Genomic DNA, 114,022 nt, shown 5'->3' with positions numbered 1-114,022 from the left:
CGTCCGGGCCCGGGGCGAACTCGGCGACGATCTCCGGGAGGTGGTCGACGCCCTCCAGGTACTCCACCACCACGCCCTCGACGCGCAGGTCGTCGCCCCAGACCCGCTCGACCAGCTCGGCGTCGTGGCGGCCCTCCACGTAGATGCGGCTCGCCCGCGCCACCCGGGCGCGCGCGCCGGGGACGGCGATCGAGCCCGAGGCCGTACGGGCCGGGCGGGCCGGTCCGCCGGACACGGGGCGCACCAGGGTCACCACGCGGCCCTCCAGGAGGAAGCCGCGCGGGTCCAGCGGGAAGACCCGGTGCTTGCCGAAGCGGTCCTCCAGCGTCACCGTGCCCGCCTCGCAGCGGATCACGGCCCCGCAGAAACCGGTCGAGACCTCCTCCACCACCAGGTCCGGTTCGGCCGGGACCTCGGGGGCGGGGGCCTGCTTCTTCCAGGAGGGCGTCAGGTCCGGGTCGTAGCTGCGCATTCCGGGGACGCTACGACACCTGGAAGCGGCGTGCCAGTTCATCGCGCTGGCGTCGGACGAAGGCCGCGTCGACGACCGCGCCGTGGCCCGGGACGTACTGGGCGTCCTCGCCGCCGAGGGCGAGGAGGCGGTCGAGGGCGTCGGGCCAGCGGCCGCCGATCGCGTCGGGGCCCGCCTGCGGTTCGCCGGACTCCTCGACCAGGTCGCCGCAGAAGACGGTCTCGCGCTCGCCCGGGACCAGGAGGACCAGGTCGTGGCCGGTGTGGCCGGGACCCACGTTGGCGAGGAGGACCTGCCGGCCGCCGAGGTCGAGCGTCCACTCGCCGGTGACGGTGGAGCGCGGGGCCACCAGCGCCTCCGTCGCCGCGGCCGCGGCCCGCTCGTCGGCCCCGTGGCGTACCGCGTCCGTGTACAGCTCCGCGCGGGTCCGGTCGGAGGCGAGGAGGTCGTCGGTGCCGACCGCGCCGAAGACCTCCGCGCCGGCGAAGGCGGCGGTGCCGAGGACGTGGTCGAAGTGGGGGTGGCCGAGTGCGATGTGCGTCACGCGCCGGCCGCCGGTGATCGCCTCCGCCTGGGCCCGGATCGCGGCGCCCTCGGCGAGCGAGGAGCCGGTGTCGTACAGCAGCACCGCCCGTTCTCCCACGACCAGTCCGGTCGTCGCGTCCCAGCCGGGGAGCCGTCTGCGGCCGACCCCGTCCGCGAGCCGTTCCCACCCCTGAGCCGCCCAGACCGCCTCGTCGATGTGCATGGGGCCGACGCTAGCGGGTCCGCCTCCTTGCCAGGAGCGACGGGCCCGGCCGTACACTGGCCGGGGGATTCCTGGCACTCGGACAGGGTGAGTGCCAAAAGCGGAGCAACCGGAACGGCTGGAGCGGGAGGTGTGCGCGTGCTGAGCGAACGCAGACTCGAGGTGCTGCGCGCCATCGTCCAGGACTATGTCGGGACGGAGGAACCGGTCGGTTCCAAGGCGCTCACCGAGCGTCACAAGCTCGGCGTGTCGCCCGCCACCGTGCGCAACGACATGGCGGTGCTGGAGGAGGAGGGGTACATCGCCCAGCCCCACACCAGCGCGGGCCGGATCCCCACGGACAAGGGCTACCGGCTCTTCGTGGACCGGCTGGCCGGCGTCAAGCCGCTCTCGACCCCCGAGCGGCGCGCCATCCACAACTTCCTCGACGGCGCCGTGGACCTCGACGACGTCGTGGGCCGCACGGTGCGGCTGCTCGCGCAGCTGACCCGGCAGGTCGCCGTCGTCCAGTACCCGTCGCTGACCCGCTCCTCCATCCGGCACGTCGAGCTGCTGTCGCTGGCCCCGGCCCGGCTGATGCTCGTGCTGATCACGGACACCGGGCGGGTCGAGCAGCGGGTGATCGACTGCCCCGCGCCCTTCGGCGAGACCTCCCTCGCCGATCTGCGGGCCCGGCTCCTCAGCCGGGTCGGCGGCCGTCGCTTCGCCGACGTGCCGCAGCTGGTGCAGGACCTCCCCGAGTCCTTCGAGGAACCCGAGGACCGCGCCACGGTCTCGACCGTGCTGGCGACCCTCCTGGAGACGCTCGTGGAGGAGCACGAGGAGCGGCTGATGATCGGCGGCACCGCCAATCTCACCCGCTTCGGACACGACTTCCCCCTGACGATCAGGCCCGTCCTGGAGGCGCTCGAGGAGCAGGTCGTGCTCCTCAAGCTGCTCGGCGAGGTCAAGGAATCGGGCATGACCGTACGCATCGGGCACGAGAACGCCTACGAGGGACTGAACTCCACGTCCGTCGTCTCGGTCGGCTACGGTTCGGGCGGCGAGGCAGTCGCCAAACTCGGCGTGGTCGGACCGACCCGCATGGACTACCCCGGAACGATGGGAGCGGTACGCGCAGTGGCACGTTACGTCGGACAGATCCTGGCGGAGTCGTAAGTGGCCACGGACTACTACGCCACACTCGGCGTACGCCGCGACGCGTCCCAGGACGAGATCAAGAAGGCTTTCCGCCGCCTCGCCCGCGAGCTTCACCCGGACGTCAATCCGGACCCGAAGACGCAGGAGCGGTTCAAGGAGATCAACGCCGCCTACGAGGTCCTGTCGGACCCGCAGAAGAAGCAGGTCTACGACCTCGGCGGCGACCCCCTCTCCGCCTCCGGCGGCGGGGGCGCGGGCGGGTTCGGGGCCGGTGGCTTCGGCAACTTCTCCGACATCATGGACGCCTTCTTCGGCACGGCCTCGCAGCGCGGCCCGCGCTCGCGGACCCGCCGCGGCCAGGACGCCATGATCCGCCTGGAGATCGACCTCAACGAGGCGGCCTTCGGCACCACCAAGGACATCCAGGTCGACACGGCCGTCGTCTGCACCACCTGTTCGGGTGAGGGTGCCGCCCCCGGCACCTCCGCGCAGACCTGTGACATGTGCCGCGGCCGCGGCGAGGTCTCGCAGGTCACCCGGTCGTTCCTCGGCCAGGTCATGACCTCCCGGCCCTGCCCGCAGTGCCAGGGCTTCGGCACGGTCGTCCCGACCCCGTGCCCCGAGTGCGCGGGCGACGGCCGGGTCCGGTCGCGCCGCACGCTGACGGTGAAGATCCCGGCCGGTGTCGACAACGGCACCCGGATCCAGCTCGCGGGCGAGGGCGAGGTCGGCCCTGGCGGCGGCCCCGCCGGCGACCTGTACGTCGAGATCCAGGAGACCCCGCACGAGGTCTTCCAGCGGCGCGGCGACGACCTGCACTGCACGGTCACCCTGCCGATGACGGCGGCCGCGCTCGGCACGAAGGTGCAGCTCCAGACGCTCGACGGCCTGGAGGAGATCGACATCCGCCCGGGCACGCAGTCGGGCCAGTCGGTTCCGCTGCACGGCCGGGGCATCACGCACCTGCGGGGCAACGGCCGCGGCGACCTGATCGTCCACGTCGAGGTGCAGACCCCGACCAAGCTCGACCCCGAGCAGGAGCGCCTCCTGCGCGAACTGGCCAAGCTGCGCGGCGAGGAGCGGCCCACGGGCCAGTTCCAGCCCGGTCAGCAGGGTCTGTTCTCGCGGCTGAAGGACGCGTTCAACGGGCGTACGTGACCGGTGCGTGAGAGGGGCGGCACTCTGAGTGCCGCCCCTTTCCCGTCTCCGGGGAGGGGCATGACACGATGCCCATATGTCCACCACCGCACTGAACGATCTCTTCCGGTACCCGATCGTGCAGGCCCCCATGGCGGGTGGCGCTTCCCGTCCCGCGCTCGTCGGAGCCGTCGGTGAGGCGGGCGCGCTCGGCTTCCTCGCCGCCGGGTACAAGACGGCCGGCAGCCTCTACCAGGAGATCAAGCAGGTCCGTGGACTGACCGGACACCCCTTCGGCGTCAACGTCTTCATGCCCCAGACCGGCCCCTCGGTCGACCCCGCGGCCATCGAGGTCTACCGCCACCAGCTCGCCGGCGAGGCCGGCTGGTACGCGACCCCGCTCGGCGAGACCGACGACTGCCGCGACGACGGGTACGAGTCCAAGCTGGCGATCCTCCTGGAGGACCCGGTCCCCGTCGTCTCCTTCACCTTCGGCTGCCCGAAGCCCGAGACCCTTGAGGCGTTCGCCCGCGCCGGCACGTACACGATCGTCACGGTCACCTCCGCCGAGGAGGCCCGCGCGGCCCAGGCGGCCGGCGCCGCCGCGCTGTGCGTCCAGGGCGTCGAGGCCGGCGGCCACCAGGGCACCTACCGCGACGACCCGGCCGAGGAGCAGCCCGGCACCGGTCTGCTCGCCCTGCTCACCCAGGTCCGGGAGGCCACGGCGCTGCCGCTGGTCGCCGCCGGGGGCCTGATGCGCGGCGCGCAGATCGCGGCGGTGCTCGCCGCCGGGGCGGCCGCCGCGCAGCTCGGCACCGCCTTCCTCGTCTGTCCCGAGTCCGGCGCCGACCCGCTGCACAAGCGGGCCCTGACCGACCCGCTCTTCACCCGCACCGCCCTCACCCGGGCGTTCTCCGGCCGTCCGGCCCGCGGGCTCGTCAACCGCTTCATGCGCGAGCACGGCCCGTACGCCCCCGCCGGCTACCCCGAGATCCACCACCTCACCGCCCCGCTGCGGAAGGCCGCGGCCGGCGCCGGCGACGCCCAGGGCATGGCCCTGTGGGCGGGCCAGGGCCACCGGCTGGCCCGCGAGCTGCCCGCGGGGGAGCTGGTCGAGGTGCTCGCCGCCGAACTCGACACCGCCCTCACCGACCTCGCCGACCCGGCCCTCAGGAGTGCCTCATGACCGCCCCCGTCTTCGTCGTCGACGCCGTCCCCGGCGCCGGCACCTTCGTCCTGGAGGGGCCCGAGGGGCGGCACGCCGTCTCCGTGAAGCGGCTCCAGGCCGGCGAGGAGCTCGTCCTCACCGACGGGCGGGGCCGCTGGGCGGAGTGCGTGGTGCGGGAGGCCGAGGGCAAGGACCGGCTGACCGTGGAGGTGACGGCGGACCACGACGACCCCGCCGAGGAGCCGCGGATCACCGTCGTCCAGGCCCTGCCCAAGGGGGACCGGGGCGAGCTCGCCGTGGAGACCATGACGGAGACCGGCGTCGACGCGATCGTGCCGTGGGCGGCCTCCCGCTGCATCACCCAGTGGCGCGGCGACCGCGGCCTCAAGGCGCTCGCCAAGTGGCGCTCCACCGCCCGCGAGGCCGGCAAGCAGTCCCGCCGCACCCGCTTCCCCGAGGTCGCGGAGCTCATGACCACCAAGCAGGTCGCCGCGCTCCTCGCCACCGCGGACTTCGCGGCCGTGCTGCACGAGGACCGCGACCACCCCAGCGGCGCCCTCGCCACCGCCGAACTCCCCGCGAAGGGTTCGATCGTGCTGGTCGTCGGCCCCGAGGGCGGGGTCTCCCCGGAGGAGCTGGCCGCCTTCGAGGCCGCCGGGGCGACGCCGCACCGGCTCGGCCGCAGCGTCCTGCGCACCTCCACGGCGGGTACCGCGGCCACCGCCCTCGTCCTCGGCCGCACCGGCCGCTGGGGCTGAACCACCGCCGGCGGGGGACCCGCTGTCCGGGCGCCGCGGGTCTTTTCTAGGCTGACCCGTATGGCCGACGAGTCCCCCCTCCTCCGCAGTCTGCGCGCCGCGGTCGCCGCCGCGCCCGGCGACGTGCCCCTGCGCCTCCACTTCGCCGAACTCCTCCTCGCGGAGGGACGGAACGACGAGGCCGTCGCGGAGGCCGCCGCCGCCCTCCAGCACGCGCCCGGCGACGCCGGCGCCCGGGCGCTGATGCTCCGCGCCATGGGCATGCCGCCGGCGCCCGAACCCCCGGCCGCACGGCCCGAGGCTCCGGCCGTACGACCCGAGCCCCCGGCCGCAGGCCCCGAGACGCCGGAGCGGGCGCCGGAGCAGGCGCCGCCGCCCGCTTCCGCGCGGCCCGGGCCGAACCCCTCGTTCGACTGGGCCGCCGCCGAGGAGCAGGTGTCGGACCTGGTCGGGCCGCGGTTCCTGGAGGAGCCGCAGGCCGAGGGAGGGGACGGGATCGCCGGGGACGCCGCCGCCTGGGACGTGGACGCGCCCGGCGCCGTACGCCTCGCCGACGTCGGCGGCATGACGGACGTCAAGGACCGGCTCGAAGCCGCCTTCCTGGCCCCCATGCGCAACCCCGAACTCCGCCGCCTCTACGGCAAGTCGCTCCGCGGCGGGCTCCTCCTCTACGGTCCGCCCGGCTGCGGCAAGACCTTCATCGCCCGGGCCGTCGCCGGTGAACTCGGCGCGAACTTCCTCACCGTCTCGCTCTCCGACGTCCTCGACATGTGGATCGGGGCCTCCGAGAAGAACATCCACGACATCTTCGAGACCGCCCGCCGGCAGGCCCCCTGCGTGGTCTTCCTCGACGAGCTGGACGCCCTCGGCGGCAAGCGCTCCCGCACCCACAACAACGGGCTCCGCAACGTCGTCAACCAGCTGCTCACCGAACTCGACGGCATCGCCTCCGGCGCCGGCAACGAGGGGATCTTCGTCCTCGCCGCCACCAACGTGCCCTGGGACGTCGACCTCGCCCTGCGCCGCCCCGGCCGGCTCGACCGCACCCTGCTCGTGCTGCCGCCGGACGCCCCCGCCCGCGAGGCGATCCTCCGCTACCACCTGCGCGACCGGCCCATCGAGGCCGTCGACCTCGGCAAGCTCGTCAAGGTCACCGAGGACTTCTCCGGCGCCGACCTCGCCCACCTGTGCGAGACCGCCGCCGAGACCGCCCTCCTCGACTCCGCCCGCACCGGTTCCGTCCGGCTCATCACCACCAAGGACCTGCTCGGCGCCGCCAAGCAGATCCGGCCCTCCACCGAGCCCTGGTTCGCGGCCGCCCGGAACGTCGCCATGTTCGCCAACGAGGGCGGTCTCTACGACGACCTCCTCGCCTACCTGAAGCGGAAGCGCAAGCTGTGACCACGCCCACCGCACTCGCCCGGGCCGAGGCGCTGTACGAGGCCGGCCGGTACGAGCAGGCCGGGGAGCTCGCCGCCCGGCACCTCGCCGACGACCCCGAGGACGCCGACGCGCTCACCCTGCTCGCCCGCTGCCTGCACCGGGCGGGCGACCACCCGGCCGCCCTCGTCGCCGTCGAGCGGGCCCTGCGCGCCGAGCCCGACCTGGTGATGGCGCACCTGATGCGCACCCAGATCCTGCTCTCCCTCAAGCGGTACGGGGAGGCCGAGGCCGCCGCCCACCGCACGGTCGAGCTGGCCCCGCAGTTCTGGGGCAGCCACTACGCCCTCGGCACCGCGCTCGCCGAGACCGCGGAGGCCGGCGGCGGCCGCGACCGGGCCCGCCGCGCCGCCTCCTACGAGGCCGCCAGGACGGCCGTCGCCCTCGGCCCGGAGGAGGACGCCGCCCACTTCCTCGTCGGCCTCACCGCCCAGCGGCGCGGCGACCACGACACCGCCCGGCGGGCGTACGAGACGACGCTGCGGCTCAACCCGCAGAGCAGCGAGGCCCACAACAACCTCTCCCTGCTGAAGCTGCGCCGCCGCTGGTTCCGGCGCGGTGCCTGGACCCAGGCCGCCGAGGGCTTCGTCGCCTCCGCCGCGCTCGACCTCGACGACCGCAAGGCCCGCTACAACCTGGAGGCGATGGCCTGGGGGACCGCCGCCGGCGCCCGCTGGGTCGCCCTGATCGGCTTCCTCGCCTCCGTGTTCGGCTCCGCCCCGGTCCGGACCGGGGCGACCGGCGCCGAGGCGATCGTGCCCTTCGTCATCGGGGCCGCCGTCCTCGCCGGCTCCTGGGCCGGCTGGGCCGTGTGGATGGGCCGCCGGGTGCCGCCCCGGCTGCGCCGCCCGATGCTGCTGGTCGCCCGCAACTGCCGGCCGGTGCTCGCGATGGCCGCCGCCGTCGGGCTCCTCGGCCTGTACTCGGCGGTCACCATGGCGCTGTGGAGCTTCGAGACCGGGATCGTCGGGGCGCTCGGGACACCGCTCTTCTGGGCCGTGGTCATCACGTACTGGGTGAGCCGCTCGGCCCTCAACCGGCGGATGCCCAAGGACTGACCGGGGCCGCCGGATAGCATGCGCAGGTACTGACCACCCGAGGGCGAGGAGGCCCGGAGCATGGCCGGAGAGCCGCAGAGCGACTGCCTGTTCTGCAAGATCGTGGCGGGGGAGGTGCCGGCGACGCTCGTCCGCGAGACCGAGACCACGCTGGCCTTCCGCGACATCAACCCGCAGGCGCCCACCCACGTGCTCGTCATCCCGCGCCTCCACTACCCGGACGCCGCCTCGCTCGCCGCCGCGGCGCCGAGCGTCGCCGCCGACGTGCTGCGCGAGGCCGGAGAGGTCGCCGAGCAGGAGAAGGTCGACGGCAGCGGCTACCGGATCATCCTCAACACCGGCGCCGGCGCCGGCCAGACCGTCTTCCACGCGCACGCGCACGTGCTGGGCGGCCGCGGCCTCAACTGGCCCCCCGGATAGCCACGTGTCCGTCCGCGAACTGGTCGTCCTCGGCACCGCCAGCCAGGTCCCGACCCGCCACCGCAACCACAACGGGTACCTGCTGCGCTGGGACGGTCACGGCCTCCTCTTCGACCCCGGCGAGGGCACCCAGCGCCAGATGCTGCGGGCCGGGGTCGCCGCGCACGACCTGCACCGGATCTGCGTCACGCACTTCCACGGCGACCACTCGCTGGGCCTGGCCGGGGTGATCCAGCGGATCAACCTCGACCAGGTCCCGCACCAGGTCACCGCCCACTACCCGGCGAGCGGGCAGCACTTCTTCGAGCGGCTGCGGTACGCCACCGCCTACCGCGAGTCCGTCGAGCTGACCGAGGCCCCGGTGGCGGACGACGGCGTCCTCGCCGTCACCGGCGCCTTCACCCTGGAGGCCCGCCGGCTCTCCCACCCCGTCGAGTCCTTCGGCTACCGGCTCACCGAGCCCGACGGGCGCCGGCTGCTGCCCGGGCGGCTCGCCGCGCACGGCATCAAGGGCCCCGACGTGGGCCGCCTCCAGCGCGAGGGCCGGCTCGGCGGGGTCGGTCTGGACGAGGTCAGCGAGGTCCGGCGCGGCCAGCGCTTCGCCTTCGTCATGGACACCCGCCTCTGCGACGGCGTGCACGCCCTCGCGGAGGGCGCCGACATGCTCGTCATCGAGTCGACCTTCCTCGACGAGGACGTCCGGCTCGCCGAGGACCACGGCCACCTGACCGCCGGGCAGGCCGCCGCCGTCGCCCGCGACGCCGGCGTCCGGCACCTCGTCCTCACCCACTTCTCGCAGCGCTACTCCGACCCCTCGGAGTTCGAACGGCAGGCCCGGGCCGCCGGATTCGAGGGCGAGCTGAGCATTGCCCAGGACCTGATGAGGGTCCCCGTACCGAAACGAACGTGAACATGCCCGTCCCCAAGGCCGAACTCCACCTCCACATCGAAGGCACCCTCGAACCCGAGCTGGCCTTCGCCCTCGCCGCCCGCAACGGCGTCACCCTGCCGTACGCGGACACCGAGGAGCTGCGCGCCGCCTACCGCTTCGGCGACCTCCAGTCCTTCCTGGACCTCTACTACGCCCTGATGGCGGTCCTGCGCACCCCCGAGGACTTCACCGCGCTCGCCGACGCCTACCTGGAGCGGGCCGCCGCCCAGGGTGTCCGGCACGCCGAGATCTTCTTCGACCCGCAGGCGCACACCTCGCGGGGCGTCCCGATCGGCACCGTGATCGAGGGGCTCACCGCCTCCCTCGACCGGGCCGAGGAGCGGTACGGGATCTCCACCCGGCTCATCCTGTGCTTCCTGCGCGACGAGTCCGCCGAGTCGGCGCTCGCCACCCTGGAGGCCGCGGAGCCGTACCTGGACCGGATCACCGGCGTCGGCCTCGACTCGGCCGAGGCCGGCCACCCGCCGGCCAAGTTCCGCGCGGTGTACGAGGAGGCCGCCCGGCTCGGCCTGCGCCGGGTCGCGCACGCCGGAGAGGAGGGCCCCGCGGCGTACGTCCGGGAGGCCCTCGACGTCCTCGGCGTCGAACGGATCGACCACGGCCTGCGCTGCATGGAGGACCCGGAGCTCGTCGAGCGGCTCGCCCGCGAGCGGATCCCGCTCACCCTCTGCCCGCTGTCGAACGTGCGGCTCCGGGTGATCGACACCCTCGCCGACCACCCGTTGCGCGCCATGATGGACGCCGGCCTCCTGGTCACCGTCAACTCCGACGACCCGGCCTACTTCGGCGGCTACGCCGGCGACAACTACGACGCCGTCCGCGACGCCCTGGCCCTCGGCCCGGAGCAGCTGCGGACCCTCGCCCGGCACTCCTTCGAAGCCTCCTTCCTGGAGGACGACGAGCCCCGCCGCGCCCGCTACCTGGCCGAGGTGGAGGCGTACGCCTTCTGACGCGCGGGCCCCGTCCCGCCGTGGCGGGACGGGGGTGTCAGCCCCGGCCCGACGGGCGGGCCAGGCGGAAGGCGGACCGGGCCGGCCCGCGGCGGGCGGGCCCCGGGATCGGGGCGATCTCCTGCTCGGGGGCGCCGACCTGGGGGAGGAGCGCCGTCGTCGCCGGGGCCGCGCCCGCGACGAACGCGGCGGGGGCGCCGCCGCGGCGGCGGATGGACCCGGGGACCAGGGGACGGCCGGAGGCGTGCCGGGCCACCGCGGTCATCGGGGCGGCCACCAGCAGGAGGAGGGCGGCCAGGACCACGCCCATGCCCGGATAGCCGGCCGCCTCCGAGAGGACGCTGCCGGCCAGCGGGCCGCAGGCCGTGCCGAGCGAGGACGCCGACCCGACCAGGACGGCCCAGCGGCCGCGCGGGTCGAGGGAGGCGGCGAGGCCGAGGACGTACGAGAGGACCACCGGGTAGACGGCGTTCCACAGGATCTCGCCGGTCGCGAAGGAGGCCAGCCCTTCGGCGGCCGAACCGAGCAGGACGCAGGCCGCGATCAGGACCGTGCCGACGCCGATCGGCACCGCGCGGCCGAGCCGCGAGCCGAGCGCCCCGGCGGCCGTCACACCGGCCAGGCCCGCGCCGAGCGCCAGCGCGAAGACGGCGCCGACGGTGACCTCGGAGAGCCCCGCCTGACCGGTGCCGATCCGGCCGCTCACACCCCAGAGCGCGTTCTGGGCGAGGGACCAGCACAGGAGGCAGCCGGCGAGCACGGCGCCCGCCCGCCGGTGGGGGAGCGGGCCCGCGGTCTCCGGGGCGGGAGCGCCCCGGTGCGCGCGCGTGGCGGCCGGCAGCCGGCCCGTCACCGGCCACACCAGGACCGCCGCGCCCGCGAGCGCCAGGAGCGGCGGGGAGTGGCCGCCGCCGAGCCGCGGCAGCGTCAGGTACAGGGCGCCGGCCGCCGCCGACACCGACAGCAGGCCCAGCGTGGACGCCCGCTGCGGATCCGGCTGCCCGGCGATCCCGGAGGCCGCCACCGCCGTCGCCGTGCCCGAGCCGAAGCCGCCGAGGACCACCCCCGCGACCACCAGCGGCAGGGTGCCGGTCGCGGCGGCGGAGCCGTACCCCAGGGCCATGGCGAGCAGTCCGAGCCGGGCGGCCCGGCGCGGGCCGATCCGTTCCACGCGCGCGGCGAGCGTGAAACCGGCGGCGGCGGAGCCGAGCAGCAGCACCGAGCCCACCAGGCCGGCCTGGGACGGGCCGAGGCCGAGTCCGGCGGCGAGCCGGCCGACGACGGTCGGCAGCAGGTACGGGGCGAGATAACCGGCCGTGAAGAGGGCGACGAGGGCGGCGAGGGCCCCCCGGGCGCGCGGGCGCGACGGCATGGGCGTTCCAGGAACTGAACGGGGGAATGAGACGGCGCCCGGTGATCCACGGGGTCGCGGCACCATGTGTATCAAGCAACCGAATGGGCGGAGAAGGTGCTCTCCCCCGATTCGTCCTGTGAGACGGGACACAATCGGTTTGGGGAAGGCGGTCCGGGGTAACCGACGGCGATCCGTCGCGTCACCGCCGTCACCCCCACCCCATCGGGCACACTGTCCGGATCGGCACCCGGTGCCGATCCCGCCGCACCACGACCGGGGAGTTTCGCCGTGAGCACAGCCAGCGGAGACCAGAGCGGAGACCAGGGCGCGGACCCGCGCGGAGACCAGGGCGCGGACCCGCGCGGAGACCGGCGCGGAGCGCCGCACGCCGAGCCGGCCGCCGGACGGCCCGCCGACCAGCACGGGGCCGCGCACGGCCCGCGGCCCCGCCAGGAGCCCGGCATCGACCCGCTGGAGACCGTCCGCGAGCCCGCCGACCCGGCCTGCGACGTCTTCCTCACCGGCACGGTCTTCCTCGACATCATCTTCACCGGCCTCGACAGCGCCCCCGTCCGCGGCACCGAGTCCTGGGCCCGCGGCATGGGCTCCAGCCCCGGCGGCGTCGCCAACATGGCCACCGCCCTCGCCCGCCTCGGCCTGCGCACCTCCCTCGCCGCCGCCTTCGGCGACGACCACTACGGCGAGTACTGCTGGGACGCCCTCGCACAGGGCGAGGGCATCGACCTCTCGCTCTCCCGCACCGTCGAGGGCTGGCACTCCCCGGTCACCGTCTCCATGGCCTACGAGGGAGAGCGCACGATGGTCTCCCACGGCCACGAGGCCCCCCACCCCGACGGGGCCGCCGTCCACCCGCCGCTCGCCCGCGCCGCCGTCGCCTCCCTCGCCCCCGGCCGCACCGAGGAATGGGTCGCCCGCGCCGCCCGCGACGGCGCCCGGGTCTTCGCCGACGTCGGCTGGGACGAGACCGGCCGCTGGGACCTGGCCGGCCTGACCGACCTGGAGCACTGCGAGGCGTTCCTGCCCAACGCCGCCGAGGCGATGCGCTACACCCGCACCGACTGCCCCCGCGCCGCCGCCCGCGCCCTCGCCGACAAGGTCCGCTACGCCGTGGTCACCCTCGGCGCCGAGGGCGCCTACGCGGTCGACGGCGCCACCGGCGAGACCGCCGAGGTCCCCGCCATCCGCGTCGAGGCCCTCGACCCCACCGGCGCCGGCGACGTCTTCGTCGCGGGCTTCGTCACCGGCACCCTCGCCGACTGGCCGCTGGCCGACCGGCTCGCCTTCGCCGGCCTCACCGCCGCCCTCTCCGTCCAGGAGTTCGGCGGCTCCCTCTCCGCCCCCACCTGGACCGAGATCGCCGCCTGGTGGCAGCACGTCCAGCACGACGACCGCCAGGACCCCGAGGCGCTGCGGGCCCGCTACGCCTTCCTGGAGGACCTCCTGCCGGCCCCCGCCCGCCCCTGGCCGCCCCGGCGGGCGGTGCCCACCATCGGCTTCCGGGCGGCCGTCCCGTAAACCGCTTCGGGCTCACCGGTACCAGGTCGTAGGCTGGGTGCGAGAGGTTGTCGAGCAGCGAGAACCCCGCAGCAGGAGGTATGCGCAGGCCAGAGTGCCGGCCCATGACGCAGACACCCACAGCCCCCAACGGAACGCCGGGCGAGGCCCGCGCCCACTTCGCGGTGCCCGCCAAGCACCCCATGGTGACCGTCCTCGGTTCCGGCGACTCCCTGCTCCGCGTGATCGAGCAGGCGTTCCCCCGGGCGGACATCCACGTCCGGGGCAATCAGGTCAGCGCGGTCGGCGACCCCGCGGAAGTCGCCCTCGTCCAGCGCCTGTTCGACGAGATGATGCTGGTGCTCCGCACCGGTCAGCCGATGACGGAGGACGCAGTGGAACGCTCCATCGCCATGCTCAAGGCGAGCGACGACGGCGCAGGCGCCGACGAGACCCCGGCCGAGGTGCTCACCCAGAACATCCTCTCCAGCCGGGGCCGCACCATCCGTCCCAAGACCCTCAACCAGAAGCGGTACGTCGACGCGATCGACAAGCACACGATCGTCTTCGGCATCGGTCCCGCCGGCACCGGCAAGACCTACCTGGCGATGGCCAAGGCGGTCCAGGCCCTGCAGTCCAAGCAGGTCACCCGGATCATCCTGACCCGCCCGGCGGTCGAGGCCGGCGAGCGGCTCGGCTTCCTGCCCGGCACGCTCTACGAGAAGATCGACCCGTACCTGCGCCCGCTCTACGACGCCCTGCACGACATGCTCGACCCGGACTCCATCCCCAAGCTGATGGCGAGCGGGACGATCGAGGTCGCGCCGCTGGCGTACATGCGGGGCCGGACGCTCAACGACGCGTTCATCATCCTCGACGAGGCGCAGAACACGAACCCCGAGCAGATGAAGATGTTCCTCACCCGCCTCGGCTTCGACTCGAAGATCGTCATCACCGGTGACGTCACCCAGGTCGATCTGCCGAACGGCACGAAGAGCGGTCTGCGGCAGGTCCGGGACATCCTCGACGGGGTTCCCGACGTCCACTTCTCGACGCTCACGTCCCAGGATGTCGTCCGGCACAAGCTCGTCGGCCGTATCGTCGACGCGTACGAGAAGTACGACAGCGCCAACGAGCAGCGCACCGGCCGCAACGGGAAGTAGAAGCACCGCACATGTCGATCGACGTCAACAACGAGTCCGGCACCGAGGTCGACGAGCAGGCGATCCTGGACATCGCCCGCTACGCCCTCGGCCGCATGCGCATCCACCCGCTCTCCGAACTCTCGGTGATCGTGGTGGACGCGGAGGCGATGGAGCAGCTCCACATCCAGTGGATGGACCTCCCCGGACCGACGGACGTCATGTCCTTCCCGATGGACGAGCTGCGCCCGCCGGCCAAGGACGACGAGGAGCCCCCGCAGGGGCTCCTCGGCGACATCGTGCTCTGCCCCGAGGTCGCCAAGAAGCAGGGCGAGGACGCCGAGACCGGCCACTCCATGGACGAGGAGCTCCAGCTGCTCACCGTCCACGGCGTCCTCCACCTCCTCGGCTACGACCACGAGGAGCCCGACGAGAAGGCCGAGATGTTCGGCCTCCAGGCGGCCATCGTCGACGGATGGCGCGCCGAGAAGGGCCTCACCGGCCCGTCCCCGGCCCCGACCGTCAACTGACGCCGCGCGCCCGATGAGCATCCAGCTGATCCTCGGCGCGGTCGCCCTGGTCGTCGTCGCCTGGCTCGCCGCCTGCGCCGAGGCCGGGCTCGCCCGCGTCTCCAGCTTCCGGGCCGCCGAGGCCGTCCGCTCCGGGCGGCGCGGCGCCGAGAAGCTCGCCCAGGTCGCCGCCGACCCCACCCGCTACCTCAACGTGGCGCTGCTCGTCCGCGTCGCCTGCGAGATGGCGGCCGGCGTCCTCGTCACCTACGCCTGCCTGGAGTACTTCCCGGAGACCTGGGAGGCGCTCCTCGTCGCCATCGCCGTGATGGTCCTGGTCAGCTACGTGGCTGTCGGCGTCTCGCCGCGCACCATCGGCCGCCAGCACCCGCTGAACACCGCGACCGCCGCCGCGTACGTCCTCCTGCCGCTGGCCCGGATCATGGGCCCCATCCCGCAGCTGCTGATCCTCATCGGCAACGCGCTCACCCCCGGCAAGGGCTTCCGCAAGGGCCCCTTCGCCTCCGAGGCCGAGCTGCGGGCGATGGTGGACCTCGCCGAGCAGGAGTCGCTGATCGAGGACGACGAGCGCCGCATGGTGCACTCGGTCTTCGAGCTCGGCGACACCCTGGTCCGCGAGGTGATGGTGCCGCGCACCGACCTCATCTGCATCGAGCGGTACAAGACCGTCCGGCAGGCCCTCACGCTCGCGCTGCGCTCCGGCTTCTCCCGCATCCCGGTGACGGGGGAGAACGAGGACGACATCGTCGGGATCGTGTACCTGAAGGACCTGGTCCGCAAGACGCACATCAACCGCGACGCCGAGGCCGACCTGGTCTCCACCGCGATGCGCGCGGCGGCCTTCGTCCCCGACACCAAGAACGCCGGCGACCTGCTGCGCGAGATGCAGCAGGAGCGCAACCACGTCGCCGTCGTCATCGACGAGTACGGCGGCACGGCCGGCATCGTCACCATCGAGGACATCCTGGAGGAGATCGTCGGCGAGATCACCGACGAGTACGACCGGGAGCTGCCGCCCGTCCAGGAGCTCGGCGACGACCGCCACCGGGTCACCGCCCGCCTCGACATCGGCGACCTGGGCGAGCTGTACGGCTTCGGCCCCGACGAGTTCGACGACGAGGACGTGGAGACCGTCGGCGGGCTGCTCGCCAAGGCCCTCGGCCGCGTCCCGATCGCCGGCGCCTCGGCCGTCGTCACCCTGCCGGACGGACGGGAGCTGCGGCTGACCGCCGAGGCCCCGGCCGGCCGCCGGAACAAGATCGTCACCGTGCTCGTCGAGCCGGTCGCCCCGGCCGGAGCGGAGGGGAAGGGACAGGAATGACCCCGGACCGGCTGCGCGCTTTCTGCCTGGAGTTCAACGACGCCACCGAGGAGTTCCCCTTCGGGCCCGAGACCTCGGTCTTCAAGGTGGCGGGGAAGCTGTTCGCGCTCTCCTGGCTCGACGGCGAGCCGCTGCGGGTCAACCTGAAGTGCGATCCGGAGGACGCCGTCCGGCTCCGCGAGGAGTACCCGGCGATCACCCCCGGCTACCACATGAACAAGCGCCACTGGAACACGGTCGAGGTGGCCGGGCTCCCGGACCGGATGGTCCGGGAGCTCATCGAGGACTCGTACGACCTGGTCGTCGCCGGCCTGCCGAAGGCGGTACGGCTCCGGCTCGACCGGCCGTAGCTCACCGGGAGCGCCGCAGGCCCAGGGCGACCAGGACCGCCGCGACCAGCACGATCGCCGCGTCCAGGCCGATCACCGTGCGCACCCCGTCGTACAGGCCGTCGCCGGTGGTGGCGAGGACGCCCAGCATCGGGATGCCGACGGTGAGGCCGACCTGCTGGGTGGTGGTCACCAGACCGGTCGCGAGGCCCTGTTCCTCGTTCCGTACGCCCGACGTGACCGTCAGGCCGTACGAGATGATCGCGCCGAGGTGGAACATCGAGGCGAGGGTGACCGCGACGGTCGCCACCACCACGCCCCCGTGCTCGCCGATCGCGAGCAGCCCCGCCGTGAGGACCCCCTGCCCGGCGAGACCGGCGACCAGGGTCCCGCGGGCGCCGAACCGTCCGACCACCCGGGGCGTGAGCGTCCCGGCGAGGACCGAGAAGACGCCCTGGACGCCGAAGACGACGCCGGTGGCGAAGGCCGACAGGCCCAGCGTCTCCTGGAGGTACAGGGTCAGGACGAAGATGATCGTCGACATCATCGAGAAGGTGACGAGGCCGCCGAGGTTGCCGAAGGCGACCGTGCGCCGGCGCAGCATCGGCAGCGAGACCAGCGGCGCCGGGTGCCGCGACTCGACGATCACGAAGGCGGTCAGCAGCAGCACCCCCGCGGTCAGGGAGACGAGCACGTCGGCGCCGCCGAAGCCGCGCTCGGCGGCGGTGGTGAGGGCGTAGATCAGGGCGAGCAGGCCGCCGGTGACGGTGATCGCGCCGGGCACGTCGAGCCGGGGCCGGTCGGGGGTGCGGGACTCGGTGAGCAGCCCGGGGGCGAGCGGCAGCACGACCAGCGCGAAGACGGCGAGCAGGCCCATGGTGGAGCGCCAGCCGAGGGCGTCGGTCATCACGCCGCCGAGGACCATGCCGATGGTGAAGCCGAGCGACATCAGGGTGCCGGAGATGCCGAGCGCCCGGTCGCGCAGCGGGCCCTCCGGGAAGGAGGTGGTGAGCAGCGACATGCCGGTGGGCACGATCGCGGCGGCCCCGACGCCCTGGAGGGCGCGGCCGGCGAGGAAGGAGGCCGGGTCCCAGGCGACGGTGGCGAGCACGGAGGCGGCGGCGAAGAGGGCGAGGCCGCCGAGGAAGAGCCGCTTGCGGCCGTACAGGTCGCCGATCCGGCCGAAGAGCAGCAGGAAGCCGCCCGAGGGGAGGGCGAAGGCCGTGACCGCCCACTGGAGGGCGGAGTGGTCGAGGCCGAGGTCGGCGCCGAGGACGGGCAGGGCGACGTTGAGGACGGAGAAGTCGAGCGCCACGATGAACTGGGCGGCGCAGAGCACGAAGAGGACGAGCCGGGCCCGTCCGGCGAGGGCCGGGGGAGCGGGGGCCGGGGTCTTTCCGGGGGCGGGGGTGACGGTTGCCATGGCGTCCACTCTCGGCGCGCGGGAACAACCGCGGGGAGCGGGAACTTATCCTGTTGCCCGCACCACCAGGCAAGCCAGGGGGAGGAAGCTCACGTGGCGACGGCGAGCGAGAGCGACGCGTCCAAACGGCACCGACTGGGCGAACTGCGCGAGTTCCTGATGAGCCGTCGGGCCCGGGTCGGCCCGGCCGAGGCGGGGCTGCCGGACGGCGGCCGGCGCCGGACGCCCGGGCTGCGCCGCGAGGAGGTCGCCGTCCTCGCCGGGGTCGGGGTCAGCTGGTACCAGTGGCTGGAGCAGGGCCGCGACATCACCGTCTCCCCGCAGGTGCTGGACTCGGTCGCGCGGGTGCTCAGGCTGAGCCCGGCCGAGCGGCGCCACCTGTACGTCCTGGCGGCGCTGAACCCGCCGGCCCTCGAACCCGACCCGGAGGACCGGGACATGTGCCACGGGCTGCGGCGGCTGATCGACGCGTGGACGCCGTTCCCGGCGCACATCATGGACGTGTACTGGAACACCGTGATGTACAACGACGCGGCCGCCGCCGTGTTCGGGCTGCGCCCGGACGTCAGCCGGAACTGCCTGATCGACTTCTTCACCGACGAGCAGTACCGGGCCCGGATGCGGAGCTGGGAGGAGCTGGCGCCGAAGGTCGTGGCGCAGTTCCGGTCGGCCTGCTCGGAGTGCCCCGACGACGAGGGCTTCCGCGCGGTGGTCGAGGAGGCGAAGGCGGCGAGCGCCGAGTTCGCGGAGCTGTGGGAGCGCCGGGACATCCGGCCGGGCGGCCAGAACCGCAAGGAGATGGACCACCCGGTGGCCGGTCTGCTCGTCATGGAGGCCACCCAGCTGCGGGTGCCGGCCAGACCGGACCTGGTGATCGTGCTGCACACCCCGATGCCGGAGGCCGACACGGCCGCGAAGCTGGAGCGGTTGGTCTCCCCGGAGGGCCGGCGGGGGGCGATGTACCCGCTGGCGGGCTGATCGGGCACTCCGACCTATGCTCGGTCCATGACACTCAGCAGTGAGCACGGCGACCTCGGCGCCGAGGACCTCAAGATCATCACGCTGGCGCGGAGCGCCCGCGCCCGCAACGGCGTGCCCGAGGGCGCGGCCGTGCGGGACGAGACCGGCCGCACCTATGTGGCGGGCACGGTGGAGCTGGAGTCGCTGAAGCTGAGCGCCCTGCGGACGGCCGTGGCGATGGCTGTGGCGAGCGGCGCGCGGTCGCTGGAGGCGGCGGCCGTGGTGTCCGCCGCCGAGGCCGCGTCCGACGAGGACCGGGCGGCCGTGCGGGACCTGGGCGGGCCGGAGACGCCGGTGCTGCTCGCGGGTCCGGACGGGGTGCTGCGCGCGGCGGTCACCGCGGGCTGAGCGCCGTACGGAGAGGGGAGGGGTCCGGCCGCGGCCGGACCCTTGCGCGTTTGTGAAGGATCTCCGCGACTTCTCTTGCCTTCCCATGCCGTCTGCGCGTCAATAGGCGGCGGACGGTCCGACGGACCGTCAGATCTCCGCCATTCCACGCAGTGCCCGCACCCCTGCGTTCGTCATCGGAAGGGGTACGAACTCGCCATGAGAAGAAGCACCTTGGGGGCGGCCGGAGCACTCGCCGCGGGCCTCGCCGCCGCCTCGCTCGCCTTCGCCCCCACGGCTTCCGCCGCGGTGTCGCCGGGCACGGCGACGGCCACCTACGACTGCGGTACCTGGGGTGGCGGCACCGCCACGCTCACCATGACCCACTCCGGGAGCACGGCCCAGGTCTCGATCACCGCCCCCGTCACCACGCCGATCGCGGTCGGCGCGGACACGATCACCTCCACGCTGATCCTGGACAACACCACGGGTCCGGACCGGACCTTCACCGGCAAGAAGAACCCGGCCATCCCGGCCGGCGGCAGCGCGAAGCTCGGTCCGCTGACCGCCACCAACGTGGTGGCCGGCGACAAGCTCAACTCGTACTTCGCCGGCGTCGCCCTCAAGCTGGTCATCTTCGGTGTCACGGTGAACTGCGACGCGGTCACGTCGCAGTCCCCGGGCCCCTTCGTCATCAGCTGATCCACCGCTCCCTCCACGACCGGTGCCGCCGCGGGCGGCACCGGTCTCCGGCGTGCCCCGACATTCCGGAGAAGTCGGCAGATCGGCTGATCTTGACACGATCTGATGGGTCATCAGTCGATGGCTTCCGTCGCCATTGACTTCTTTCGGCCCCCAGCCGTCAATGGCGCCCTCTCGACCCTCAGGAGGGGGCACTCACATGGCATTCACCCGAACCCGGGCGGCCGCCCGAAGACGGCGCTGGACCGCCGTCCTCGGCGCCACCGCCCTCGCGTTCGCGGCAGGCGGCGCGCTCGCCGCCCCGGCGCACGCGATCGGCGCCGGGCAGTCGGTGGAATTTCCCACCCGCTGCGTCCCGCCGCCCATCGCCGGCATCCCGCCCATCGAGGGCACCACCACCGCCGTGATCTCGGTCGACAACGCCAGCCCCAAGGTCGGCGACACCGTCAGCGTGACCTACTCGATCACCAAGCCGGCCGCGTCGAACCCGGTGGACCTCGCGCTCCCGGCCGACATCCTCACCCCGACCGGCAAGGTCGTCCTCGGCGGCGCGCAGACCGGCGCGGTGAACGTCACCGGCCCCAAGAAGAACCCGCCGGTCCCCGGCAAGGGCGCCTTCCCGGGCTTCTCCATGACCGGCAGCTTCACGGTCACCCAGGCCGGCGCGATCACCCTCTCGCCGGGCGACTACAACATCCACACCAGCTACATCATGGAGCTGGACACCCCCTGCACGGTGCTCAACCCGCCCGCCCCCGTCTCCCAGACGGTCCAGGCCGGCGACCAGCAAGTGCCCAACGAGCGGACCCTCGAACTCGGCGCCGCCTCCGGCGCCCCCGGCGCCCGGGTCACCGTCACCGGCGCCAAGTTCAGCCCGCTCACCGAGGTGACCGTGGCCGCCAGGGCCGGGGCCGCCGAGACCGCCGACCGGATGACCGTCACCACCGACAGCGAGGGCGGCTTCGTCGCCCGGCTCAAGGTGAACGACCTGGCCACCACCGGGATCGTCGCGTACGAGGGCGGCAGCTGGAACGCGGAGAAGGGCGCCGGCCCCCTCCCGTACCAGGTGATCGACGACACCCCGACCCCGCCGAACAGCCAGAAGATCACCGCCACGGTCAACGCGGGCGAACTGTCCATGACCCAGGCCGGGGACGCCGTCGCGCTCTCCGCGGTCGACTTCGGCCAGGGCGGCGCGGCCACCGGAGCCCTCCAGACGGTGACGGTCAAGGACTTCCGCGGCGGCCCCGCGGGCTGGTCCGTGACCGGCAAGGTCACCGACTTCGCCGGACCGGGCGGCGCCATCGGCGCCGACAAGCTCAGCTGGACCCCGGCCTGCGTCGCCAAGGAGGGCAGCCCCAGCGCCTGCACGGCCGGCTCCGCCGGACCCGTCGGCGCCGGCGCCACCCTCGCCTCCACGGCGAACGGCACGGTCACCGGCGGCGAGTTCACCGTCGACGCCCAGCTCTCGCTGGACGTCCCGGCGTTCACCGCCCCCGGCAGCTACGCGGGCGTGCTCACGCTGACCCTGTCCTGACAGCGGCCGACGGGCCGGCCGGGCGCACCCCCGGCCGGCCCTTCGGCGGCCCCGCACCCACTCCTCCCCACCGCACCCACCCGGGGGTTCCGCACCGTGCGACGCAAGCTGTACGTCCTCCTCCTGAGCGCCGCCCTGCTGCTCCTCGGGGCCCCGGCCGCCCAGGCCGCCGAGAACGGCGAGTGGGCCGTCTACCCGGCCGCCGCCCGACTCGGCGAACGCCCCTACTTCTTCCTCACCGCCGACCCCGGCACCACGCTGCGCGACAAGGTCACCGTCACCAACAAGACCGCCGCCCCGCTCACCTTCCGGCTCTACGGCGCCGACGCCTACAACACCGAACGCGACGGCGGCTTCGCCCTCCGCACCCTGAAGGAGCGGCAGACCGGCGCCGGCGCCTGGATCAAGCCCGGGCGCACCACGGTCACCGTCCCGCCGCGCTCCGCCGTCACCGTCCCCTTCACCCTCACCGTCCCCGCCGACGCCGACCCCGGCGACCACCCCGGCGCCGTCGTCGCCCTCGACGAGCGGATCACCCCCGGCGGCGGCTCCGTCGCCATGGGGATCCAGCGCGCCGTCGGCGCCCGCGTCTACCTCAAGGTCAGCGGCCCGGCCGTGCCCGCGCTCGCCGTCGAGGACGTCACCCTGGAGCAGGACCGGCCGGTCGTCCCCGGCACCCGGGACGGCACCGCCGTCGTCACGTACACGCTCCACAACCGCGGCAACGTCACCCTCAACCCCAGGGTCGCCCTCACCGCCGAAGGACTCTTCGGCCGGACGCTCCTCGACCGCGACCTCGCCCAGGTGCCGTCGGAGCTGCTGCCCCGGCAGCGGATCCGGCTGACCGAGAAGTGGATCGGCTCGCCGCAGCTCGACTGGGGCGAGGTGACCCTCGTGGCCACCGCCGCGGACGTCCGCGAGAGCGCCGGCGTCTCCTTCCTCGCCGTCCCCTGGCTCGTCGCCTCGATGCTGCTCCTGGGGGGCGCCGGCGGCCTCACGGGATGGCGGATCCGGCGCCGCCGGGCCCGTGCGGGGCACTGAGTACGTGACGGGGCCGCTCATCGGGGACAATGGCCCCCATGAGCGTGCGCCGTGATGAGACCGATGAGAACACCGCCCCCCACCGGGCGGGCTTCGCCTGCTTCGTCGGGCGCCCCAACGCGGGCAAGTCCACCCTCACCAACGCTCTGGTCGGACAGAAGGTGGCGATCACCTCCAACCGCCCCCAGACGACCCGGCACACCGTGCGCGGCATCGTGCACCGCCCGGACGCCCAGCTGATCCTGGTCGACACCCCCGGCCTCCACAAGCCGCGCACCCTCCTCGGCGAGCGGCTCAACGACGTCGTCCGCACGACCTGGGCCGAGGTCGACGTGATCGGCTTCTGCCTGCCCGCCGACCAGAAGCTCGGCCCCGGCGACCGCTTCATCGCCAAGGAGCTCGCCGAGATCAAGAAGACGCCCAAGGTCGCCATCGTCACCAAGACCGACCTGGTCGACTCCAAGACCCTCGCCGAGCAGCTGATCGCCATCGACCAGCTCGGCCGGGAGCTCGGCATCGAGTGGGCCGAGATCGTGCCCGTCTCCGCCGTCGGCGACAAGCAGGTCCAGCTCGTCGCCGACCTGCTCATCCCGCTCCTCCCGGAGTCCCCGCCGCTCTACCCGGAGGGCGACCTCACGGACGAGCCGGAGCAGGTCATGGTCGCCGAGCTGATCCGCGAGGCCGCGCTCGAAGGCGTACGGGACGAGCTGCCGCACTCCATCGCGGTCGTCGTCGAGGAGATGATCCCCCGCGAGGGCCGCCCCGCCGACCGGCCGCTGCTCGACATCCACGCCAACGTGTACATCGAGCGCCCCAGCCAGAAGGGCATCATCATCGGCCCCAAGGGCAGCCGCCTGAAGGAGGTCGGGATGAAGTCCCGCAAGCACATCGAGGCCCTCCTCGGCACCCCGGTCTTCCTCGACCTGCACGTCAAGGTCGCCAAGGACTGGCAGCGCGACCCCAAGCAGCTCCGCCGCCTGGGCTTCTAGCGGTGCTCGACCCCGGGACCGAGCGCTTCGTCGACGCGGCGCTCGCCCTGCCCCCCGCCGCCCTGGCCGCCGCCTTCGACCGCATGGTCGAGGAGCGTTCCCAAGGCGGCCGGGAGGCGAGCCTCGCGGCGAGGCCCTCGGCGGCGCAGGACTCGGTGCTCACGCGGCGGGTCCGCGGCGGGCTGCTGGCCCGCGCCGACGAGCTGGACGAGCACCTCACGGGGCTCCTGTCCGACGCCAAGTCCGCCATCTGCATCGCCGGCCGCGCGGTCCTCAAGCGCGGCAGGCTCACCCCGGAGCAGTACGCCCTCCTGGTCACCCCCTTCACCGACCTGGGCGTCCCCGCTCCACCGCATCCGACCGTGGACCCGCCCCGAGACGGCGTGCCAGCATGACGCCGTGACGCAGATCAGCAAGGGGGAGGACCTGCCGGTCCCCGGGCAGCCAGGGCAGGGCGGGCCGGTCCCGCTGGAGCTCCCGCACGGAGCCGTCGGCAAGTCGGCGGGCGCGGGTGCGGGTGCCGGGACGGGCTCCGGTACGGGCCCGGACGCGGACGCCGGTACGGGCTTCGGCACGGGCACGAGTACGGGCTCCGCGGCGGCCGGCTCACCGGCCGGTTCCGGTCCACCGGGAGAGGACGGCGCACCGGGAGAGGACGGCGCACCGCGCCGGGTCGACCGCGCGGTCGGCGGATGGTGGGCGGACCTGATCGCCGCCTCTTCCGCCCCCTCGCCCGCTCCGGCCTCAGCTCCCTCGCCCGCTCCGGCCTCCGATCCGTCGGCCGCTCCGTCGACCGGGAGGGCCGCGCCGGCCGGGATCCTTGACGGCGGAGGGTTCGACGACATCGTGTACGCCGGCAGGGGCGACGCCACGTTCGCCATGGAGGAGGTCCCGCCGCCCGGCTACGTCCTGGTCGAGTACGCCTGGAGGGGGACGGGCTTCTTCATGCTGGACTCCGTCGACTGGAACGGCAGGGACGCCGTCGGACTCGGCGGCTCGCATCCGGCCGGCCGGTTCGCGCGGCGGGTGATGTGGTGCGACACCCTGTACCCGCTGCGCTTCCGCCTCCGGTGCGGCGACCACGACGAGTGGGTGATCGTCGTCCGGCCCGTGACCGGAGTGCGCGAGCTCGGGGCGGGCGCCACGGGGCGGGGGACCGAGGTGCTGCTCCACACCGGACCCGCCGGTGAACTGCGCACCCGGCTCCGCCCGGCGGAGGCCGAGGCGTCCCTGCGCGTCCTGGGCCACAAGCCGCGTCGCCCCGGCGCCCCCGCCCCGTTCCCGGACACGCTGGCGAGCGACCACGCCCGGCGCCCGGAGGACGCCCGGAAGCTGCCCGAGGGGCCGCTGCTCGTCGAGGTCGTGAACGCCGACGGCGACTGGTCGCTCGACGTCGGCCCCGTCCGCCCCCCGGAGGAGAGGAAGTCCGGCTTCTGGGGCCGTCTCTTCGGCCGCTAGCTCACGCGCCCTCCTTGAGGACCCTCGTCACCAGCGTCCGCTGGGCGTCCGTGAGGTGCGGGTCGGCGCACCTCACGGTCCGGCCGTCGACCGTGATCTCGTAGGAGAAGCCGTCCGGGACGACCCGGCCGGGCTCCGGGCCCGCGAGGACGGCGGAGGCCAGGGACTCCCACTCGGGGCCCGTGACCTCCACCTCCGCCGTCCGCTCGATGCCCGCGAAGCCACCGGTGCGCCGCACTCGAATCCGCATGGGCCCTGTCTACCAGCCGGCTCAGTCGGTCGGTACACCCACGGCCGCCCACGCCTTCATGACGGCCTGGATCTCCGCCGCGTCGCCGTACCGGGCCTTCGCCGCCGCCACCGTCGCCGCCGCGAACTCGGCGAAGCGGGTCTCGGGGGCGAGCGCCCCGCCCGTCATCACGTCGTACCAGATCAGCCCGGCGCGCTCCCAGGCGTGCCCGCCGAGCTCGGTCGCCACCAGGTAGAAGGCGTGGTTCGGGATGCCGGAGTTGATGTGCACCCCGCCGTTGTCCCGGCTCGTGCGCACGTAGTCGTCCATGTGGGCGGGCTGCGGGTCCTTGCCGAGCACGTCGTCGTCGTACGCGGTGCCCGGCGCCTTCATCGAGCGCAGCGCCGTCCCCTCCACGCTGGGGTGGAAGAGGCCCTCGCCGATCAGCCAGTCGGCCTGCTCGGCGGTCTGGCCCAGCGCGTGCTGCTTCACCAGCGCGCCGAAGACGTCGGAGACGGACTCGTTGAGCGCGCCGGACTGGCTGAAGTACTCCAGGTTCGCCGTGTACTGCGTGAAGCCGTGGGCCAGCTCGTGCCCGATGACGTCCACGGGGAGGGTGAAGTCGAGGAAGATCTCGTCGTCGCCGTCGCCGAACACCATCTGCTCGCCGTTCCAGAAGGCGTTGCCGTACTTCTCGTCGTAGTGGACGGTCGCGATCAGCGGCAGCCCCGCCCCGTCCATCGAGTCGCGGCCGAAGGCGTCCCGGAAGAGCGCGAAGGTGGCGCCCAGGCCCGCGTACGCCCGGTTGACGGTGGCGTCGGCGGTCGGCTCCTCGCCCTCGTCGCGGACCTTCACGCCGGGCAGGTCGGTGCGGCGCCGCGCGTCGTGGACGGTGCGGCGCGGGGCCGCGGGCTCCGCCGGCGCGCCGGGCGGGGCGGCGGAGGGGCGGGGGAGGACCCGGGCCGTACGGGCCGAGGCGTCGGCGATCAGGGTGCGGCGGGCGGCGGCCGCGACGGCCGGGTTCTCCGAGGCCGCGAGGTGCTCCAGGAGGTGGGGCGGCACGATCGTGCAGAAGGGGGAGGTCATACCGGCAATGTGGCAGGGAGTGACCGGCTTGTCACGAGCGGCGACGAGGATTGGCGAAATGGAGTGATGGGTCACCATTCGGCCTTGACGACACGGCCGTCCCGCATACTGAAACAGGACGTCCGCCTTCCCCGGTCCTCGGCTATGGTGACGCACATCATGCGTTTCGGGCTGCTTCTCCTTAGCTGCCGCGGCGAGGGCCTGTAGTCGTAGGCCGACCCCCTCCCCGCGGGTTTCGGTGCTGCGTTCGACAGTCGGCCGTCCCCCTGGAAGGACCCGAGGAGCCCTACGCAATGTCCCAGTCTCCGTTCGTCAGCCGGCCCACGCCCGTCACCAACGCGACGCACACGCAGCAGCCGTCCGGGATGCCGATCCACAAGTACGGCCGGTACGAGGCCGTCGAGATCCCCGACCGCACCTGGCCCGAGCGGCGCATCACCCAGGCGCCCCGCTGGCTGTCGACCGATCTGCGCGACGGCAACCAGGCCCTGATCGACCCGATGTCCCCGGCCCGCAAGCGCGAGATGTTCGACCTGCTGGTACGCCTGGGCTACAAGGAGATCGAGGTCGGCTTCCCGTCCTCCGGCGAGACCGACTTCGCCTTCGTCCGCTCCATCATCGAAGAGGGCGCGATCCCGGACGACGTCACCATCTCCGTCCTGACCCAGGCCCGCGAGGACCTGATCGAGCGGACGGTGGAGTCCCTGGTCGGCGCCCACCGCGCCACCGTCCACCTGTACAACGCCACCGCGCCGACCTTCCGCCGGGTCGTCTTCCGCGGCTCCAAGGACGACATCAAGCAGATCGCCGTCGACGGCACCCGCCTGGTGATGGAGTACGCCGAGAAGCTGCTGGGTCCGGAGACCACCTTCGGCTACCAGTACAGCCCGGAGATCTTCACCGACACCGAGCTGGACTTCGCCCTGGAGGTCTGCGAGGCCGTCTGCGACGTCTGGCAGCCCGGCCCCGGCCGCGAGATCATCCTCAACCTGCCCGCCACCGTGGAGCGTTCGACCCCCTCCACGCACGCGGACCGCTTCGAGTGGATGTCCCGGAACCTGACCCGGCGCGAGCACGTCTGCCTGTCGGTCCACCCGCACAACGACCGCGGCACCGCCGTCGCCGCCGCCGAGCTGGCCATCATGGCCGGCGCCGACCGCATCGAGGGCTGCCTGTTCGGCCAGGGCGAGCGGACCGGCAACGTCGACCTGGTCACCCTGGGCATGAACCTGTTCAGCCAGGGCGTCGACCCGCAGATCGACTTCTCGCAGATCGACGAGATCCGCCGCACCAGCGAGTACTGCAACCAGATGGAGGTCCACCCGCGCCACCCCTACGCGGGCGACCTGGTCTACACCGCCTTCTCCGGCTCCCACCAGGACGCCATCAAGAAGGGCTTCGACGCCATGGAGGCGGACGCGGCCGCCCAGGGCAGGACCGTCGACGACATCGAGTGGGCCGTCCCGTACCTGCCCATCGACCCCAAGGACGTCGGCCGCTCCTACGAGGCCGTCATCCGGGTCAACTCGCAGTCCGGCAAGGGCGGCATCGCCTACGTCCTGAAGAACGACCACAAGCTGGACCTGCCCCGCCGGATGCAGATCGAGTTCTCCCGGATCATCCAGGCCAAGACCGACGCCGAGGGCGGCGAGGTCACCCCGGCGCAGATCTGGTCCGTCTTCCAGGACGAGTACCTGCCCAACCCGGACAACGCCTGGGGCCGCATCCAGCTGCGCTCCGGCCAGTCCACCTCGGACACGGACGGCACCGACACGCTGCGCGTCGAGGCGGTCGTCGACGGCACCGACACCGTCCTGACCGGCTCCGGCAACGGCCCGATCTCCGCCTTCTTCGACGCCCTGCAGTCGGTCGGCGTGGACGCCCGCCTGCTGGACTACCAGGAGCACACCATGAGCGAGGGCGCCTCCGCGCAGGCCGCCTCGTACATCGAGTGCGCCATCGACGGGCGCGTGCTGTGGGGCATCGGCATCGACGCCAACACCACCCGCGCCTCGCTGAAGGCGGTCATCTCCGCGGTCAACCGCTCGGCGCGCTGACCTCACGCCCGGTACGGCGCCCCGCCCCTCCACGAGGGGGCGGGGCGCCGTCTTTTTGTGAGGTGCGTCACGGTTTCAGGTGCGCTTAAGGAAGATCATTCAGAGATGTCGGAATCAGTGTCATATGGGGTGAGTTGACGGCACATCACGGTGTGACGGATGGTACAGACCACTCCCCACGGGACCCCCACACCTTCCCTCCCCCGCACTCCCTGACCTGGAGTTCCGCATGCGCACGTCCGCTGCCGTGGCCACCGTCCTCGCGGTGACCGGAGCCGCCCTCGCCTGGGCCCCCGCCGCTTCCGCCGACCCCGCCGAATGCACGCCGAATCCGCTCGGCACGGCCGGGCTCTACGCGGAGTTCGTCGAGGGCGACTCGGTCCGGCACTCCGACTCCGAGGGCGCGGTGGCGGTCGGCGGCGACGCGACCTTCGGCGACCCGGCGGCGCCGTCCGGCTTCTCGGTCGGCTACCAGCTCACCCCCGGCGACCTCGGGAAGCTCCCCGGCGGCCACAGCCTCGTCGTCGGCGGCACCCTGACCGCCAACCAGGTCGTCATCACCAAGGGCACCGGCATCGCCGGCAAGGTCGTGAACGCCTCCGGCGGCAAGAACTTCGGCGTCGACGGCCCGATCGCCGAGGGCGCCTCCCCGGTCGACTTCGGCAAGGAGTTCGCGAACCTGCGCGCCCTCTCCTCCGGCTGGGCGGGCGAGAAGCCCAACGGCACCGTCTCCGCCTCCGGCGACGGCCTCTTCCTCACCGGCGCCGACGCCACGCTCAACGTCTTCGCCGTGGACGCCGCCGACCTCCAGAAGGCCCGCGCGATCACCCTGGACGTGCCGGTCGGCGCCTCGACCCTGGTGAACGTGCTCGGCGCCACGTACGACATGAACACCAACGCCACCTACGGCGTCTACTACAAGAACCTCGCCGGCGGGCTGCCCGTCGTCGACGACTACAACGTGCCGGACCAGGCGTACCGCACCATCCGCTCCAAGCTGCTGTGGAACTTCCCGCAGGCCACCACGGTGAAGAAGAACTACACCTCCTGGCCCGGCACGATCCTCGCCCCCGGCGCCACCGTCCACATGGGCGGCCCCGGCGTCGGCCCCGGCCACGTCAACGGCGCCGTGATCGCGAAGAACCTCGTCACCGTGCCCGGCGCCGAGACCCACCAGATGACCTTCGCCGGCTGCCTCCCCGGGAAGACCACCCCCGGCCCGGTCGTCACCCCGGAGACCCCGAAGCCGACCGACACCCCGGTCCCCACCCAGCCGGCCACCACCGAGCCGCCCGCCGCCACCACCTCGGCCCCCGCGCCCGCCACCTCGGCCCCCGGCGCCCCGGAGACCACCCCGCCGGCGTCCGCGGAGACGCCCTCCGGCACCCCCTCCGCGAGCACCGCCCCGGCCGGGACCCCCGAGGAGACCGGACCGGCGCCCGCCCCGTCCGCGACCACTCCGGAGGGTGATCTCGCGACGACCGGTTCGGCCATCGGGCCCGGTGTCATCGGGGCCGCCGTGGGCGCCCTGCTGCTCGGCGGAGGCTTCCTGGCCTTCGCGAAGCGCCGCCGCCGGGCCTGAAACCCCGGTGTCGTGTCTCGGCCATCTCCGGTGCGAAGTACGGACGAGGTGCTGACGCCACATCATGGATGTGGCTAACATCACGCCAACGCACCGGCAGTGCAGCCGGGCCGTTGAGGAGGTGCGCGTGCGTTCTGCCCGGAAAACACGTGGTGGGAAGCTGACCGTCTGCGGCATCCGCACTTCCTGGAACACCATCGGCGACGGCGAGTTCTTCTGCGAGGAGTGCGGCGGCGACCGCGGCTACCGGCGGCGCACCGGCCGCCGCCGGTTCGCCGTCCTCGGCGTCCCGCTGGTGCCCCGGGGCTGTACCGGGCCGGTCGTGGAGTGCGCCGCCTGCCACACCCGCTTCGGCACCGAGGTGCTGGAGCGGCCGACCACCGGCCGCTTCTCCGGGATGCTGCGGGACGCCGTCCACACCGTCGCCCTCGCCGTGCTGGCGGCGGGCGGCACCGGCTCCCGCGAGGTCCTCGACCGGGCCGTGCACGCCGTCCGGTCCGCCGGCTACGCCGACTGCACGGCCGTCCAGCTCGTCGACCTGGTCGAGGCGCTGGAGGCCGACACCGGCCGCTTCATGCCGGAGATCAACCCCGAGGGCGCCCTCCTCGCCATCGAGATCCACGAGGCGGTCGCCCCGCTCACCCCGCACCTGGAGCCCGCCGGACGCGAGGCGCTGCTGCTCCAGGCCGCCCGGATCGCCCTCGCCGACGGCGGCTACAGCCCGGCCGAGCAGGAGGTCCTGGGCACCGTCGGGACGGCGCTCGGCCTCCCGCCCGAGGACGTCCTGCGGCTGCTCGCCTCCGCCCGGACGGTCTCCTGAGCCCGGGCCTCAGGGCACGATGTTCTGGTTGAGCCGGAACACGTTGTCGGGGTCGTAGCGGCGCTTCACCTCGCGCAGCCGGTCGTAGTTCTGCCGGTAGTTCACCCGGACCCGGTCCTGGTCGTCGGTGTCCATGAAGTTCACGTAGCCGCCGGCCTCGGTGTGCGGGCGCAGCGCCCGGTCGTAGGCGCGGGTCCAGGCCACGTTGGCCTCCGTCCCGGACGGGTCGGTCCAGGTCGCGCCGAAGGAGTGCGAGACGTCCGCGTCCCGGTAGGCGAAGGCGGTCTCCTCCGGGCCGGTGCGGTGGCAGGCCCCGTCGATCGGGAAGAGCGCGGTGTCCGACTCCATGGTCGGCATGGTCGCGCCGTACTCGGCGTGCACGGCGGCGGCCCCGGCGGTCAGGCCGGCGCTGAAGTTCCCCTTCCAGTAGTGGAGGAGCCCGGCGGGCAGCTGCTCGTCGAAGAGCGTGTTGATCACCGGGTACGGCATCCGGTCCATGAACCGGCCCACCACCGGCCCCAGCCCGTCCAGCAGGGCCAGGACCTTCCCGTCCCGGTCGCGCGGGCCGCTGAAGCAGGTGAAGGCGGCGCAGATCGGGCGCCCGTGCCAGCGCTCCGGCAGGAACGGTTCCTCGGGGCCGAGGGCCAGCACCAGGATGATGTTCAGCTCCTCGGGCGCGGCGGTGGCCGCCTCGTACCAGGCGCGGATCACCGCGTCGTCCAGCGGATAGCAGGTCAGCCCGCCGAACACGTCCGACAGCGGATGCAGCCGGTAGACGAACTCGGTCACCACCCCGAAGTTCCCGCCGCCGCCGCGCAGCGCCCAGAACAGGTCGGGCCGGCGGTCGGCGTCGCAGGAGACGAGGGTGCCGTCGGCGGTGACGACCTCCGCGCCGGTCAGGTTGTCGCAGCTCAGCCCGTACCGGCGGGCGAGGTGGCCCATGCCGCCGCCCAGGGTCAGTCCGGCGATCCCGGTCGAGGAGATCACCCCGCCGGTGGTGGCGAGCCCGAAGGCGTGGGTGGCGTGGTCGAAGCCGCCCCAGGTGGCGCCGCCGCCGGCCCGGGCCGTCCGGTCCTCCGGGGCGACCCGCACCTCCCGCATCGGGGAGAGGTCCACCACCAGGCCGTCGTCGACCGTGGAGAAGCCGGCGACCGAATGCGACCCGCCGCGCACCGCGAGCGGGAGCCCGTGCTCCCGCGCGTGGCGGACCGCCGCGACCACGTCGCCGGCGTCCACGGCGTGGACGACGACGGCGGGACGGCGGTCGTGCAGGGCGTTGTAGACCCGCCGGGACTCCTCGTACGAGGGGTCGCCGGGGGCGACGACGGTGCCGCGCACGGCACCGCGGAGCGCGTCCAGGGTGTCCGTCGAAGTGGTCATGCTCCCGGTGTACGCGGGCCGGGCCGGCGGCCGCATCGCCCGGACCGCCCATTCCGGGGGCCACCGCCGTGTGGGCCGTTCAGACCAGGCCGTGCGCGTAGGCGTAGGCGGTCGCGGCGGCGCGGGAGGAGACGCCCGCCTTGGCGAAGATGTTGTTGAGGTGCCGGGCGACCGTGTGCTCGCTGATGACGAGGGTCCGGGCGACGCCCTTGTTCGTCGCCCCGCCGGCGACCAGCCGCAGCACCTCGGCCTCCCGGGCGGTCAGCCCGCCCGGCAGCCGGCGCCGGGACGCCGACGTCAGCAGCGCCGCGGCCCGGCGGGCGTCCGGCGCGGCCCCGAGCCGCTCGAAGCCGTCCCGGGCGAAGGCCAGCTCCAGCCGGGCGGCCTCCTGGTCCCCGGCGGCCCGGTCGGCCGCGGCGATCAGCATCCGCACCTGCGCCGCCTCGTACGGCACCCGCAGCCGCAGCCACCCGTCCAGCGCCCGCCGCAGGACGGGCAGCGCCTCCCCGGGGCTCTCGGCCAGGGCCACCGCCCCGGCCGCCGTGTCGGCGAGGGCGCGCAGCAGGGGCACGTCACCGGCCAGGGCGTCGAGCTCCGCCGCCGCGTCCGCCGCGTCCGGCACGGCTCCGGCGGCGAGGGCGACCTCGGCCGAGGCGGCGAGGAGCCGGGCCCGGGCCAGCGGTCCGTGGCGGGCGTCCTGGCAGGCCAGCGCGAGCCGCAGCCCGGCCGCCGCCGCGTCCGCGTGGCCCTGGGCGAGCCGCAGCAGGGCGAGGCCCGGCTGGGGGAGCCGGCCCAGTTCGTGGGCGTGGGCGTAGGAGCGGGCGGCCTCGTCGAGGCGGCCCTGCCGGCGCTGCACGTCTCCGGCGGCGCAGTACGCGGCGGCCGCCGCCTCCAGGCAGTCCACCGGCACCTCGCGGCAGGCCCGCCGGGCCTCGTCCTCGGCGGCCGGCCACTCCCCGACGAGGTCCAGGACCTCGACCCGGTGGGCCCGGCACACCCCGCGGAAGGGGTTCCCGCCGTCGTCCGTCGTGGCGCACCACTCCATCGCGGTACGGGTCCACTCGACGGCCCGGCCGAGGTCGGCGGCCTCCATGCACTGGGTGAGGGCCAGGCAGTACAGCCAGCCGGTGAAGACGCCGCTCAGCTCGCCGGCGGCGGCCGCGCACATCGCCTCGTCGAGGAGGGCGAGACCCTCCGCGCGGCGGCCCTGGGCGAGCAGGGCGGCGGCGGACGCCTGGCGGCTGAGGGCCAGCAGGTCGGGGCTGCCGGAGGCTTCGGCGAGGCGGGTCATGCGGCCGGTGGCGGCCAGCGCGGCGGCCCCGTCCCCGCGGGCGGTGGCCTCCTCGGCGTCGGCCCAGGCGAGGAAGGACTGCTCGGGGCAGGCCGGCAGGCCGTCCAGGTGGTGGCGGGCGCGGTGCAGCCAGCCGGCCGCGACGGCGGGCCGGCCCAGCCCCTCGTACTCGTAGTGGAGCCACCAGGCGGCCAGCCCCGCGCCCCGGTGGTCTCCGGCCGCCACATGGGCGGAGTGCGCCCGCAGCCGGGCGGCGACGGACTCGTCGAGGTGCCCGGACCACCAGGCGGCGTCGGAGAGCGCGCCGAGGTCCTCGGGGGTCAGCGCCTCGTCCGGGTGCCGGTCGCGGGCGTGCAGCAGGGCGTACGCCTCGGCCCAGGCTTCCCGGGCCACCGCGTCCCGGGCCCGGCCGGCGCGGTCGATCACGGGTGCGGACACGGGCCTCACCCCTTCCGGTCCTTCCAGCGTAGGACCGGACGCGGGGAGGGGGCACCCGGTGGATGCCCCCTCCCTCACGGTGTCGTGCCGCGTCAGCCGATGGCGCCGCTCGCGCGGAGCATGTCCTCGCGCTCGACGATCTTCACGCGCTCGCGGCCCTCCGGCTCGCCGAGCGCCTTCTCGGCGGCGTCGAGCGCGTACCAGCCCTCCCACGTCGTGTAGGTGAGGCCCTTGCCCTCCAGGAAGCCGACGATCGCGTCGGTCTCCGGGCTGGCCGGGGTGAGGAGCCGGCCGGCGGCGAAGTCCTCCAGGAGGTTCGCGACGGTCTCGTTGGCGTCGCCCTTGGTGTGGCCGATGAGGCCGACCGGGCCGCGGCGGATCCAGCCGGTGACGTAGGTGGAGGCCATGGGCTCGTCGCCCTCCATCACGCGGCCGCCCTGGTCCGGGACGGTGCCGCTGACGGTGTCCCAGGGCAGCTTGGGCAGCTCGTCGGAGAGGTAGCCGACGGCGCGGTAGACGGACCGGACGTCCCAGTCGGTGGTGACGCCGGTGCCCTTGACGTTGCCGGTGCCGTCGAGCTCGGTGCGCTCGGTGCGCAGGCCGACGACCTCGCCGTTCTCGCCGAGGATCTCGACCGGGGACTCGAAGAAGTGCAGGAAGAGCTTGTGCGGGCGGTCGCCGACGTCGCGGATCGCCCAGTTCTCCAGGGTCTTGGCGACCATGTCGGTCTGCTTGTTCTTGCGGCGCTCGGCGATCGAGCCCTCGTCGTAGTCGATGTCCTCGGGGTTGACGATGACCTCGATGTTCGGCGAGTGGTCGAGCTCGCGCAGCTCCATGGGGCTGAACTTGGCCTGGGCCGGGCCGCGGCGGCCGAAGACGTGGATCTCGACGGCCTTGTTGGCCTTCAGGCCCTCGTGGACGTTGGCCGGGATCTCGGTCGGCAGCAGCTCCTCGGCGGTCTTGGCGAGGATGCGGGCGACGTCGAGTGCCACGTTGCCGACGCCGAGGACGGCGACCTTCTCGGCGGACAGGTCCCAGGTGCGCGGGACGTCCGGGTGGCCGTCGTACCAGGAGGCGAAGTCTGCGGCGCCGAAGGAGCCGTCCAGCTCGACGCCGGGGATCCTCAGCTCGCGGTCGAACATGGCGCCGGTCGAGAAGACCACCGCGTCGTAGAAGGAGCGCAGGTCGTCGAGGTGGATGTCGGTGCCGTAGTTCACGTTGCCGAAGAGGCGGACCTGCGGCTTGTCGAGGACCTGGTGGAGGGCGGTGATGATGCCCTTGATCCGCGGGTGGTCGGGGGCGACGCCGTAGCGGATGAGGCCGAAGGGGGCCGGCATCCGCTCGAAGATGTCGATGGACACGCCCGGCTCGGTGGCGGTGTCGGACTTCAGCAGCGCGTCGGCGGCGTAGATGCCGGCGGGGCCGGCGCCGACGATCGCGACCCGGAGGGGGCGGGGCATGACTGGGTTCCCTTCGCATACGGCGTGCGGCGGAGCCGCCGACACTTAGGCCACCCTAATTAACATCCGGCGAAGAGTGGTACCCGACCCCGGTCTATGCCCCCATAAGGCGAGCTTATGACTTCTCAAAGGGCTCCTGTGAAGCTGGCGCCCGCGAGCGCCGCGAGGCCGATCGTCAGGAGGGCCGAGCCGAAGAGGAGGAAGGGGCCGGCGAGGGAGTTCACCGCGTCGGTGAACGGCTTGGACAGCACCAGCACGTCACCCGGTTCGTCCGCCGGGAAGGCCACGGTGAGGGACGGGTCGTCCTCGCCGTGCAGGAAGCCGCGGTAGGCGCCGGTCCCGTCGGGGTACATGTACCCGCCCCGGGTCGTGGTCCGGACGGCGGTGGCCAGGACGCCGTGCCGGCGCAGCCACCTCTCGCGCCGGCTGCGCCCGGCCCCGTACCAGCCGAAGGCGAGGCACAGCCAGCCGAGGCCGCCCAGCGGGATCTCCATGACGACCACGTCCCAGTGGCCCGTCGCGCCGGCGGCCACCCCCAGGACGATCAGCGCCAGCAGGTGGCCGAGCACGCCCCGCAGGAGCCGGCGGTGGAAGCCCTTCCGCCAGGTCGGGCCCAGGTGGCGGATCAGGGCGAACGGGGTTCCGTCGACGTCGTCGTCGTCCACCCGCTTCGCCAGCAGCGCGTTCATCTCGTCGGCGAGGACGGCCGCGTCCGCCTCGTCCACGTCGTCGATCCGGTGGACGACCGGCGTCGTCCCCTTCCTCGCCCGCAGCTCGATCAGGAGGGTCCGCCCCTCCGCCCGCAGCCGGCCGAGGCCGTCGGGGGTGAAGGTGATCTGCTCGCGGGGGAGGTCGAGGACCAGGCCCAGGTCCTCCACGGTCAGGACGGCGCCACCGCTGCCCCGGAGGACGGGGAAGGCGGAGAGGGGTATCGGCATGAGCATGATCGTAAGGGGGGTGGTGTGCCGTGTCAGCACCCTCGCGCCGCCGGGCCGGCCCTCCGGCCGCCACCCCGCCGGCGCCCTCCCGTCACCACCCCGCCGGGACCCGTGGGCCGCCGTCGCGCCGGCCGTCGCCCCGTGCCGGCCGCCGCTGTCGCGAAGGCCCCGTCCGGGGCCGTCGCCTCACCCGTCCCGCTGTCGGCGGCGGGCCGCGCCGCCCCGCGTGCACGCCAGGAACCCGCCGGCGGCGGCGACCGGAGGGACGAGCCAGAACAGCGGCGCGTACGCACCCTGGGGGGCGTTCAGCGCGAGGAGCACGCCCAGGACGGCCGCCACCGCGGCGACCGCGGCGGCGATCCCCTTCCCGGGGGCGCGGCGGGGCTCCGGGGCGCGGGGCGCGCGGGTCGTGACGAGCGCGGCGCCGTCGGGGGCCGGGACCTCGGGCAGGGCGGCGGTCACGGCGTCCGCGAAGGCGAGCGCGCCGTCCTCGCTGACGTCGGTGACCCGGTAGATCGTCGGCTCGTTCGCGCCTGACGCGGTCAGGACGATCGCGACGGACCGGCCCTCGGCGTGGACGAACGAGATCGCCGCCAGCGGTATGTGGTGTTCCTTGTCCGGGCGGTGCAGGGTCACCGGCCCGCCCGCGAAGCGGAGAACCGATTCGCCACCGCGCAGGACCAGAGAGGGGGTGGCCGTCATCGTCCGCATTCCTCCGCCGCCGTCGGTCGTCCCCGGGGCGTCTCCGGGCGACAGGGCGACGCTCCCGCGCCGATCGTAGGGGCACCGGCCCGCCCCGCACCACGTCCGGGTCTCCGGGCCGGCCCCGCCGGGACCGTTCCGTGCGCCCCCTTCGCGCGCCCCGGCGTGCGCCGGAACGAAAACGCGGGGAGCCGGGGCGGGAATTCCACGGCGCCCCGGCACGGCCGTTCGAGATTCCCCCGGATTTCCGGGACTTCGCCGATTCCGCGACCGACCCGACGGCCGCGAATCGAATGATCCGCTCGAACATCCCGCCCCGGTGGCGTGCGGGAACGTCCCGAACTCCCTTGGTGCGTCCGACGATTCTACGGATCACCGGCCGGCCGGGAGTGGGGAAGCGGGAAATGGATTCAGAAAGGCATACGTTGGTGAAGGAAGACACCAGAAGAGAACGGCCACGGGTGTAGTCGGAGCGGCGCGGCACGCGGAGCCGGAAATGCGCGGGAACGGCGCGGAGGGAATCCCCCGCCCGGCCCCGGCGTCCGGACCGCGGCTCCGTCGTCCCCGCGGCCGCTCGTTCGCAAGGGACACCGCACGGCGGACCCGGCCCGGCCCGCCGCCGGACCCGGACCGCCGGGGAGGAGGGCCGGTCATGGCACTGCCGATCGGGGCGTACGTCGTGGAGATCCGCACCGGGCGGGTCGCGAGGGTGATGGGGCACGAGGGCCCCTACGTCCAGATCCGCCCGCTCGGCGGCGGGCGCGAGTGGGACGTGGCGCCCGAGGAGGTCCGCGAGGCCACCTCGGCCGAGCGCCTCAGCGCCGCCACCGCCCACGTCAACGCCCGCAGCCGCGGAGAGGTCCCCTGAACCCCCCGGCCCCCTCCGCCGCCCCGCCCCCTCCGCCCCCGCCCGACTCCTCCGCCCCGGCCCGGCCCTCCGCCCCGGCCCCTCCGCCGCCCCGGAGCCCCGCCGAGACCGGGCCCGCGGCCCCTCGCGCGCGCCCCCGTCCGCGCGGGCGGCCGGGACCGGCCCGGCGTACGGGAGAATGGGCCCATGAGTCTGTTCCGCGACGACGGCATCGTGCTGCGCACCCAGAAGCTGGGCGAAGCGGATCGCATCATCACGATCCTCACGCGCGGGCACGGCCGCGTGCGCGCCGTCGCGCGCGGCGTGCGGCGCACCAAGTCCAAGTTCGGCGCGCGTCTCGAACCGTTCTCCCACGTGGACGTGCAGTTCTTCGCCCGCGGGAGTGAGCTGATCGGACGCGGGCTGCCGCTCTGCACCCAGAGCGAGACGATCGCCGCGTACGGCGGCGGCATCGTCACCGACTACGCCCGCTACACCGCCGGCACCGCGATGCTGGAGACGGCGGAACGCTTCACCGACCACGAGGGCGAGCCGGCCGTCCAGCAGTACCTGCTGCTCGTCGGCGGGCTGCGGACCCTGGCCCGGGGCGAGCACGCCCCCCACCTCATCCTCGACGCCTTCCTGCTCCGCTCCCTCGCCGTGAACGGCTACGCGCCCTCCTTCTCGGACTGCGCCAAATGCGGACTCGACGGTCCGAACCGGTTCTTCTCGGTCGCCGCGGGCGGCGTCATATGCGGCGACTGCCGGGTGCCCGGAAGCGTCGTACCCTCAGCGGAGGCCATCGGCCTGCTCAGCGCGCTGCTCACCGGCGACTGGGCGACGGCGGACGCGTGCGAGCCGCGTCACGTCAGGGAGGGCAGCGGACTCGTGTCCGCCTATCTGCACTGGCACCTGGAGCGCGGCCTGCGCTCCCTGCGTTATGTAGAGAAAAGCTAGGAGAGACCACGCCATGGCCATCGCACGACTCCTCGGGCGCCAGCGTCGGGAGTACAGCACCCCCGAGCCGCACCCGTCCGGCGCCCGCCCGCCGAAGCTCCAGTCCGAGCTCGTGCCGGAACACGTCGCGATCGTCATGGACGGCAACGGCCGCTGGGCCAAGGAGCGCGGACTGCCCCGCACCGAGGGCCACAAGGTCGGCGCCGAGCAGGTCCTCGACGTCCTCCAGGGCGCCATCGAGATGGGCGTCGGATCGATCTCCCTGTACGCCTTCTCCACCGAGAACTGGAAGCGCTCGCCCGAGGAGGTGCGCTTCCTGATGAACTTCAACCGCGACTTCATCCGCAAGTCCCGCGACCAGCTCGACTCCCTCGGGGTCCGGGTCCGCTGGGTCGGCCGGATGCCCAAGCTGTGGAAGTCCGTGGCCAAGGAGCTCCAGATCGCCCAGGAGCAGACCAAGGACAACACGAAGCTCACGCTCTACTTCTGCATGAACTACGGCGGCCGCGCCGAGCTCACCGACGCCGCGCAGGCGCTCGCCGAGGATGTGAAGGCCGGCCGGCTCGACCCGTCGAAGATCACCGAGAAGACCATCCAGAAGTACCTCTACTACCCGGACATGCCGGACGTGGACCTCTTCCTGCGGCCCAGCGGCGAGCAGCGCACCTCCAACTACCTGATCTGGCAGAGCGCCTACGCCGAGATGGTCTTCCAGGACGTGCTGTGGCCCGACTTCGACCGCCGCGACCTGTGGCGCGCCTGCGTCGAGTTCGCCCAGCGCGACCGCCGCTTCGGCGGAGTGGACCCGGCCGACCTGGCCGTCCTCGACAAGGGCTGAGGAGGCCCCCGCGCGGTGCCGCTAGGATCCGGCGCGTGAACGGGATACCGGACGACTCCACGGTCCACGACCGGATCGAACTCGCCTACTCCGCCGTCCTCGTGGACGTGCGCGAGGCGGTGCTGATCAGCCTGAGGGCGGCCCGCTGGTGGCGGGTGCTGCGCTGGATCGCCTACGGCACCGCGGTCCTCGCCTTCCTGGTGGCCGGCCTGGAGCTGCTGCTCCCGGGCGCCCCGGACACGGGGACCGTGGCCGAGATGGCGGGGCTCGGCGCCGGGCTCGTCGTCCTGATCCGCCTGCTGCCCTGGGCCGTCGCCCAGACCTTCTACCGGGCCGCCCGCGCCCAGGGGGGTGAGGTCAGGGCGGTCGCCGGCGCCGAGAGCGTCCGGTGGACCGCGCGGGAGGCCGACGCCGCCATCCGCTGGGGACTGCTGACCCGGTACGTGGAGACCGACCGGCTCTTCGTGCTGCTCACCCCCCGGCGGACCGGCTCCGGCTTCGCCTACCTGCCCAAGCACGGCCTCGCCGCCCCGGCCGACGTCGACCGCCCCGGGGCCCCCGTGCCCGGGCACCCCAGCCGCGACTCCCCCCGGGGGGGGCCCCGCACCGGAATCGTCCGGTGCGGGCCCCCCACGTATGTCAGGTCTCAGCTCACTTCGCCGCGCACTCCGCGCAGGTGCCGAAGATCTCGACGGTGTGCGCCACGTTCACGAAACCGTGCTCGGCCGCGACCGCCTCGGCCCACTGCTCGACCATCGGACCCTCGACCTCGACGGCCTTGCCGCAGGCGCGGCAGACCAGGTGGTGGTGATGGTCGTCCGACGAGCAGCGGCGGTAGACGGTCTCGCCGTCGCTGGTGCGCAGCGCGTCCACCTCGCCCGCGTCCGCCAGGGACTGGAGGGTGCGGTAGACGGTGGTGAGGCCGACGGAGTCGCCGCGGTGCTTGAGCATGTCGTGCAGCTCCTGGGCGCTGCGGAACTCGTCCACCTCGCTCAGCGCTGCCGCCACGGCGGCGCGCTGCCTGGTGGAGCGGCCGCGTACGGGGGGTCCTGCCGTCGCCACGGGGGCCTCCTAGATGTATCCGTTGCCCCCGCCATTCTGCCAGTCCCCCTCTGCCCCGAGGGCAGTCCCGGAACCTCCCGGATCAGACCTTGACGTCGTCCGCCGGTCGCCGGCCCCCCGGAAGCGGGGTGGCGCAGCCGTCCCCGGCGGCCGCCCGGGCGGCCCGGGCCCGCCGCTTGGCGAGCGGCGTGGCGAGCAGGGTCAGCAGGACGAAGACGCCGATCGCGTACAGGACGATGGTCGCGCCGGGCGGGACGTCCTGGTAGTACGAGGTGACCGTGCCCGCCAGGGTGACCGTGACACCGGTCGCCACCGCGGCGACGAAGGTCGCGCGGAAGGACTTCGACAGCTGCTGGGCGGCGGCGACCGGCACCACCATGAGCGCGCTGACGAGCAGCAGGCCGACGACCCGCATGGCGACCGTGACGGTGACCGCGGCCGTGACCGCGATCAGCAGGTTGAGCAGGCGGACCGGCAGGCCGGTGACGCGGGCGAACTCCTCGTCCTGGCTGACCGCGAAGAGCTGCTTGCGCAGGCCGACGGTGACCAGGACGACGAAGGCGGCGAGGACGCTGATCGCCGTGACGTCCTCGGTGGAGACCGTGGACAGCGAGCCGAAGAGGTACGAGCTGAGGTTGGCGTTGGAGCCGGTCGGCGAGAGGTTGATCAGCAGCACGCCGCCCGCCATGCCGCCGTAGAAGAGCAGCGCGAGCGCGAGGTCGCCGCGGGTCTTGCCGTACGCCCGGATCAGCTCCATCGCCACCGAGCCGGCGACGGCGACGACGGTGGCCATCCAGACCGGGCTGGAGTTCAGCAGGAAGCCGAGGCCCACACCGGTCATGGCGACGTGCCCGATGCCGTCGCCCATCAGCGCCTGGCGGCGCTGGACGAGGTAGATGCCGACGGCGGGCGCGGTGATGCCGACGAGCACGGCCGCGAGCAGCGCCCGCTGCATGAAGGCGGGTTCGAGGAAGTCCATGGTCAGCTCAGCAGTCCCGTGCGGAGCGGCTCGCCGGCCGCGTGCGGATGTACGTGGTCGTGGCCGGGCAGCGCGTGCTGGCCGAGGGCCTCCGGCGGCGGGCCGTCGTGGACGACGCAGCCGTCGCGCAGGACGACCGCGCGGTCGATGAGGGGCTCCAGCGGGCCCAGCTCGTGCAGGACGAGGAGGACGGTGGTGCCGCCGGCGACCTGCTCGCGCAGGGTGGTGGCGAGCACCTCCTGGCTGGCGAGGTCCACGCCGGCCATCGGCTCGTCCATGATCAGGAGCTCGGGCTCGGAGGCGAGCGCGCGGGCGATGAGGACCCGCTGGTGCTGGCCGCCGGAGAGCGCGGAGACGGAGTCCCCGGCGCGGTCGGCGAGGCCGACGAGGTCGATGGCCCGGTCGACGGCGGCCTTGTCGGCCCTGGTCGCGAAGCCGAACCTGCGGCGGGAGAGCCGGCCGGAGGCGACGACCTCGCGGATGGTGGCGGGGACGCCGGCGGCGGCGGTGGTGCGCTGGGGCACGTAGCCGACCCGGGCCCAGTCGCGGAACCGCTTCCGCCCGGTGCCGAACAGCTCGATGGTGCCGCCGGTCAGCGGCACCTGGCCGATGATCGCGCGGACGGCGGTGGACTTGCCGGAGCCGTTGGCGCCGAGCAGGGCGACGACCTCGCCGCGCCGGACGGTGAGGTCGACGCCCCGGAGGACGGGGCGGGCGCCGAGGGCCGCCGTGGCGCCACGGACGGAGATGACGGGCTCGTCGCTCACGGATGCCTCCTGCTGTGCTGTGGTCACTTGGCGCCGAGGGCCTTCTGCAGCGCGGCGAGGTTCGACCGCATGACCTCGATGTAGTCGTCGCCCCGGGACGCGTCCGTGATTCCCTCCAGCGGGTCGAGGACGTCGGTCGCGAGGCCGGTGTCCTTCGCGAGGGTCTTCGCGGTCCTGTCGCTGGCCAGCGTCTCGAAGAAGACGGTGCTGACCTTGTCCTCCCGCGCGATGTCCTGGAGCTGCTTGATGCGGGCGGGGCTCGGCTCGGACTCGGGGTCGACGCCGGAGATGCCCTCCTGCTCCAGGTGGTAGCGCTCGGCGAGGTAGCCGAAGGCGGAGTGGGTGGTGATGAAGGTGCGGGTCGCGGTGTTCTTCAGGCCCGTCTCGAACTCGGTGTCCAGCGCGCCGAGCTTCTTCACCAGGGCGGCGGTGTTCTTCTCGTAGTCGGCGGCGTGGGCCGGGTCGGCCTTCGCGAAGGCGGCGCCGACGCCCTTGGCGACCTCGGCGTACTTCACGGGGTCGAGCCAGACGTGCGGGTCGGTACCGGCCTCGGAGCCGTGGTCGTGGTCCTCGTGCGCCGCGTCCTCGGGGGACTCCTCGCCCTCGTGGGCGTGGTCGTGGCCTTCGCCGGCCCCGGTGTCGTGGGCTTCGAGGGTGGTGAGGGCGGCGGCGTCGACGGTGTGCTCCACGCCCGCCTGGGCGATGGCCTCGTCGACGGCGGGCTGGATGCCCTTGAGGTACAGGAGGACGTCGGCGTCGGAGAGCTCGCCGATCTGGCGCGGCTTGAGCTCCAGGTCGTGGGGCTCGACGCCGGGCTTGGTCAGGGTCTGGACGGCCACGTGGCCGCCGCCTATCTGCTCGGCCAGGTACTGCACGGGGTAGAACGACGCGACGACGTCCAGCTTGCCGTCGGCCCCCTTGTCGGCGGCCGAGGAGCTTCCACCGCAGGCGGAGAGGGTGACGAGCCCGAGGGCGACGGCTCCGGCGACGGCGGTGGTGGGTATCAGACGGCGTACGTTCATGACACTCATTTTCAACAAAATTGGAAACGGTTGTCAATTGCCTTCCCGGGACTCCGGGTGTGGCACCGGCCACCCCGCGCCCGCTCCCGGCCGACCCCGAACCGATTTGATAACCGGCCCATGGGCGCCGGTAACCTGTGGCATTCGCACTTCGTCGTCGTAATGAAGAGAGCACCGTGGCCGCCGACAAGATCGACACCATCGTCAGCCTGAGCAAGCGCCGTGGCTTCGTCTACCCGTGCAGCGAGATCTACGGCGGCCAGCGTGCCGCCTGGGACTACGGACCGCTGGGTGTCGAGCTCAAGGAGAACATCAAGCGCCAGTGGTGGCGTTACATGGTCACCGCGCGCGAGGACGTCGTCGGCATCGACTCGTCGGTCATCCTGGCGACCGAGGTCTGGGAGGCGTCCGGTCACGTCGCCACCTTCACCGACCCCCTGACCGAGTGCACCTCCTGCCACAAGCGCTTCCGCGCCGACCACCTGGAGGAGGCGTACGAGGCGAAGCACGGCCGCCTCCCCGAGAACGGCCTCGCCGACCTCAACTGCCCGAACTGCGGCAACAAGGGCACCTTCACCGAGCCCAAGAACTTCTCGGGTCTGCTCTCCACCCACCTCGGCCCGACCCAGGACTCCGGCTCCGTCGCGTACCTGCGTCCCGAGACCGCCCAGGGCATCTTCACCAACTTCTCCCAGGTCCAGGTGACCTCGCGCAAGAAGCCCCCGTTCGGCATCGCGCAGATGGGCAAGTCCTTCCGGAACGAGATCACTCCGGGCAACTTCATCTTCCGGACCCGTGAGTTCGAGCAGATGGAGATGGAGTTCTTCGTCAAGCCGGGCGAGGACGAGGAGTGGCAGGAGTACTGGATGCAGCAGCGCTGGAACTGGTACACCGGCCTGGGCCTGCGCGAGGAGAACATGCGCTGGTTCGAGCACCCGCAGGAGAAGCTCTCCCACTACTCGAAGCGCACCGCCGACATCGAGTACCGCTTCTCCTTCGGCGGCAGCGAGTGGGGCGAGCTGGAGGGCGTCGCCAACCGCACCGACTACGACCTGACGGCCCACTCCAAGGCGTCCGGCGCGAACCTGACGTACCTGAACCAGGAGACCGGCGAGCGCTACACGCCGTTCGTCATCGAGCCCGCCGCCGGCGTCGGCCGCACCATGCTCGCCTTCCTCCTCGACGCGTACACCGAGGACGAGGCCCCCAACGCCAAGGGCGTCATGGAGAAGCGCGTCGTGCTGCGCCTCGACCACCGCCTGGCCCCGGTCAAGGCCGCCGTCCTGCCGCTCTCCCGCAACGCGCAGCTCTCCCCGAAGGCCAAGGGCCTCGCGGCGGACCTGCGCCAGAACTGGAACATCGAGTTCGACGACGCCGGCGCCATCGGCCGCCGCTACCGCCGTCAGGACGAGATCGGCACCCCGTTCTGCATCACCGTCGACTTCGACACCCTCGAGGACAACGCGGTGACCGTGCGCGAGCGCGACACCATGAAGCAGGAGCGCGTCTCCCTCGACCAGATCCAGGGCTACCTGGCCAGCCGCCTCATCGGCTGCTGACCTCCCGGTCGCCACGGCAGAGCCCCCGGTCCGCACGGCGGACCGGGGGCTCTCCCGTGGGCGCGGGGGCCGGATCAGGACCGGCGCAGCGCCCTGAGGACCAGGGAGACGACGGCCTCGAAGGCCGGCACGATGTCCGGCGCGGACCAGTCGGCGGCGTGCGCCGGGTCGTGGAAGCGGTCGGTGGCGTCGAAGACGGCGCGGGCGGTCGTCAGGACGCCGTGATCCGCGGCGGCGAAGATCCCGTCCCGGATTCCGTCCCCGACGATGGCGGCGATCTGCTCGACGAGGTGCTCCACGTGCCGGTCGACGACCGCGCTGTTCTCGCCGATGAGCACCATGAACGTCGCCATCAGCTCCGGGTCGCCGCCCGCCTTCTGCCGCTTGAGCGCGAAGAGCCGGCGCAGCCAGCCGTCGAGCCGTTCGTCGGCGGGCCCGGGGCCCTCGGCGTACGGGCGGAGCTCCGTCACGTTCCGCTCCAGCCACCGCTCGGTCACCGCCTCGCGGAGCGCCGCCTTGGTGCGGAAGTGGCGGTAGACGCTGCCGTGGCTCACGCCCAGCGCCCGGGCCACGTCCACGACCGTCGCCTTCGCGGGGCCGTACCGCCGCAGCACCTCCTCGGTGGCTTCGAGGATGCGCTCGGCGGTGAGGGTTTCGGTGGCGGCCATGGAGCGACAGTACCTGTCAGTGCTCGCTGTCCAGGTGGGCCATCTGCGCGGCCGGGTAGCGCTCGCCGGCCGCCGCGCCCGCCGGGACGGCCGCCTCGATCGCGGCGAGGTCGGCCGGGTCGAGGACCACGTCGAGGGCGCCCAGCGCCTCGGTGAGCCGGGCCCGGGTGCGGGCGCCGACCAGCGGCACGATGTCGTCGCCCTGCGCCAGGGCCCAGGCGATCGCGGTCTGCGCCACCGAGACGCCCTTGGCCTCGGAGACCGCCCGCAGCCGGTCCACGAGGTCGAGGTTGCGGTGCAGGTTCTCGCCCTGGAAGCGGGGGCTCATGCCGCGGAAGTCGCCGGGGGCGAGCGACCGGTCACGGGTGAAGTGGCCGCTGATCAGGCCGCGCGAGAGGACGCCGTACGCGGTGACGCCGATGCCCAGCTCGCGGGCGGCCGGCAGGATCTTCTCCTCGATGCCCCGGGAGATCAGCGAGTACTCGATCTGGAGGTCCGCGATCGGGGCCACGGCCGCGGCCCGCCGCAGGGTGTCCGCGCCGACCTCGGAGAGGCCGATGTGCCGGACGTGCCCGGCCTCGACCAGCTCCGCGATGGCGCCGACGGTCTCCTCGATCGGCACGTCGGGGTCGACGCGGGCGATCCGGTAGACGTCGATGTGGCCGGTGCCGAGCCGCTGGAGCGAGTACGCGGCGAAGTTCTTCACCGCCGCCGGCCGGCCGTCGTACCCGGTGAAGCCGCCCTCGACGGTCCGCAGCGCGCCGAACTTCACGCTCGTCAGCGCCTGCTCGCGGCGCCCGGCGGGCGCGGTGCGCAGGGCCTCGGCGATGAGCAGCTCGTTGTGGCCCATCCCGTAGAAGTCGCCGGTGTCGAGCAGGGTGACGCCGGCCTCCAGGGCCGCGTGGATCGTCGCGATCGACTCGGCCCGGTCGGCCTCGCCGTACAGCGCGGACATGCCCATGCAGCCGAGGCCGAGCGCGGAGACGGCGGGGCCGGTGGTGCCGAGGGTGCGGGTGGGAAGCATGACGGTCTCCTGAGGGGAGGGAGGAGGGGGTGCCTCTCCACCATGACATGCGCGATGACAGATTTCAATATCTGTCAGTCGTTACGAGGGGGCGGCGCGCGGCGGCCGGAAAACCGGGTGCACCCGCCCGCCCCGCCCCGGTACCGTGCGGGCATGTTTGCTCACCTCCCGATCTACGAGTGAGAGCGGCGCGCAGGCCGATCCACCGACCACCGCCCACCTCATCGAAGGGGAGACCCCCATGGCGAAGAGCCGCAACAACCTCCTCGGCGTCGGCGGACAGCGCAAGAAGCTGTCCCGCGCCGAACAGAACGGTGCCGGCCAGGGCCGTGCCGCCGACCGCCGCAGCGCGGAGGACAGGAAGCAGGACCTCCTGAAGAAGATGCGCGAGCGCAACCAGGACGCCGCCGCCGAGTAGTCACGACACGAAGGGCCCGGGCCGCGCAGGCGGACCCGGGCCCTTCGCCGTCCCCGGCCGGTCCGCTCGGGCGACCCGGGCCCTACGCCGTCCCCGGCCGGTCCGCTCGGGCACCCCGGGCCCTACGCCGTCCCCGGTAGCTCAGCCCGCCGCACCCCTCGGCAGCCGGAGGGCGTACAGGCCGGTCAGCAGCGCCAGGACCAGCTGGATCAGCAGGGTCGTCGCCAGCGCCGTCCCCATCGGGGCCGCCGCCGCCAGCGACAGGAAGAACGAGCCCAGCGTCGCCACGCCCAGAGCCAGCGCCGCCTGCTGGGTCGTCACCATCACCCCGCTGCCCACCCCCGCCCGGTCGGCCGGCACCCCGGCGAGCACCACCCGGAAGAGGACCGGCAGCTGGAGCCCCTGCCCGAGCCCCGCCACCGCCATCCCCGGCGCCAGCGTCCACGGCGTCACGTCCGGCCAGGAGTGCCAGGCCGTCCACGCGAGCATCCCGAGACCGGCCGCCTGGACCGCCGCGCCCGCCGGGATCACCCGGGTGCCCCAGCGGGCCACCAGCCGGGGACCGGCCAGCGAGGCGCCGAAGAAGGCCAGCGCCATCGGCGCGAGCGCCGCGCCCGAGGCGACCGGGCCCAGCGCCAGGCCCTGCTGGAGCGCCACCGCGATCACCAGCATGAAGCCGCCGAAGCCGCCCGAGAGGGGCAGCACCAGGACCAGGCCCCGGCGCAGCGGAGCCAGCCGCAGGAGCGACGGCGGCACCAGCGGGGTGCCGCCCCGCAGCTCCGCGCGCCGCTCCGTCCGCCAGAAGACCGCCGCCGCCACCGGGAACGCCGCCGCGGCGCACCAGGTCCACAGCGGCCGGTCCGCCGGCCGTCCCCCGGTCAGCGGGACGAGGAGCGCGGTGAGGGCCACGGCCAGCAGCACCGTGCCCCGGACGTCCAGACCCGCCGGAGCCGCCGCCCGGGTCTCCGGAACCGCCCGGAACGCCGCCGGCAGCGCCAGCAGCACCACCGGGACGTTCACCAGGAAGGCCGCCCGCCAGCCCAGCCCCGCCAGGTCCGCCGCGACCAGCAGACCGCCCAGGATCTGGCCCGAGACGAACGCGAGCCCGTTGGTCGCCCCGTACAGACCCAGCGCCCTGGCCCGGCGGGCGCCCGTCGTCGAGGAATGAAGGGTCGCGAGCACCTGCGGCAGCAGCAGCGCCGCCGCGGCACCCTGTGCCACCCGGGCCGCGACCAGGCTCCACGCGGTCGGGGCGACCCCGCACAGCAGGGAGGTCGCACCGAAGGCCACCAGCCCCGTCACGAAGAGCCGGCGGCGGCCGAAGAGGTCACCGAGCCGGCCGCCGAGCACCAGCAGCACCGCGTACGACAGGCCGTACCCGGCGACGACGAGTTCGAGCAGCGTCTCGTCCGCGGCGAGGTCGTGGCCGATCGACGGCAGGGCGACGTTGACGACGAAGAAGTCGACCAGGGGGAGCGCCGCCCCCAGGAGGACCGTGAAGAGGCCGAGGGGGCCGAGAGCCGGGGCGGGCGGACGGGCGAGCGGGGGCGTTGTCGTGGTCACCCTCCGACGATCGGCGCCGCCCCTCCCTGGTACCAGAGCCTCCTCATCCTGGTACCGGCACCGCCTGGCACCCGGGTCCCCGGACGGGCAGGCTGGGACCATGAGCATCGTCGCGACGACCGGACCCGACGCCCGGCGGCGGGAGCTCGCCGCCTTCCTGCGCAGCCGGCGCGAGCGCATCACCCCCGAACAGGTCGGCCTCGTCCGGGGCCGCCGGCGCCGCACGCCCGGCCTGCGCCGCGAGGAGGTCGCCCAGCTCTCCGCCGTCGGCGTCACCTGGTACACCTGGATCGAACAGGCCCGGGACATCCACGTCTCCCCGCAGGTCCTCGACGCCCTCGCCGACGCGCTCCTCCTCGACCCCGCCGAGCGCGCCCACCTCTTCGCCCTCGCCGGACAGCCCGACCCCCGGCCCGGCGCTCCCGGCGCCGCGGTCACCCCCGCCGTGCGCGCCCTGCTCGACCAGCTGGAGCCGGTGCCCGCCGCCGTCCAGAACAGCCGCTTCGACCTCCTCGCCCACAACCGCACCTTCGGCCGGCTCTTCCGCGACCTCGACGCGCTGCCGCCCGAGGACCGCAACACGCTCTGGCTGGCCTGCACCGATCCGGAGTTCCGGGCCGCCGTCACCGACCTGCCGGAACTCATCGCCCTGCTCGCCGGCAAGCTCCGCGCCCAGATGGCCGAGCACCTCGCCGAGCCCGCCTGGAAGCGGCTGGTCCACCGGCTCGAAGCCGCCTCGCCCGAGTTCCGCGAGATCTGGGCCCGGCACGACGTGGTCGCCCCCGGCGGCCGCACCAAGGTGATCCGCAACGCCCTCGTCGGCCCGCTCCGCTTCGACCACACCAACCTGTGGCTCGGCCCCTCCGCCGGACCCGTCCTCGTCACCTACGTGCCGCTCGACGAGGAGACCCGGGCCGGCTGCGCCCGGCTCCTGGAGCTGGTGGTCCGGGATCAGGCCGGGCGTCCTCCGCTCGCCGCCGCCTGAGCGGCCGGGTCCTCCGCGTCCAGGGCGCGGGCGGTGCGCTCGGCGGTGCGCCGGGCCCAGGGGCCGGTGGTGACGGCACCGGCGAGGAGGACGGCGAGCCCGCAGGCGGTGACCACCCAGTAGCCGGGCCGGGCCGCCGCGACGAAGCCACCGGGGGAGGCCAGGCCCGCCGCCAGCAGCGCGCCGGTCACCGCGACGCCGAGGGTCTGGCCGGTCTGGCGGCTGGTCGAGGCCACGGCGGCCGCCACCCCGGCCTGCGTGCGGGGCATGCCGGAGACGGCGGTGTTCGTGATGGGGGCGTTGACCAGGCCGAAGCCGGTGCCGAAGAGGACGTACCCGGTGAAGAGCAGCACGTCGTCCGTCTCGGCCTCGAAGGCGGCGAAGAGGAGCGAGCCGGCCGCCATCGCCGTGCCCGCGAGGAGCAGCGGCAGCCGGGGCCCCCGGGAGCCGGTGAGCCGGCCGGAGACCGGGGCGAGCAGGAAGGTCGTGCCCGCCAGCGGCAGCATGTGGAGCCCCGCCTCCAGGGCGTTCAGGCCGCGCACGTCCTGGAGGTACAGGGTGTTCAGGAAGAGGAAGCCGCCGAGCGCCGCGAAGGCGCAGACCGCGATGACGACGGCCCCGCCGAACGGGGCGCTGCGGAAGAACCGCAGGTCGATCAGGGGTTCGCGGCGCCGGGGCTCGTACAGCAGCAGGCCGGTCAGGGCCACCGCCGCGATCCCGGCGAAGAGCGGGTCGGTCTCGATGATCGCGTACGTGAGGGAGGCCAGCAGCGCCGTGACCAGGAGCTGGCCCACCGGGTCGGGGCGGCGGGGGCGGGGCGCCCGGGACTCGGGGACGTACCGCAGGGTCAGGACGAGGGCGGCGAGGGCCACCGGCAGGTTCACCCAGAAGACGGCCCGCCAGCCGACGGTCTCCACCAGGAGACCGCCCACCAGGGGGCCGGCCGCCATGGAGACGCCGACGACCGAGCCCCAGACGCCGATGGCACGCGCGCGTGCCGCCGGTTCGGTGAAGGTGTTGGTGATGATCGACATGGCGACCGGGTTGAGCATCGATCCGCCGACGGCCTGCACCATGCGGAAGGCGATCAGGGTCTCCTGGTCGGGGGCGAGGGAGCAGAGCAGCGAGCCGAGGGCGAAGAGGACCAGGCCGGTCGCGAAGACCTTGCGGCGGCCGATCCGGTCGGCGGTGGAGCCGGCGAGCATCAGCAGCGAGGCGAGGACCAGGGTGTAGGCGTCGACGATCCACTGCATCCCGGCGACGGAGGCGTCCAGGTCCCGCCGGATCGAGGGCAGGGCGACGTTCAGCGCGGTGTTGTCCAGGCTGACGACGAGCAGGCTCGTGCAGCAGATCGCGAGCACGACCAGCCGGCGTCTCCGGGTGAGCTCGGGCATAGCCGGATCGTACGGCTGTCTAACGATCGGCGCGGTGCGGGACAATGGGGTCCATGACCGCGTTCTCCCCCCTCTCCATCGGCCCGCACCTCGTGCAGCCGCCGGTGGTGCTCGCGCCCATGGCCGGCATCACCAACGCCCCCTTCCGTACCCTCTGCCGCGAGTTCAGCGGAGGCAAGGGCCTCTTCGTGAGCGAGATGATCACGACGCGGGCGCTGGTGGAGCGCAACGAGAAGACGATGCAGCTCATCCGGTTCGACGCGACGGAGCAGCCGCGCTCGATCCAGCTGTACGGGGTGGACCCGGTCACCGTCGGCAAGGCGGTGCGGATGATCGTCGACGAGGACCTCGCGGACCACATCGACCTGAACTTCGGCTGCCCGGTGCCGAAGGTGACCCGCAAGGGCGGCGGCTCGGCGCTGCCGTACAAGCGCCCGCTGCTGCGGGCGATCCTGCACGAGGCCGTGACGAACGCCGGCGACCTGCCGGTGACGATGAAGATGCGCAAGGGCATCGACGACGACCACATCACCTATCTCGACGCGGGCCGGATCGCGGTCGAGGAGGGCGTGACGGCGATCGCCCTGCACGGGCGGACGGCGGCGCAGCACTACGGCGGCACGGCCGACTGGGACGCGATCGCGCGGCTCAAGGAGCACGTGCCGGAGATCCCGGTGCTGGGCAACGGCGACATCTGGTCCGCGGACGACGCGGTGCGGATGATGCGCGAGACCGGCTGCGACGGGGTGGTCGTGGGCCGCGGCTGCCTGGGCCGGCCGTGGCTCTTCGCGGACCTCGTGGCGGGCCTGGAGGGCACCGGCGGGTACCGGACGCCGGGGCTGCGGGAGGTCGCCGACGTGATGGTGCGGCACGCTCGGCTGCTCGGCGAGTGGCTCGGGGACGAGTCGCGCGGTGTCATCGACTTCCGCAAGCACGTGGCCTGGTACTTGAAGGGATTCGCGGTCGGTTCGGAGATGCGCAAGAAGCTGGCGGTCACCTCGTCCCTGGAGGAGCTGCGCGCTCAGTTGAGCGAGCTGGACCTGGAGCAGCCGTGGCCGGCCGGTGCGGACGGTCCCCGGGGTCGTACGTCCGGAAACAACCGGGTTGTCCTGCCGGACGGCTGGCTGAAGGACCCCTACGACTGTGCGGGAGTGAGCGAGGACGCCGAGCTGGACACGTCCGGGGGCTGAGATTTTCGGCCTTCCGAGGGAGTGATCCTCGCCACCCTTGAGGGGGGTGGTGCTCAGATGAGCAGATTACAGGCAGGTGCACTGCCTGAAGGGGTGGCACTGGGTGCCACCCCTTTTGTGTTCAAGAGTTGAACGCAAATGGGCGGGAAGAGCGCTCATCTGAGCGTGTAGTCCCTGGATTGGGTCAAGCGGGCTTCGGGGCGTGAAAGCGGAAGCCTCGCATCGGTAACTTTCGAAGTGGGGGCGGACGGGTGGTTAAGACCGTGTGACCGGTAGGCGTACCTCCCCAGAAGCCTTCGATCTGGGTATGTTCCTCGCCGTCAGGGCAGCCAACCGAGTCGTCGAGGAGTCGAGACCCGTGTCGGAAAACAATGATCAGAAGTTCGTGTACGACTTCACCGAGGGCAACAGGGACCTGAAGGACCTGCTCGGTGGCAAGGGGGCCAACCTCGCCGAGATGACCAACCTCGGTCTCCCGGTCCCTCCGGGCTTCACGATCACCACCGAGGCGTGCAAGGTCTACCTCGAGTCCGGCTCGGAGCCCGTCGCCCTGCGCGACGAGGTCTCCGCCCACCTCGACGCCCTTGAGCGGCAGATGGGCAAGAAGCTCGGCCAGGCCGACGACCCGCTGCTGGTCTCGGTCCGCTCGGGCGCCAAGTTCTCCATGCCGGGCATGATGGACACGGTCCTCAACATCGGCCTCTCCGACGAGTCCGTGAACGGCCTCGCCCGCCAGGCGGACAACGAGCGCTTCGCGTGGGACTCGTACCGCCGGCTCATCCAGATGTTCGGCAAGACCGTCCTCGGCGTCGAGGGCGAGCTCTTCGAGGACGCCCTGGACGAGGCCAAGGCCGCCAAGCAGGTCGCCAGCGACACCGACCTGGACGCCGCCGACCTCCGCGGGGTCGTCGAGCACTTCAAGGCGATCGTGAAGGCCGAGACGGGCCGCGACTTCCCGCAGGACCCGCGCGAGCAGATGGACCTCGCCATCGAGGCCGTCTTCAACTCGTGGAACACCGACCGCGCGAAGCTGTACCGCCGCCAGGAGCGCATCCCCGGCGACCTCGGCACCGCCGTCAACGTCTGCTCCATGGTCTTCGGCAACCTCGGCCCGGACTCCGGCACCGGCGTCGCCTTCACCCGCGACCCGGCCTCCGGCCACGAGGGCGTCTACGGCGACTACCTGCAGAACGCGCAGGGCGAGGACGTCGTCGCCGGCATCCGCAACACGGTGCCGCTGGCCGACCTGGAGTCGATCGACAAGAAGTCGTACGACCAGCTCATGCAGATCATGAACACGCTGGAGACCCACTACAAGGATCTCTGCGACATCGAGTTCACGATCGAGCGCGGCCAGCTCTGGATGCTCCAGACCCGCGTCGGCAAGCGCACCGCCGGTGCCGCCTTCCGCATCGCGACCCAGCTCGTGGACCAGGGCCTGATCGACGAGGCCGAGGCGCTCCAGCGCGTCACCGGCGCCCAGCTCGCGCAGCTGATGTTCCCGAAGTTCGACGAGAACGCGAAGGTCGAGCAGATCGGGCGCGGCATCGCCGCCTCCCCGGGCGCGGCCGTCGGCAAGGCCGTCTTCGACTCGTACACGGCCGTCAAGTGGTCCCGCTCCGGCGAGAAGGTCATCCTGATCCGCCGCGAGACCAACCCGGACGACCTGGACGGCATGATCGCCGCCGAGGGCATCCTGACCTCGCGCGGCGGCAAGACCTCGCACGCCGCCGTCGTCGCCCGCGGCATGGGCAAGACCTGTGTCTGCGGCGCCGAGGAGCTGGAGGTCGACACCAAGCGCCGCCGCATGACCACCGCCTCCGGCGCGGTCATCGAGGAGGGCGACGTCGTCTCCATCGACGGCTCCACCGGCAAGGTCTACGTCGGTGAGGTACCCGTCGTACCGTCCCCGGTCGTCGAGTACTTCGAGGGCCGCATGCACGCCGGCGCCGACGACGCCGACGAGCTGGTCCAGGCCGTCCACCGGATCATGGCCTACGCCGACCGCGTCCGCCGGCTGCGCGTCCGCGCCAACGCCGACAACGCCGAGGACGCCTCCCGCGCCCGCCGTTTCGGCGCCCAGGGCATCGGCCTGTGCCGCACCGAGCACATGTTCCTCGGTGAGCGCCGCCAGTACGTCGAGCGCCTGATCCTCGCCGACACCGACACCGAGCGCGACGAGGCCCTCAAGGCCCTGCTGCCGCTCCAGAAGACCGACTTCGTCGAGCTCTTCGAGGCGATGGACGGGCTGCCGGTCACGGTCCGCCTGCTCGACCCGCCGCTCCACGAGTTCCTGCCCGACATCACCGAGCTGTCGGTGCGCGTCGCCCTCGCCGAGTCCCGCAAGGAGCCGCACGAGAACGACCTGCGCCTGCTCCAGGCCGTGCACCGGCTGCACGAGCAGAACCCGATGCTGGGTCTGCGCGGTGTCCGTCTCGGCCTGGTCATCCCCGGCCTGTTCACCATGCAGGTCCGGGCGATCGCCGAGGCCGCGGCCCAGCGGATCGACGCCAAGGGCGACCCGCGCGTCGAGATCATGATCCCGCTCGTCGGCACCGTCCAGGAGCTGGAGATCGTCCGCGAGGACGCCGAGAAGGTCATCGCCGAGGTCGTGGCGGAGACCGGCGTGGAGCTGAAGCTGGCGCTCGGCACCATGATCGAGCTGCCCCGCGCGGCCGTCACCGCCGGCCAGATCGCCGAGGCCGCCGAGTTCTTCTCCTTCGGCACCAACGACCTCACGCAGACGGTCTGGGGCTTCTCCCGCGACGACGTGGAGGCCAGCTTCTTCACCGCGTACCTGGAGAAGGGCATCTTCGGCGTCAGCCCCTTCGAGACCATCGACAAGGACGGCGTCGGCGCGCTGGTCCGCTCCGCGGTCCAGGCCGGCCGGGCCACCCGCCCCGACATCAAGCTCGGCGTCTGCGGCGAGCACGGCGGCGACCCGGAGTCGGTGCACTTCTTCCACGAGGTCGGCCTCGACTACGTCTCCTGCTCGCCCTTCCGGATCCCGGTGGCGCGCCTGGAGGCGGGCCGCGCGGCGGCCGAGGCGAAGGGCAGCGACAGCCGCTGACCCGAGGGGCCCCCGGGCCCCGTGAAGCCCCCGGGACCGCCGTCGGTCATCCCTTCCGAACCCTCACCGGCGGACGGCGGTCCCGGATCCGAAAGAGACGGGACGGACACCTTGTGCGGAGGTGTCCGTCCCGTCGTTTTCACGTCAGATTCACGCGCAATTACGTCCGCATTGAATTATTGGAAATTGAACGTCTGTGTTTGCGGTCGTTTCGGCTGTGGCCCCCGGATCCCCACCCGGGGGCCACACCCTTTTTCATGGTGTCGGGCAGGTGAGCCGCAACCCTCGCCGACCGCCGCCGGACGGGCAAAGCCCCCCACGGTCTTCACCACGTCACCTCGGTCCTGAAGGTTTCCTGCCCGACCTGCACAGCATTTCCGTTGGGCCGTGTTCGCCGCGATGCTTTTCAACTGTGGCTGAAACACCCTGGTAACGTGCAGTGATGGTGTGCATACTCGACCGCGGGGTGGTTGCGAGTGCACAGGTGGGGACTTCATGCTTCGTATTCATTTCACCGCGGGCGATCTGGCGGGGGTGCGGATCGCCGCCCGCCCTGACGTCCTGTGGGAAACGATTCTCAGCTTTCACCGTTTAAGGGACCGGCGCGGCCCGGTGGTGTTCGGCGGATGGCGTACGGAAACGAGGGCGCGGCTCGGCGGGGAGACCCGGCTGCTGGCCGCGCTCGTCCCGAGCCGCGGCTATTTCCCCGATTTCCTCACCCCGGCGGAGGGCCTCCACGGCCTCGACGACGGCCTCGGCGCGGTCCGCGCGACCGCCCCCGGCCGGCTCCGCTCCGAGCTCTCCCTGCTGGCCGCCGACCGGACGGGCGGCCGCACGGTGCCGCACTCGCTGCGGGCCCTCGCCGACGGCGGCCCGGAGCCCTTCGACCGGCTGCTCGGGGCGCTGCGCAGCTACCACCGGGCGGCCGTGGAGCCGTACTGGGCGCACATCCGGGCCCGGGTGGAGGCGGACCGGGCGCGGCGCGGCCGGGCGGTGCTGGACGGCGGCGCGGAGGAGCTCCTCGGCTCGCTGCCGCCGATGCTGACCTGGCGGGCTCCGGTCCTGGAGGCGGCCTACCCGGTCGACCGGGACGTGCACCTGGACGGGCGGGGGCTGCTGCTCCAGCCCTCGTACTTCTGCCGGGGGACGCCGGTGATGCTGCGGGACCCGGCGCTGCCGCCGGTGCTGGTCTACCCGGTCACGCACGGGGAGTCGCCGACGGTCCGCCCGCCGGGGGTCTCCTCGCTGGCGAAGCTGGTGGGCCAGACCCGCGCGGAGGTCCTCCAGGCCATCGGGGACGGCGGGACGACGAGCGAGCTGGCCCGGCGGGCCGGGGTGTCGCTCGCCTCGGCCAGCCAGCACGCGGGCGTGCTGCGGGAGGCCGGTCTGATCGCCACCCTGCGGCACGGGAACGCGGTGCTGCACACGCTGACGCCGCTGGGCGCCGCGCTCCTCGGCGGAGGCGGGTCCCAGCGGCGCCCCGAGGAGCGCTGTTACGCGCGGAACGGGCCGGTCACCTCGTAGGTGATGCCGCCCGAGGAGCTGCCCGTGGTGCCGCGCTGGCTGGAGAAGTACAGCCGCGTGCCGTCGGGCGAGAAGGCCGGTCCGGTGATCTCGGAGCTGGACTGGCCGGTGATCCGCAGGAAGGGCGCGACGGTGTCGTCCGGCGTGATCAGGCAGATCTCCATGGTGCCGCCGTCCTCGGCGACGTAGAGGTCGCCGGAGGAGGCGCCGGTGACGTTGTCCACGCCGGTGAGCGGGGCGGCGCCGCCGGGCACCAGCGAGTCGTCGTAGGCGAGCTCGTAGGTGCTGTTCGCGAGGTTCAGCTGCCAGAGGCGGTTGTCGCCCTTGGTGGTGAACCAGACCTTGTCGTCGGCGTAGTGGCAGCCCTCGCCGCCGCTGAACTTCTTCGCGCCGGAGACCTGGGCGCGGGTGGTGGTCGGGGAGCCGTCCGGGTCCGGCACGTTCTGCCAGGTGAAGGAGCCGGAGGCGGCCGTGCCCGCCTTGAGCACCTGGAGGGTGCCCGAGGAGAGGTCGCCCCAGGTCGTGGGGACGAAGCGGTAGAAGCAGCCGTCGGTCTCGTCCTCGGTCAGGTAGACCACCTTGCGGACCGGGTCGGCGGCGGCGGCCTCGTGCTTGAAGCGGCCCATCGCGTCGCGGCGGACCGCCGCGTTCACGCCGTACGGGTCGGTCTCGTAGACGTACCCGAGGCTGACCTCCTCGCAGGAGAGCCAGGTGTTCCACGGGGTCTTGCCGCCGGCGCAGTTCTGCCGGGTGTTCGAGAGGATCCGGTAGGCGCCGGTGACGGTGCCGGTGGCGCCGAACCTCAGGGCGCTCGCGCCGCCGCTCGGGTTGATCTCCGAGTTGGAGACGTAGATCCAGCCGGTGCCGTCGGCGTAGCAGGCGCCGCCGTCGGGGGCGTTGTGCCAGGTGTACGAGGTGCCGGGGACGGTCTGTCCCGAGCGGGCGACGATCCGGCTGGTGAAGCCGGCCGGCAGCAGGATGCCGTTCGCGTTCGCCGGGCCGAGGGCCCCGTAGGGGCCGGTGCCGGGCTGGGCGGGCGCCGCGTGGGCGGCCCCCGCCGTCAGGGTGCCGCCGAAGGCGGCCGCCGACGTGCCGATGACCGCTCCGCGCAGGAAACTGCGTCGCTCCACGTCTTCTCTCCAGGGGTGTGGTGACCGCCCGCCGCACGGTCAGCGGCGGGGCCGCGCGGAGAGTGAACCTAGGAGCCCGGAGTTGACTGAGCATCAACAATCGGTGACGGGGAGAGGGCGGCTACGGGGCGGGGGAGTCGAGGGCGGAGCGGGACGCTAGGTTGCGGGCCATGGACGTCACGGCACAGCTGATCGGCACGTACCGGCTGCCCGGCGGGGGCACCCTGGTCGACGGGTTCCACGCGCTCGGCCCGGGCGGTGCCCGCCGCCTCCTGCTGCGGCGGGGCCACGACCTGGAGGTCCACGACCTCGCCGGCCTCCTCGCGGGCGAGCGGGCGCCCGACGCGGTCTTCCCGGTGCCCTGGCCCGGCTGGAACCACGGCGTGCACGCGGTCGCCCCGGACGCCGGCTTCGCCGTCTTCTCCGGACAGCGGGCCGTCCGGGCCGTGGACGCGGACGGCCGGACGCTCTGGGAGCACCGGCACGACTGCTGGGGCCCGCTCCTCGGGCACCCGCACACCGGCGACGACCAGCAGGTCTGCGACGGCCTGGAGCACGGCTCGGTGCACGTCTCGGCCGACGGGCGGCTCGTCTGGGCCCACGTCGTCGGGGACGACGGGGAGCGGGGCCGGACGGAGAGCTGGCGGGTGCTCGACGCCCGGGACGGCCGCGAGATCGACCGGATACCGCTGGACGACAGCGTGGCCGCAGGCTCGCACCAGCTGCCCCTCTCCGACGGAATCCACGTGGCGCTCTCCGTCGGCATGGGCCAGGACGGCTGCCTGCTCTACTGGGCCCGCAGGGAGGACGGGGCGAGCGTGGTGCGGGACCTCAACGAGGGCCTCGACCGCATCCTGCTCGACGTCCACCCGGACCGGGGCCGCCTCCTGACGGTCGAGCACTACGGCACCGACCTCCAGCTCCACGGCCTGGACGGCACCCTCCTCGCCGAGGCGGTGCCCACCGGCCCCGGGCCCGACCGCTGGGACTGGTACGCGGGCTTCGCCGACGCGGACACCGTCATCGGCTCCACCGGCCACGACTACGGCGACGACGACCCCGTGCGCCACTGGCTCCTCGACGGACACCTGACCCCGCTCGGCCCCGTCGTCTACCCGGCGCCCGTCACCGGCTACGCCCGCGGCCTCGGCGACGGCACCTGGCTCACCCACGACCGGGAGTCGGACACCCTCAGCCGCTGGACCCGAGCGGGGTCCTGAGGGCCGGCGGGCGGGCGTGCCGGAACCCCGGACGCCGCCGGTGCGGGGCGGGACCTTCGGCACTGGGGGCCGGGCTCCGCGACCCGGCAGACTGGACGCATGCGCGAAACCCGGGAGCTCACCGACATCGGCGGCCGCGACGACCTCGACGTGCTGCTGCGCCGCTTCTACACGGCGGCCTTCGCCGACCCCCTCATCGGCCCGTTCTTCACCGAGGTCGCCGGCACGGACCTGGAGGTCCACCTGCCGCGCATCACCGACTTCTGGGAGCGCGCCCTCTTCCGTACCGCCGCGTACACCCGGGACGCCTTCGGCCCGCACGCGGCGCTGCACTCCGCCCGCCCGCTCACCCCCGCCCACTTCGGGCGCTGGGTGCAGCTCTGGCACGCCACCGTCGACGGGCTCCACCGGGGACCGCTCGCGGACCGGGCGAAGGCGATGGGGGAGCAGATCTCCGTCTCGATGATGAAGCGGCTGGGCGGCCCCGGCGCGGAGGCCGAGGCGGCCTCCGGCGGGACCGGCGGATTCGTCCCGCTGGCGGCGCTCACGCTGCGCGCGGCGGCCTGAGCGAAAAAACTTCTCCGGGGAGCGATGAGTCCGGGCCGCCCGGTCCGTCTTCCCTCTCGACAGCACCGCACCGAAGCGGTGGACGACGGAGAAGAGAGCACACCATGGCCCCGCAGATGATCTTCGTGAACCTGCCCGTGAAGGACCTCGACGTCAGCCGGGCCTTCTACGAGAAGCTCGGGTACGCGATCAACCCGCAGTTCAGCGACGAGACGGCGGCCTGTGTGGTGATCAGCGACACCATCTTCGTCATGCTGCTCACCGAGGAGAAGTTCGCCGGCTTCACCGCCCCGGGCAAGCGGATCGCCGACGCCTCCGCCACCACCCAGGTGCTGCTCACGCTGAACGCCGAGAGCCGCGAGAAGGCCGACGAGCTGGCCGACCGGGCCCTGGAAGCGGGCGGCGGTCCGGCGAAGGAGGCCATGGACATGGGCTTCATGTACGGCCGCTCCTTCGCCGACCCGGACGGCCACCACTGGGAGGTCTTCTGGATGGACCCGGCCGCGGCCCAGGGCTGAGCCCCGGGCGCTCAGGCGGAGACGCCGCCGTCGACCACCAGGTCCGTGCCGACGGCGGAGCCCGCCGCGTCCGACGCGAGGTAGAGGACGGCCGCTGCCACCTCGGCCGCCGAGGAGATCCGGCCGAGCGGCGACTGCTCCTTCATCCGGACCTCCCGCTCGGCCTCCGTCTCGCCGGGCAGCAGCGACATCGTGGACTCCGAGGCGCCCGGGCTGACCGCGTTGATCCGCACCCCGTCGGCGATGTGGTCGCGGGCCGCGGCACGGGTGAGCGCCGAGACGGCCGCCTTGGAGACCTGGTAGCCGAAGACGCCGGGGATCCGGACGTGCGGGCCCAGGTTGGACGAGATGTTGACGATCGCGCCGCCGCCGTGCGCCCGCATGTGGGCCACCTCGGCCTGGAGGGCGTTCAGGACGCCGGTGACGTTGGTGTCGAGCAGGGCCTGCCAGTCGCCGAGGGGGAAGTCGGCGGCGCTGTGGCTGCCCCGGAAGATCCCCGCGTTGTTCACGGCGACGTCGAGCCCGCCGTACGTCCCGACCGTGCGCCGGACCAGCTCGCGGGTGGAGTCGGGGCTGGTGACGTCGGCGGTGACGGCGGTCGCGGTGCCGCCCTCCGCCTCGATGAGGGCGACGGTGGCGTCGAGCGCGGCGGCGGTGCGGCCGGCGGCCACCACCTTCGCGCCCTCGGCGGCGAAGGCACGGGCGATCTCCCGGCCGAGGCCGGAGCCGGCGCCGGTGACGAGGACGACGCGGCCGGTGAAACGTGCGGACATGGGAACTCTCCTGGGATCTCTGGCTACGGGGCGAGACGGACGGTGGCGAGGGTCAGGACGGCGAAGAGCGCGGCCGCCGCGGCGAGCGGGGCGGTGGAGCCGCCGAGGGTGAGCAGGGCGGCGAAGACCACGGTCGGCCCGAGCTCCATCGCCGTGTTGAGGACGCCGCCGGCGAGCCCGGCCCGGTCGGCCGGCACCCGTTCGGTGGCGAGGACGGCGGCGCCCGCGAAGGAGAGCGCGCCGCCGGCGGGCAGCAGGAGCAGCCCGGGCAGCAGCCCGTACGCGTACGGGACGGCCGGGTCGCCGGCGCCGGCCGCGAGCAGCGCGAGCCCCGTGCCGGCCAGGCCGAGTCCCGTGGCGGTGACCCGGCCGGGACCGTACCGGCCGAGCAGCGGGCCCGCGAGCCGTCCCGCGCCGAGCAGGGCGGCGGCGAAGGGGACGAAGGCGGCCGAGGTGAGCAGCGCGGACCAGCCGCGCTCCCGCTGGAGGGCGAGCGAGAGCAGGATGAAGACGGTGGCCGTGCCGGCGGCGGTGAGCGCGATGGCGGTGAGCCCGAGGAGGCGCCGCCGGTCGCGGAGGAAGTCCGGCGGGAGCAGCGGGTCGCCGGTCCGGCGTTCGGCGCGGGCGAAGGCGGCGAGCAGGGCGAGGCCGGTGAGCAGCGGGACGAGGACGGGCGCGGAGCCCCACGGGTGGGCGTCGGTCAGCACCAGGCCGGTGCTGGCGAGGACGATCCCGGCGGTGGCGAGCAGGGCGCCCGGCAGGTCGAGGGAGCGCGTGGCGCCCGCCGGGGTGGCGGGCAGCAGCCGGGGCGCGAGGAGCAGCGCGGCGAGCGCGACGGCGACCGGCACGGCGAAGGAGGCGCGCCAGGAGGCGGCGGCGGTGATCACGCCCGAGAGCAGGTTGCCGGCGGTGGCGCCGAGGACGGAGAGCCCGCCCCAGGTGCCCATCGCCCGTCCGTACGCGCCGGGTTCGGGGTACAGGGCGCGCAGGGCGCCCATGGCGGCCGGGGCGACGAGCGCGGCGCCGGCGCCCTGGGCGAAGCGGGCGCCGAGCAGCGGGCCGTAGCCGGTGGCGAGCGGGGCGAGCGCGGAGGCGGCGGCGAAGAGGAGCAGTCCCGCGGTGAGCGCCCGCCGGGCGCCGTACCGGTCGGCGAGCCGTCCGCCGAGCAGCAGCAGTCCGGCGAAGGTCAGTCCGTACGCGGCGCTGAGGAGGATCAGCTCGCCCCGGTCCAGGCCGAGTTCGGCGCCGATGCGGGGGAGCGGCACGGCGAGCGAGGCGAGCGTGAAGATGAGCGTCGCCTGCACGGTCCCGAGCAGCGCGAATCCCCGGCGGGCACCCCCGTGGTCCACCGGCGCGGCGGGTGCCGCGGTTTCCCCGTACGTCGTCATGCCGTCCCCCGTATCGGTTTGTACTTGACCGTTCATTCCAGAATGTGCCCCGAGAAAAGGCGCCCCCGCAAGGGCGCCCGTCCGGCGGCGGCTCAGTCGAGCAGCCGCAGGGCCTCCTCCGCCGCGTCCCGGACCCTGGCCGGGTCCGTCGACGCCTTGCCGACCACCCGGATCCCCTGGAGCAGGACCAGGAGCATCCGGGAGAGGGTGCGCGGATCGCGGCCCTCCGGCAGCTCGCCCTGGGCGCGGGCCCGGGTGAGCGCGGCGTACAGCAGGGTCTCGATCTGCTCCCAGCTCAGCTCGACCCGGCGGGCCACCACCGGATCGCGCGGGGCCAGCTCCGCCGCCGAGTTGGTGACGAAACAGCCGTTCAGGCGCTCGCGCTCCGCCGTCGCCTCGGCGGCGAAGCGGCGGACGAGCGCCCGCACGGCCGGCAACGCGGGGCCCGGCGCGGACAGCTCCTCGACGAGTCCCGGGTCGCGGGTCTCCAGGTAGCGGTCCAGAGCCTTCAGGTACAGCTCGTGCTTGTTGCCGAAGGTCGCGTAGATGCTGGCCCGGCCGATGCCGAGGTGCTCCACGAGGTCCGCCATCGACGTCGCCTCGTAGCCGCGCGCCCAGAACAGGTCGAGCGCCGCCTGGAGCGCGGCCTCGGGATCGAATTCCTTGGTCCTGGCCACGAGGAGACCGTACGTCTATCTGGAACGATCGGTCAAGATGTTGAGGGCGGGCTGGGCCAGACGGACCGGATAGACCTCCACCGTCACCTCGTCGTCGTCCAGGCACCGGCCCGTCTCCAGGTCGAAGCGCTGCTTCAGCAGCGGCGAGGCCACGAACGGGCGCCCGTCCGCCGTCCCGATCAACCCCCGGGACAGCACCTGCGCCCCGGTGAAGGGATCGCGGTTGTCGATGGCGTACGCCCGCCCCGCCCGGTCCCGGAAGACCGCCGCCTGCCGGCCGTCCGGCAGCAGCGCCGCCAGGCCCCGGCCCGGGGTCAGCCGGGCCTCGTCGCAGACCGCCATCCAGGAGTCGGGCGCGGGGGAGAGTTCGAGGGTCCTCGGGGCGAGCGTCGTCGGTGCGGTCATCGGGTGGCTCCTTCCAGGGTGCCGATCGTCAGGATCGTGAGGTCCGGCTTGATCTGGTCCCGCTCCGGCACGAAGCGCACCGTCGGGTCCGGGGTCTCCGGCGCGTTCACGAAGGAGACGAACCGCCGCAGCCGCTCCGGGTCGTCCAGGGTCTGCGCCCACTCGTCCTGGTAGTCGGCGACGTGCGCCGCCATCAGCGCCTCCAGCTCGTCGCAGAGGCCCAGCGAGTCCTTCACGATCACGTCCCGGAGGTGGTCGAGGCCGCCCTCCAGGCGCTCCAGCCACACCGACGTCCGCTCCAGGCGGTCCGCCGTCCGGATGTAGAACATCAGGAACCGGTCGATGAGCCGGATCAGTTCGGCGTCCGACAGGTCCTGGGCGAGCAGGTCCGCGTGGCGCGGGGTCGCGCCGCCGTTGCCGCCCACGTACAGGTTCCAGCCGTTCGCCGTGGCGATCACGCCGAAGTCCTTCGACTGCGCCTCGGCGCACTCGCGGGCGCAGCCGGAGACCGCCGACTTCAGCTTGTGCGGGGCGCGCAGGCCCCGGTAGCGCAGCTCCAGCTGGATCGCCATCCTCACCGAGTCCTGGACGCCGTAGCGGCACCAGGTCTGCCCCACGCAGGACTTCACCGTGCGCAGCGCCTTGCCGTAGGCGTGCCCGGACTCGAAGCCGGCGTCCACCAGCCGGGTCCAGATCGCCGGGAGCTGGTCGACGCGGGCGCCGAAGAGGTCGATCCGCTGACCGCCGGTGATCTTCGTGTAGAGGCCGTAGTCGCGGGCCACCTCGCCGATCACGATCAGCTTCTCGGGGGTGATCTCGCCGCCGGGGATGCGGGGCACCACCGAATAGGAGCCGTTGCGCTGGAGGTTGGCCAGGTGGTGGTCGTTGGTGTCCTGGAGCGCGGCCTGCTCGCCGTCGAGGATGTAGCCGCCCAGGCCGATGGCCGGCGCCAGGGACGCCAGGATCGAGCCGACGGTCGGCTTGCAGACCTCGCAGCCCTCGCCGCCCTTCGCGCCCTCCCGTCCGTGGGAGTCGAGCAGCGCGGCGAAGGACGTCACCCGCAGGGTGCGGGCGATCTCGTAGAGCTCGCTGCGGGTGTAGGAGAAGCAGCCGCAGAGTCCCTTGTCAGCCGCCTTCGGCAGCAGCTTCTCGATCACCTTCACGCAACTGCCGCAGCCCGTACCGGCCTTGGTGCACTTCTTCACCTCGGGCAGCGAGCCGCACTGGCCGATCGCGTGCTTGGTCACGTTGTGGCAGGAGCAGATGACGGCGTCGTCCGGCAGCGCGGACGGCCCGAGCGCCACCGGTGCCCCGGCCCCCGCGGGGAGGACCAGCTGCTCGGGGGAGACCGGCGGCTTCGAACCGGTCAGCGGGCGCAGCAGCCCGTACGACTCGGCGTCGCCGACCAGCACGCCGCCGAGCAGCCGGCCCTCGGCGTCCACCACCAGCTTCTTGTAGACGCCCGCCCGGGAGTCCGCGTAGACGACGTCGAGGCAGCCCTCGGCGGTGCCGTGCGCGTCGCCGAAGGAGGCCACGTCCACACCGAGCAGCTTCAGCTTGGTCGACAGGTCCGCGCCGGTGAAGCCGGTGGAACCGTCCGCCTCGTCGGCGAGCACCGAGGCCACCGTCTGCGCCATCTCGTAGCCGGGCGCGACCAGACCGTAGACCCGCCCGTCCGAGGCGAGCACGCACTCGCCGATCGCGAAGACCGCCGGGTCGGAGGTGCGGCACAGCTCGTCCACGGCGATGCCGCCGCGCTCGCCCACGTCGAGCCCGCACGCGCGCGCCAGCTGGTCCCGGGGCCGTACGCCCGCCGAGAACACCACCAGGTCGGTGGCGATCTCGGAGCCGTCCGACAGCTTCATGCCCGTCACGGAGCCGTCGGCCGTCACGACCTCCTGGGTGCCCGTGCCGGTGTGCACGGTCAGCCCCATCTGCTCGATCGTCCGCAGCAGCGCCGCGCCGCCGCCCTCGTCGACCTGCACCGGCATCAGCCGCGGCGCGAACTCCACGATGTGCGTGTCCAGGCCGAGGCCCTTCAGCGCGCCGGCCGCCTCCAGACCGAGCAGACCGCCGCCGACCACCGCGCCGGTCGTCGCCGTCTTCGCGTACTCCTCGATCGCGAGCAGGTCCTCGATCGTCCGGTAGACGAAGCAGCCGGTGGCGTCCTTGCCGGGCACCGGCGGCACGAAGGGGTACGAGCCGGTGGCCAGCACCAGGTGGTCGTAGGCGACGACCCGGCCCGACCGGGCGGTCACCGTCCGCGCCGCCCGGTCGATGCCCACGACGGGCTCGTCCGTGTACAGCTCGATGCCGTGCCGCTCCATGAAGCCGTCCTCGACCATCGACAGGTCGTCGGGCGTCTTCCCCGAGAAGTACGAGGTCAGCTGGACCCGGTCGTACGCCGGGCGCGGCTCCTCGCAGAGGACCACGATCCGGGCCCGCTCGGTGACGCCCCGGTCGGCGAGCGCCTCCAGGAACCGCTGGCCGACCATTCCGTGGCCGACCAGGACGATGGTGGGGGTGGTCATGAGGAGCCTCCGTCGTGGGTGAGCAGGTGCAGCAGGGGGGCCTCCGGCAGGGCCTCGTCGCCCTCCCAGGCCCGGGCGAGCGCGCCGACCGCGGCCAGATCGCCGAGGAGGACGCCCCCGACGAGCCGGTTGTCGCGGACGACGACCTTGCGGTAGGCGCCCTTGGTCGCGTCGGTCAGCTGGACGACGTCGTCGCCCGGCCTCGGGGTGGCCTCGCCGAAGGCGGCGAGGTCCAGCGGCTGCGCCCCGCCGAGGGTCAGCCGGGTGAGCGCCCGGGTGCCGGTGTAGCGGGGGCCGCCGGAGCCGGACAGCACGTCCGCGAGGACGTCCGCCTGCTCCAGCGCCGGGCCCGCCAGGCCGTAGACCCGGCCGGCGTGCTCGGCGCAGTCGCCGATCGCGTGGATGTACGGGTCCGAGGTGCGCAGCTCGTCGTCGACGACGATGCCGCTCCGCACGTCGAGCCCCGCCTCGCGGGCCAGCGCCACCCGGGGCCGCACCCCGCACGCCAGGACCACGACCTGGGCGTCCAGGACGAAGCCGTCGGCCAGCTCGACCGCCGTCACCGCCCCGTCCCGCTGCCGCAGACCGCTGACCCGGCACTCGGTGTGCGTCTCGACGCCGAGCCCGTCCAGGTGCTCCCGCAGCAGCGCGGAGGCGTGCGGGTCCAGGTGGCGCTCCATCAGGCCCTCGCCCTGCTGGGTGAGGACCACCTCCGCGCCCAGCGCCGCCAGCGCCCGCGCCGCCGACACCCCGAGGAGGCCGCCGCCGATGACGACCGCCCGCACCCCGGGCCGGACGACGGCCCGCAGGGCGAGGCAGTCGTCGAGGGTGCGGAAGGAGTGCACGCCCTCGGGGAGCTCCGCCCCGCGCAGGCCGCGCAGCGGCGGCAGCACCGGGTTGGAGCCGGTGGCGAGGACCAGCCGGTCGTAGCCGACCAGCGAGCCGTCGGCGCACTCGACCGTGCGGGCCGCCCGGTCGATCCCCACCACCCGCACGCCGCGGCGCGCCGGCTCGCGGGGCTCGGGCAGGGCGACGACCTCGGGGGCGTACCGTCCGGCGAGGACGTCGGCGAGCAGCACCCGGTTGTACGGGGCGTGCGCCTCCTCGCCGAGGAGGGTGACCGGCAGGCGCTGGGCGAGGCGGAGGCCCGCCGTTCCGCCTCCGACCACCACGATCCGTGTACTCATACCCGGAAGGGTGCGCGGCCGGTGTTTCCCGGTGGCATCCCGACTGTTTCCCGTACGGAACGCTGATCTCCGAAGGGCCCCGGGCGGGCTGTGAGGGTCCGCCGGGCCCCGCGGGGTTAAGGCGCGATCAGCCGTGCCTCAAGCCCGGCTTAAGGACCCCGGTTCCCGTATACGGGCCGCCCTAGGGTGACGGAGGTGACCACCGAGGCCCGCCACCACCCGCTCTACACCCCCGTGCCCGTGCCGCTCGCCCCGCACGAGTCCGGGCCACGCGCCCACCCCCACCCGGCCGCCGCCCCCGCCCCCGCGGCCGTACCGCGCCTCGCCCCCCGGCGGCTGCGGGAGGGGATCCTCGGCGGCGCCGGGGCCGTCGCCCTGCTGTGGGGAGTGCAGGCCCGCCCCTCCGCCCGCCTCGACGCCTTCTTCGCCACCGGCGCCCACCTCACCGGCCTCCTCGCCGGATACGGCGTCCTCGTGCTGCTCCTGCTGATGGCCCGGATCCCGGCCGTCGAGCACGGCGTCGGCGCCGACCGCCTCGCCCGCTGGCACTCCCGCGGCGGCCGGTACACGCTCGGCCTGATCGCCGCCCACACGGTCCTCGCCCTCTGCGGCTACGCCGTCCACACCCGTACCGACCTCGTCACCGCCACGGGCGACCTCCTCTCCTACGGGGCGATCGCCGCCGCCGTCGCCGGCACCGCCCTCTTCACCGCCGTCGGCGTCACCTCCGCCCGGGCCGTGCGGAGCCGGATCCGCCACGAGACCTGGCACGCCGTCCACCTCGGCGCGCTGCTCGCCGCGGCGCTCGGTTTCGTCCACCAGCTCGCCGGGCCCGACATCGCGGGCGGGCTCCTCACCCGCTGGCTCTGGTCGATGGCCCACGCCACCGTCGCCGTCCTCCTCCTCTGGTACCGCTTCGCCGTCCCCGTCCGCGCCGCCCTCCGCCACGACCTGCGCGTCACCGAGGTCCGCGACGAGGCGCCCGGCGTCGTCTCCGTCCTGGTCCGGGGCAGGGGAGTGGCCCGGCTGCGCGCCGAACCCGGCCAGTTCTTCCGCTGGCGGTTCCTTAGCCGCGGCCTGTGGGCCACCGCGCTGCCCTTCTCGCTCTCCGCGCCCGTCCGCGACGACACCCTGCGCATCACCGTGAAGGTCCGCGGCGACCACACCCGCCGGGTCCGCCGGCTCCGCCCCGGCACCCGCGTCCTCGCCTCGGGACCCTTCGGCGCGCTCACCGCCCACCGCCGCACCCGCCGCAAGGTCCTGCTGCTCGCGGGCGGCGTCGGCATCACCCCGCTGCGGGCGCTCTTCGAGACCCTGCCCGGCGGTCCCGGCGACATGACCCTGCTCTACCGCGCCTCCGACGAGGGCGGGCTCGTGCTCCGCGAGGAGCTGGAGACCATCGCCCGCGAGCGGCGGGCCGCCCTCCACTACCTGCTCGGCCCCTCGGACGGCTCCTACGACCCCCTCGCCGCGCGCGCCCTGCGGGCCCTCGTCCCCGACCTCGCCGCCCACGACGTCTACCTCTGCGGGCCGCCCGCCATGGCCCGCGCCGCGACCGCCTCCCTCCGCAGGGCCGGAGTGCCGGCCGCCCGCATCCACGCCGAGAACTTCGAGGAGCCGACCCCGTGACCGGACCCGCAGCCCCCACCCCGGCGCGACGCCACCGGGCCCGCCCCAAGCCCCCGTCCGAGGAGGGGCTGCGCCGCCGGCTGGCGGCGGTCCTCGTCGGCGCCGGAGCCCTCGCCGCCACCCTGCTGACCGGCGTCGATCCGGCGGCGCCGCCCGCCCCCGACCGGGAGCCGGGGCACGCAAGCTCAGACCTTGCTCAATGATCAGGAGATCGATGGACGGGGCAACGATCGCGTCCCTAGGCTCGCTGCCATGCCTGAGATCACCCTGACCACCCTCGTCCTGCTCTGCGTGGCCGCGCTCGTCGCCGGCTGGATCGACGCGGTGGTCGGGGGAGGCGGGCTGCTGCTCCTGCCGGCGCTGATGATCGGGCTGCCGGGCTCCACGTACCCGCAGATCGCCGGTACCAACAAGGCGGTCGCCATCGTCGGCACGACCGGCGCGGCCCTCACCTACGTCCGCAAGACGAAGGTGCCGGTGTGGACGGCGGTACGGGTCGGGCTCGCGGCCGTCGCGGGCTCGACGGCCGGCGCCCTCTTCACCTCGGCGGTCGACGAGCGGGTGCTGCGGCCGCTGATCATCGTGGTGCTCGTCGCCGTGGCGGCCTTCGTGATCCTCAAGCCGTCGTTCGGGGTGCGGGCCGAGGCGGACCGGGCGCCGCTCACCCGGGCCCGGGTCGTCACGGCGATCGTGCTGGTCGGCGGCGGCATCGGCTTCTACGACGGCCTGTTCGGGCCCGGCACCGGCACCTTCCTGGTGCTCGCCCTGACCGCCGTCCTCCACCTCGACCTGGTGACGGCCTCCGCCACCGCCAAGATCGTCAACGTCTGCACCAACGCGGGCGCCCTCGCGATGTTCGCCTACCAGGGCAGCGTCTACTGGCAGCTCGCCGCCTGCATGGCCGTCTTCAACCTGGCCGGCGGCATGATCGGCGCCCGGATGGCGCTGAGCAAGGGCTCGGAGTTCGTCCGCGGCGTGCTGCTGGTCGTGGTCCTCTCCATGGTCGCGAAGCTCGGCTACGACCAGTGGAGCTGACGGGCCCGCCGCTCAGCGCACCCCGATGAGGTGCCCGAAGGCGACCACGTTCCCCTGGTAGCCGCCGCTCTTCTCGGAGAAGCCGCCGCCGCAGGTGATCACCCGGAGCTCGGCGCGGTCGGTGGCGCCGTACACCTTCTCGTCGGGGAAGGCGTCGTTGTCGTAGACCTCGACGGCGTCGACGGTGAAGACCGCGGTCCTTCCGTCCTCGCGGTCGACCTCGATGCGATGGCCCTTCTTCAGGGCCCCGAGCGTGTAGAAGACCGCAGGACCGCCGGCGTTGTCGACGTGGCCGGCGACGATCGCGGTGCCCTTGGCGCCGGGCGTCACGCCGTCCCCGTACCAGCCCGCCAGATTGCGGTCCTCGGCCGGCGGAACCTCCAGGGAGCCGTTCGCGGCCAGACCGAGCCGGGTCATCGGCGCGTCCACGTCCGTCTCCGGGATGCGCAGCCGCACCGGCGGGGACGACGGCAGCGGGTCGGCGGCGGCGTCGGTGTGCACGCTCGGCCCGGCGGCGAACGCCTGCGCGGCGGACGGGACGGGCGGGGTGACGTCCTGCGAGCCGTTCTGGACCAGCCAGATGCCCGCACAGGCGGCCACCGCGATGCCCCAGCCCTTGCTCCTGTTGCTCACGTGCGTTCCTCACTCGGGGGAGGGGATGGCCCCGCCCCCGGCCGGCCGTGTGCGGGAGCCGGGCGGGGGCGGGACGAGGCGGTGTGATCAGTGGCCCTGGGCGCCGCTCGCCCGGCGCCGCATGAGCCACACACCGCCGACGGCAGCCGCGGCCAGCACCGCCGCGCCCGCCGTGATCTGGGCGGTGTCGGGGCCGATGCTGCCGCCGACACCGGTCTTGACGTGACCGCTGGGCTCGCGGTGCTTCACGGTCAGCTCGCCCCGGGCGGTCCGGCCGTTGTCGCAGGCGACGGAGATCCAGTGGGTGCCCGGCTTGGCGTGCTGGGGCAGCGTGAACTGCCCGACCGCGACCTCCTTGTGGGTGCTCGGGCTGAGCTGGAACTCCCCGGCACCGACCGAGTTGGCGTCGCCGACGCCGCGGCCGTGCTTGCCGCACGCCAGGGTGTTCACCGTGACGGTGGTGCCGGGCGAGGCGGTGGAGGGATAGATCTCCAGCGACTGGGGTCCGTCGTTGTTCGCGTACGCCGTCGGCGCGGCGAACGCGCCGAGCGCGACGACCGTCAGCGCGGTTCCGGTGAGCAGGCGGGCAGTGGGGCGCATGGTGGGGTCCTCCGGGGCGCGCGGTCGTTCGGTCTTCCGTACGACCGAGGTAACGGCCCTCGCGCGGCCCGCGCCTGCTGATGGGGCATCAGGATTGCGCCGTCCGATACGGCGCGTCGACTGGAATTCCGACGTTTCCGCAGGTCAGACCCGATTGCGACCCACTGCTCACCCCCACATGCCGAACGGGTGAGCACCCGCACACCCGTGCGCCACCGGAGCGCCTCCGAGCCCTGTGCGACCCCGCCGCCCCCCCCGTGTGGTCATGCGTTCCGCACGGGCGATGGGGTCCCCCCCCCGCTCGCGCGAAGCCGAGGGCTCGGGGGAGGGCGGGCGCACGGAACGGCGGAGCCGCGCCCGCCTGGGCCCCGGGCGTGGGGTCAGTCCGTCTCGCGTTCCGTGCGCTCCAGGACCGCCGCCTCGTCGAGCCACTGCCGGACGTCCGCCGCGAAGTCGCGCACGCCGACCTCGTGGTGGGCGGCCACGTAGCGGAGGGCGGGGGGCTTGTCCTCCCAGTACTTCGACGTGTCGGCGAGCCTCCGGAGGAAGATCTCGCTGCCCACCGCGTTGGTGTGGAAGGTCAGCTCCAGCTGCGCGAGGTCCCCCTCCGCGCGGAGGAGCCGGAAGCCCTGCCACGTGTAGAGGTGCCGTTCGACGTCGGGGACCGCCGAGCTGTGGACCCGCGCGCCGTCGACCGCGTACCCCCCCGCCGCGAACGCGTCGAGGACCGCCTCGTGCAGCGGCAGCGTCTCGACCAGCACCGGGTCCATGTCCGTCTGCGCCTTCGTCCCGGCGGCGTCGACCTCGGTGCTGACGCCGATGACGACTCCGAGGTCCTGGCCCCGGAAGCGGTTCGCGGGCGTCTCCCACTTCAGGCGGAAGGAGAGCGGGACCCGCTTCTCCTGGCCCTTCCTCAGCTTGAACCAGCCGCTGGCGCTGGGGTGTCCGATCGTGTCCCCGCGCCCCGCGCCGTCGCCGTCGCCCTTGTGGAAGAGCGGCGCGTTGGCCACGAGCCGGAGCTGTATGGACTCGATCTCCAGGTCGCGCTCGGGCGCCCGCACGACCACCTCGCCGCGCAGCATGCCGCCGGGCCGCACCGGTCCGGGCTCGATGATCGTGTCCACTTCGAGCGGGATCCCGCCGCCGAAAAGCCTCTTGAGAACCATGGACGCAGGCTAGTCGCCGCGACCTCCCCCGTCACCGGGAACGATCTTCTCGCCCGGAACCTCCGCGTAGGCGCTGAGGACCCGCTCCATCAGCTCCGCGTCCACCGGGTACGCGACCCCGTCGACCGCCGTCACCGGCGCGATCGTGCGCGCGTTGGCGGTGAACGCGGCCCGGAATCCCGGGAGATCGGCCAGGGCGACCGCGCGGTGGACGGACGGCAGCCGGTCCGCGAGCAGCGCCATGGTGATCCCGGTGAGGTGCGGGGCCGTCGGCCACACCAGGGAAGTGCCGTCCCAGAAGGCGATGTTGGCGACCGCGCCCTCCGCGACCTCGCCCGCCGGGGAGGTCAGCAGCGCCTCGTCGAAGCCGGCCCGGCGCGCCGCGTCGCCGTGGTACCGCTGCCCGAATCCGCCCAGGTGCTTGAGGTGGGCCGCCGGGCGCAGGTAGCCGACGGCCGTCAGGCGCTGCGGCGCGCCGGGGCCTTCGGGCGCGGCCTCGCGGACGGTCACGGCCACCAGGACGCCGGGCCCGTCCCCGTACACGTACACCCGCGCCGAGGAGTCCCGGCGCCCGGACGCCCCGACGGCCCGCGCGAGCAGCTCCCGGACCCGTCCGCCGGGCAGCGGTTCGCCGAACAGCTCGCGGGTGGCCCGGTCGAGGCGGTCGAGGTGCAGGCCGAGGCCCTTCACCCGCCCGTCGCGCACCTGCATCGCGGTGAAGTGACCGTGACCGCCCATCACGGCGGCGAGCACCCCGGGATCGGCGGCCGGAACCCCGTCGATCTCGATGTGCGCGGAAGCGGGGGTGGGGACGGGCGGTGTCGTCATGGCCTCACGGTAGCCCCGGCGACCGCCCCGGAGGCCGCCCCGGCGAACCGCTCCGGCCACCGCTCCGGAGGCCGCAGGGGACCCGTCCCCGCACCCCCTCGGGCCATACCCCCGGAGCCCTCCGGGGCCCCGCCCCCGCACCCCCTCGGGCCACTCCGAGCCGCCCCCGGAACACCCCGCCGACCCGCCGGGAAAACCCGCGCTTGACCTCAACCAAACTTGAGGTACCACGATCCTCGGCATGGACATCACGAACTCCGCCGCCGCGCAGGCCGCCGCCCCCCTGACCCTCGCCCTCGTCGTCGCCAGCGACCGCGAAGGACGCTTCGCGCCCGTCATCGCCGACTGGTTCCGCACCCGCGTCGCCGAGCGCGCCGACTTCACCCTCACCGTCCTCGACCTCGCCGAGACCCGCCTCCCCACCTCCCTCTCCTACGATCCCGATCCCGCCGTCCGCGCCGAACTCGCCCGCATCACCCCCGTCCTGGAGGCCGCCGACGCCTTCGTCGTCCTGACCCCGGAGTACAACCACTCCTTCCCGGCCTCCCTGAAGAACCTCATCGACCGCCACTACACCGAGTGGCGCGCCAAGCCCGTCGGCTTCGTCTCCTACGGCGGCATCTCCGGAGGCATCCGCGCCGTCGAGCAACTCCGCCAGGTCTACGCCGAGATGCACGCCGTCACCGTCCGCGACGGCGTCGTCCTGCCCAACGCCCACGGGCAGTTCGACGAGGAGGGGCGCTTCAAGGACCCGACCGGTCCCGAGAACGGCGCCAAGCTCATGCTCGACCAGCTCGCCTGGTGGGGACGCGCCCTCAAGGAAGCCAAGTCCGCCCGCCCGTACGCCGCGTGAGAGGCCGTCATGATCCTGCTCCGCCTCCTCGCCGGGCGGCTGCGCCCGCACCGCGCCCGGCTCGCCTTACTCGTCCTCCTCCAGCTCCTCCAGAGCCTCGCCTCGCTCACCCTGCCGGCCCTCAACGCCGGCGTCATCGACGAGGGAGTCCTCCGCGGCGACACCGGCCGCGTCCTGTCCGGCGGCGCCGTCATGGCCGGCGTCACCCTCCTCCAGGCGGCCGCGGCCGCCGCCGTCGCCTTCACCGGCGCCCGGATCGCCCTCGCCGTCGCCCGGGACCTGCGCTCCGAGGTCTTCCGCCGGATCCAGGACTTCTCCGCCCTGGAACGCGGCCGCTTCGGCACCGCCTCGCTCATCACCCGCGCCACCAACGACGTCCAGCAGGTGCAGACCTTCGCCGTCCTCGTCCTCACCATGCTCGTCGCCGCCCCGCTGCTGTGCGTGGGGGGACTCGCCATGGCGCTGCGCCAGGACGTGCCGCTCGCCCTCGTCCTGCTGCTCTTCGTCCCCGTCATGACCCTCGCCGTCGGCGCGGTCGTGCTCCGCATGCGCCCCCTCTTCCGGGGCATGCAGGAGCACATCGACCGGGTCACCCGGGTCCTGCGCGAACAGATCACCGGCGTCCGCGTCGTCCGCGCCTTCGTCCGCGACCGCCACGAGCGCACCCGCTTCGCCGCCGCCAACGCGGCCCTCCTCGACACCGGCCTGCGGGCCGGCCGGCTCCAGGCCGTCATGTACCCGGTCGTCCTGCTGATCTGGGAGGCCACCACCATCGTCCTCATCTGGGCCGGCGCCCACCGCATCGACTCCGGCGCCGTCCAGCCCGGCGCCCTCGTCGCCTTCCTCGGCTACCTCCTGCAGACCGCCATGTCCGTGATGATGGCGCTCTTCCTCCTCATGCACCTGCCCCGGGCCGAGGCCGGCGCCGCCCGCGTCCGCGAACTCCTCGACACCACCCCCTCCCTCACCCCGCCCGCCGACCCCGTCCGCACCCTCGACGGCCCCGGCCGCCTCGCCCTGGAGGACGTCACCTTCCGCTACCCCGGCGCCGAGGAGCCCGTCCTCAGCGGCGTCTCCCTGCACGCCGCCCCCGGCGAGACCACCGCGATCATCGGCTCCACCGGCAGCGGCAAGTCCACCCTCCTCGGCCTGGTGCCCCGGCTCCTCGACCCCACCGGCGGCCGGGTCCTCCTCGACGGCGCCGACGTCCGCTCCCTCGACCCCGGACTCACCGCCGCCACCGTCGGGCTCGTCCCCCAGAAGCCGTACCTCTTCGCCGGCACCGTCGCCACCAACCTCCGGTACGGCAGACCCGGCGCCACCGACGACGAGCTGTGGCACGCCCTGGAGACCGCCCAGGCCGCCGACTTCGTACGGGCACTGGACGAGGGCCTCGACGCACCCGTCACCCAGGGCGGCGCCAACCTCTCCGGAGGCCAGCGGCAGCGGCTCGCCATCGCCCGCGTCCTCGTCGCCCGCCCCCGCCTCTACCTCTTCGACGACTCCTTCTCCGCCCTCGACACCGCCACCGACGCGCGGCTGCGCGCCGCCCTGCGCCGCGAGACCGCCGGCGCCACCGTCCTCCTCGTCGCCCAGCGGGTCTCCACCATCCGCCACGCCGACCGGATCGTCGTCCTCGACCGGGGCCGCGCCGTCGGCACCGGCACCCACGAGGAACTCCTCGCGACCAGCCCGACCTACCGGGAGATCGTCCGCTCCCAGCCGACCGAGGAGGACGCCGCGTGAGCACCGCGACCGCACCCCGCCCCACCGCCCCCGCCCGCCGCGGCCCCGCCCCCCGGCAGGGCGGCGGCCCCGGAGCCCCCGGCACCCCCTCCCTGGAACGCTCCGTCCACTTCCGCGCCTCCGCCGTCCGCCTGCTGCGCACCCTCGCCCCCGACCGGGCCCGGCTCGCCGCGGCCGTCGCCACCGGCGCCGCCGCCGTCGGCCTCGCCGTCCTCAGCCCGCTCCTCCTCGGGCGCGCCACCGACCTCGTCCTCACCGGAGCCGCGGGACCGCACGGCGTCGACTTCACCGCCGTCGCCCGGCAGCTCGCCCTCGCCGGCACCGCCGTCACCGCCGCCTCCCTGCTCACCTGGGTCCAGCAGCGGCTCGTCACCGACGTCGTCCAGCGGGCCGGCCACCGGCTGCGCGAACGGGCCCAGCACAAGCTGGCCCGGCTGCCCCTCGGCTACCTCGACGGACAGCCGCGCGGCGAGGTCCTCTCCCGCGCCACCAACGACGTCGACAACGTCACCCAGACCCTCCAGCAGGCCCTCAGCCAGATGATCCGGGCGGTGCTCACCCTCCTCGGGGTGCTCGCGATGATGCTCTGGATCTCGCCGGTGCTCGCCCTCGTCGCCCTCGGCACCGTCCCCGTCTCGCTCGGCCTCGCCGCCCTCGTCGCACGCCGCGCCCAGCCCCAGTTCGCGCGGCAGTGGGCCGTCACCGGCAGGCTCGGCGGCCACACCGAGGAGACCATCACCGGCCACACCGAGGTCGTCGCCTTCGGCCGCCGCGACGAGGCCGTCCGCCGCTTCGACGAGCTCGGCGACGAGCTGTACCGGGCGGGCCTGCGCGCCCAGGTCGTCTCCGGCCTCGTCCAGCCCGCCGTCACCCTCGTCGGCAACCTCACCTACGTGCTCATCGCCGTCCTCGGCGGACTGAAGGTGGCGAGCGGCACCCTGACCGTCGGCGACGTCCAGGCGTTCGTCCAGTACTCCTACGAGTTCAACGGCCCGGTCAACCAGGTGGCCGCCATGGCCGGCCTCCTCCAGTCCGGGATCGCCTCCGCCGAGCGGGTCTTCGACCTCCTCGACGCCGAGGAGGAGCGCCCCGGCCCGGCCGCGCCCGAGAAGCCCGCCGTGCTGCGCGGCCGGGTCTCCTTCGAGCACGTCTCCTTCCGCTACGAGCCGGACCGGCCGCTCGTCGAGGACCTCTCCCTCACCGTCGAGCCCGGCAGCACGGTCGCCCTCGTCGGCCCCACCGGCGCCGGCAAGACCACCCTGGTCAACCTGCTGCTCCGGTTCCACGAGCCCACCGGCGGCCGGATCCTCCTCGACGGCACCGACACGGCCCGGATGGACCGGGAGGAGCTGCGCTCCGGCATCGGCATGGTCCTCCAGGACACCTGGCTCTTCGGCGGCACCATCGCCGAGAACATCGCTTACGGCGTCCCCGGAGAGGTCTCCCGCGAGCGGATCACCGCGGCCGCCGAGGCCGTCCACGCCGACCGGTTCATCCGCACCCTCCCGGACGGCTACGACACCGTCCTCGACGAGGACGGCGGCGGCCTCAGCGCCGGCGAGCGGCAGCTGGTCACCCTGGCCCGCGCCTTCCTGTCGGAGCCGGTGATCCTCGTCCTCGACGAGGCCACCAGCTCCGTCGACACCCGCACCGAACTCCACGTCCAGCGGGCCATGTCCGCGCTGCGGGCCGGCCGCACCAGCTTCGTCGTCGCCCACCGGCTCTCCACCGTCCGGGACGCCGACACGATCGTGGTCATGGACGGCGGCGGCATCGCCGAGCAGGGCACCCACGAGGAGCTGCTGGCCCGCGGCGGCGCGTACGCCCGGCTGCACGCGGCACAGTTCGCCCCTACGGTGGAGGCGTGATCGTCACCGTCCGCACCACCACCGACGCGCGCGCCAAGGCCGACGCCCTGGCGCGCGGCGCCGTCGAGGCCCGGCTCGCCGCGTGCGCGCAGATCTCCGGGCCCGTCACCTCCGTCTACCACTGGCGGGGCGCGATCGAGACCACCGAGGAGTGGGAGGTGGTCCTCAAGACCACCGAGGCCCGCTACCAGGCCCTCGAAGCACACCTGATCGCGGCCCACGACTACGAGACGCCCGAGATCCTCGCCACCCGGGTGACGCGGGTCGCCGAGGGGTACGCCCGCTGGGTCGAGAAGGAGACCGAGGACGCCGTCGAGCCCGAAGCCGCCGCGCACGAGGAGCGCCCGTTCTTCGTGTACGGGACGCTGCGCCCGGGCGGGTACAACCACGACCGGTTCCTCGCCGGCCGGATCGGCACCGAGGCGGACGCCGTGCTGCCGGGGGCGGTCCTGCACGACGGGCCCGGCTATCCGTACGTCGTCCCGGCGGACGGCGGCGAGGTGGCCGGCACCCTCCTCACGCCCTCGTCCGGCGACTACGGCGATCTGTTCGGCCTGCTCGACCGGCTGGAACTGCCCGCCGGGTACGAGCGGGCGGCCATGGACGTCGTACGGGTCGCGGACGGGGTCCGGCTGTCCGCCTGGGTGTACCTGGCGGCACCGGACGCGCCGCTCGGCCCGGTCATCGAGAGCGGCGACTGGTTCAGCCGGCGGTAGCTCCCCCGGCGACCGGCTCCAGCCGGACCGCACACACCTTGAACTCGGGCATCCGGGAGACCGGGTCGAGCGCCGGGTTCACCAGCGTGTTCGCCCGGCCCTCCCCGTACCAGTGGAAGGGCATGAAGACGGTGTCCGGGCGGATCGCGCCGGTGATCCGGGCCGGCGCCACCGCCCGCCCGCGCCGCGACACCACCGCCACCGGCTCGCCCTCCGCGACCCCGAGCCGCTCCGCGAGCCGCGGGTGCAGCTCCACGAAGGGACCGGGCGCGGCGGCGTTCAGCTCCGCCACCCGCCGGGTCTGCGCCCCGGACTGGTACTGGGCGACGACCCGGCCGGTGGTGAGCACCACCGGGTAGGCGGCGTCGGTCTCCTCGGCGGCCGGCCGGTGCGTCACCGGCACGAACCGGGCCCGCCCGTCGGCGGTCGCGAACCGGTCGAGGAAGAGCCGGGGCGTGCCCGCGTGGTCGCCCTCGCCGGGAGCGGTCCCGGGGCAGGGCCAGAAGACGCCCTGCTCGTCCTCGATCCGCCGGTAGCTGATGCCGGAGTAGTCGGCGGGGCCGCCCGCGGAGGCGCGGCGCAGCTCCTCGAAGACCTCCTCCGGGTCGGTGGGGAAGCCCTTCTCCCAGCCGAGGAGCCCGGCGAGCGCGTGCAGCACCTCCAGGTCGGTGCGGACGCCGGACGGCGGGGTGAGGGCGCGGCGGCGCAGCAGCACCCGCCCCTCCAGGTTGGTCATGGTGCCGGTCTCCTCGGCCCACTGGGTCACCGGGAGGACGACGTCGGCGAGGGCGGCGGTCTCGGAGAGGACCACGTCGGCGACGGCGAGGAAGTCGAGCGAGCGGAGCCGGTCCTCGACGTGGGCGGCGTGCGGCGCGGAGACGACCGGGTTGGAGCCCATCAGCAGCAGCGACCTCACCTCGCCGCCGAGCGCGTCCAGGAGCTCGTACGCGCTCCGCCCCGGCCCGGGCAGGGTCTCGGGGGCGACGCCCCACACGCCGGCGACGTGGGCGCGGGCGGCGGGGTCGTCGAGCTTGCGGTAGCCGGGCAGCTGGTCGGCCTTCTGGCCGTGCTCGCGGCCGCCCTGGCCGTTGCCCTGGCCGGTGAGGCAGCCGTAGCCGGAGAGCGGCCGGCCGGCCCGCCCGGTGGCGAGGCAGAGGTTGATCCAGGCGCCGACGGTGTCGGTGCCCTTGGACTGCTGCTCGGGACCGCGGGCGGTGAGCACCATGGAGTTCTCGGCGTCGCAGAACATCGCGACGGCCTCGCGCAGGGCGGGCACGGGGACGCCGGTGATCCGCTCGACGTGCTCGGGCCAGTGGGCCATCGCGCCGGCCCGGGCGGCCTCCCAGCCGGAGGTGCGCTCCGCGACGAACTCCTCGTCGACGCGGCCCTCGGCGACCACCAGGTGGAGCAGGCCGAGGGCGAGCGCCAGGTCGGTGCCGGGGCGGGGGGCGAGGTGGAGGTCGGCCTGCTCGGCGGTGCGGGTGCGGCGCGGGTCGACGACGATCAGCCTGCCGCCGTTCTCCTTCAGCTCGGTGAGGTAGCGGAGCGCCGGCGGCATGGTCTCGGCCAGGTTGGAGCCGACGAGGATCACGCAGCCCGTGCGCGGGATGTCCTCCAGCGGGAAGGGCAGGCCCCGGTCGAGGCCGAAGGCCCGCTGGTGGGCGGCGGCCGCGGAGGACATGCAGAAGCGGCCGTTGTAGTCGATCTGCGAGGTGGCCAGGACGAGGCGGGCGAACTTGCCGAGGGTGTACGCCTTCTCGTTGGTGAGTCCGCCGCCGCCGAAGACCCCCACGGCGTCGGGGCCGTGGTCGGCGCGGGTCCGGCGCAGCCCCTCGGCGACGGCGGAGAGGGCCTCCTCCCAGGAGGCGGGTTCGAGCGCCCCGGTGTCAGGGCGGCGGACCAGGGGCTCGGTGAGCCTGACCCGGGAGGAGAGTACGGAGGGGGCGGTGCGGCCCTTGCCGCACAGGGCGCCCCGGTTGACGGGGAAGTCGGTCCGCTCGACCACCTCGGCGGGCAGGTCCGCCGTGCCGGTCGGGCGGAGCTTCATGCCGCACTGCAGGGCGCAGTAGGGGCAGTGGGTGGGGACCGCGGTGGCGTCGGACATGCCGTCCAGGGTGCGTCGGGCGTGTTACGCCCAGCGGCGTCCCGTATTACGGGCGCGGTGCTCTCCGCTCAGGTCAGGGCCGGGGGACGGGTGAGGCCAGCGCCTCGGTGACGCCGGTCTCGCGGGGGCCGAGGAAGTGCGGTTCGGGGCGGACGGCGGCGTCGAGCGCGGCCTTGCCGGCGGCGAAGAGCTCGCGGGTGGTGCCGTAGTACCAGGTGACGTCGTGCGGTTCGGCGACGCCGACGCCGTACGAGGCCACCCCGGCCCGTTCGCACAGGGCCACGGCCCGCTTGATGTGGAAGTCCTGGGTGACGAGGACCGCCCGCTCGACGCCGAAGACCTTCCGGGCCCGGACGCAGCTGTCCCAGGTGTCGAAGCCTGCGTAGTCGCTGACGACCCGGTCGTCGGGGACGCCCCGGGCGGCGAGATAGGCGCGCATGGCGCCCGGCTCGTCGTACTCGGTCCGGCTGTTGTCGCCGGTGACGAGGAGGACCTTCACCTTGCCGGTGCGGTACAGCTCGGCGGCGGTGTCGAGCCGGTGGGCGAGGTACGGCGTCGGGCGCCCCTTCCACAGGCCGGCGCCGAAGACGACGGCGACGTCCCGGGCGGGCACGTCCGCGGTCGTCCGCAGCTTGCCCGCGGCGGCGGTGTGCATCCAGGTCGCGGGGGCGAGGGCGAGGACCGCGGCCGCCATCACGGCCTGGACGGTGCGGCGGCGGGCCCGGACGGTGCGGGGGAACCTGACCTGCATCGCGGGGCTCCAGGGGGTCGGGGAAGGGCTGTCACCCCGTCCGACGCGCTGTCGCCCGCTCCGGTTCGGCCGCGGCCCGATCCGTGCCGTACAGCACACTCGCCAGGCCCATGCCGAGGAGCATGCCGAGGAGCTGGGCGGCGGCGTAGGCGGGCACGGAGGCGGGGGCGATGCCGGTGAACGAGTCGGTGAGGGAGCGGCCGACGGTGGCCGCCGGGTTGGCGAAGGAGCCGGAGGAGGTGAACCAGATCGCGGCGCCGATGTAGCCGGCGACCGCGACCGGGGCCAGCTGGGGCCGGCCGGTGTGCCGCAGGCCCTGGACGACGAGGACGAGCCCGGCGGTGGCGACGGCCTCGCCGAGCAGCAGGTGGAGCGCGGCGCGCGGCTCGGTGGACCAGGAGCCGGGCGCGCGGCCGAACATCGCCTCGGCGAGCAGCGCGCCGGCGACGGCGCCGGCGACCTGGGCGGTGACGTAGGCGAGGACCTCGTGGCCCTCCTGCTCCCGGCGGCGGGTCCACCACTCGGAGAGGGTGACGACGGGGTTGAAGTGGGCGCCGGAGAGCGGACCGAGGAGCGCGATGAGCAGCCCGAGGCCGAGGGCGGAGGCGGTGGCGTTGGCGAGCAGCCGGACCCCGATGTCCTGGCTGAGGGAGTCGGCGCGGAGGCCGGAGCCGACGATCACGGCGACGAGGGCGGCGGTGCCGGTGAACTCGGCGGTGACGCGCTGGGGGAGCGACGCGGGGGACATTCTCATAATGGAAAAGATATTCCGTGATTCGGAACGAAAAAAGAGGGGAGGGGAGGGGTGCGCGTTCCGTACGATCCGCCGGTGATCAACAACCTCGTCCTCCGCCGCGCGGACGCCTCCGACGCCACCGCCGTCGCCGACGTCTGGCTGCGCTCCTACACCGCCGCCCTCCCCGACGTCCGCAGGGCGCACACCGACGAAGAAGTCCGCGCCTGGCTCCGGCACGTGGTCGTGCCGCACCAGGAGACCTGGGTGGCGACGGCCGAAGGGACGGTCGTCGCCATGCTGGTGCTCGACGGCGAGGACCTCGACCAGCTCTACGTCGACCCGCCCTGGCGGGGCCGGGGCGTCGGAGACCGCCTCGTGGAGCTGGCCAAGCGGCGCAGCCCGGCCGGACTGGAGCTGTGGACCTTCCAGGTCAACGCCCCGGCGCGGCGCTTCTACGAACGGCACGGCTTCGTCGCCGCCGAGCACACCGACGGCGAGCGCAACGAGGAGCGGGAGCCGGACGTCCGGTACGTGTGGCGCCCCGGAAGCTGAGCGCGCGGCCCTGACAGCCGTCCCCCCGCGCGCGTGAGCCCGGCGAAACACCCGCGTGCGGTCATGGAAAAGAGCCGTGACCGCCGCGCAACGGGCAGGCAACGTGCCCCCGCCAGGATCGGTCCATGACGGAGCCGGACAGCACGTTCGCGGACGCCGCCGCCCTGCTGGGGCGGATCGTGGAACAGCTCGGCCTCCAGCTCCGCCGGGTGCGTCCGTACGACGCCCCGGCGGGGAAGCCCGAGCAGGAGGTACGCCGCCCATGCAGCCGCTCACGCAGTTCCCCGCCCCCGGTCCCGCCGCCGCCCCCGGCGCCGGCCGGCCCCCCGCCCCCGTCCTCGTGGCCGTCGGGCACGGCAGCCGCGACCCCCGCGCGCGTGCCACCCTCGCCCGGCTCCTCACCCGGGTCCGCGAGCTCCGCCCCGGCCTCGACGTCCGCCTCGCCCACATCGAGCTGAACGCGCCGCTCCTCGACGACACCCTCACCGCCCTCGCCGCCGAGGGACGCGAGGCCGTGCTGGTCCCGCTCCTCCTCGCCCCCGGGCACCACGTCACCCACGACCTGCCCGCCGCCCTCACCGCCCTCCCCGGCCTGCGCGCCCGGACCGCCGCACCGCTCGGCCCCCACCCCCTCCTCGCCGAGGCCCTCGCCGACCGGCTCGCCGAGGCCGGCTGGACCGCCGCCGACTCCGCCTCCGCCGCCACCGGAGTCGTCCTCGCCTCCGCCGGCTCCCGCGACCCCCGATCCGCCGCCACCCTCCGCAGGATCGCCGCCGACCTCGGCGCACGCCTCGGCACCGACGGCACGCCCGTCCCCGTGCTCGCCGCCTACGCCTCCGCCGCCGCCCCCACCGTCCCCGAGGCCGTCGCCGCGCTCACCGCCCGCGGCCGCCACCGGGTCGCCGTCGCCTCCTGCTTCACCGCCCCCGGCCTCTTCGCCGTCCGCGCCGCCGCCCACGCCCCCTGGATCGCCGCCGACCCGCTCGGCGCCCACCCGGCGCTCGCCCGGCTCGTCCTGCGCCGCTACGACCGGGCCCGCACCGGCCGTCCCGCCACCCCCGCGCGGGAACTCGCGGCCATCTGAACCCTTTTGTCGGTCCCTCCGGTTACCGTCGAGACATGGCAGGCTACGACGGCACCAGCGAGACCCCCGGGTACGACCCGACCGCCACCGAGCGCTGGGCGGCCGAGCCCGACAAGCGGCCCGGCCGGACCGCCTTCCAGCGCGACCGCGCCCGCGTGCTGCACTCCGCCGCCCTGCGCCGGCTCGCCGGCAAGACCCAGGTCGTCACCCCCGGCACCCGGGGCCACGCCTGGGACGCCAGCCCCCGCACCCGGCTCACCCACTCCCTGGAGTGCGCCCAGGTCGGCCGCGAACTCGGCGCCGCCCTCGGCTGCGACCCCGACCTCGTCGAAGCCGCCTGCCTCTCCCACGACATGGGCCACCCGCCCTTCGGGCACAACGGCGAACAGGCGCTCAACGACGTCGCCAAGGACTGCGGCGGCTTCGAGGGCAACGCCCAGTCGCTCCGCCTCCTCACCCGCATCGAGCCCAAGCGCTTCGTCCCCGGCCCCGACGGCGAGCCGGCCTCCGTCGGCCTCAACCTCACCCGCGCCGCCCTCGACGCCGCCACCAAGTACCCCTGGCCGCGCGGCGGTCACCCCACCGACCCCGGCTCCTCCAAGTTCGGGGTGTACGAGGACGACCTGCCCGTCTTCGAGTGGATCCGGCGCGGCGCCCCCGACCAGCGCAAGTGCTTCGAGGCCGAGGTGATGGACTGGTCCGACGACGTCGCCTACTCCGTCCACGACTTCGAGGACGGCCTGCACGCCGGCCACATCGACCCCAACCTGCTCTACGCCGAGCCCGAGCGCGCCGACATCTTCGCCGTCGCCATCGGCCGCTACGTCCCCGAGGACACCGACCCGGCCGAACTCGCCGAAGCCCTCGACCGCCTCGTCGACCAGGACTGGTGGCCGCACGGCTACGACGGCTCCGCCGCCGCCCAGGCCCGCCTCAAGGACGCCACCAGCCAGCTCATCGGCCGCTTCTGCCTCGCCGCCGAGGGCGCCACCCGCCAGGCGTACGGCACCGGCCGCCTCACCCGCTACGGCGCCGAACTCGTCGTCCCCCGCCCCATCCGCAACGAGTGCGCCGTCCTCAAGGCCGTCGCCGACCGGTACGTCATGCAGCGCGCCGAACAGGAGGCGCTCCGCGCCGACCAGCGGATCGTCGTCGCCGAACTCGCCGAGGCGCTCGTCGCCCGCGCCCCCGACGGCCTCGAACCGCAGTTCCGCGCCCTGTTCGCCGCCGCGCCCGACGACCGTTCCCGCAAGCGGGTGATCGTCGACCAGATCGCCTCCCTCACCGACGCCTCCGCCCGCGCCCTCCACGCCCGCCTCCGCACCCCGGGCCTCTAGGGGCCGTTGGCCCTCTTTCGCCGTCCGGCGTCGTGCGGGACCCTCGCATGCACGTCCAGGGGCGGTGCCGCCCGGGCCCGGCCCGGAGGCGTAGCGTAGAGAACCGGTCGGAACGAGGAGGAATCAACGTGGTCGACGCAGATCAGACCTTTGTCATCGTCGGCGGGGGCCTGGCCGGCGCCAAGGCGGCCGAGACGCTCCGCGCGGAGGGCTTCAACGGCCGGGTGATCCTCATCGGCGACGAACGCGACCACCCCTACGAACGCCCCCCGCTCTCCAAGGGCTATCTCCTCGGCAAGAAGGACCGGGACTCCGTCCTCGTCCACGAACCCGCCTGGTACGCGGCCCACGACGTGGAGCTCCACCTCGGCCAGACCGTCACCTCCATCGACCGGGACGCCCGCACTGTCCGCCTCGGCGACGGCACCGTCATCCGCTACGACAAGCTGCTCCTCGCCACCGGCTCCGAGCCCCGCCGCCTCGACATCCCCGGCACCGGCCTCGCCGGCGTCCACCACCTGCGCCGCCTCTCCCACTCCGAGCGGCTCCGCGACGAGCTCAAGGCCCTCGGCCGGGACAACGGCCACCTCGTCATCGCCGGCGCCGGCTGGATCGGCCTGGAGGTCGCCGCCGCCGCCCGCACCTACGGCGCCGAGGTCACCGTCGTCGAGGCCGACCCCACCCCGCTCCACCGCGTCCTCGGCCCCGAGCTCGGCCAGCTCTTCGCCGACCTCCACACCCAGCACGGCGTCCGCTTCCACTTCGGCGCCCGCATCACCGAGATCACCGGCCAGGACGGCATGGTCCTCGCCGTCCGCACCGACGACGGCGAGGAGCACCCCGCCCACGCCGTCCTCGTCGCCATCGGCGCCGCCCCCCGCGCCGTCCTCGCCGAGAACGCCGGCCTCGCCCTCGTCGACCGCGCCGACGGCGGCGGCATCGCCGTCGACGCCTCCCTGCGCACCTCCGACCCCGACATCCACGCGGCCGGTGACGTCGCCGCCTTCGACCACCCCTTCCTCCACCACCGCATCCGCGTCGAGCACTGGGCCAACGCCCTCAACGGCGGCCCCGCCGCCGCCCGCGCCATGCTCGGCCAGCAGGTCTCCTACGACCGGATCCCCTACTTCTTCACCGACCAGTACGACCTCGGCATGGAGTACTCGGGCTGGGCGCCCCCGGGCTCGTACGACCAGGTCGTGGTCCGCGGCGACACCGGAAAGCGCGAGTTCATCGCCTTCTGGCTGAGCGAGGGCCGGGTGATCGCCGGCATGAACGTGAACGTGTGGGACGTCACAGAGCCCATCCAGGAGCTCATCCGCTCCCGCGCCACCGTGGACCCGGACGCCCTCTGCGACCCCTCCGTCGCCCTGGAGACCCTCGCCCGGCCGCGGCGGTGACACTCCCGGGGGGCGACCCCCGGACCCCCGTACACTGGCCTGCGTGGCAGGCAGGATCAACGATGACGACGTGAAGGCGGTCCGGGACGCGGTCCCGATCGACTCCGTGGTGTCCGAGTACCTCCAGCTCCGCAACGCCGGCGGCGGGAACCTCAAGGGACTCTGCCCCTTCCACGACGAGAAGTCGCCCTCCTTCCAGGTCAGCCCCAGCAAGGGACTCTTCCACTGCTTCGGCTGCCAGGAGGGCGGCGACACCATCGCCTTCGTGATGAAGATCGACCACCTCTCCTTCTCGGAGACGGTCGAGCGCCTCGCCGCCAAGGCCGGCATCACCCTCCGCTACGAGGAGGGCGGCTACAACCCCGGCCACCAGCGCGGCGAGCGCATCCGCCTGATCGAGGCCCACAAGATCGCCGCCGAGTTCTACGTCGGCCAACTCGCCTCCCCCGAGGCCGAGATCGGCCGCACGTTCCTCGCCGAGCGCGGCTTCGACCAGGCCGCCGCCGAGCACTTCGGCGTCGGCTACTCCCCGGCCGGCTGGGACCACCTCACCCGCTTCCTCCGCGGCAAGGGCTTCTCCGACAAGGAACTGATCGTCTCCGGCCTCTCCCAGGAAGGCCGCCGCGGCCCCATCGACCGCTTCCGCGGCCGCCTCATGTGGCCCATCCGCGACGTCGGCGGCGAGATCGTCGGCTTCGGCGCCCGCCGGCTGCGCGAGGACGACAACGGCCCCAAGTACCTCAACACCCCCGAGACCCCGGTCTACAAGAAGTCCCAGGTCCTCTACGGCGTCGACCTCGCCAAGAAGGAGATCGCCAAGACCAGCCGGGCCGTCGTCGTCGAGGGCTACACCGACGTCATGGCCTGCCACCTGGCCGGCGTCACCACCGCCATCGCCACCTGCGGCACCGCCTTCGGCGGCGAGCACATCAAGATCCTCCGCCGGCTCCTCATGGACAACGGCTCGGCCCGCGTCATCTTCACCTTCGACGGCGACGCGGCCGGCCAGAAGGCCGCCCTGCGCGCTTTCGAGGACGACCAGAAGTTCGCCGCCGAGACGTACATCGCCATCGCCCCCGACGGCATGGACCCCTGCGAGCTGCGCCTCGCCAAGGGCGACGATGCCGTCGCCGACCTGGTCGAGCCCCGCACCCCGCTCTTCGAGTTCGCCCTCCGCCAGATCGTGAACCGCTACGACCTGGACACCCCGGCCGGCCGGGCCGCCGCCCTCGACGAGGCCGCCCCCGTCGTCGCCAAGATCAAGAACGTCGCCTCCCAGCACGAGGTCGCCGTCCAGCTGGCCGGCCTCGTCGGCATCCTCGACACCCAGTTCGTCGTCCGCCGGGTCGCCCAGATCGCCCGCTGGCAGCGCGGCGGCGGCAAGGAGCAGGGCGGACCGCAGCGCGGCGACGGACGGCAGCAGCGCACGTACGGCGACGTCCAGGCCCCCAGCGGCCCCGCCGGGCCCGCGCTCAACCTGCGCAGCCCCGCCCACCGCACCGAGCGCGAACTCCTCAAGCTCGCCCTCCAGTACCCGGCCCTCGTCTCCCCGGCCTTCGACGCCTACGGCACCGACGAGTTCACCGCCCCGCCCTACGCCGCCGTCCGCCAGTGCGTCCAGGACGCGGGCGGCGCCGACGGAGCCCCCGCCGACTACCTCGACGCCGTCCGCGAGGCCGCGCCGAACGACACCGTCCGCGCCCTCGTCACCGAACTCGCCGTCGAGGCGATCTTCGCCAAGACCATCGACGAGGTGTACGCGGGCGCCCAGCTGGTCCAGGTCCGCCTCCGCGCCGTCGACCGGCGCATCCGCGACGTCCAGGGCACCCTCGCCCGCCTCGGCGCCCACGGCGACGCCGAACGGCACGCCGCCGTCCAGAACGAGCTGTGGGTCCTCACCCAGTACGGGCAGTCCCTCCGCAACCACGGCGCCGCCGCCCTCTGACCTACAGTCGGTCACCGCGCGGATCCAAAAAGTCATCGCACGCCCCTCGTGGCGGCGATGTGTCGTACCCCACACTGGGCCGGGTGACGGTGCCGTTCCGCCCCCTCCTGGAGGTCGCCCGCCGTGCAGACCGAGATCCAGACCACCGAACCGGACGAGCGCGACGGGCTCCCCGAGCTCCCCGCACCGCTCCCCGAGGTCCCGGCCCAGCGGCGCCGCACCAGTGACCCGGGCGGCCACGGCCCCTCCGCCGACCTCTTCCGCCAGTACCTCCGCGAGATCGGCCGCATCCCCCTCCTCAGCGCGGAGGAGGAGGTCGACCTGGCCCGCCGCGTCGAGGCCGGCCTCTTCGCCGAGGAGAAACTGGCCCGCACCCCCGACCTCGACTCGCAGCTCGCGTACGACCTCGACCGGCTCGTCGTCCTCGGCCGGATCGCCAAGCGGAAGCTCATCGAGGCCAACCTCCGCCTCGTCGTCTCCGTCGCCAAGCGGTACGTCGGCCGCGGCCTGACCATGCTCGACCTCGTCCAGGAGGGCAACCTCGGCCTCATCCGGGCCGTCGAGAAGTTCGACTACGCGCGCGGCTACAAGTTCTCCACCTACGCCACCTGGTGGATCCGCCAGGCGATGTCCCGGGCCCTCGCCGACCAGGCCCGGACCATCCGCGTCCCCGTCCACGTCGTCGAGCTGATCAACCGGGTCATCCGGGTCCAGCGCCACATGCTCCAGGAACGCGGCTGCGAGCCCACCGCCGAGGAGGTCGCCGCCCACCTCGACCTCACCCCCGAACGGGTCGTCGAGGTCCTCCGCCTCGCCCAGGAACCCGTCTCCCTGCACACCCCCGTCGGCGAGGAGGAGGACGTCGACCTCGGCGACCTCATCGAGGACGGCGACGCCGCCTCGCCCGTCGAGTCCGCCGCCTTCCTGCTGCTCCGCCGCCACCTGGAGGACGTCCTGTCCACCCTCGGCGAGCGCGAGCGCAAGGTCGTCCAGCTCCGCTACGGCCTCGACGACGGCCGCCCCCGCACCCTGGAGGAGATAGGGCGGCTCTTCGGCGTCACCCGCGAACGCATCCGCCAGATCGAGTCCAAGACCCTCGGCAAGCTCCGCGACCACACCTACGCCGACCAGCTGCGCGGCTACCTGGACTGAGCACGCCCGAAGGGCCCGCGCCGCCCCCGGCACGGGCCCTCCGGAGCGGACGGACGCCCGGTCAGTCGACCTCGGCGACCGCCTCCGCGAACTGCGCCGCGTACAGCCGGGCGTAGGCCCCGCCGGCGACCAGCAGCTCCTCGTGCGTGCCCTGCTCCACGATCGAGCCGTTCTCCATCACCAGGATCACGTCCGCGTCCCGGATCGTGGAGAGCCGGTGCGCGATGACGAAGGAGGTACGGCCCTCGGCCAGCCGGGCCATCGCCTTCTGGATCAGCACCTCGGTCCGGGTGTCCACCGAGCTCGTCGCCTCGTCGAGGACGAGGATCACCGGGTCCGACAGGAAGGCCCGGGCGATGGTGATCAGCTGCTTCTCGCCCGCGCTGACCGCCGCGCCGTCGTCGTCCACCACGGTGTCGTACCCGTCCGGCAGGGTGCGGACGAAGCGGTCGGCGTGGGCCGCCCGCGCGGCCTTCTCGACCTCCGCCCGGGTCACCTCGCGGGGGGCGCCGTACGCGATGTTGTCGGCGATCGTCCCGCCGAAGAGCCAGGTGTCCTGGAGGACCATGCCGATCCCGGCCCGCAGCTCCTCCCGGGAGATCGCCGCGATGTCCACGCCGTCCAGCGTGATCCGGCCGCCGGTCACCTCGTAGAACCGCATGAGGAGGTTGACCAGCGTCGTCTTGCCGGCGCCGGTCGGGCCGACGATCGCGACCGTCTGGCCCGGCTCCACGGCGAGCGACAGGTCCTCGATGAGCGGCTTGTCGGCCTCGTAGCGGAAGGAGACGTGCTCCAGGGCGACCTTGCCCTTGACGTCGCGCGGCTCCTCGGAGGCCGGCGCGTCCGGCCGCTGCTCCTCGGCGTCGAGCAGCTCGAAGATCCGCTCCGCCGAGGCGACCCCCGACTGCACCAGGTTGGCCATCGACGCCACCTGCGTCAGCGGCATCGAGAACTGGCGCGAGTACTGGATGAACGCCTGCACGTCACCGATGGAGAGCGTGCCGCTCGCCACCCGCAGTCCGCCGACCACCGCCACGAGCACGTAGTTGATGTTCGAGACGAAGAACATCACCGGCTGCATCATGCCGCTGGTGAACTGGGCCTTGAAACCGGCCTCGTACAGCGCCTCGTTCTGCTCCCGGAAGCCCTGCGCGGCCTCGTCCTGCCGGCCGAAGACCTTCACCAGGGTGTGCCCGGTGTACATCTCCTCCACGTGCGCGTTGAGCGCGCCCGTCGACTTCCACTGCTGCACGAAGTGCGGCTGCGAGCGCTTGCCGATCCGCGCCGCGACGACCACCGACACCGGCACCGTGACCAGCGCCACCAGGGCGAGCAGCGGCGAGATCCAGAACATCATCGCCAGCACGCCGACGATCGTGAGCAGCGAGTTGATGAGCTGGCCCATCGACTGCTGGAGGGTCTGCCCGACGTTGTCGAGGTCATTGGTCGCCCGCGACAGCACCTCGCCGCGCTTCGCCCTGTCGAAGTACGACAGCGGCAGCCGCGACAGCTTCGTCTGCACGTCCTCGCGCATCCGGTACACGGTCCGGTTGATCACCGTGATCGACATCCGGGTGGAGACCAGCATCAGCAGGCCCGCCGCCACGTACACCGCGAGGGCGAGGAGCAGCACCTCGCCGACGGCGCCGAAGTCGATGCCCTGCCCGGGGGTGAAGTCGACCCCGGACAGCATGTCGGCCATTCCGCCGTCGCCGTCGGCCCGCAGCTTCGCCAGGGCCTCCGCCTTCGTCACGCCCTCGGGCATCCGCCGCCCGACCACGCCCGCGAAGACCAGGTCGGTCGCCCGCCCCAGGATCTTGGGGCCGACCACCGCGCCGGCCACCGACAGCACACCGGCGACCAGCATCACCCAGAGCGCGGTGCGCTCCGGCGCCAGCTGCCGCAGCAGCCGCTTCGACGACCCCTTGAAGTCCATCGACCGCTCACCCGGGGTGCCCCCGGCCATCATGCGTCCGCCAGGACCGGCCATCAGGCTGCCTCCGCCTCGGTCAGCTGGGAGAGCACGATCTCCCGGTACGTCGCGTTCCCCGCCATCAGCTCGTGGTGCCGTCCGGTGCCGACGACCCGGCCCTCGTCGAGGACCACGATCCGGTCGGCGTCCCGGATGGTCGAGACCCGCTGGGCGACGATCACCACGGTCGCGTCGGAGGTCTCGTCGGAGAGCGCCGCCCGCAGCCGGGCGTCCGTCTCGTAGTCGAGCGCCGAGAACGAGTCGTCGAAGAGGTAGATCTCCGGCCGCTGGACGAGCGTCCGCGCGATCGCGAGCCGCTGCCGCTGGCCGCCGGAGACGTTGGTGCCGCCCTGGGCGACGGGCGCCTCCAGACCGCGTTCGAGGCCCCGCACGAAGTCGGCCGCCTGTGCCACCTCCAGCGCGTGCCACAGCTCCTCGTCGGTCGCGTCCGGGTTGCCGTAGCGCAGGTTCGACGCCACCGTCCCCGAGAACAGGTACGGCTTCTGCGGCACGAGCCCGACCGTCCGCGCCATCAGCGCCGGGTCCAGCGTCCGCACGTCGACGCCGTCGACCAGCACCTCGCCGCCGGTCACGTCGAAGAGCCGGGGCACCAGGCCGAGCAGGGTCGACTTGCCGGAGCCGGTCGAGCCGATGATCGCGGTGGTCTCGCCGGGCCGCGCCACCAGCTCCACGTCCTGGAGCACGGACTCCTCGGCGCCCGGGTAGCGGAAGTCCGCCGCCCTGACCTCAAGGTGCCCGCGCCGGCCGAGCGTCGTCACCGGCTCGGCGGGCGGCACCACGCTGGACGAGGTCCCGAGGACCTCCTCGATGCGCTCGGCGCAGACCTCGGCGCGCGGCACCATCATGAACATGAAGGTGGCCATCATGACCGCCATCACGATCTGCATCAGATAGGCGAGGAAGGCGGTCAGCGCGCCGATCTCCATCCCGCCGCTGTCGATGCGGTGGGCGCCGAACCAGACCACGGCCACGCTGGACACGTTCACGACCGTCATCACGGTCGGGAACATCAGCGCCATCAGGCGGCCGGTCGCCGTCGACACGTCGGTCAGCTCGGCGTTGGCGCCGCGGAAGCGCTCCTCCTCGTACCCGTCCTTCACGAAGGCGCGGATCACCCGGTTGCCGGTGATCTGCTCGCGCAGCACCCGGTTCACCGTGTCGAGGCGCTCCTGCATGGTCCGGAAGAGCGGCCGCATCCGCTTCACGATCAGCGACACCGAGACGCCGAGCACCGGCACCACCGCGAGCAGCACGCCGGAGAGCGGCACGTCCTGGCCGAGGGCCATCACGATGCCGCCGACACACATGATGGGCGCGGAGACCATCAGGGTGAACGCCATCAGGACCAGCATCTGGACCTGCTGGACGTCGTTGGTCGTCCGGGTGATCAGCGAGGGCGCGCCGAACTGCCCGAGCTCCCGCGCCGAGAAGGACTGCACCCGGTCGTAGACGGCGCCGCGCACGTCCCGGCCGACGGCCGAGGCGGTCCGGGCGCCGTAGTACACGGCGCCGATGTTGCACAGCACCTGGACCACGGAGACGCCGATCATCAGCGCGCCGAACCGCAGGATGTAGCCGGTGTCCCCGTCGACGACGCCCTTGTCGATGATGTCGGCGTTCAGGGTCGGCAGGTAGAGGCTCGCGCAGGTCGCCAGGAACTGGAGCAGGACGAGCAGGGCGATGGGTTTTCGATAGGGCCGCAGATGGGTTCGGAGAAGTCTTATGAGCACGGTTCCCACTATCGCCCGGGGGCCCGAACCGTTACGACCGGTCAGGGGCCCTGGGCCCAGCCCTGGTGAAGACTTTACGAACCGTCCCGCGGCCCTTCCCCCGCGTGCCGTCAGGCGTCGAACGCCCCCGGGTGGATCTGCTCCCGCGCCGCCGTGAACTGCTGGCGCACCGCCTGGCCCACCGGCAGTTCGTCGCCCGGCTCCAGGATCTGCGCGGCGGCGCCCTGCCAGGCCGGGGGAGTGGACGGCGCCAGGGTCCCGCGGGCCACGCCCAGCGCCCAGGCGGCCTGCCGGGCGGCGCCGAGCGCGGCGTACTCGGCCGGCTGGGGGACGACGACCTGGGCGCCGAAGAGCGCGGGTGCCAGGGCCTGGACGGCGGGCAGCGAGGCCGCCGCGCCGAGCAGGAAGATCCGCCGGACCTCGACCCCGCGCCCGCGCACCACGTCCAGGGCGTCGGCGAGCCCGCACAGCATGCCCTCGAAGGCGGCCCGGGCGAGGTGCTCGGGCCGCATCGACTCGCGGCGCAGCCCGGTGAGGGTGCCGGCGGTGTGCGGCAGGTTCGGGGTCCGCTCGCCCTCCAGGTAGGGGAGGAGCACGAGGCCGGAGGAGCCCGGCGTGGACTTCAGGGCCAGCGCGGACAGTTCGTCCAGCGACTCCGCGCCGAGCATCTCGGCGGTGCCGCGCAGGGTCCGGACCGCGTTGGTGACGGAGACGACCGGCAGGTGCATGCCGGCGGCGTCGGCGTACGAGGTGACGGAGGCGCCGGGCCGGTCCAGGGCCTCGTGGTGGACGGCCATGACGGAGCCGGAGGCGCCGAGCGAGACGACGGCGTCGCCGGCGCCGAGCCCGAGCCCGAAGGCGGCGGCCATGGTCTCGCCGGTGCCGGCCGAGATCAGCAGCCCCTCGGGGGTGGTGCCGGCCGGCTGGGCGGGGGCGAGGACCTCGGGCAGCGCGATGGAGTGCCCGAGCGCCAGCTCGACGAGGTCGGGGCGGTAGGCGCCGGTGCGGGCGGACCAGTAGCCGGTGCCGGAGGCGGCGCCGCGGTCGGTGGTGCGGCGGGCGGGGCGGCCGAGGAGCTGCCAGACCAGCCAGTCGTGCGGCTGGAGGACGGCGGCGGTCCGTGCGGCGTGCTCGGGTTCGTTCCGGGCGAGCCAGCGCAGTTTCGCGATGGGCAGCGCGGACTGCGGCACCGTGCCGACGGCCTCGGCCCAGGCGTCGCGCCCGCCGAGCGCCTCGACGAGGTCGGCGGCGGCGACCTGGGCCCGCTTGTCGTTGCCGACCAGGGCGGGCCGCACCAGGCCGCCCTGGGCGTCGAGCGGCACGACGCCGTGCGCCTGGGCGGAGACGCCGATGGCCTCCACGCCTTCGAGGAGGCCGCCGGTCGCGGCCTCCCCGAGCGAGAGGAGCCAGGTCTGCGGGTCGACGTCGGTGGCCTTGGCGTCGACCGGGTGCGGGGCATGGCCCTGCCTGAGTACGGCGCCCGTGTCCGTGTCACAGACGACGATGCGCGTGGCGTCCGAAGAGCTGTCGAGTCCCGCGACTATCCCCATGGGATCCGATTCTGCCGCACGCGGGGCCCGTACGGGTCAGGTGTTGCTGGTGCCCCAGTCGTCGTCCTCGGTGACCTGCCCGTTGGAGTGGACGCGTCCGCGCAGGGCGGACACGCGGTCGGTGACGGAGGCCGGCAGGTGGTCGCCCACCTTGTCGCCGACCAGGTGGGCCGCCTTCCCGGCGTACTGCCGGCCGGTCTGCGCGGCGGACTCGGCGGCGTTGCGCACGGCCGGGTTCCGCGCGAAGTCCTTGGCGGACTTCTTCATCCGCTCGTACCGCTCGCGTCCCGCGCGCGTCCCGATCACGTAACCGAGCGCGAGACCCGCGACGAACGTCAGCTTGTACCGCACGCTGCGATCCTTCCCTGGAGGGCCCTGGGGATGTCCTGGGGATACCGATTGGCGGAGCACCCCCCTGCTTGCGCTAATGTATGTCTCGCAGCGAGCGCCCGCCGCCCGGGAGAACCCGGGCAGGACCGTTCGGTGCACCGCAGCAATCCCCTGTAGCTCAATTGGCAGAGCAGCCGGCTGTTAACCGGCAGGTTACTGGTTCGAGTCCAGTCGGGGGAGCGCGATCCCCTGTAGCTCAATTGGCAGAGCATTCGGCTGTTAACCGGAGGGTTACTGGTTCGAGTCCAGTCGGGGGAGCAGATCGGAAAAGGACCCTCAGGGGTCCTTTTTCGCGTTCCCGGGAACCATCCGTTCCGGTCCGCGGTCTTCATGGTCGAGCAGGGCCGGTCGTGCCGATCTTCCGGAGCAGGAGATCGTATGAGCGGCTATGCTGCGGCAGGACGGCGCGCACACTTGTACGCGCGTCGGCGTCGGGGGCGGTAGCTCAGCCGGTTAGAGCAGCGGACTCATAATCCGTCGGCCGTGGGTTCGAGTCCCACCCGCCCCACCCTGGCCCGTGGCCGCAGGAAGGATTCACCTGCGGTCGCGGGCTTCGTCGTTCCCACGGTGCCTCCCCCGCGATCCGGGTCCTCGCAGCGACACGCCGACATCACCCGGATGCGCCGCACCCGGGGCGGCGGTGGTCCGCTCGGGTCAGCGGGGTCCCGGCGGGGTGGCCGGGGTGCGGCCGGTGGCCAGCCAGTGGGCGAGGTGGTGGGGGGCCGTCGTGCGGAGCCGCCGGTGCAGCGGGCGGAGGAGTTCCGGCCGGTGGAGGAGGGGGCGGGCCGACGGGGTGCCGGTGGCGACGGCGAGGACCAGGCCCGTCCACGCCTCCGGGGACTCGGGGTCCTCGGAGAGCAGCCGGGCGTAGGCCGCGGCGGCCGACGGGTCGCCGGCCAGGAGGGCGCGGTCGGCGTCCGGGGCGGGCGGCTCCGCGGCGCGGTCCGGCGCCAGGTGGTGGCGGATCAGCCGGGTGCGGGTGTGGGCCCACCGGGACGTGAGGTCGGGCGTGAGGGCCGGCGCCGGCACCTCGCGCGGCGGCGTCGCGGAGAGGAAGGAACCGGCCAGGGCGTGGACGTCGGAAGGCGCCGGGGCCAGATGCCGGATCCGCCACTCGGTGCGGTGGTCCGCGGCGGCGAGGGCCGCCCACGCGTCGACGCCGGGCCGGACCCGGGCGTCGGCCGCCCACGTGTCGAGCCGGGCGGACATGCCGGCCACGAACCGCCGCCCGTGGGCGGTGAGCGCGGGATCGGCCGCGAGGGTCCGGACGGCCTCCCCCGTCTGCCGGCGGCTGAGCGCGAACTCGAACTCGGCCGACGCCCGCGCGGCGCGCGGCGCCCGCTCCAGGTGCCGGGACCAGAAGTCGGTGATGCCGAGGAAGGCGTACGCCCCCTGGAGGAGGCCGCTCAGTGGACGGGGGTCCTCCCGCCAGGGGGCGTGGTGCCGCTCCTCGCCGCCGTCCCGCTCCAGCGTCAGCAGGTGCAGCAGCGCGCCCAGTTTGGTGTGCTGGAACTCGTGGACGAGCGTGACCGCGAAGGTCACCGGGTCCGGCGGCAGCGAGGTCAGCAGACCGCCGAAGGCGTCGCCGGACGAGGCGCTGAGGACCACCCCGGTCGGCGACGGATCCACCGGGGTCAGGCTCCGTAACCCCTCCACGAGCGCCTCCGCCGCCTCCGGGTCGCACGCCTCCAGGACCTCCAGCGCCCGGCCGAAGCCGTCCTGCCAGCGGGCCGTCGCCTCCGGGGCGAGCCGGGCCGGCGGCAGCGGGTCCCCCAGGTCGCGGTACGGGTCGACGTCGTCGAGACGGCAGCCCACCGGCCGCCCCGCCACCCGCGCGCGCAGCCCGCGCAGTCCCAGCCAGCCCGGGGCGTCGTCCTGCGGTCCGGCGGGCGGCGCGGGCGGGCCGACTGCCTCCCGGTGCGGCTCGACCGTCAGCCGGCCCGCCTCCACCGCCACCTCCGCCGTCCCCGAGGCCGGGCGGCCCGGCAGGACGGCGAGCCCGAGGCCCGGGAACATCACGGCGCCGTCCCGCAGCGGCACCGTCGTGCGCAGCGGCAGCCCGGCGCGGAGCGCGGCGACGGCGCAGAGCGCGTACACGTGCCCCAGGTCGGTCCAGAGCGGCCCGTCGCCCCAGGCGGTGTGCCGCAGCCGGCGCAGCCCGTGGCCCAGCCAGCTGCCGACGCCCGGGTGCAGCAGCAGCTCCCGGAACGCCTCGGGGGTCCGCGCCTGGGCGGCCGTCAGCGCCGCCCACGCGCTGTCCACGGACGGCAGCGGCCCGAGCGCGCCGGGCGTCCCGGCGGCCGTGTCGAGCAGGGCCCGCAGCAGCAGGAGCCGCCGGCTGTACTCGGTGGTCCGCAGGAAGCGGACGGCCTCGGGGCCGCCCCGGCCCGCGGCGAGGGCGTCGAAGTGCGCCGAGGGGACGAGATGGTGCACGGCACGGGCGGGCTGGTGACCGTCGGTCTGCACGGATCTCCTCCCCGGGAGGCTCAGTCGAACCGCTTGGGCGGCCCGTCGCTGGCGAAGTTGACCCGGGGGCGCTCGACCTGGCGGAGCAGCCGCTCCAGCGAGCCGGCGTGCAGGCGCGGATGCCGGGACCGGAGGACGGACAGCGGGACGTCGCTGAGATCGACCAGTTCGGATCCCAGGTGCTCCGCTTCCGGGTGCTGCGCCGTCGTGTGTCCGGTCCCCGTGCGCTCCGGCCCCGTGTAGGCGTCGGACGTGTGCATCGAACATCCCCCTTGCCCTGCCCTGAACCCCGTCGGCCTTTCATGATGACGCAGGCAGAAGGGTTCCGGAAGGGCGTGATCAGGCGGGTGCGCCCCCTGGATCCGGTCCCAGCCAGCGCTCTGCCCACTCGGCCAGCTCGCGCTGCTCCAGCGACCCCGGTTCCAGCAGGGAGAGCGCCTCGACGAGGGCGGCGAGGCCCCCTGGACGGCGCCGGCAGGACCGCACGATGCTGATGATGTCGGGCCGGGCCGCGCCGAGCCGGGGGATGGAACCGGCCAGGTCGGCCGGGAGCATCCCGAGGACGAGCTGCCGCTGGTTCTGGTCCGTCATGACGGGCCAGCCGGAGAGCAGACCGATCAGCGGGGCGAGGGCCGCGTCCGGGACCGGCTCCGCGGCCCGCCGGCCGGCGGGGGCATCGAACCGGCGCTCGTCGCCCGCCCAGGACCGGTGCCACAGCGAGGTCGGCCGCTGGCCGCCGCCGGTGAACTCCCGCAGCACGGTGTCCGCGAGCCGCCCCATGTCGGGCGGCCACGCGCCGGTGCCGTCCGGTGCGGCCAGTGCCGCCAGCACGGCACGGGAGAACGCCCCCGTCTGCCGCACCGGATCGTTGGCCGCCCGCTGCCCCGGCCCGGAGGCCAGCAGCACGAACTGCTCCCTGCCCGGCAACCGGTCGCCGCCCGGAGGGAGTTCCTGCGGCAGCGACCGGGCGAGCATCAGGTCCTCGACGAAGGTCTGGCAGGAGTCCACCAGCCAGATCTGCCGCCGGAAGCCGGGCACGAGATCGGTGGTGAAGGCGGTCAGCCAGGCGTCCAGGTCGAGGTTGCGCCGGTCGTCGGGACCCGCGTCGGCGTAGAAGAGCCGCCGGTGCGCCTGCGGGTCGGTGACGCCGTGCCCGCCCCAGAACACCCAGAGCAGGTCGCCCTCCAGGGCGGGCAGCCGCCGGGTCAGCACCTCCTGCACGGCCTCCCGTCCGGCCGGCCCCTCCGGTACGTCCACCTCCGGTCCGCCCGCCCCCGGCAGCGGTGCCAGCAGCAGCGAGATGTGCGACGCGGGCACCCCGCGCCCGCGCAGCCAGGCGGTGAAGCGGCGGGCGTCGGCGGCGGGGCCCGGCAGGTCCCAGGACGGGCCCGCCCCGTACCGCTCCGCGCCCACGACGACCGCGTACGTCCGCTCCGGGCGCGCCCCGGTCACGGCAGCTCCGCGGCGAGGAGGCGGTACAGCTCCGGGTTGCCCCAGTAGGCGCTGTGCGAGAGCGGGAACGGCTGCCGCCCGTCCACGGCGACGTCCTCGACCCGGCCGGGGAAGACCCCGGACCCGACGTAGCCGAGCAGGTCCCGGGGGTCGTACACGTTGATCCAGCGCGGTACGTGGGCGGGCAGCGGACTGCCGTGCTCCAGGCTCGGCAGCGCCCCCAGCTCGTACAGGAACGGGGCCTGCGAGCCGACCGTCACCAGCAGTTCGACCTCGGGCAGCGACCGCTCCACCAGCAGGTCCAGCGAGGCGATGCCGCCGAGGCTGTGCGCGAGCACCACCACCGGCGGCTCGGCGGCCCGCACCGCCTCCGCGACGACCTCGCGGATCGCACCGCCCCGGGCCAGGTAGAGCAGCACGTCCCCGGCGGCCGGGTGGGCCGCGTCGGTGAGCGCCGACCGCCGCTTCACCGCCTGCGCGGAGGCCAGGCCGAGCGCCAGCCGTCCGGCGAGCCGCTTCACCCCGCGGGTCACCGGGCCCCGGTGCGTGCCGGCCCCGTCGCCCGGGGCACCGGAGAGCAGCGCGGTGATCCGCTCCACCGCCTCGTCGCGGGCGGCGCCGTCGAAGGCCGTGGCCGCGCCGCTCCGGGCGGCCCGCCGGCGGACCGCCTCGGCGGCGAACGCCCGGGCCAGGACCTCCGGTCCGGTGTCCGCGGCGGGGGAGCGCAGGAACGCCCGGCCGTCCGGCGAGGTGAGGACGGCGGCCACGGCGGCGGCGAACTCCTCCCCGATCCCGGCGGCGCCGAGCAGGGCCCGCAGCCGGTCGTCCCCGCCGAGCGTCTGGGCCGCCGCGGCCAGTGCCTCGCCCGGCGGCACCGCGCCCGGGGCCAGCTCGGCCCGGCCGCCGGACTCCGCCGCGGCCAGGCGCAGTTCGAGCAGGGGGTCGAGATAGAGCAGGCCCCACAGCTCGACGTCCTCGTCGGCGTCGTCCGTCCCCCGGCCGCCCGGGTCCGCGGCGTCGCGCCCGGTCCCGTACCCCGGCACCGACAGGCCGCCCGACCGCAGCGCGGAGCCCGCCGTACCGCCCCAGTAGCAGGGAGTCACGGTGACGTCGGGCCGTGACGGCCGCAGCCCCTCCCGCACCCGCTCCAGGCTCTCGGAGTACCCCGGCTCGCGCACCCCCGTGCCGTGTACGAACAGCACCGTCGTCACTGCTGACCCCCGTCCGTGGCGGCGTACGCCAAATGGCTTTCACGATAGGGCACTTGCGGCCGGGGCGGCTACACTGCGTAGGGGCCCCGGCGCACCGTCCGCGCGGTCGCCGGAAGGGGATCGCCGTGAGCATGGACTCCGTCGTCACGCATGTCGTCGCGGCCCTCGCCGTGGTGATCGCGGCCTCCCACGCCGCCGGAGCGGTGGCCCGGAAGCTCGGCCAGCCCCCGGTCATCGGACAGCTGTTCGCGGGGATCGCGCTCGGCCCCAGTCTCCTCGGCCTCCTCCCCGGCGGGGTGGACGAGAAGCTGTTCCCGGACGAGATCCAGCCCGTCCTCACCTCGCTGGCCCAAGTCGCCCTGGTCTTCTTCCTCTTCGCCGTCGGCTACGAACTCGACCTCGGGCTGCTCCGCCACCAGAGGGCCGTCACCGCCGTCTCCGTGTCCGGCTTCGTCCTCCCCATGCTGCTGGGCGCGGGCATCGTGCTGCTCCTCCCCGGCGGCTTCGCGGAGGTCAACGACGGACGACCGGTCGACGCCACCTTCGTCCTCTACATGGCGGTCGCGCTCTCCGTCACGGCCGTCCCGGTCCTCGCCAGCATCATCAAGGACCAGGGGATCGCCGGCACCCGTCCGGGCACGATCGCGATGGCCTCGGCCGGAGTCATCGACGCGCTGAGCTGGCCCGTGCTCGCCGTCGTCCTGGTCGGCGGCGACCACGGCTCGGTCCGGGAGTGGCTGGTCAAGGCCGTCCTGCTGGTCGTCTACCTGCTGGTGATGCTCTTCGCCGTACGGCCCCTGCTGGGCTGGTGGACGCGCCGCCCGGGCGTCACGGCGGCCCACCGGGTCCCGGTCGCCGTCAGCGTCGCCCTCGCCTCCGCCTGGGCCACCAACGCGCTCGGCCTGCACGTCATCTTCGGCGCGCTGCTGGCCGGGATCATCATGCCCCGGCTGCCCGACGGCTCCCCGGACGCCCGGCTCCTCGGCCCGCTCCAGGACGCCGGCGGGCTGCTGCTGCCGATGTTCTTCGCGATCTCCGGGATGGCCGTCGTGCTCGGCGGGCTGCACGGCTCCGACCTGCTGATCCTCGCGGTGATATGTGTCGCGGCGGTGGTGGGCAAGGTGGGCGCGGGGGCGCTCTCGGCGCGCGGCGCCCGCCAGCCGTGGCGCGACGCGCTGCTGATCGGCGTCCTGCTCAACACCCGCGGGCTGACCGAGCTCATCGTGCTCAACGTCGGCCTCCAGGCCGGGGTGATCGGCCCCCGGCTCTACGCGCTGCTCGTCGTGATGGCGCTGCTCACCACGGCCGCCACCGGGCCGCTGATCCGGGTGCTGCGCCGCCCCGCCGGCGTGCCGCCCGTCGCACGCGGTCTCCCGGACGCCCGCCCCGGCCCGGAGGCCGCACCGCCCGTCGCCGCCGCCGACACGGCCCCGAGCCCGTAGGCCCTTCCCCCGTCCGCCCCCACCCGGGCGGAGGGGGCGGGCCGGGCCGGGCCGGGTCCCCGCGGACCCGGCCGGCCCACCGCGCCACGGCCTAGAAGGGGACCGGGGCGATGTCGACGTCCGCCCGCCGGCCGGCGGCGGAGGCCGCCGTCGCCGGATGGTCCTCGCCGAGCCGGTGGCGGAAACCGTCCAGGGTCTCGGTGTGCAGGGCCGTGGCCTCGGTGGTGCGGTCCAGCGCCCGCAGGTCCAGGACCACGTTCGTCGCGCAGGCCAGCGTGGTCGGGTGGTCCGCGCCGAAGACGCGGGTCAGGGCCTCCTGGGTCCGCCGGTCCAGCTCCAGGGCCTCCTCGTGCCGCCCCTCGGCGGCGCGCTGGCTGCCGGCGCCGATCGCCGCCGTCATCGTGAGGACGTGGTCGTCGCCCAGCGCCGCCCGCAGCCCCGGCCAGGCCGCGTCGACGTGCTCCCCGGCGGCCTCCAGGTCCCCCAGGTGCCGCAGGGTGATGGCCAGGTTGACCCGGGCCGACAGGGTGTACGGGTGGGAGGCGCCGAGCTTCGCCGCGTACCGCTCCAGCGTCGCCTCGCCCAGCTCCCGGGACCGCCGCAGCTGCCCGTCCTGGCGCAGGTCCACGACGAGGTTGGCGGCGCAGGCCACCGCGTCCGGGTGGTCGGCGCCGTACCGGTTCGCGAACTTCGACCAGGCCATCTCGCTGAGCGCCAGCGCCCCTTCGTGGTCGCCCGCGCGGCGGCGGCAGACCGAGAGGACGCGGGCGCAGCCGAGGGTGACGTGGTTGTCCTCGCCGAAGGTGGCGAGGTAGCGGCTGTAGACGTCCTCCAGATGGGCGGCGGCCTCCCGGTAGTCGCCGGTCTCGCGGATGTCGATGGCCAGGCCGGTCAGGGTGTTCAGGGTCTCGACGTGGTCCTCGCCGAGGGCGAGCGCGCGCAGCCGGGCGGTCTCCGTGTCGTACGCCCGCGCCTCCTGGTAGAGGCCCATCAGCCGCAGGCCGACGCCGAGGCTGTGGGCGGCGCGGAGGGCGGCCGGGTCGTCCTCGCCGAAGACCCGCAGGGAGCGCTCGTACACCTGCCGGTTGACCTCCAGGCCGCGCGCCATCTCGGCGCGCAGCCGCAGTCCGCTGCAGAGCTGGATCAGGGCGTCGAGGGTGCCCTCGTCCTCCTCGCCCGCGGTCCGCAGGTAGACGTCCGCGGTGTGCTCCATCATCGCGGCGGCCTCCTGGTACTCGCCGAGCACCCGCAGGATGAACGCCAGCCACTTCGCCATCTCCAGCGTGAGCTGGTCCTCGGCGCCGAACTTCTCGGTCCAGATCTCCAGCGCCTCGCGGGCCATCTTCGCGGAGCCCGCGTGGTCGCCCCAGGCGTAGAGGAACTCGGCCATCTCCCGGATGAGCCGCCGCGCCCAGGGCGACTCGCACTCGACGGCCCGGGAGACCACGACGTGCGGCAGCAGTTCCTGGTAGCGCGGCCAGAGCGCCCGGGTGGAGGGGCTGCCGGGGTTGGCGTCGGCGAGCAGCAGGTGCGCGCCGTGCCGCATGTCGGCCTGCTGCTGCGGGGACATGCGGTTGACCAGCACCGCCTGGACCAGACGGTGCAGCTGGATGGTGTCGTGCCGGTGCTCGATCCGGGCCAGGGCGTAGATGTTGATCTCGCGGATGGCCCGGCCGAGCTTGATCGGGTGCCGCAGGGCCTCGTCCAGCTCGGGGGCGATGGTGGTGGTCCGCGCGTTGTTGAAGAGCGAGCGGGAGATCGGCTCGGGGGCGAAGAAGGAGCAGACCTGGAGGAGCTGGAGGGCGGCCGGGTTGCGCTGTTCGAGCTGGCGCAGCGAGACGTCCCAGGCGGCGGCCACCGACATGGGGTAGTCGGGCGAGGGGACCAGTTCGAGCATCAGCTCGGCGATCTTCTCGTTGATCAGCCGCAGGTAGTCGGGGACGGCCATGCCGGTGACGGCCTGCCAGGCCGCCGCCTGCTCGATGGCGAGCGGCAGGTCGCCGAGGGCCTCGGCGAGCCGGTCGGCGTCGGAGTCGCTGAGGTCGCGGGCGCGCCGCCGGAGCAGCGCCTTGCTCTCCTCGCGGGTGAAGACGTCCACGGACAGGGTGCGGGCGACCCGGTCCCACTCCTGGTTCCGGGAGGTGATGAGGATCTTCCCGGTGCCGCCGGTGGGGAAGTAGGGGCGCACGGCCTCCACGTTCTCGGCGTTGTCGAAGACCAGCAGCCAGCGGTCGTACGGCTCGCCGCGGCGCAGCGCCTCGCGGACGGCGGGGACGGCCCGGTTGGCCTCGTCGCTCACGTTCAGGCCCATCCGCTGGGCGAGTTCGGTGAGCGCGGTCAGGATCATGGTGGGCTGTTCGGACGGGATCCACCAGACGACGTCGTAGTCGGCGGCGTACCGGTAGACGTACTCGATGGCGATCTGCGACTTCCCGACGCCGCCCATGCCGTGCAGCGTGTGCGGGAGCACGGCCGAGGTGTCGCCGGTCAGCAGCTGCTCCCGGATCTGCGTGAGCAGGTCCTCCCGGCCCACGAAGTTGGGGTTGTTCGGCGGGACGTTGCCCCAGACGGCGGGTACGGAGGGACGCGGGGGCCGGGCCGGGACCGGGATCGACGCGGTGCCGGAAGCCGGGATCGGGGTGCCGGAGGCCGGGGTCGGCGCACCGGAGGGCGGCGGGACCGGGGTCCGCTGGACGACCCCGTTCTCGCGCTCATGCTGACTGGCAGTGGTGTCGGTCATGGAAGGGCCGTCCGTGTCGGAATGTACGGGGGTATCGCGGATATGTTGGACCAATGGCGCGGTGCGGGGCATGACCGACTCTCCCGGCGAACTGCCCGACAGGGCGGCGCTGATCCGGTGGGCCCGGCGCAGATAGGGCCCGGACAGGGCCCTGAGGATCGCCAGTTCGACGCGGACGAACGGCAGGCTCTCCTCCGTCAGCGGCGGGTCGGGCACCTCCTCCGGTGCCAGCAGCGCGCCGTGGAGCCTGCGGGCGGCCTCGGAGCGGTCGCCGAAGAAGTCGGAGACCGAGCGCGCCACCCGCGCGGTCTCCCCCCGCAGGGCGCCGGCCAGCAGGGCCTCGCGGGCCCCGTCGACGAACTCCAGCGGGGTGCCCGGGACGGCGCCGGCCGGTGCGCCGGCCGGGGGCTGTTCGACCAGGCCGCTGAGGAACAGCTCGGCCACGTGCACCGGTTGCGCGTCCGGCACCAGCCGGTGCCGCACGTCCCGGACCAGCCGGGGGTCGAGGACGGCGGCGGCCAGATGGGTCGCGAGGCGGAAGGCGGTCGGGGTGGCGTGGCTGCGGAAGCGGCGGAGCCGCTCCTGCACGGTCGGCGCGGGGGGTTCGTCCGGGGGTTCGGGGTCCTCCGGCTCCGCCGGGCCGGGCGCGCCGAGCAGCAGGGCGGCGGCGTCCGTCCAGCCGCCCGCCTCGCCGGCGATCAGGGCGGCCCACCGGCCCAGCCAGTCGGCGTCGAGTTCCAGGACGGGGACGGGCGCCGTCCAGGTCTCGGGCGGCGGGTCGAAGGGGTCGTACTCCTCCGGCGGGAAGGAGACGGCCAGTTCGGTGTTGGGGGCGCCGGAGCGCGGGCTGCCGAGCCGCACCCGCCGGGGGGTGAGGGCGGTGCGGTGCCAGTCCCGCTGGGAGAGCAGGTGCACCACGGCGGTCGGTCCGGCCGTCGCCCACAGCTCCAGCGCCCCGGCGCCGGCGCCGGCCCGCCAGAGCGGTCCGAGGGCGTCGGTGAGGACGAGGACGATGCGGCGGCCGGTCCGGTCGAGGAGTTCGGCGGGGGAGCCGGCGGGGCCCTGCTCCGCGGCCGGTCCGCGGAGCACCGCCTCGTCACCGCCGGGGGCCGTACGCACCCCCATGCGGCGGACCCGGACGTCCCGGAAGGCGCCCAGCTGTTCGAGCACGGCGGTGAACTCGGCGATGGTCTGTTCCCAGATCGCCATGGTGGCGTGGTCGTCGACGACGAGCACCAGGTCGAAGCGGCGCTCGTCCGACGGCCGGGTGCAGGGCAGCCAGAGGCCGGCCTCCGCGGCGTGCTCGGCGGTGGCCTCCTCGTCCAGCTCGACGTCGAAGGGGGAGGGGACGACCTGTTTGAGCGGCCGCAGCCGGCGGGCGATGCCGGGGGCGTCGCGCAGGTCCGGCAGCGGTTCGGTCCGGACGCGCGCCTCGTGCAGCTCCCGGGCCAGCGCGAACTCCCGGGCGAGGAGGCCCGGTGGCCCGGCCGGGTGGGCGTCGTCGGGGTCCGGGGGCGCGGTGCCCCCGGGTCTCTCCTTCCCGCCGGACCGGGGGCGGCCCGCGGCGGGCCGGCCCGGGGGTGCGGGGGGCGCGGTGGGCGCGGACAGGCCGGGGAGCCCGGGCGGGGTCACCGGCCGGGGCTGCGGCGGGTCGGAGGACGGGGGGAGCCGGGCCGCGAGCGTCTGGTACGCGTGCAGCCACAGCGCCTCCGCGACCTCGAACGGCTCCGGGAGCGAGCGGTCGTCGTCGTCCATCAGGGTGCTCCCGACAGGCGCCGCCAGAGCGCGTCGAGCAGTTCGCCCCAGGTCTCGTCGTCGTCCCGGACGCCGGCCGACCGCAGGTAGACGGCGTTCAGCAGCTGGTCGGCGGCGAGCCCGCCGTGCTCCCGGCTGCGCTCCATGAAGGCGCGGATCATGGCGTCGTGCCGGCCGCCCTGGTCCCGGAAGTGGGCGGCGATCATGGCGGCGAGCTGGTCCTCGCGGGGCGGGGAGACGTCCAGCCGGACGCAGCGGCGCAGGAAGGCGGCGGGGAACTGCCGTTCGCCGTTGCTGGTGATGACGACGAACGGGAAGGCCCGGCACCGCACGAGCCCGTCGGTCACCGGTGCCGTGCCGTCCGGGTCGTCGGTGAACACCCGGGCCCGGCCCTCCTGGTGGCGGGCGCGGACCAGCTCCGGGATGTCGTAGGAGCCGTTCTCCAGGACGTGCAGGAGGTCGTTGGGCAGGTCGATGTCGCTCTTGTCGAGCTCGTCGATGAGCAGGACGCGGGGCAGCTCGTACGGGAGGAGGGCGGTGCCCAGCGGGCCGAGCCGGACGAAGTCGCCGATGCGGGGGCCGGCCGCGGGAGCCGTTCCGTCGCGGTCTTCCGGGGCGGGGGGCCCGTCCGGCTGGGCGGGGACGGGGGCGGGGACGGCGGTCCTGGCGCGGGCGCCGAGCGACGCCTGGGCGCGGCCGATGGCGTCGTACTCGTACAGGCCGGAGCGCAGGGTGCTGCGGGAGGTGATGCCCCAGTGGAGGACGCGGCCCAGGCCCAGTTCGCGGGCGACGAGGTAGGCGAGGGTGGACTTGCCGATGCCGGGCCGTCCGGTGACGAGCAGCGGCCGGCGGAGCAGCAGCGCGGTGTTGACCAGGTCGATGTCGTGCGGGTCCTGCCGGGGTGTGGCGCGGCCGATGGCGCCGAGGCGGCGGTCGGTCTCGGCGCTCTCGGCCGGTACGGGGGGCAGGACGGGGCCGCCGTCGAAGTTCCGCCAGCCGGGGGGCGGCGGCAGGATGTCGCCGAGGCGGATGTCGGCCAGGGGCCGGCCGGTGCCCCGGTAGATCCACCAGCTGCGGCTGCTGACGTGCCCTCCGTTCCGGCTGCTGTCGACCGGATGATGGACACCGCTCATGTTTCCCCCTCGTCGTCGTGTCCGCCGCGCGCGCTCCCGGCGGCCGGCCCCGGCGATCCGGACCAGTCGACGAGGCGGTTCGGGTCGTCGAACAGGACGGCGAGGTGCCGCCCCACGTGGACGTCCCGCTGCCCCGCGGCGGCGGTGGCGGCCTCTCCGCGCAACTTCTTGACGCGTTGCGGGAGTTCGGCCGCTCTTCCCTTCAGGAGGCGCTTGGCGCGCCTGCGGAACTCGGCGGGCGGCTCCGGGCGCCGGTCCCAGACCGCCAGCGGGACGCCGGCGCGCAGCGCGGTCTCCAGCGGGGAGCGGCCGCCGGCCGGGCCCCGGAGCGGGGGCGCGCCGAGGGCGACGGAGACGAGCCGTTCGTCGGCGGCGAGCGCGCTGCTCCACCGGACGGCGTCGTGGCCGCGCCGCCCGGCCGTGTCCCAGTGGCAGGCGGTGTCGGGGCTGTCGAGCATCTGCTGCCAGCGGTTGTGCCACTTGCGGTGGTGCTCCTTGGCCCGCATCCGTTCCAGACTGCGCAGGACCACCGGGTAGGTGAGGCAGAGGGCGGTGGTGAGGTCCGATCCGGCGGTCAGCCACTCCACCGGATGGTTGAGCAGGTGGAAGGGGAGGACGAACTCCAGGACGGGCCGGCCGGGCCGGCCGGCCCACTCCTTCTCCGCCCGGTCGACCAGTTCGCCCACCGCGGCGGGGACCCCGGCCAGCGTGACGAGCCGGTCCTCTCCGCGTTCGGGCCGCCAGGGGCCGGGCCGGATCTGGCGCCAGTGGGAGAGCAGATACCGGTCCGGGTCCATTCCGCTTCTGCACAACTGCACAACGAGGCAGGCGGGCGCGGGTTGTGCGGTGGCGGCGCGGTCGAGCTCGGCGCGGACGGCGGCCAGTTGCGGGGCGAGGCCGAGAGCGGCGGCCCGGGTGTCGTTCCACGTCCGCAGGGCGCCGGCGGTCCCCTGGTGGGCCTCGGAGCCGTCGAGCGCGGTGATCACGTGCTCGATCAGCACGGCCACCGGGAGGAGTCCGTCGGGGCGGGCGTTGGCCCGGGCGAGGAGGTCGAACGCCTCGCCGAGTCCGGTGACGGGGACCGGGGGGAGGGCGAGTCCGCCCGCCGCCGCGTACAGCAGGCCGTGCGCGTCGAGGTGCTGGACGCGGGCCAGCAGGGCGCGGACCTCGCGTAACTCGTCCTCGGGCAGGACCGGGAGGACGTCCGGCGCGGAGGAGGGGGAGGGGGCGGTGGCGGCGAGCTCCCGGATCCGGAGGACGGGGGTGCTGCCGGGGGCGTAGAGGCTGAGGGCGTCGGCCAGTTCGCGCAGGCCGTGCGGTTCGCGCAGGCAGCTGCGGACGATCTCCAGGATGTCCAGCCGGGTGCGGCCGTGCCGCGGGACGTCGCCCACCTCGGGCAGCCGCTCCGCGAGCATGCTGATCAGGAGGTCGCGGCTGCCGGGGACGTCGAGCCCGGGCACCGCGCACAGTTGATCGACCAGCTCACGCTTGAGCTCCGGTGCGTGAGCGCCGTGGCCCTCGTCGAACAAAAGCCCCCCCGTCACGGCTCCGGTGTTCCCAACTCCCGATCGCGCATGGGCAGTACGGGCGCCTCCGCCCTGTCGACCAGGGTATGGCGCGGGCCGGAGCCGTCGCCACCCCGTGCGCCGATCCTTCCCCCGGAATCGGCAGGACGCGGCCCGGTGCCGGAGCGGGCGCGGCCGGGGGCCGGAGCGGGCCGGCTCCGGGCCGCGTCCGTTCCGGCCGGGTGCCGGGCGGGCCGCCCGGGTGGCGGGGCGGCCCGCCCGGACCGGCGGGGACTACTCGACGACGAGGTCCACGGTGATGTTGCCGCGGGTGGCCTTGGAGTAGGGGCAGAAGGCGTGGGTCTTCTCCAGGAGGGCGAGGCCGGCCTCGCCCTGGAGGTGGTCGGGGAACTCGGCGCGCATGACGACGGCGAGGCCGAAGCCGCCGTCGGCGGCGTCCTTGCCGATGGAGACCTCGGCGGTGACGGACGCCTCGGAGATGTCGATCTTCTCCTGGCGGGCGACGACGCCCATGGCGCTGGCGAAGCAGGCCGCGTAACCGGCGGCGAAGAGCTGCTCGGGGTTGGTGCCCTGACCGTTGCCGCCGAGGGCCTGGGGGTGGGCGAGGGGGAGGTCGATCAGGCCGTCGGAGCTGACGGCGCGGCCCTCGCGCCCGTTGGCGGTGGCGACGGCGGTGTAGAGGGCGTCCATGGAGGGTCTCCGGTCTCTCGGGAGGTCTCTGCGGGAGAGGGGCGGCTCGTGCCGCCTCTCTATTGATAGCGCACGATTAAATTGTGCACAACTTAATCGTGCGTGAGAGGTCTCGCGTATCCTGGAGCCATGGAGACGCCCGACACCCTCCCCGACGAAGAGTTCCTCCGGCTCGACCGGCAGATCTGCTTCTCGCTGCACGCCGCCGCCCGCGCCTTCAACGGCGTCTACCGCGAGGCGCTCAAGGAGCTCGGGATCACCTACCCCCAGTACCTCGTCATGCTCGTCCTCTGGGAGCACGGCGAGCTGCCCGTGAAGGGCATCGGGGAACGGCTCCGGCTCGACTCCGGCACCCTGTCGCCGCTGCTCAAGCGGCTGGAGGCGGCCGGATACGTGGAGCGCCGGCGCAGCGCGGAGGACGAGCGGTCCGTCACCGCGCGGGTCACCCCCGCCGGCGCCGGCCTGCGCGAGCGGGCCCTCGGCGTGCCCCGCCGGATCGCCGCCGCCACCGGCCTCGACCTCGCGGACATCGCCGACCTGCGCGACCGGCTCGGCACCCTCGCCGCCCGCCTCGACGGCATCGACCCCGGCGAGCTGCGCCCCGCCTGCGGCTGACCGGCCGCGAGCCGACCGCGAGCCGACCGCAAGCCGACCGCGAGCCGACCGCGGGCCGGCCGTCACCGAAATGTAAGGGCCGATCCAGGAAAGCGCTCCTATACTCGGCCCATGTCCGAGATCACCGTCCGCCGCGCCACGGCCGCCGACTCCCGCCGCCTCACCAAGCTGGTCCGCGGCTCCGCCGCCTACCGGGGGCCGTACGCCGTCATGGTGGACGGCTACCAGGTCGGCGGGGCCTACATCGAGCACCACCCGGTCCACGTCGCCGTCGACGCCGACGGCCGCGTCCTCGGCTTCTACGCCCTCCTCCTCGACGAGGCCGAGCTCGACCTCGCCTTCGTCGCCGACACCGCCCAGGGCCTCGGCATCGGGCGCCTGCTCATGGCCCACATGGCCGGCGAGGCCCGCGCCGCCGGGCTCGACGCCGTCCGGGTCGTCGCCCACCCGCCCGCCGAGGAGTTCTACCTCCGCACCGGCGCCCGCCGCACCGGCACCGTCGCCGCCGCCGGACGCATCCACTGGGACCGCCCCGAGCTGAGCTACGACCTCACCGACGCCGCCGCGGCCGCCGCGTGACCGCCGTCGAGTCGCCGCAGGAGGAGAAGCGGCGGATCTTCGCCGACCTGACCCCGCTGCGCGTCTCCGCCGACTACCGACGCCTCTGGTTCGGCAACACCGTCTCCTGGGTCGGCCAGGGCATGACCGCCCTGGCGATCTCCCTCCAGGTGTACGACATCACCGGCTCGGCCTTCTCCGTCGGCCTCGTCGGTCTCTTCTCCCTCGTGCCGCTCGTCGTCTTCGGCCTGTACGGCGGGGCGATCGCCGACACCGTCGACCGGCGCACCCTCGGCCTCGCCGGGGCCATCGGCTCCGCCGTCCTCTCCGCCGCGCTCGCCGGCGCCGCCTTCGCCGGCTTCCACCGCGTCTGGTTCCTCTACGCGATCGTCGCCCTCCAGGCCGTCTGCGCCGCCTTCAACTCGCCCGCCCGCAGCGCGATGATCCCCCGCCTGCTCCCGGCCGAGCAGCTGCGCGCCGCCAACGCGCTGAACTCCATGGTCATGACCTTCGGCACCCTCATCGGGCCCAGCCTCGGCGGCGTGATCGTGGGCCTCGCCGGCTACCAGACCGCGTACCTCATCGACGCCCTCGCCTTCTTCGCGAGCCTGTACGCGATGTGGCGGCTGCCCTCCATGCCGCCGGAGCACACCGCGGGGGTGGGGGTCCCCCCCGGTCGAGCGAAGCCGAAGGCTCGGGGGAGCGCCTCCGTCCTCGACGGGCTGCGCTTCCTCGGCACCCGCCCCAACCTGCGCGCGACCTTCGTCTCCGACCTGTTCGCGATGATCCTCGCCCAGCCCAAGGCGCTCTTCCCGGCCGTCGCCGCGCTCTGGTTCGGCGGCGACGCGAAGACCACCGGACTCCTCGTCGCCGCACCGGCGTTCGGCGCGCTGCTCGGCGGGGTGGTCTCCGGCTGGCAGAGCCGGATCCGGCACCACGGGCAGGCCATCCTCGTCGCCGTCGCCGCCTGGGGCCTCGCCATCGCCGCCTTCGGCCTCAGCCGGAACCTCTGGGTCGGGCTGCTGTGCCTCGCCGCCGCCGGCTACGCGGACACCTCGTCCATGATCTTCCGGAACACGATGATGCAGGTCGCCGCGCCGGACGAGATGCGCGGCCGGCTCCAGGGCGTCTTCATCGTGGTCGTCGCGGGCGGACCCCGCCTCGGCGACTTCGTGGCCGGCTCCGTCGCCGACCTCACCTCGCCGACGGTCGCCATCACCGGAGGCGGTCTCCTCTGCGTCCTCGCCGTCGGCGTCTTCGCCCTGTACGCGCGCGGTTTCCGGCGGTACGACGCGCTCGACCCGACGCCGTGAGGCGCCCATCCGGAGCATCCCGGACGCTCCCGTCCTGAACCGTCTTCGCCCGACTGGCGGTTGGCCGCCACGGCACATAGCCGCCAGGCGCGACAGGACTCAACTCCCCTCCCGGCGACCAGACTCCTCGCGGATCCGGAATCCCACCCCCGAACACCGGGTCCGCGAGGAGTCCCCCCATGACCGCACCGCTGACCAGAGGAAGGGCCGGGCTGGTCGCCGCCGGCCTCTCCCTCGTGATGCTCTCGGCCGGGCAGACCGCCGCCGCGCCGGGCGCCACGGCCGCCGCCGTGCCCGACACCTTCCGCGGCCCGGCCGCGTCCGCCACCGTCACCCTCGTCACCGGCGACCGGGTCACCCTCACCGGACTCGGCGGCGGACGGCAGACCGTCACCGTCGACCGGGCCAAGGGCGCCACCGGCGCCGTCCGCACCCAGGTCACCGACGGCCGGATCACCGTCGTGCCCGACGAGGCCCGCCGCCACCTCGCGTCCGGCGCCCTCGACCCGCGCCTCTTCGACATCACCGGCCTCGTCGAGCAGGGCGTCACCGACGCGCTCCCGCTGATCGTCACCTACGGCGGGGCGAACGCCCGCGCCGCGCACGGCGCCCCGCGCGGCACCGAGACCGTCCGCGCGCTGCCCAGCGTCGGCGGCGCCGCCGTCACCGCCACCGACCCGGCCGCCTTCTGGCAGTCCTTCACCGGGACGACCGGCGCGGCCCGCGCGGCCGCCCCCGCCAAGGTCTGGCTCGACGGCCGGGTGAAGGCCGCCATGGCCGAATCCAACGCCCAGATCGGCACCCCGAAGGCATGGGCGGCCGGGCTCACCGGAAAGGGCGTCAAGGTCGCCGTCCTCGACACCGGCGTCGACGCCGGCCACCCCGACCTCGCGGGCCGGATCGCCGAGTCGAAGTCCTTCATCGAGGGCCAGGAGGTCGCCGACCGCGACGGCCACGGCACCCACGTCACCTCCACCGTCGGCGGCAGCGGCGCCGGCTCCGACGGCAAGGAGAAGGGCGTCGCCCCCGGCGCCACCCTCGCCGTCGGCAAGGTCCTCAGCGACGAGGGCTCCGGCACCGAGTCGCAGATCATCGCCGGCATGGAATGGGCCGCCAAGGACATCGACGCGAAGATCGTCTCGATGAGCCTCGGCTCCCGCGAGGGCAGCGACGGCACCGACCCGATGGCCCAGGCCGTCAACACCCTCTCCGCCGAGACCGGCGCCCTCTTCGTCATCGCCGCCGGCAACTCCGGCGCCCCCGGCACCATCGGCTCGCCCGGCGCCGCCGACTCCGCGCTCACCGTCGGCGCCGTCGACTCCGCCGACCGCGCCGCCTACTTCACCAGCAAGGGCCCCCGCTACCGCGACCAGGCCCTCAAGCCGGACCTCTCCGCGCCCGGCGTCGGCATCCTCGCCGCCCGCTCCCAGCTCACCGGGGGCACCGGCCTCTACACCTCGATGAACGGCACCTCCATGGCGACCCCGCACGTCGCCGGAGTCGCCGCGCTGCTCGCCGAGAAGCACCCCGACTGGACCGGCGCCCAGCTCAAGGACGCCCTCATGTCGAGCTCCAGGACCCTCGACGCCTCCGCGTACGACCTCGGCGCCGGCCGCGTCGACGTCGGCGCCGCCATCGCCGCGGACGTCACCGCCACCGGCTCCGCCGACCTCGGCTTCTTCGCCTGGCCCTACGAGGAGAACAAGCCGGTCACGAGGACCGTCACCTACACCAACTCCTCCGGCGCGCCCGTCGAGCTGGACCTCGCCGTCGCGGGCATGCCGGCCGGCACCGCCGCCCTCGCCGACACCACCCTCACGGTCCCGGCCCACGGCTCCGCGTCCACCACCGTCACCGGCGACGGCTCCGCCGCCCCGGTCGGCACCAGCTCCGGCCGGATCACCGCCACCGCCGGCGGCACCCCGGTCGCCCACACCGCCCTCGGCCTGGTCAAGGAGGAGGAGCGCTACACCCTCACGGTCCACGTGAAGGACCGCGACGGTGCCCCCGCCGCCGCCGGCCTCGGCATCAAGGAACTCACCCCCGGCGAGGACCCCTTCCCGGCCTCCGTCGGCGAGTCCGGCACCCTCGAACTGCGCCTGAAGCCCGGCACGTACACCGTCGACACCTTCCTCGACGTGCGCGG

99 protein-coding genes, 3 tRNA genes and 1 pseudogene (2 of these 103 running past the window's edge) are annotated in these 114,022 nt (G+C 74.0%); 58 read left to right on the top strand and 45 right to left on the bottom strand.

Annotated features, from left to right (window positions below; all coding sequences use genetic code 11):
* Both ACFVU3_RS17040 and ACFVU3_RS17035 read right to left on the bottom strand, forming a co-directional pair.
* Positions 1-472: the 5' portion of a DUF3097 domain-containing protein gene (locus ACFVU3_RS17040; protein WP_390066846.1), read on the bottom strand. The gene continues 335 nt to the left of window position 1, outside the view; only the first 472 of its 807 coding nucleotides appear in the window; its start codon is at positions 470-472; its stop codon lies beyond the left edge, outside the window.
* A gap of 10 nt (positions 473-482) precedes the next feature.
* On the bottom strand, positions 483-1,220 hold the full coding sequence (locus ACFVU3_RS17035; RefSeq protein ID WP_390066844.1) for an MBL fold metallo-hydrolase: 738 nt from the start codon (positions 1,218-1,220) through the stop codon (positions 483-485).
* A 138-nt stretch (positions 1,221-1,358) separates the two neighbouring features.
* Here ACFVU3_RS17035 and hrcA point away from each other — a divergent pair, with 138 nt between their 5' ends.
* The 9 genes from hrcA (at position 1,359) to ACFVU3_RS16990 (ending at position 10,243) form a co-directional block, all read left to right on the top strand.
* On the top strand, positions 1,359-2,378 hold the full coding sequence (hrcA, locus tag ACFVU3_RS17030) for a heat-inducible transcriptional repressor HrcA (protein WP_376599124.1): 1,020 nt from the start codon (positions 1,359-1,361) through the stop codon (positions 2,376-2,378).
* Positions 2,379-3,518 (top strand): molecular chaperone DnaJ, encoded by a 1,140-nt coding sequence (dnaJ, locus tag ACFVU3_RS17025; RefSeq protein ID WP_390066843.1) that lies wholly within the window; start codon positions 2,379-2,381, stop codon positions 3,516-3,518.
* 76 nt (positions 3,519-3,594) lie between these two features.
* The gene (locus ACFVU3_RS17020; protein WP_390066841.1) at positions 3,595-4,683 is read left to right on the top strand and encodes a nitronate monooxygenase; all 1,089 of its coding nucleotides are present in this window, start codon (positions 3,595-3,597) and stop codon (positions 4,681-4,683) included.
* Positions 4,680-5,423, top strand: coding sequence for a 16S rRNA (uracil(1498)-N(3))-methyltransferase (locus ACFVU3_RS17015; RefSeq protein ID WP_390066840.1), 744 nt, complete (start codon positions 4,680-4,682; stop codon positions 5,421-5,423). The genes ACFVU3_RS17020 and ACFVU3_RS17015 overlap by 4 nt, the downstream gene beginning before the upstream one ends.
* Before the next feature lie 60 nt (positions 5,424-5,483).
* A complete protein-coding gene (locus tag ACFVU3_RS17010; RefSeq protein WP_390066838.1) occupies positions 5,484-6,824 on the top strand; it encodes an ATP-binding protein in 1,341 nt (446 codons plus the stop codon).
* Complete coding sequence (locus ACFVU3_RS17005) at positions 6,821-7,921, top strand: tetratricopeptide repeat protein (protein ID WP_390066836.1); 1,101 nt, start codon at positions 6,821-6,823, stop codon at positions 7,919-7,921. The genes ACFVU3_RS17010 and ACFVU3_RS17005 overlap by 4 nt, the downstream gene beginning before the upstream one ends.
* Before the next feature lie 60 nt (positions 7,922-7,981).
* Positions 7,982-8,341 (top strand): histidine triad nucleotide-binding protein, encoded by a 360-nt coding sequence (locus ACFVU3_RS17000; protein ID WP_360307456.1) that lies wholly within the window; start codon positions 7,982-7,984, stop codon positions 8,339-8,341.
* 4 nt (positions 8,342-8,345) lie between these two features.
* On the top strand, positions 8,346-9,251 hold the full coding sequence (locus ACFVU3_RS16995; protein ID WP_390066835.1) for a ribonuclease Z: 906 nt from the start codon (positions 8,346-8,348) through the stop codon (positions 9,249-9,251).
* Positions 9,252-9,253: 2 nt separating this feature from the next.
* Positions 9,254-10,243 carry an adenosine deaminase gene (locus tag ACFVU3_RS16990; RefSeq protein WP_390066932.1) on the top strand — a complete coding sequence of 330 codons (990 nt, stop codon included), beginning with the start codon at positions 9,254-9,256 and terminating at the stop codon, positions 10,241-10,243.
* A 37-nt stretch (positions 10,244-10,280) separates the two neighbouring features.
* Here the strand turns inward: ACFVU3_RS16990 and ACFVU3_RS16985 are convergent, their stop codons facing one another.
* Entirely contained in the window at positions 10,281-11,615 is a 1,335-nt protein-coding gene (locus ACFVU3_RS16985; protein WP_390066833.1) for an MFS transporter, read from the bottom strand.
* Positions 11,616-12,059: 444 nt separating this feature from the next.
* On the opposite strand from ACFVU3_RS16985, the gene ACFVU3_RS16980 reads away from it, so the two are divergent.
* The 5 genes from ACFVU3_RS16980 (at position 12,060) to ACFVU3_RS16960 (ending at position 16,455) form a co-directional block, all read left to right on the top strand.
* Positions 12,060-13,133: a PfkB family carbohydrate kinase gene (locus ACFVU3_RS16980; RefSeq protein ID WP_390066931.1), complete on the top strand. Its 1,074-nt coding sequence runs from the start codon at positions 12,060-12,062 to the stop codon at positions 13,131-13,133.
* A 104-nt stretch (positions 13,134-13,237) separates the two neighbouring features.
* Complete coding sequence (locus ACFVU3_RS16975) at positions 13,238-14,275, top strand: PhoH family protein (protein WP_390066831.1); 1,038 nt, start codon at positions 13,238-13,240, stop codon at positions 14,273-14,275.
* Between the two features lie 11 nt (positions 14,276-14,286).
* The gene (gene ybeY / locus ACFVU3_RS16970; protein WP_390066829.1) at positions 14,287-14,784 is read left to right on the top strand and encodes an rRNA maturation RNase YbeY; all 498 of its coding nucleotides are present in this window, start codon (positions 14,287-14,289) and stop codon (positions 14,782-14,784) included.
* 13 nt (positions 14,785-14,797) lie between these two features.
* On the top strand, positions 14,798-16,105 hold the full coding sequence (locus ACFVU3_RS16965; RefSeq protein WP_390066827.1) for a hemolysin family protein: 1,308 nt from the start codon (positions 14,798-14,800) through the stop codon (positions 16,103-16,105).
* Positions 16,102-16,455, top strand: a complete 354-nt coding sequence (locus ACFVU3_RS16960; protein WP_390066826.1) for an MmcQ/YjbR family DNA-binding protein — start codon at positions 16,102-16,104, stop codon at positions 16,453-16,455. Before ACFVU3_RS16965 ends, ACFVU3_RS16960 begins: the two co-directional genes overlap by 4 nt.
* A 1-nt stretch (position 16,456) precedes the next feature.
* Here ACFVU3_RS16960 and ACFVU3_RS16955 read toward each other — a convergent pair whose 3' ends face one another.
* Complete coding sequence (locus tag ACFVU3_RS16955; RefSeq protein WP_390066824.1) at positions 16,457-17,857, bottom strand: MFS transporter; 1,401 nt, start codon at positions 17,855-17,857, stop codon at positions 16,457-16,459.
* Positions 17,858-17,950: 93 nt separating this feature from the next.
* On the opposite strand from ACFVU3_RS16955, the gene ACFVU3_RS16950 reads away from it, so the two are divergent.
* From ACFVU3_RS16950 to ACFVU3_RS16915, 8 genes are all read left to right on the top strand, one after another.
* Positions 17,951-18,835 carry a helix-turn-helix transcriptional regulator gene (locus ACFVU3_RS16950; RefSeq protein WP_390066823.1) on the top strand — a complete coding sequence of 295 codons (885 nt, stop codon included), beginning with the start codon at positions 17,951-17,953 and terminating at the stop codon, positions 18,833-18,835.
* Positions 18,836-18,862: 27 nt separating this feature from the next.
* The gene (locus ACFVU3_RS16945; protein WP_390066821.1) at positions 18,863-19,225 is read left to right on the top strand and encodes a cytidine deaminase; all 363 of its coding nucleotides are present in this window, start codon (positions 18,863-18,865) and stop codon (positions 19,223-19,225) included.
* 198 nt (positions 19,226-19,423) lie between these two features.
* A complete protein-coding gene (locus ACFVU3_RS16940; RefSeq protein ID WP_390066820.1) occupies positions 19,424-19,906 on the top strand; it encodes a hypothetical protein in 483 nt (160 codons plus the stop codon).
* Positions 19,907-20,105: 199 nt separating this feature from the next.
* Positions 20,106-21,443: a beta-xylosidase gene (locus ACFVU3_RS16935; protein WP_390066818.1), complete on the top strand. Its 1,338-nt coding sequence runs from the start codon at positions 20,106-20,108 to the stop codon at positions 21,441-21,443.
* A gap of 96 nt (positions 21,444-21,539) precedes the next feature.
* Positions 21,540-22,484 (top strand): WxL protein peptidoglycan domain-containing protein, encoded by a 945-nt coding sequence (locus tag ACFVU3_RS16930; protein ID WP_390066817.1) that lies wholly within the window; start codon positions 21,540-21,542, stop codon positions 22,482-22,484.
* A gap of 29 nt (positions 22,485-22,513) precedes the next feature.
* Positions 22,514-23,473 carry a GTPase Era gene (era, locus tag ACFVU3_RS16925; RefSeq protein ID WP_390066815.1) on the top strand — a complete coding sequence of 320 codons (960 nt, stop codon included), beginning with the start codon at positions 22,514-22,516 and terminating at the stop codon, positions 23,471-23,473.
* A 2-nt stretch (positions 23,474-23,475) separates the two neighbouring features.
* Positions 23,476-23,868, top strand: coding sequence for a hypothetical protein (locus tag ACFVU3_RS16920; protein ID WP_390066813.1), 393 nt, complete (start codon positions 23,476-23,478; stop codon positions 23,866-23,868).
* Positions 23,869-23,872: 4 nt separating this feature from the next.
* Positions 23,873-24,931 (top strand): hypothetical protein, encoded by a 1,059-nt coding sequence (locus ACFVU3_RS16915; RefSeq protein WP_390066811.1) that lies wholly within the window; start codon positions 23,873-23,875, stop codon positions 24,929-24,931.
* Position 24,932: 1 nt separating this feature from the next.
* On the opposite strand, the gene ACFVU3_RS16910 is transcribed toward ACFVU3_RS16915, so the two are convergent.
* Together ACFVU3_RS16910 and ACFVU3_RS16905 are read right to left on the bottom strand one after the other, a co-directional pair.
* Positions 24,933-25,181, bottom strand: coding sequence for a protealysin inhibitor emfourin (locus tag ACFVU3_RS16910; RefSeq protein WP_390066809.1), 249 nt, complete (start codon positions 25,179-25,181; stop codon positions 24,933-24,935).
* Positions 25,182-25,202: 21 nt separating this feature from the next.
* Positions 25,203-26,246 carry a M4 family metallopeptidase gene (locus ACFVU3_RS16905; RefSeq protein WP_390066808.1) on the bottom strand — a complete coding sequence of 348 codons (1,044 nt, stop codon included), beginning with the start codon at positions 26,244-26,246 and terminating at the stop codon, positions 25,203-25,205.
* Positions 26,247-26,539: 293 nt separating this feature from the next.
* Between ACFVU3_RS16905 and leuA the strand changes: the two genes are divergently transcribed.
* The 3 genes from leuA (at position 26,540) to ACFVU3_RS16890 (ending at position 30,705) form a co-directional block, all read left to right on the top strand.
* A complete protein-coding gene (gene leuA, locus ACFVU3_RS16900; RefSeq protein WP_390066806.1) occupies positions 26,540-28,303 on the top strand; it encodes a 2-isopropylmalate synthase in 1,764 nt (587 codons plus the stop codon).
* A gap of 229 nt (positions 28,304-28,532) precedes the next feature.
* Entirely contained in the window at positions 28,533-29,885 is a 1,353-nt protein-coding gene (locus tag ACFVU3_RS16895) for a choice-of-anchor A family protein (protein WP_390066804.1), read from the top strand.
* A gap of 127 nt (positions 29,886-30,012) precedes the next feature.
* Positions 30,013-30,705 (top strand): TerB family tellurite resistance protein, encoded by a 693-nt coding sequence (locus tag ACFVU3_RS16890; protein WP_390066802.1) that lies wholly within the window; start codon positions 30,013-30,015, stop codon positions 30,703-30,705.
* Positions 30,706-30,714: 9 nt separating this feature from the next.
* On the opposite strand, the gene ACFVU3_RS16885 is transcribed toward ACFVU3_RS16890, so the two are convergent.
* The 5 genes from ACFVU3_RS16885 to ACFVU3_RS16865 all read right to left on the bottom strand — a co-directional run bounded on the left by ACFVU3_RS16885 (position 30,715) and on the right by ACFVU3_RS16865 (position 36,914).
* Entirely contained in the window at positions 30,715-32,085 is a 1,371-nt protein-coding gene (locus tag ACFVU3_RS16885; RefSeq protein WP_390066800.1) for an FAD-binding oxidoreductase, read from the bottom strand.
* Between the two features lie 79 nt (positions 32,086-32,164).
* Positions 32,165-33,814 (bottom strand): LuxR C-terminal-related transcriptional regulator, encoded by a 1,650-nt coding sequence (locus tag ACFVU3_RS16880; RefSeq protein WP_390066798.1) that lies wholly within the window; start codon positions 33,812-33,814, stop codon positions 32,165-32,167.
* Positions 33,815-33,906: 92 nt separating this feature from the next.
* Positions 33,907-35,274 carry an FAD-dependent oxidoreductase gene (locus tag ACFVU3_RS16875; RefSeq protein ID WP_390066797.1) on the bottom strand — a complete coding sequence of 456 codons (1,368 nt, stop codon included), beginning with the start codon at positions 35,272-35,274 and terminating at the stop codon, positions 33,907-33,909.
* A 125-nt stretch (positions 35,275-35,399) separates the two neighbouring features.
* Positions 35,400-36,212: a hypothetical protein gene (locus ACFVU3_RS16870; RefSeq protein ID WP_390066795.1), complete on the bottom strand. Its 813-nt coding sequence runs from the start codon at positions 36,210-36,212 to the stop codon at positions 35,400-35,402.
* A gap of 186 nt (positions 36,213-36,398) precedes the next feature.
* Positions 36,399-36,914, bottom strand: coding sequence for a hypothetical protein (locus tag ACFVU3_RS16865; protein WP_390066794.1), 516 nt, complete (start codon positions 36,912-36,914; stop codon positions 36,399-36,401).
* A 652-nt stretch (positions 36,915-37,566) separates the two neighbouring features.
* Here ACFVU3_RS16865 and ACFVU3_RS16860 point away from each other — a divergent pair.
* The 3 genes from ACFVU3_RS16860 to ACFVU3_RS16850 all read left to right on the top strand — a co-directional run bounded on the left by ACFVU3_RS16860 (position 37,567) and on the right by ACFVU3_RS16850 (position 39,556).
* Positions 37,567-37,782 carry a hypothetical protein gene (locus ACFVU3_RS16860; protein WP_390066793.1) on the top strand — a complete coding sequence of 72 codons (216 nt, stop codon included), beginning with the start codon at positions 37,567-37,569 and terminating at the stop codon, positions 37,780-37,782.
* Positions 37,783-37,968: 186 nt separating this feature from the next.
* Complete coding sequence (gene recO / locus ACFVU3_RS16855; RefSeq protein WP_390066792.1) at positions 37,969-38,718, top strand: DNA repair protein RecO; 750 nt, start codon at positions 37,969-37,971, stop codon at positions 38,716-38,718.
* A gap of 13 nt (positions 38,719-38,731) precedes the next feature.
* Positions 38,732-39,556, top strand: a complete 825-nt coding sequence (locus ACFVU3_RS16850; RefSeq protein WP_361163318.1) for an isoprenyl transferase — start codon at positions 38,732-38,734, stop codon at positions 39,554-39,556.
* A gap of 651 nt (positions 39,557-40,207) precedes the next feature.
* On the opposite strand, the gene ACFVU3_RS16845 is transcribed toward ACFVU3_RS16850, so the two are convergent.
* From ACFVU3_RS16845 to ACFVU3_RS16830, 4 genes are all read right to left on the bottom strand, one after another.
* Positions 40,208-40,618: a Fur family transcriptional regulator gene (locus tag ACFVU3_RS16845; RefSeq protein ID WP_360307538.1), complete on the bottom strand. Its 411-nt coding sequence runs from the start codon at positions 40,616-40,618 to the stop codon at positions 40,208-40,210.
* An 82-nt stretch (positions 40,619-40,700) separates the two neighbouring features.
* Positions 40,701-41,597, bottom strand: a complete 897-nt coding sequence (locus ACFVU3_RS16840) for a metal ABC transporter permease (protein WP_390066790.1) — start codon at positions 41,595-41,597, stop codon at positions 40,701-40,703.
* A 2-nt stretch (positions 41,598-41,599) separates the two neighbouring features.
* Positions 41,600-42,391 (bottom strand): metal ABC transporter ATP-binding protein, encoded by a 792-nt coding sequence (locus tag ACFVU3_RS16835; protein WP_390066789.1) that lies wholly within the window; start codon positions 42,389-42,391, stop codon positions 41,600-41,602.
* Positions 42,388-43,386 (bottom strand): metal ABC transporter substrate-binding protein, encoded by a 999-nt coding sequence (locus tag ACFVU3_RS16830; protein WP_390066787.1) that lies wholly within the window; start codon positions 43,384-43,386, stop codon positions 42,388-42,390. The genes ACFVU3_RS16835 and ACFVU3_RS16830 overlap by 4 nt, the downstream gene beginning before the upstream one ends.
* Positions 43,387-43,562: 176 nt before the next feature.
* Here ACFVU3_RS16830 and ACFVU3_RS16825 point away from each other — a divergent pair, with 176 nt between their 5' ends.
* The gene (locus ACFVU3_RS16825; RefSeq protein WP_390066785.1) at positions 43,563-44,945 is read left to right on the top strand and encodes a glycine--tRNA ligase; all 1,383 of its coding nucleotides are present in this window, start codon (positions 43,563-43,565) and stop codon (positions 44,943-44,945) included.
* Between the two features lie 74 nt (positions 44,946-45,019).
* Here the strand turns inward: ACFVU3_RS16825 and ACFVU3_RS16820 are convergent, their stop codons facing one another.
* Positions 45,020-45,613, bottom strand: coding sequence for a TetR family transcriptional regulator (locus ACFVU3_RS16820; RefSeq protein ID WP_390066783.1), 594 nt, complete (start codon positions 45,611-45,613; stop codon positions 45,020-45,022).
* Positions 45,614-45,629: 16 nt separating this feature from the next.
* Entirely contained in the window at positions 45,630-46,637 is a 1,008-nt protein-coding gene (locus tag ACFVU3_RS16815; RefSeq protein ID WP_390066781.1) for an aldo/keto reductase, read from the bottom strand.
* Between the two features lie 241 nt (positions 46,638-46,878).
* Here ACFVU3_RS16815 and ACFVU3_RS16810 point away from each other — a divergent pair, with 241 nt between their 5' ends.
* A complete protein-coding gene (locus ACFVU3_RS16810) occupies positions 46,879-47,055 on the top strand; it encodes a DUF6243 family protein (RefSeq protein ID WP_390066779.1) in 177 nt (58 codons plus the stop codon).
* A gap of 141 nt (positions 47,056-47,196) precedes the next feature.
* Here the strand turns inward: ACFVU3_RS16810 and ACFVU3_RS16805 are convergent, their stop codons facing one another.
* On the bottom strand, positions 47,197-48,618 hold the full coding sequence (locus tag ACFVU3_RS16805; protein ID WP_390066778.1) for an MFS transporter: 1,422 nt from the start codon (positions 48,616-48,618) through the stop codon (positions 47,197-47,199).
* Positions 48,619-48,718: 100 nt separating this feature from the next.
* Here ACFVU3_RS16805 and ACFVU3_RS16800 point away from each other — a divergent pair, with 100 nt between their 5' ends.
* The gene (locus ACFVU3_RS16800; protein ID WP_390066776.1) at positions 48,719-49,603 is read left to right on the top strand and encodes a helix-turn-helix domain-containing protein; all 885 of its coding nucleotides are present in this window, start codon (positions 48,719-48,721) and stop codon (positions 49,601-49,603) included.
* On the opposite strand, the gene ACFVU3_RS16795 is transcribed toward ACFVU3_RS16800, so the two are convergent.
* Positions 49,570-50,997: an MFS transporter gene (locus ACFVU3_RS16795; RefSeq protein ID WP_390066774.1), complete on the bottom strand. Its 1,428-nt coding sequence runs from the start codon at positions 50,995-50,997 to the stop codon at positions 49,570-49,572. The genes ACFVU3_RS16800 and ACFVU3_RS16795 overlap by 34 nt on opposite strands.
* A 53-nt stretch (positions 50,998-51,050) precedes the next feature.
* Between ACFVU3_RS16795 and dusB the strand changes: the two genes are divergently transcribed.
* The 3 genes from dusB to ACFVU3_RS16780 all read left to right on the top strand — a co-directional run bounded on the left by dusB (position 51,051) and on the right by ACFVU3_RS16780 (position 56,781).
* Positions 51,051-52,187 carry a tRNA dihydrouridine synthase DusB gene (gene dusB, locus ACFVU3_RS16790; protein ID WP_390066772.1) on the top strand — a complete coding sequence of 379 codons (1,137 nt, stop codon included), beginning with the start codon at positions 51,051-51,053 and terminating at the stop codon, positions 52,185-52,187.
* A 358-nt stretch (positions 52,188-52,545) separates the two neighbouring features.
* Positions 52,546-55,257: a pyruvate, phosphate dikinase gene (ppdK, locus tag ACFVU3_RS16785; RefSeq protein WP_390066770.1), complete on the top strand. Its 2,712-nt coding sequence runs from the start codon at positions 52,546-52,548 to the stop codon at positions 55,255-55,257.
* Positions 55,258-55,752: 495 nt separating this feature from the next.
* Positions 55,753-56,781, top strand: a complete 1,029-nt coding sequence (locus ACFVU3_RS16780) for an ArsR/SmtB family transcription factor (RefSeq protein ID WP_390066768.1) — start codon at positions 55,753-55,755, stop codon at positions 56,779-56,781.
* On the opposite strand, the gene ACFVU3_RS16775 is transcribed toward ACFVU3_RS16780, so the two are convergent.
* A complete protein-coding gene (locus tag ACFVU3_RS16775; protein ID WP_390066766.1) occupies positions 56,751-57,911 on the bottom strand; it encodes an alkaline phosphatase PhoX in 1,161 nt (386 codons plus the stop codon). The genes ACFVU3_RS16780 and ACFVU3_RS16775 overlap by 31 nt on opposite strands.
* Before the next feature lie 170 nt (positions 57,912-58,081).
* On the opposite strand from ACFVU3_RS16775, the gene ACFVU3_RS16770 reads away from it, so the two are divergent.
* The 3 genes from ACFVU3_RS16770 to ACFVU3_RS16760 all read left to right on the top strand — a co-directional run bounded on the left by ACFVU3_RS16770 (position 58,082) and on the right by ACFVU3_RS16760 (position 60,216).
* Positions 58,082-59,131, top strand: a complete 1,050-nt coding sequence (locus tag ACFVU3_RS16770; RefSeq protein WP_390066764.1) for a hypothetical protein — start codon at positions 58,082-58,084, stop codon at positions 59,129-59,131.
* 99 nt (positions 59,132-59,230) lie between these two features.
* A complete protein-coding gene (locus ACFVU3_RS16765; RefSeq protein ID WP_390066762.1) occupies positions 59,231-59,698 on the top strand; it encodes a group III truncated hemoglobin in 468 nt (155 codons plus the stop codon).
* A gap of 104 nt (positions 59,699-59,802) precedes the next feature.
* Complete coding sequence (locus ACFVU3_RS16760) at positions 59,803-60,216, top strand: VOC family protein (RefSeq protein WP_390066760.1); 414 nt, start codon at positions 59,803-59,805, stop codon at positions 60,214-60,216.
* A gap of 11 nt (positions 60,217-60,227) precedes the next feature.
* Here ACFVU3_RS16760 and ACFVU3_RS16755 read toward each other — a convergent pair whose 3' ends face one another.
* From ACFVU3_RS16755 to ACFVU3_RS16730, 6 genes are all read right to left on the bottom strand, one after another.
* Positions 60,228-60,989, bottom strand: a complete 762-nt coding sequence (locus tag ACFVU3_RS16755; RefSeq protein WP_390066759.1) for an SDR family NAD(P)-dependent oxidoreductase — start codon at positions 60,987-60,989, stop codon at positions 60,228-60,230.
* Between the two features lie 23 nt (positions 60,990-61,012).
* Positions 61,013-62,377, bottom strand: a complete 1,365-nt coding sequence (locus ACFVU3_RS16750; RefSeq protein WP_390066757.1) for an MFS transporter — start codon at positions 62,375-62,377, stop codon at positions 61,013-61,015.
* Positions 62,378-62,469: 92 nt separating this feature from the next.
* Positions 62,470-63,054 (bottom strand): TetR/AcrR family transcriptional regulator, encoded by a 585-nt coding sequence (locus tag ACFVU3_RS16745; RefSeq protein WP_390066755.1) that lies wholly within the window; start codon positions 63,052-63,054, stop codon positions 62,470-62,472.
* 15 nt (positions 63,055-63,069) lie between these two features.
* Positions 63,070-63,459 carry a nitrite reductase small subunit NirD gene (gene nirD, locus ACFVU3_RS16740; RefSeq protein WP_390066753.1) on the bottom strand — a complete coding sequence of 130 codons (390 nt, stop codon included), beginning with the start codon at positions 63,457-63,459 and terminating at the stop codon, positions 63,070-63,072.
* The gene (nirB, locus tag ACFVU3_RS16735) at positions 63,456-65,990 is read right to left on the bottom strand and encodes a nitrite reductase large subunit NirB (RefSeq protein WP_390066751.1); all 2,535 of its coding nucleotides are present in this window, start codon (positions 65,988-65,990) and stop codon (positions 63,456-63,458) included. The genes nirD and nirB overlap by 4 nt, the downstream gene beginning before the upstream one ends.
* A complete protein-coding gene (locus ACFVU3_RS16730) occupies positions 65,987-67,177 on the bottom strand; it encodes an NAD(P)/FAD-dependent oxidoreductase (protein WP_390066749.1) in 1,191 nt (396 codons plus the stop codon). The genes nirB and ACFVU3_RS16730 overlap by 4 nt, the downstream gene beginning before the upstream one ends.
* Before the next feature lie 195 nt (positions 67,178-67,372).
* Here ACFVU3_RS16730 and ACFVU3_RS16725 point away from each other — a divergent pair, with 195 nt between their 5' ends.
* From ACFVU3_RS16725 to ACFVU3_RS16715, 3 genes are read left to right on the top strand one after another with little or no spacing between them, the layout of a single operon-like run.
* Entirely contained in the window at positions 67,373-68,806 is a 1,434-nt protein-coding gene (locus ACFVU3_RS16725; RefSeq protein WP_390066747.1) for a ferric reductase-like transmembrane domain-containing protein, read from the top strand.
* Positions 68,803-69,009, top strand: a complete 207-nt coding sequence (locus ACFVU3_RS16720) for a hypothetical protein (protein ID WP_390066745.1) — start codon at positions 68,803-68,805, stop codon at positions 69,007-69,009. Before ACFVU3_RS16725 ends, ACFVU3_RS16720 begins: the two co-directional genes overlap by 4 nt.
* Before the next feature lie 49 nt (positions 69,010-69,058).
* Positions 69,059-69,841, top strand: coding sequence for a sulfite exporter TauE/SafE family protein (locus ACFVU3_RS16715; RefSeq protein WP_390066743.1), 783 nt, complete (start codon positions 69,059-69,061; stop codon positions 69,839-69,841).
* Between the two features lie 12 nt (positions 69,842-69,853).
* Here the strand turns inward: ACFVU3_RS16715 and ACFVU3_RS16710 are convergent, their stop codons facing one another.
* The 4 genes from ACFVU3_RS16710 to ACFVU3_RS16695 all read right to left on the bottom strand — a co-directional run bounded on the left by ACFVU3_RS16710 (position 69,854) and on the right by ACFVU3_RS16695 (position 73,068).
* Entirely contained in the window at positions 69,854-70,474 is a 621-nt protein-coding gene (locus tag ACFVU3_RS16710) for a class F sortase (RefSeq protein ID WP_390066742.1), read from the bottom strand.
* Positions 70,475-70,561: 87 nt separating this feature from the next.
* The gene (locus tag ACFVU3_RS16705) at positions 70,562-71,074 is read right to left on the bottom strand and encodes a hypothetical protein (RefSeq protein WP_390066740.1); all 513 of its coding nucleotides are present in this window, start codon (positions 71,072-71,074) and stop codon (positions 70,562-70,564) included.
* 380 nt (positions 71,075-71,454) lie between these two features.
* A complete protein-coding gene (locus ACFVU3_RS16700) occupies positions 71,455-72,240 on the bottom strand; it encodes a sporulation protein (RefSeq protein WP_390066738.1) in 786 nt (261 codons plus the stop codon).
* A gap of 9 nt (positions 72,241-72,249) precedes the next feature.
* The gene (locus tag ACFVU3_RS16695) at positions 72,250-73,068 is read right to left on the bottom strand and encodes an aminotransferase class IV (protein WP_390066736.1); all 819 of its coding nucleotides are present in this window, start codon (positions 73,066-73,068) and stop codon (positions 72,250-72,252) included.
* A gap of 241 nt (positions 73,069-73,309) precedes the next feature.
* Here ACFVU3_RS16695 and ACFVU3_RS16690 point away from each other — a divergent pair, with 241 nt between their 5' ends.
* From ACFVU3_RS16690 to cutA, 4 genes are read left to right on the top strand one after another with little or no spacing between them, the layout of a single operon-like run.
* Complete coding sequence (locus ACFVU3_RS16690; protein ID WP_390066734.1) at positions 73,310-73,921, top strand: NADPH-dependent FMN reductase; 612 nt, start codon at positions 73,310-73,312, stop codon at positions 73,919-73,921.
* A 12-nt stretch (positions 73,922-73,933) separates the two neighbouring features.
* Positions 73,934-75,667 (top strand): ABC transporter ATP-binding protein, encoded by a 1,734-nt coding sequence (locus ACFVU3_RS16685; protein WP_390066929.1) that lies wholly within the window; start codon positions 73,934-73,936, stop codon positions 75,665-75,667.
* A complete protein-coding gene (locus ACFVU3_RS16680) occupies positions 75,664-77,535 on the top strand; it encodes an ABC transporter ATP-binding protein (RefSeq protein WP_390066732.1) in 1,872 nt (623 codons plus the stop codon). Before ACFVU3_RS16685 ends, ACFVU3_RS16680 begins: the two co-directional genes overlap by 4 nt.
* The gene (gene cutA, locus ACFVU3_RS16675) at positions 77,532-78,251 is read left to right on the top strand and encodes a divalent cation tolerance protein CutA (protein WP_390066730.1); all 720 of its coding nucleotides are present in this window, start codon (positions 77,532-77,534) and stop codon (positions 78,249-78,251) included. The genes ACFVU3_RS16680 and cutA overlap by 4 nt, the downstream gene beginning before the upstream one ends.
* On the opposite strand, the gene ACFVU3_RS16670 is transcribed toward cutA, so the two are convergent.
* From ACFVU3_RS16670 to ACFVU3_RS16660, 3 genes are all read right to left on the bottom strand, one after another.
* A complete protein-coding gene (locus ACFVU3_RS16670; RefSeq protein ID WP_390066729.1) occupies positions 78,238-80,355 on the bottom strand; it encodes a molybdopterin oxidoreductase family protein in 2,118 nt (705 codons plus the stop codon). The two genes, cutA and ACFVU3_RS16670, sit on opposite strands and share 14 nt — an antisense overlap.
* Before the next feature lie 73 nt (positions 80,356-80,428).
* Complete coding sequence (locus tag ACFVU3_RS16665; protein WP_390066727.1) at positions 80,429-81,106, bottom strand: vancomycin high temperature exclusion protein; 678 nt, start codon at positions 81,104-81,106, stop codon at positions 80,429-80,431.
* 31 nt (positions 81,107-81,137) lie between these two features.
* On the bottom strand, positions 81,138-81,860 hold the full coding sequence (locus ACFVU3_RS16660; protein WP_390066725.1) for an aquaporin: 723 nt from the start codon (positions 81,858-81,860) through the stop codon (positions 81,138-81,140).
* Positions 81,861-81,935: 75 nt separating this feature from the next.
* On the opposite strand from ACFVU3_RS16660, the gene ACFVU3_RS16655 reads away from it, so the two are divergent.
* From ACFVU3_RS16655 to ACFVU3_RS16630, 6 genes and pseudogenes are all read left to right on the top strand, one after another.
* Positions 81,936-82,394, top strand: coding sequence for a GNAT family N-acetyltransferase (locus tag ACFVU3_RS16655; RefSeq protein ID WP_390066724.1), 459 nt, complete (start codon positions 81,936-81,938; stop codon positions 82,392-82,394).
* A gap of 262 nt (positions 82,395-82,656) precedes the next feature.
* Positions 82,657-83,478 carry a sirohydrochlorin chelatase gene (locus ACFVU3_RS16650; protein WP_390066722.1) on the top strand — a complete coding sequence of 274 codons (822 nt, stop codon included), beginning with the start codon at positions 82,657-82,659 and terminating at the stop codon, positions 83,476-83,478.
* Between the two features lie 35 nt (positions 83,479-83,513).
* Positions 83,514-84,815, top strand: coding sequence for a deoxyguanosinetriphosphate triphosphohydrolase (locus tag ACFVU3_RS16645; RefSeq protein WP_390066721.1), 1,302 nt, complete (start codon positions 83,514-83,516; stop codon positions 84,813-84,815).
* A gap of 128 nt (positions 84,816-84,943) precedes the next feature.
* Entirely contained in the window at positions 84,944-86,215 is a 1,272-nt protein-coding gene (locus tag ACFVU3_RS16640; protein ID WP_390066719.1) for an NAD(P)/FAD-dependent oxidoreductase, read from the top strand.
* Between the two features lie 43 nt (positions 86,216-86,258).
* Positions 86,259-88,160: a DNA primase gene (dnaG, locus tag ACFVU3_RS16635; RefSeq protein ID WP_390066718.1), complete on the top strand. Its 1,902-nt coding sequence runs from the start codon at positions 86,259-86,261 to the stop codon at positions 88,158-88,160.
* Positions 88,157-89,312: pseudogene (locus ACFVU3_RS16630) on the top strand (RNA polymerase sigma factor). Before dnaG ends, ACFVU3_RS16630 begins: the two are co-directional and overlap by 4 nt.
* A gap of 61 nt (positions 89,313-89,373) precedes the next feature.
* On the opposite strand, the gene ACFVU3_RS16625 reads toward ACFVU3_RS16630, so the two are convergent.
* From ACFVU3_RS16625 to ACFVU3_RS16610, 4 genes are all read right to left on the bottom strand, one after another.
* Positions 89,374-91,302 (bottom strand): ABC transporter ATP-binding protein, encoded by a 1,929-nt coding sequence (locus ACFVU3_RS16625; RefSeq protein WP_390066716.1) that lies wholly within the window; start codon positions 91,300-91,302, stop codon positions 89,374-89,376.
* On the bottom strand, positions 91,302-93,035 hold the full coding sequence (locus tag ACFVU3_RS16620; protein WP_390066714.1) for an ABC transporter ATP-binding protein: 1,734 nt from the start codon (positions 93,033-93,035) through the stop codon (positions 91,302-91,304). The genes ACFVU3_RS16625 and ACFVU3_RS16620 overlap by 1 nt, the downstream gene beginning before the upstream one ends.
* A 110-nt stretch (positions 93,036-93,145) precedes the next feature.
* Positions 93,146-94,585 carry an FGGY family carbohydrate kinase gene (locus ACFVU3_RS16615; protein ID WP_390066712.1) on the bottom strand — a complete coding sequence of 480 codons (1,440 nt, stop codon included), beginning with the start codon at positions 94,583-94,585 and terminating at the stop codon, positions 93,146-93,148.
* Positions 94,586-94,621: 36 nt separating this feature from the next.
* Positions 94,622-94,936, bottom strand: a complete 315-nt coding sequence (locus ACFVU3_RS16610) for a YtxH domain-containing protein (protein WP_390066710.1) — start codon at positions 94,934-94,936, stop codon at positions 94,622-94,624.
* Positions 94,937-95,082: 146 nt separating this feature from the next.
* Here ACFVU3_RS16610 and ACFVU3_RS16605 point away from each other — a divergent pair.
* The 3 genes from ACFVU3_RS16605 (at position 95,083) to ACFVU3_RS16595 (ending at position 95,483) form a co-directional block, all read left to right on the top strand.
* Positions 95,083-95,155 (top strand) — tRNA-Asn (locus tag ACFVU3_RS16605).
* Positions 95,156-95,160: 5 nt separating this feature from the next.
* Positions 95,161-95,233, top strand: a tRNA-Asn gene (locus ACFVU3_RS16600).
* A gap of 176 nt (positions 95,234-95,409) precedes the next feature.
* A tRNA-Ile gene (locus tag ACFVU3_RS16595) sits at positions 95,410-95,483 on the top strand.
* Between the two features lie 146 nt (positions 95,484-95,629).
* On the opposite strand, the gene ACFVU3_RS16590 is transcribed toward ACFVU3_RS16595, so the two are convergent.
* The 4 genes from ACFVU3_RS16590 to ACFVU3_RS16575 form a co-directional block, all read right to left on the bottom strand.
* Positions 95,630-97,441: an HEXXH motif domain-containing protein gene (locus tag ACFVU3_RS16590; protein WP_390066709.1), complete on the bottom strand. Its 1,812-nt coding sequence runs from the start codon at positions 97,439-97,441 to the stop codon at positions 95,630-95,632.
* A gap of 20 nt (positions 97,442-97,461) precedes the next feature.
* Complete coding sequence (locus ACFVU3_RS16585; protein WP_390066707.1) at positions 97,462-97,701, bottom strand: hypothetical protein; 240 nt, start codon at positions 97,699-97,701, stop codon at positions 97,462-97,464.
* A gap of 79 nt (positions 97,702-97,780) precedes the next feature.
* The gene (locus ACFVU3_RS16580; RefSeq protein WP_390066705.1) at positions 97,781-98,893 is read right to left on the bottom strand and encodes a caspase family protein; all 1,113 of its coding nucleotides are present in this window, start codon (positions 98,891-98,893) and stop codon (positions 97,781-97,783) included.
* Positions 98,890-100,095: a hypothetical protein gene (locus tag ACFVU3_RS16575; RefSeq protein WP_390066702.1), complete on the bottom strand. Its 1,206-nt coding sequence runs from the start codon at positions 100,093-100,095 to the stop codon at positions 98,890-98,892. The genes ACFVU3_RS16580 and ACFVU3_RS16575 overlap by 4 nt, the downstream gene beginning before the upstream one ends.
* Positions 100,096-100,235: 140 nt before the next feature.
* On the opposite strand from ACFVU3_RS16575, the gene ACFVU3_RS16570 reads away from it, so the two are divergent.
* The gene (locus ACFVU3_RS16570) at positions 100,236-101,546 is read left to right on the top strand and encodes a cation:proton antiporter (RefSeq protein ID WP_390066927.1); all 1,311 of its coding nucleotides are present in this window, start codon (positions 100,236-100,238) and stop codon (positions 101,544-101,546) included.
* A 91-nt stretch (positions 101,547-101,637) separates the two neighbouring features.
* Here ACFVU3_RS16570 and fxsT read toward each other — a convergent pair whose 3' ends face one another.
* From fxsT to ACFVU3_RS16550, 4 genes are all read right to left on the bottom strand, one after another.
* Complete coding sequence (gene fxsT, locus ACFVU3_RS16565; RefSeq protein WP_390066700.1) at positions 101,638-106,041, bottom strand: FxSxx-COOH system tetratricopeptide repeat protein; 4,404 nt, start codon at positions 106,039-106,041, stop codon at positions 101,638-101,640.
* Positions 106,041-107,174, bottom strand: a complete 1,134-nt coding sequence (locus tag ACFVU3_RS16560; protein ID WP_390066698.1) for an AAA family ATPase — start codon at positions 107,172-107,174, stop codon at positions 106,041-106,043. Before ACFVU3_RS16560 ends, fxsT begins: the two co-directional genes overlap by 1 nt.
* The gene (locus tag ACFVU3_RS16555) at positions 107,171-108,718 is read right to left on the bottom strand and encodes a hypothetical protein (protein WP_390066696.1); all 1,548 of its coding nucleotides are present in this window, start codon (positions 108,716-108,718) and stop codon (positions 107,171-107,173) included. Before ACFVU3_RS16555 ends, ACFVU3_RS16560 begins: the two co-directional genes overlap by 4 nt.
* A 255-nt stretch (positions 108,719-108,973) precedes the next feature.
* Positions 108,974-109,390, bottom strand: coding sequence for an organic hydroperoxide resistance protein (locus tag ACFVU3_RS16550; protein WP_390066694.1), 417 nt, complete (start codon positions 109,388-109,390; stop codon positions 108,974-108,976).
* A 129-nt stretch (positions 109,391-109,519) separates the two neighbouring features.
* Here ACFVU3_RS16550 and ACFVU3_RS16545 point away from each other — a divergent pair, with 129 nt between their 5' ends.
* The 4 genes from ACFVU3_RS16545 to ACFVU3_RS16530 form a co-directional block, all read left to right on the top strand.
* Positions 109,520-110,005, top strand: a complete 486-nt coding sequence (locus tag ACFVU3_RS16545) for a MarR family winged helix-turn-helix transcriptional regulator (RefSeq protein WP_390066692.1) — start codon at positions 109,520-109,522, stop codon at positions 110,003-110,005.
* Between the two features lie 111 nt (positions 110,006-110,116).
* Positions 110,117-110,584, top strand: a complete 468-nt coding sequence (locus ACFVU3_RS16540; RefSeq protein ID WP_390066690.1) for a GNAT family N-acetyltransferase — start codon at positions 110,117-110,119, stop codon at positions 110,582-110,584.
* The gene (locus ACFVU3_RS16535) at positions 110,581-111,876 is read left to right on the top strand and encodes an MFS transporter (protein WP_390066688.1); all 1,296 of its coding nucleotides are present in this window, start codon (positions 110,581-110,583) and stop codon (positions 111,874-111,876) included. The genes ACFVU3_RS16540 and ACFVU3_RS16535 overlap by 4 nt, the downstream gene beginning before the upstream one ends.
* A gap of 179 nt (positions 111,877-112,055) precedes the next feature.
* On the top strand, positions 112,056-114,022 hold the 5' portion of the coding sequence (locus ACFVU3_RS16530) for a S8 family serine peptidase (RefSeq protein ID WP_390066686.1). It continues 1,720 nt past the right edge of the window; the window shows 1,967 of its 3,687 coding nt (coding positions 1-1,967); its start codon is at positions 112,056-112,058; its stop codon lies off the right edge, out of view.

The sequence above is a fragment of the Streptomyces sp. NPDC058052 genome (genome assembly GCF_042885515.1).
In the GTDB taxonomy this organism is placed as follows: domain Bacteria; phylum Actinomycetota; class Actinomycetes; order Streptomycetales; family Streptomycetaceae; genus Streptomyces.
Note: the sequence above shows the minus strand (reverse complement) of the source record. Positions and strands in the feature narration are given on the sequence as shown.

Bases quoted from the DNA above. Each gene is read 5' to 3' on its own strand.
- ACFVU3_RS16540 (WP_390066690.1), top strand. From the start codon at position 110,117: ATGTCCGAGATCACCGTCCGCCGCGCCACGGCCGCCGACTCCCGCCGC.
- ACFVU3_RS16650 (WP_390066722.1), top strand. From the start codon at position 82,657: ATGCAGCCGCTCACGCAGTTCCCCGCCCCCGGTCCCGCCGCCGCCCCC.
- ACFVU3_RS16660 (WP_390066725.1), bottom strand. From the start codon at position 81,860: ATGAGAATGTCCCCCGCGTCGCTCCCCCAGCGCGTCACCGCCGAGTTC.
- ACFVU3_RS16795 (WP_390066774.1), bottom strand. From the start codon at position 50,997: ATGCCCGAGCTCACCCGGAGACGCCGGCTGGTCGTGCTCGCGATCTGC.
- ACFVU3_RS16935 (WP_390066818.1), top strand. From the start codon at position 20,106: ATGGCATTCACCCGAACCCGGGCGGCCGCCCGAAGACGGCGCTGGACC.
- ACFVU3_RS16895 (WP_390066804.1), top strand. From the start codon at position 28,533: ATGCGCACGTCCGCTGCCGTGGCCACCGTCCTCGCGGTGACCGGAGCC.
- recO (WP_390066792.1), top strand. From the start codon at position 37,969: ATGAGTCTGTTCCGCGACGACGGCATCGTGCTGCGCACCCAGAAGCTG.
- ACFVU3_RS16755 (WP_390066759.1), bottom strand. From the start codon at position 60,989: ATGTCCGCACGTTTCACCGGCCGCGTCGTCCTCGTCACCGGCGCCGGC.
- ACFVU3_RS16800 (WP_390066776.1), top strand. From the start codon at position 48,719: ATGAGCATCGTCGCGACGACCGGACCCGACGCCCGGCGGCGGGAGCTC.
- ACFVU3_RS16670 (WP_390066729.1), bottom strand. From the start codon at position 80,355: ATGTCCGACGCCACCGCGGTCCCCACCCACTGCCCCTACTGCGCCCTG.
- ACFVU3_RS16750 (WP_390066757.1), bottom strand. From the start codon at position 62,377: ATGACGACGTACGGGGAAACCGCGGCACCCGCCGCGCCGGTGGACCAC.
- ACFVU3_RS16815 (WP_390066781.1), bottom strand. From the start codon at position 46,637: ATGCTTCCCACCCGCACCCTCGGCACCACCGGCCCCGCCGTCTCCGCG.
- ACFVU3_RS16560 (WP_390066698.1), bottom strand. From the start codon at position 107,174: ATGAGCGGTGTCCATCATCCGGTCGACAGCAGCCGGAACGGAGGGCAC.
- ACFVU3_RS16955 (WP_390066824.1), bottom strand. From the start codon at position 17,857: ATGGCAACCGTCACCCCCGCCCCCGGAAAGACCCCGGCCCCCGCTCCC.
- nirB (WP_390066751.1), bottom strand. From the start codon at position 65,990: ATGACCACCCCCACCATCGTCCTGGTCGGCCACGGAATGGTCGGCCAG.
- ACFVU3_RS16695 (WP_390066736.1), bottom strand. From the start codon at position 73,068: ATGACGACACCGCCCGTCCCCACCCCCGCTTCCGCGCACATCGAGATC.
- ACFVU3_RS16990 (WP_390066932.1), top strand. From the start codon at position 9,254: ATGCCCGTCCCCAAGGCCGAACTCCACCTCCACATCGAAGGCACCCTC.
- ybeY (WP_390066829.1), top strand. From the start codon at position 14,287: ATGTCGATCGACGTCAACAACGAGTCCGGCACCGAGGTCGACGAGCAG.
- ACFVU3_RS16850 (WP_361163318.1), top strand. From the start codon at position 38,732: ATGGCCATCGCACGACTCCTCGGGCGCCAGCGTCGGGAGTACAGCACC.
- nirD (WP_390066753.1), bottom strand. From the start codon at position 63,459: ATGACCGCACCGACGACGCTCGCCCCGAGGACCCTCGAACTCTCCCCC.
- ACFVU3_RS17020 (WP_390066841.1), top strand. From the start codon at position 3,595: ATGTCCACCACCGCACTGAACGATCTCTTCCGGTACCCGATCGTGCAG.
- fxsT (WP_390066700.1), bottom strand. From the start codon at position 106,041: ATGGACGACGACGACCGCTCGCTCCCGGAGCCGTTCGAGGTCGCGGAG.
- leuA (WP_390066806.1), top strand. From the start codon at position 26,540: ATGTCCCAGTCTCCGTTCGTCAGCCGGCCCACGCCCGTCACCAACGCG.
- ACFVU3_RS16765 (WP_390066762.1), top strand. From the start codon at position 59,231: ATGCGCGAAACCCGGGAGCTCACCGACATCGGCGGCCGCGACGACCTC.
- ACFVU3_RS16780 (WP_390066768.1), top strand. From the start codon at position 55,753: ATGCTTCGTATTCATTTCACCGCGGGCGATCTGGCGGGGGTGCGGATC.
- ACFVU3_RS16625 (WP_390066716.1), bottom strand. From the start codon at position 91,302: ATGGCCGGTCCTGGCGGACGCATGATGGCCGGGGGCACCCCGGGTGAG.
- ACFVU3_RS16715 (WP_390066743.1), top strand. From the start codon at position 69,059: ATGCCTGAGATCACCCTGACCACCCTCGTCCTGCTCTGCGTGGCCGCG.
- ACFVU3_RS16760 (WP_390066760.1), top strand. From the start codon at position 59,803: ATGGCCCCGCAGATGATCTTCGTGAACCTGCCCGTGAAGGACCTCGAC.
- era (WP_390066815.1), top strand. From the start codon at position 22,514: ATGGCCCCCATGAGCGTGCGCCGTGATGAGACCGATGAGAACACCGCC.
- ACFVU3_RS16875 (WP_390066797.1), bottom strand. From the start codon at position 35,274: ATGCCCCGCCCCCTCCGGGTCGCGATCGTCGGCGCCGGCCCCGCCGGC.
- ACFVU3_RS16570 (WP_390066927.1), top strand. From the start codon at position 100,236: ATGGACTCCGTCGTCACGCATGTCGTCGCGGCCCTCGCCGTGGTGATC.
- ACFVU3_RS16870 (WP_390066795.1), bottom strand. From the start codon at position 36,212: ATGCCGATACCCCTCTCCGCCTTCCCCGTCCTCCGGGGCAGCGGTGGC.
- ACFVU3_RS16820 (WP_390066783.1), bottom strand. From the start codon at position 45,613: ATGGCCGCCACCGAAACCCTCACCGCCGAGCGCATCCTCGAAGCCACC.
- ACFVU3_RS17035 (WP_390066844.1), bottom strand. From the start codon at position 1,220: ATGCACATCGACGAGGCGGTCTGGGCGGCTCAGGGGTGGGAACGGCTC.
- ACFVU3_RS16665 (WP_390066727.1), bottom strand. From the start codon at position 81,106: ATGCAGGTCAGGTTCCCCCGCACCGTCCGGGCCCGCCGCCGCACCGTC.
- ACFVU3_RS17000 (WP_360307456.1), top strand. From the start codon at position 7,982: ATGGCCGGAGAGCCGCAGAGCGACTGCCTGTTCTGCAAGATCGTGGCG.
- dusB (WP_390066772.1), top strand. From the start codon at position 51,051: ATGACCGCGTTCTCCCCCCTCTCCATCGGCCCGCACCTCGTGCAGCCG.
- ACFVU3_RS16730 (WP_390066749.1), bottom strand. From the start codon at position 67,177: ATGAGTACACGGATCGTGGTGGTCGGAGGCGGAACGGCGGGCCTCCGC.
- ACFVU3_RS16840 (WP_390066790.1), bottom strand. From the start codon at position 41,597: ATGGACTTCCTCGAACCCGCCTTCATGCAGCGGGCGCTGCTCGCGGCC.
- ACFVU3_RS16550 (WP_390066694.1), bottom strand. From the start codon at position 109,390: ATGGACGCCCTCTACACCGCCGTCGCCACCGCCAACGGGCGCGAGGGC.
- ACFVU3_RS16690 (WP_390066734.1), top strand. From the start codon at position 73,310: ATGGACATCACGAACTCCGCCGCCGCGCAGGCCGCCGCCCCCCTGACC.
- ACFVU3_RS16910 (WP_390066809.1), bottom strand. From the start codon at position 25,181: ATGCGGATTCGAGTGCGGCGCACCGGTGGCTTCGCGGGCATCGAGCGG.
- ACFVU3_RS16905 (WP_390066808.1), bottom strand. From the start codon at position 26,246: ATGACCTCCCCCTTCTGCACGATCGTGCCGCCCCACCTCCTGGAGCAC.
- ACFVU3_RS16830 (WP_390066787.1), bottom strand. From the start codon at position 43,386: ATGAACGTACGCCGTCTGATACCCACCACCGCCGTCGCCGGAGCCGTC.
- ACFVU3_RS16545 (WP_390066692.1), top strand. From the start codon at position 109,520: ATGGAGACGCCCGACACCCTCCCCGACGAAGAGTTCCTCCGGCTCGAC.
- ACFVU3_RS16965 (WP_390066827.1), top strand. From the start codon at position 14,798: ATGAGCATCCAGCTGATCCTCGGCGCGGTCGCCCTGGTCGTCGTCGCC.
- ACFVU3_RS16985 (WP_390066833.1), bottom strand. From the start codon at position 11,615: ATGCCGTCGCGCCCGCGCGCCCGGGGGGCCCTCGCCGCCCTCGTCGCC.
- ACFVU3_RS16975 (WP_390066831.1), top strand. From the start codon at position 13,238: ATGACGCAGACACCCACAGCCCCCAACGGAACGCCGGGCGAGGCCCGC.
- ACFVU3_RS17015 (WP_390066840.1), top strand. From the start codon at position 4,680: ATGACCGCCCCCGTCTTCGTCGTCGACGCCGTCCCCGGCGCCGGCACC.
- ACFVU3_RS16700 (WP_390066738.1), bottom strand. From the start codon at position 72,240: ATGGTTCTCAAGAGGCTTTTCGGCGGCGGGATCCCGCTCGAAGTGGAC.
- ACFVU3_RS16770 (WP_390066764.1), top strand. From the start codon at position 58,082: ATGGACGTCACGGCACAGCTGATCGGCACGTACCGGCTGCCCGGCGGG.
- ACFVU3_RS16645 (WP_390066721.1), top strand. From the start codon at position 83,514: ATGGCAGGCTACGACGGCACCAGCGAGACCCCCGGGTACGACCCGACC.
- ACFVU3_RS16615 (WP_390066712.1), bottom strand. From the start codon at position 94,585: ATGGGGATAGTCGCGGGACTCGACAGCTCTTCGGACGCCACGCGCATC.
- ACFVU3_RS16810 (WP_390066779.1), top strand. From the start codon at position 46,879: ATGGCGAAGAGCCGCAACAACCTCCTCGGCGTCGGCGGACAGCGCAAG.
- ACFVU3_RS16945 (WP_390066821.1), top strand. From the start codon at position 18,863: ATGACACTCAGCAGTGAGCACGGCGACCTCGGCGCCGAGGACCTCAAG.
- ACFVU3_RS16585 (WP_390066707.1), bottom strand. From the start codon at position 97,701: ATGCACACGTCCGACGCCTACACGGGGCCGGAGCGCACGGGGACCGGA.
- ACFVU3_RS16705 (WP_390066740.1), bottom strand. From the start codon at position 71,074: ATGCGCCCCACTGCCCGCCTGCTCACCGGAACCGCGCTGACGGTCGTC.
- ACFVU3_RS17010 (WP_390066838.1), top strand. From the start codon at position 5,484: ATGGCCGACGAGTCCCCCCTCCTCCGCAGTCTGCGCGCCGCGGTCGCC.
- ACFVU3_RS16860 (WP_390066793.1), top strand. From the start codon at position 37,567: ATGGCACTGCCGATCGGGGCGTACGTCGTGGAGATCCGCACCGGGCGG.
- ACFVU3_RS16940 (WP_390066820.1), top strand. From the start codon at position 19,424: ATGAGAAGAAGCACCTTGGGGGCGGCCGGAGCACTCGCCGCGGGCCTC.
- ACFVU3_RS16885 (WP_390066800.1), bottom strand. From the start codon at position 32,085: ATGACCACTTCGACGGACACCCTGGACGCGCTCCGCGGTGCCGTGCGC.
- ACFVU3_RS16865 (WP_390066794.1), bottom strand. From the start codon at position 36,914: ATGACGGCCACCCCCTCTCTGGTCCTGCGCGGTGGCGAATCGGTTCTC.
- ACFVU3_RS16960 (WP_390066826.1), top strand. From the start codon at position 16,102: ATGACCCCGGACCGGCTGCGCGCTTTCTGCCTGGAGTTCAACGACGCC.